This is a genomic window from Phyllobacterium sp. NPDC097923 (assembly GCF_044760925.1).
In the GTDB taxonomy this organism is placed as follows: Bacteria; Pseudomonadota; Alphaproteobacteria; order Rhizobiales; family Rhizobiaceae; genus Phyllobacterium; species Phyllobacterium calauticae.
On record NZ_JBIWBL010000001.1, the window covers coordinates 393,060 to 505,210 of the forward strand.

At 58.2% G+C, this 112,151-nt stretch carries 110 protein-coding genes, 2 tRNA genes and 1 riboswitch (2 of these 113 cut by a window edge); of the genes, 64 read left to right on the plus strand and 48 right to left on the minus strand.

Annotated features, from left to right (window positions below; all coding sequences use genetic code 11):
* The 3 genes in view from ACIQWS_RS01985 to ACIQWS_RS01995 are tightly spaced (each overlapping or abutting the next) and all read right to left on the minus strand, a layout consistent with a single transcriptional unit that may run on beyond the window.
* Positions 1-1,879 carry the 5' portion of an efflux RND transporter permease subunit gene (locus ACIQWS_RS01985; RefSeq protein ID WP_403169707.1) on the minus strand. It extends 1,247 nt beyond the left edge of the window, so the window shows 1,879 of its 3,126 coding nt (coding positions 1-1,879); its start codon is at positions 1,877-1,879; the stop codon falls past the left edge of the window.
* Positions 1,876-4,986 (minus strand): efflux RND transporter permease subunit, encoded by a 3,111-nt coding sequence (locus tag ACIQWS_RS01990; protein WP_403169709.1) that lies wholly within the window; start codon positions 4,984-4,986, stop codon positions 1,876-1,878. The genes ACIQWS_RS01985 and ACIQWS_RS01990 overlap by 4 nt, the downstream gene beginning before the upstream one ends.
* Entirely contained in the window at positions 4,983-6,338 is a 1,356-nt protein-coding gene (locus tag ACIQWS_RS01995; protein ID WP_346306115.1) for an efflux RND transporter periplasmic adaptor subunit, read from the minus strand. Before ACIQWS_RS01995 ends, ACIQWS_RS01990 begins: the two co-directional genes overlap by 4 nt.
* A gap of 187 nt (positions 6,339-6,525) precedes the next feature.
* Here ACIQWS_RS01995 and ACIQWS_RS02000 point away from each other — a divergent pair, with 187 nt between their 5' ends.
* Positions 6,526-7,533 (plus strand): AI-2E family transporter, encoded by a 1,008-nt coding sequence (locus ACIQWS_RS02000; RefSeq protein ID WP_346306116.1) that lies wholly within the window; start codon positions 6,526-6,528, stop codon positions 7,531-7,533.
* On the opposite strand, the gene ACIQWS_RS02005 is transcribed toward ACIQWS_RS02000, so the two are convergent.
* Entirely contained in the window at positions 7,530-8,057 is a 528-nt protein-coding gene (locus tag ACIQWS_RS02005; protein ID WP_346306117.1) for a MarR family winged helix-turn-helix transcriptional regulator, read from the minus strand. The two genes, ACIQWS_RS02000 and ACIQWS_RS02005, sit on opposite strands and share 4 nt — an antisense overlap.
* Before the next feature lie 119 nt (positions 8,058-8,176).
* Here ACIQWS_RS02005 and ACIQWS_RS02010 point away from each other — a divergent pair, with 119 nt between their 5' ends.
* Positions 8,177-9,715 (plus strand): MDR family MFS transporter, encoded by a 1,539-nt coding sequence (locus ACIQWS_RS02010; RefSeq protein ID WP_403169714.1) that lies wholly within the window; start codon positions 8,177-8,179, stop codon positions 9,713-9,715.
* Between the two features lie 108 nt (positions 9,716-9,823).
* Entirely contained in the window at positions 9,824-10,672 is an 849-nt protein-coding gene (locus tag ACIQWS_RS02015) for an alpha/beta fold hydrolase (protein WP_403169716.1), read from the plus strand.
* Between the two features lie 53 nt (positions 10,673-10,725).
* Here the strand turns inward: ACIQWS_RS02015 and ACIQWS_RS02020 are convergent, their stop codons facing one another.
* The gene (locus ACIQWS_RS02020) at positions 10,726-11,919 is read right to left on the minus strand and encodes a DUF3644 domain-containing protein (RefSeq protein ID WP_403169718.1); all 1,194 of its coding nucleotides are present in this window, start codon (positions 11,917-11,919) and stop codon (positions 10,726-10,728) included.
* Positions 11,920-12,398: 479 nt separating this feature from the next.
* On the opposite strand from ACIQWS_RS02020, the gene ACIQWS_RS02025 reads away from it, so the two are divergent.
* Positions 12,399-12,728 (plus strand): hypothetical protein, encoded by a 330-nt coding sequence (locus ACIQWS_RS02025; protein WP_403169721.1) that lies wholly within the window; start codon positions 12,399-12,401, stop codon positions 12,726-12,728.
* Here ACIQWS_RS02025 and gstA read toward each other — a convergent pair.
* On the minus strand, positions 12,725-13,357 hold the full coding sequence (gene gstA, locus ACIQWS_RS02030) for a glutathione transferase GstA (RefSeq protein WP_403169723.1): 633 nt from the start codon (positions 13,355-13,357) through the stop codon (positions 12,725-12,727). The two genes, ACIQWS_RS02025 and gstA, sit on opposite strands and share 4 nt — an antisense overlap.
* A 150-nt stretch (positions 13,358-13,507) precedes the next feature.
* Between gstA and ACIQWS_RS02035 the strand changes: the two genes are divergently transcribed.
* Both ACIQWS_RS02035 and ACIQWS_RS02040 read left to right on the plus strand, forming a co-directional pair.
* Positions 13,508-13,831: a winged helix-turn-helix transcriptional regulator gene (locus tag ACIQWS_RS02035; RefSeq protein ID WP_403169725.1), complete on the plus strand. Its 324-nt coding sequence runs from the start codon at positions 13,508-13,510 to the stop codon at positions 13,829-13,831.
* Positions 13,832-14,024: 193 nt separating this feature from the next.
* The gene (locus ACIQWS_RS02040; RefSeq protein ID WP_346306667.1) at positions 14,025-15,065 is read left to right on the plus strand and encodes an NAD(P)-dependent alcohol dehydrogenase; all 1,041 of its coding nucleotides are present in this window, start codon (positions 14,025-14,027) and stop codon (positions 15,063-15,065) included.
* A 62-nt stretch (positions 15,066-15,127) separates the two neighbouring features.
* Here ACIQWS_RS02040 and ACIQWS_RS02045 read toward each other — a convergent pair whose 3' ends face one another.
* The gene (locus tag ACIQWS_RS02045; protein ID WP_403177370.1) at positions 15,128-16,189 is read right to left on the minus strand and encodes an adenylate/guanylate cyclase domain-containing protein; all 1,062 of its coding nucleotides are present in this window, start codon (positions 16,187-16,189) and stop codon (positions 15,128-15,130) included.
* A 123-nt stretch (positions 16,190-16,312) separates the two neighbouring features.
* Here ACIQWS_RS02045 and ACIQWS_RS02050 point away from each other — a divergent pair, with 123 nt between their 5' ends.
* The 3 genes from ACIQWS_RS02050 to ACIQWS_RS02060 all read left to right on the plus strand — a co-directional run bounded on the left by ACIQWS_RS02050 (position 16,313) and on the right by ACIQWS_RS02060 (position 17,999).
* Positions 16,313-16,750, plus strand: a complete 438-nt coding sequence (locus ACIQWS_RS02050) for an SRPBCC domain-containing protein (RefSeq protein WP_403169728.1) — start codon at positions 16,313-16,315, stop codon at positions 16,748-16,750.
* Positions 16,751-16,937: 187 nt separating this feature from the next.
* A complete protein-coding gene (locus ACIQWS_RS02055; RefSeq protein ID WP_403169731.1) occupies positions 16,938-17,735 on the plus strand; it encodes a DUF899 domain-containing protein in 798 nt (265 codons plus the stop codon).
* A 6-nt stretch (positions 17,736-17,741) separates the two neighbouring features.
* Positions 17,742-17,999, plus strand: coding sequence for a hypothetical protein (locus tag ACIQWS_RS02060; protein WP_346306663.1), 258 nt, complete (start codon positions 17,742-17,744; stop codon positions 17,997-17,999).
* A 70-nt stretch (positions 18,000-18,069) separates the two neighbouring features.
* Here ACIQWS_RS02060 and ACIQWS_RS02065 read toward each other — a convergent pair whose 3' ends face one another.
* Positions 18,070-18,558, minus strand: a complete 489-nt coding sequence (locus tag ACIQWS_RS02065) for an Lrp/AsnC family transcriptional regulator (protein WP_403169734.1) — start codon at positions 18,556-18,558, stop codon at positions 18,070-18,072.
* Between the two features lie 106 nt (positions 18,559-18,664).
* Here ACIQWS_RS02065 and ACIQWS_RS02070 point away from each other — a divergent pair, with 106 nt between their 5' ends.
* Positions 18,665-19,861 (plus strand): diaminopropionate ammonia-lyase, encoded by a 1,197-nt coding sequence (locus tag ACIQWS_RS02070; RefSeq protein ID WP_403169736.1) that lies wholly within the window; start codon positions 18,665-18,667, stop codon positions 19,859-19,861.
* 170 nt (positions 19,862-20,031) lie between these two features.
* Here the strand turns inward: ACIQWS_RS02070 and ACIQWS_RS02075 are convergent, their stop codons facing one another.
* Positions 20,032-20,283 (minus strand): helix-turn-helix domain-containing protein, encoded by a 252-nt coding sequence (locus ACIQWS_RS02075; protein ID WP_403169739.1) that lies wholly within the window; start codon positions 20,281-20,283, stop codon positions 20,032-20,034.
* 102 nt (positions 20,284-20,385) lie between these two features.
* On the opposite strand from ACIQWS_RS02075, the gene ACIQWS_RS02080 reads away from it, so the two are divergent.
* A complete protein-coding gene (locus tag ACIQWS_RS02080; RefSeq protein ID WP_403169742.1) occupies positions 20,386-20,703 on the plus strand; it encodes a hypothetical protein in 318 nt (105 codons plus the stop codon).
* Between the two features lie 75 nt (positions 20,704-20,778).
* Positions 20,779-20,967 carry a hypothetical protein gene (locus ACIQWS_RS02085; RefSeq protein WP_403169745.1) on the plus strand — a complete coding sequence of 63 codons (189 nt, stop codon included), beginning with the start codon at positions 20,779-20,781 and terminating at the stop codon, positions 20,965-20,967.
* 11 nt (positions 20,968-20,978) lie between these two features.
* Here ACIQWS_RS02085 and ACIQWS_RS02090 read toward each other — a convergent pair whose 3' ends face one another.
* Positions 20,979-21,881 (minus strand): LysR family transcriptional regulator, encoded by a 903-nt coding sequence (locus ACIQWS_RS02090; RefSeq protein WP_403169748.1) that lies wholly within the window; start codon positions 21,879-21,881, stop codon positions 20,979-20,981.
* Positions 21,882-21,996: 115 nt separating this feature from the next.
* On the opposite strand from ACIQWS_RS02090, the gene ACIQWS_RS02095 reads away from it, so the two are divergent.
* A complete protein-coding gene (locus tag ACIQWS_RS02095; RefSeq protein ID WP_403169750.1) occupies positions 21,997-22,998 on the plus strand; it encodes an aldo/keto reductase in 1,002 nt (333 codons plus the stop codon).
* A 31-nt stretch (positions 22,999-23,029) separates the two neighbouring features.
* Here ACIQWS_RS02095 and ACIQWS_RS02100 read toward each other — a convergent pair whose 3' ends face one another.
* On the minus strand, positions 23,030-24,817 hold the full coding sequence (locus tag ACIQWS_RS02100; RefSeq protein ID WP_403169753.1) for a M23 family metallopeptidase: 1,788 nt from the start codon (positions 24,815-24,817) through the stop codon (positions 23,030-23,032).
* Positions 24,818-25,076: 259 nt separating this feature from the next.
* Here ACIQWS_RS02100 and ACIQWS_RS02105 point away from each other — a divergent pair, with 259 nt between their 5' ends.
* The 5 genes from ACIQWS_RS02105 to ACIQWS_RS02125 all read left to right on the plus strand — a co-directional run bounded on the left by ACIQWS_RS02105 (position 25,077) and on the right by ACIQWS_RS02125 (position 27,999).
* Positions 25,077-25,913, plus strand: a complete 837-nt coding sequence (locus ACIQWS_RS02105; protein WP_403169756.1) for a helix-turn-helix domain-containing protein — start codon at positions 25,077-25,079, stop codon at positions 25,911-25,913.
* A gap of 75 nt (positions 25,914-25,988) precedes the next feature.
* A complete protein-coding gene (locus ACIQWS_RS02110) occupies positions 25,989-26,132 on the plus strand; it encodes a hypothetical protein (protein ID WP_204351110.1) in 144 nt (47 codons plus the stop codon).
* A complete protein-coding gene (locus ACIQWS_RS02115; RefSeq protein WP_403169759.1) occupies positions 26,129-26,986 on the plus strand; it encodes an alpha/beta fold hydrolase in 858 nt (285 codons plus the stop codon). The genes ACIQWS_RS02110 and ACIQWS_RS02115 overlap by 4 nt, the downstream gene beginning before the upstream one ends.
* A gap of 95 nt (positions 26,987-27,081) precedes the next feature.
* Positions 27,082-27,306 (plus strand): DUF1127 domain-containing protein, encoded by a 225-nt coding sequence (locus ACIQWS_RS02120; protein ID WP_403169762.1) that lies wholly within the window; start codon positions 27,082-27,084, stop codon positions 27,304-27,306.
* A 39-nt stretch (positions 27,307-27,345) separates the two neighbouring features.
* Positions 27,346-27,999 (plus strand): glutathione S-transferase family protein, encoded by a 654-nt coding sequence (locus tag ACIQWS_RS02125; RefSeq protein WP_403169765.1) that lies wholly within the window; start codon positions 27,346-27,348, stop codon positions 27,997-27,999.
* Between the two features lie 13 nt (positions 28,000-28,012).
* Here ACIQWS_RS02125 and ACIQWS_RS02130 read toward each other — a convergent pair whose 3' ends face one another.
* Positions 28,013-28,570 (minus strand): DUF308 domain-containing protein, encoded by a 558-nt coding sequence (locus tag ACIQWS_RS02130; RefSeq protein WP_403169767.1) that lies wholly within the window; start codon positions 28,568-28,570, stop codon positions 28,013-28,015.
* A 139-nt stretch (positions 28,571-28,709) separates the two neighbouring features.
* Between ACIQWS_RS02130 and ACIQWS_RS02135 the strand changes: the two genes are divergently transcribed.
* Positions 28,710-29,288 carry a TetR/AcrR family transcriptional regulator gene (locus ACIQWS_RS02135; RefSeq protein ID WP_403169769.1) on the plus strand — a complete coding sequence of 193 codons (579 nt, stop codon included), beginning with the start codon at positions 28,710-28,712 and terminating at the stop codon, positions 29,286-29,288.
* Between the two features lie 110 nt (positions 29,289-29,398).
* Here ACIQWS_RS02135 and ACIQWS_RS02140 read toward each other — a convergent pair whose 3' ends face one another.
* A complete protein-coding gene (locus ACIQWS_RS02140; RefSeq protein WP_403169772.1) occupies positions 29,399-29,629 on the minus strand; it encodes a helix-turn-helix domain-containing protein in 231 nt (76 codons plus the stop codon).
* A 116-nt stretch (positions 29,630-29,745) separates the two neighbouring features.
* Here ACIQWS_RS02140 and ACIQWS_RS02145 point away from each other — a divergent pair, with 116 nt between their 5' ends.
* Positions 29,746-30,042, plus strand: a complete 297-nt coding sequence (locus tag ACIQWS_RS02145) for a hypothetical protein (protein WP_403169775.1) — start codon at positions 29,746-29,748, stop codon at positions 30,040-30,042.
* Positions 30,043-30,097: 55 nt separating this feature from the next.
* Here ACIQWS_RS02145 and ACIQWS_RS02150 read toward each other — a convergent pair whose 3' ends face one another.
* From ACIQWS_RS02150 to ACIQWS_RS02170, 5 genes are all read right to left on the minus strand, one after another.
* The gene (locus ACIQWS_RS02150) at positions 30,098-31,267 is read right to left on the minus strand and encodes an epoxide hydrolase family protein (protein WP_403169778.1); all 1,170 of its coding nucleotides are present in this window, start codon (positions 31,265-31,267) and stop codon (positions 30,098-30,100) included.
* A 200-nt stretch (positions 31,268-31,467) separates the two neighbouring features.
* Positions 31,468-32,103 (minus strand): glutathione S-transferase family protein, encoded by a 636-nt coding sequence (locus tag ACIQWS_RS02155; protein WP_403169781.1) that lies wholly within the window; start codon positions 32,101-32,103, stop codon positions 31,468-31,470.
* A 48-nt stretch (positions 32,104-32,151) separates the two neighbouring features.
* Positions 32,152-32,895, minus strand: coding sequence for an alpha/beta fold hydrolase (locus ACIQWS_RS02160; protein WP_403177373.1), 744 nt, complete (start codon positions 32,893-32,895; stop codon positions 32,152-32,154).
* A 222-nt stretch (positions 32,896-33,117) separates the two neighbouring features.
* Positions 33,118-34,026 carry a LysR family transcriptional regulator gene (locus ACIQWS_RS02165; protein ID WP_403169783.1) on the minus strand — a complete coding sequence of 303 codons (909 nt, stop codon included), beginning with the start codon at positions 34,024-34,026 and terminating at the stop codon, positions 33,118-33,120.
* A 174-nt stretch (positions 34,027-34,200) separates the two neighbouring features.
* Positions 34,201-35,655, minus strand: coding sequence for a hypothetical protein (locus ACIQWS_RS02170; protein ID WP_403169786.1), 1,455 nt, complete (start codon positions 35,653-35,655; stop codon positions 34,201-34,203).
* 1,533 nt (positions 35,656-37,188) lie between these two features.
* On the opposite strand from ACIQWS_RS02170, the gene ACIQWS_RS02175 reads away from it, so the two are divergent.
* The gene (locus ACIQWS_RS02175; protein ID WP_346305605.1) at positions 37,189-37,854 is read left to right on the plus strand and encodes a response regulator transcription factor; all 666 of its coding nucleotides are present in this window, start codon (positions 37,189-37,191) and stop codon (positions 37,852-37,854) included.
* Positions 37,851-39,212: a sensor histidine kinase gene (locus tag ACIQWS_RS02180; RefSeq protein WP_403169789.1), complete on the plus strand. Its 1,362-nt coding sequence runs from the start codon at positions 37,851-37,853 to the stop codon at positions 39,210-39,212. Before ACIQWS_RS02175 ends, ACIQWS_RS02180 begins: the two co-directional genes overlap by 4 nt.
* A 469-nt stretch (positions 39,213-39,681) precedes the next feature.
* On the opposite strand, the gene ACIQWS_RS02185 is transcribed toward ACIQWS_RS02180, so the two are convergent.
* Positions 39,682-40,527 carry an endo alpha-1,4 polygalactosaminidase gene (locus ACIQWS_RS02185; protein ID WP_403177376.1) on the minus strand — a complete coding sequence of 282 codons (846 nt, stop codon included), beginning with the start codon at positions 40,525-40,527 and terminating at the stop codon, positions 39,682-39,684.
* Positions 40,528-40,901: 374 nt separating this feature from the next.
* On the opposite strand from ACIQWS_RS02185, the gene ACIQWS_RS02190 reads away from it, so the two are divergent.
* Positions 40,902-41,528: a class I SAM-dependent methyltransferase gene (locus ACIQWS_RS02190; RefSeq protein WP_403169792.1), complete on the plus strand. Its 627-nt coding sequence runs from the start codon at positions 40,902-40,904 to the stop codon at positions 41,526-41,528.
* Between the two features lie 199 nt (positions 41,529-41,727).
* Here the strand turns inward: ACIQWS_RS02190 and ACIQWS_RS02195 are convergent, their stop codons facing one another.
* From ACIQWS_RS02195 to ACIQWS_RS02205, 3 genes are all read right to left on the minus strand, one after another.
* The gene (locus tag ACIQWS_RS02195; RefSeq protein ID WP_403169795.1) at positions 41,728-42,612 is read right to left on the minus strand and encodes a GyrI-like domain-containing protein; all 885 of its coding nucleotides are present in this window, start codon (positions 42,610-42,612) and stop codon (positions 41,728-41,730) included.
* Between the two features lie 350 nt (positions 42,613-42,962).
* On the minus strand, positions 42,963-43,352 hold the full coding sequence (locus ACIQWS_RS02200) for a hypothetical protein (RefSeq protein WP_403177381.1): 390 nt from the start codon (positions 43,350-43,352) through the stop codon (positions 42,963-42,965).
* A 103-nt stretch (positions 43,353-43,455) separates the two neighbouring features.
* Positions 43,456-43,779 carry a hypothetical protein gene (locus ACIQWS_RS02205; protein ID WP_403169798.1) on the minus strand — a complete coding sequence of 108 codons (324 nt, stop codon included), beginning with the start codon at positions 43,777-43,779 and terminating at the stop codon, positions 43,456-43,458.
* A gap of 436 nt (positions 43,780-44,215) precedes the next feature.
* Here ACIQWS_RS02205 and ACIQWS_RS02210 point away from each other — a divergent pair, with 436 nt between their 5' ends.
* A complete protein-coding gene (locus ACIQWS_RS02210; protein ID WP_403169801.1) occupies positions 44,216-44,941 on the plus strand; it encodes a sce7726 family protein in 726 nt (241 codons plus the stop codon).
* Here the strand turns inward: ACIQWS_RS02210 and ACIQWS_RS02215 are convergent.
* The 4 genes from ACIQWS_RS02215 to ACIQWS_RS02230 form a co-directional block, all read right to left on the minus strand.
* Positions 44,938-45,987 (minus strand): hypothetical protein, encoded by a 1,050-nt coding sequence (locus tag ACIQWS_RS02215; RefSeq protein WP_403169803.1) that lies wholly within the window; start codon positions 45,985-45,987, stop codon positions 44,938-44,940. The genes ACIQWS_RS02210 and ACIQWS_RS02215 overlap by 4 nt on opposite strands.
* Positions 45,988-46,006: 19 nt before the next feature.
* Positions 46,007-46,507, minus strand: coding sequence for an ImmA/IrrE family metallo-endopeptidase (locus ACIQWS_RS02220; RefSeq protein ID WP_403169806.1), 501 nt, complete (start codon positions 46,505-46,507; stop codon positions 46,007-46,009).
* 11 nt (positions 46,508-46,518) lie between these two features.
* Positions 46,519-46,980 (minus strand): hypothetical protein, encoded by a 462-nt coding sequence (locus ACIQWS_RS02225; protein WP_403169809.1) that lies wholly within the window; start codon positions 46,978-46,980, stop codon positions 46,519-46,521.
* A 171-nt stretch (positions 46,981-47,151) separates the two neighbouring features.
* Positions 47,152-47,227 (minus strand) — tRNA-Thr (locus ACIQWS_RS02230).
* A 278-nt stretch (positions 47,228-47,505) separates the two neighbouring features.
* Here ACIQWS_RS02230 and ACIQWS_RS02235 point away from each other — a divergent pair.
* The 3 genes from ACIQWS_RS02235 to ACIQWS_RS02245 all read left to right on the plus strand — a co-directional run bounded on the left by ACIQWS_RS02235 (position 47,506) and on the right by ACIQWS_RS02245 (position 51,241).
* Complete coding sequence (locus ACIQWS_RS02235; protein ID WP_105736548.1) at positions 47,506-47,994, plus strand: (2Fe-2S)-binding protein; 489 nt, start codon at positions 47,506-47,508, stop codon at positions 47,992-47,994.
* An 89-nt stretch (positions 47,995-48,083) separates the two neighbouring features.
* On the plus strand, positions 48,084-50,429 hold the full coding sequence (locus ACIQWS_RS02240; RefSeq protein ID WP_403169813.1) for a xanthine dehydrogenase family protein molybdopterin-binding subunit: 2,346 nt from the start codon (positions 48,084-48,086) through the stop codon (positions 50,427-50,429).
* Between the two features lie 11 nt (positions 50,430-50,440).
* Positions 50,441-51,241, plus strand: a complete 801-nt coding sequence (locus ACIQWS_RS02245) for an FAD binding domain-containing protein (RefSeq protein ID WP_403169814.1) — start codon at positions 50,441-50,443, stop codon at positions 51,239-51,241.
* On the opposite strand, the gene ACIQWS_RS02250 is transcribed toward ACIQWS_RS02245, so the two are convergent.
* Entirely contained in the window at positions 51,238-51,807 is a 570-nt protein-coding gene (locus tag ACIQWS_RS02250) for a helix-turn-helix domain-containing protein (protein ID WP_403169817.1), read from the minus strand. The two genes, ACIQWS_RS02245 and ACIQWS_RS02250, sit on opposite strands and share 4 nt — an antisense overlap.
* 38 nt (positions 51,808-51,845) lie before the next feature.
* On the opposite strand from ACIQWS_RS02250, the gene ACIQWS_RS02255 reads away from it, so the two are divergent.
* Positions 51,846-52,355, plus strand: coding sequence for a GNAT family N-acetyltransferase (locus ACIQWS_RS02255; RefSeq protein WP_403169820.1), 510 nt, complete (start codon positions 51,846-51,848; stop codon positions 52,353-52,355).
* On the opposite strand, the gene ACIQWS_RS02260 is transcribed toward ACIQWS_RS02255, so the two are convergent.
* On the minus strand, positions 52,352-53,314 hold the full coding sequence (locus tag ACIQWS_RS02260) for an NAD(P)H-dependent flavin oxidoreductase (protein ID WP_403169823.1): 963 nt from the start codon (positions 53,312-53,314) through the stop codon (positions 52,352-52,354). The genes ACIQWS_RS02255 and ACIQWS_RS02260 overlap by 4 nt on opposite strands.
* A 140-nt stretch (positions 53,315-53,454) precedes the next feature.
* Positions 53,455-54,795: a PLP-dependent aminotransferase family protein gene (locus ACIQWS_RS02265; protein WP_403169825.1), complete on the minus strand. Its 1,341-nt coding sequence runs from the start codon at positions 54,793-54,795 to the stop codon at positions 53,455-53,457.
* Positions 54,796-54,899: 104 nt separating this feature from the next.
* On the opposite strand from ACIQWS_RS02265, the gene ACIQWS_RS02270 reads away from it, so the two are divergent.
* From ACIQWS_RS02270 to ACIQWS_RS02300, 7 genes are all read left to right on the plus strand, one after another.
* Positions 54,900-55,895, plus strand: coding sequence for a nitrate ABC transporter substrate-binding protein (locus ACIQWS_RS02270; RefSeq protein ID WP_403169827.1), 996 nt, complete (start codon positions 54,900-54,902; stop codon positions 55,893-55,895).
* Complete coding sequence (locus tag ACIQWS_RS02275; RefSeq protein ID WP_403169830.1) at positions 55,892-56,692, plus strand: deaminated glutathione amidase; 801 nt, start codon at positions 55,892-55,894, stop codon at positions 56,690-56,692. Before ACIQWS_RS02270 ends, ACIQWS_RS02275 begins: the two co-directional genes overlap by 4 nt.
* A gap of 40 nt (positions 56,693-56,732) precedes the next feature.
* Positions 56,733-57,629, plus strand: coding sequence for an ABC transporter substrate-binding protein (locus tag ACIQWS_RS02280; protein WP_403169831.1), 897 nt, complete (start codon positions 56,733-56,735; stop codon positions 57,627-57,629).
* Positions 57,626-58,597 carry an amino acid ABC transporter permease gene (locus ACIQWS_RS02285; protein ID WP_288191684.1) on the plus strand — a complete coding sequence of 324 codons (972 nt, stop codon included), beginning with the start codon at positions 57,626-57,628 and terminating at the stop codon, positions 58,595-58,597. Before ACIQWS_RS02280 ends, ACIQWS_RS02285 begins: the two co-directional genes overlap by 4 nt.
* A gap of 14 nt (positions 58,598-58,611) precedes the next feature.
* On the plus strand, positions 58,612-59,391 hold the full coding sequence (locus tag ACIQWS_RS02290; RefSeq protein WP_346305632.1) for an amino acid ABC transporter ATP-binding protein: 780 nt from the start codon (positions 58,612-58,614) through the stop codon (positions 59,389-59,391).
* 173 nt (positions 59,392-59,564) lie between these two features.
* On the plus strand, positions 59,565-60,611 hold the full coding sequence (locus ACIQWS_RS02295; RefSeq protein ID WP_403169834.1) for a hypothetical protein: 1,047 nt from the start codon (positions 59,565-59,567) through the stop codon (positions 60,609-60,611).
* A gap of 6 nt (positions 60,612-60,617) precedes the next feature.
* Positions 60,618-61,529 (plus strand): methyltransferase domain-containing protein, encoded by a 912-nt coding sequence (locus ACIQWS_RS02300; protein WP_403169836.1) that lies wholly within the window; start codon positions 60,618-60,620, stop codon positions 61,527-61,529.
* Here ACIQWS_RS02300 and ACIQWS_RS02305 read toward each other — a convergent pair whose 3' ends face one another.
* The 3 genes from ACIQWS_RS02305 to ACIQWS_RS02315 form a co-directional block, all read right to left on the minus strand.
* Positions 61,530-62,318 (minus strand): TIGR02186 family protein, encoded by a 789-nt coding sequence (locus ACIQWS_RS02305; RefSeq protein WP_403169839.1) that lies wholly within the window; start codon positions 62,316-62,318, stop codon positions 61,530-61,532.
* On the minus strand, positions 62,315-63,268 hold the full coding sequence (locus ACIQWS_RS02310; protein ID WP_223611906.1) for a sulfite exporter TauE/SafE family protein: 954 nt from the start codon (positions 63,266-63,268) through the stop codon (positions 62,315-62,317). Before ACIQWS_RS02310 ends, ACIQWS_RS02305 begins: the two co-directional genes overlap by 4 nt.
* A 191-nt stretch (positions 63,269-63,459) precedes the next feature.
* A complete protein-coding gene (locus ACIQWS_RS02315; RefSeq protein ID WP_403169842.1) occupies positions 63,460-66,909 on the minus strand; it encodes a peptidoglycan-binding protein in 3,450 nt (1,149 codons plus the stop codon).
* 535 nt (positions 66,910-67,444) lie between these two features.
* Between ACIQWS_RS02315 and ACIQWS_RS02320 the strand changes: the two genes are divergently transcribed.
* The 6 genes from ACIQWS_RS02320 to ACIQWS_RS02345 all read left to right on the plus strand — a co-directional run bounded on the left by ACIQWS_RS02320 (position 67,445) and on the right by ACIQWS_RS02345 (position 75,771).
* Positions 67,445-69,238, plus strand: coding sequence for an acyl-CoA dehydrogenase C-terminal domain-containing protein (locus tag ACIQWS_RS02320; RefSeq protein WP_403169845.1), 1,794 nt, complete (start codon positions 67,445-67,447; stop codon positions 69,236-69,238).
* 63 nt (positions 69,239-69,301) lie between these two features.
* A complete protein-coding gene (locus ACIQWS_RS02325; protein ID WP_223611901.1) occupies positions 69,302-70,474 on the plus strand; it encodes an acyl-CoA dehydrogenase family protein in 1,173 nt (390 codons plus the stop codon).
* Between the two features lie 26 nt (positions 70,475-70,500).
* Complete coding sequence (locus ACIQWS_RS02330) at positions 70,501-71,709, plus strand: acetyl-CoA C-acetyltransferase (protein WP_223611899.1); 1,209 nt, start codon at positions 70,501-70,503, stop codon at positions 71,707-71,709.
* Between the two features lie 13 nt (positions 71,710-71,722).
* Positions 71,723-73,945 carry a 3-hydroxyacyl-CoA dehydrogenase NAD-binding domain-containing protein gene (locus ACIQWS_RS02335; protein WP_346305625.1) on the plus strand — a complete coding sequence of 741 codons (2,223 nt, stop codon included), beginning with the start codon at positions 71,723-71,725 and terminating at the stop codon, positions 73,943-73,945.
* A gap of 277 nt (positions 73,946-74,222) precedes the next feature.
* Complete coding sequence (locus tag ACIQWS_RS02340; RefSeq protein WP_346306006.1) at positions 74,223-74,867, plus strand: helix-turn-helix transcriptional regulator; 645 nt, start codon at positions 74,223-74,225, stop codon at positions 74,865-74,867.
* A 16-nt stretch (positions 74,868-74,883) separates the two neighbouring features.
* A complete protein-coding gene (locus ACIQWS_RS02345) occupies positions 74,884-75,771 on the plus strand; it encodes a thermonuclease family protein (RefSeq protein ID WP_403169851.1) in 888 nt (295 codons plus the stop codon).
* 14 nt (positions 75,772-75,785) lie between these two features.
* Here the strand turns inward: ACIQWS_RS02345 and ACIQWS_RS02350 are convergent, their stop codons facing one another.
* The 3 genes from ACIQWS_RS02350 to ACIQWS_RS02360 all read right to left on the minus strand — a co-directional run bounded on the left by ACIQWS_RS02350 (position 75,786) and on the right by ACIQWS_RS02360 (position 78,760).
* The gene (locus ACIQWS_RS02350) at positions 75,786-76,169 is read right to left on the minus strand and encodes a VOC family protein (protein ID WP_403169854.1); all 384 of its coding nucleotides are present in this window, start codon (positions 76,167-76,169) and stop codon (positions 75,786-75,788) included.
* A gap of 37 nt (positions 76,170-76,206) precedes the next feature.
* Complete coding sequence (locus ACIQWS_RS02355; RefSeq protein WP_403169857.1) at positions 76,207-77,865, minus strand: lysine--tRNA ligase; 1,659 nt, start codon at positions 77,863-77,865, stop codon at positions 76,207-76,209.
* Between the two features lie 106 nt (positions 77,866-77,971).
* Positions 77,972-78,760, minus strand: a complete 789-nt coding sequence (locus ACIQWS_RS02360) for a transporter substrate-binding domain-containing protein (RefSeq protein ID WP_403169861.1) — start codon at positions 78,758-78,760, stop codon at positions 77,972-77,974.
* Positions 78,761-79,127: 367 nt separating this feature from the next.
* Here ACIQWS_RS02360 and ACIQWS_RS02365 point away from each other — a divergent pair, with 367 nt between their 5' ends.
* Complete coding sequence (locus ACIQWS_RS02365) at positions 79,128-80,972, plus strand: glycosyltransferase (RefSeq protein WP_403169864.1); 1,845 nt, start codon at positions 79,128-79,130, stop codon at positions 80,970-80,972.
* On the opposite strand, the gene ppk2 is transcribed toward ACIQWS_RS02365, so the two are convergent.
* A complete protein-coding gene (gene ppk2 / locus ACIQWS_RS02370; protein ID WP_403177388.1) occupies positions 80,941-81,783 on the minus strand; it encodes a polyphosphate kinase 2 in 843 nt (280 codons plus the stop codon). The two genes, ACIQWS_RS02365 and ppk2, sit on opposite strands and share 32 nt — an antisense overlap.
* Before the next feature lie 162 nt (positions 81,784-81,945).
* On the opposite strand from ppk2, the gene phoR reads away from it, so the two are divergent.
* A complete protein-coding gene (gene phoR, locus ACIQWS_RS02375) occupies positions 81,946-83,223 on the plus strand; it encodes a phosphate regulon sensor histidine kinase PhoR (RefSeq protein WP_403169866.1) in 1,278 nt (425 codons plus the stop codon).
* Positions 83,224-83,277: 54 nt separating this feature from the next.
* Here the strand turns inward: phoR and ACIQWS_RS02380 are convergent, their stop codons facing one another.
* Entirely contained in the window at positions 83,278-83,805 is a 528-nt protein-coding gene (locus ACIQWS_RS02380) for a GcrA family cell cycle regulator (RefSeq protein WP_223611884.1), read from the minus strand.
* A 483-nt stretch (positions 83,806-84,288) separates the two neighbouring features.
* Here ACIQWS_RS02380 and ACIQWS_RS02385 point away from each other — a divergent pair, with 483 nt between their 5' ends.
* Genes ACIQWS_RS02385 through ACIQWS_RS02400 form a run of 4 tightly spaced genes read left to right on the plus strand, consistent with a single transcriptional unit; the run spans position 84,289 to position 87,701 of the window.
* Positions 84,289-85,494 carry an aspartate aminotransferase family protein gene (locus ACIQWS_RS02385; protein ID WP_223611883.1) on the plus strand — a complete coding sequence of 402 codons (1,206 nt, stop codon included), beginning with the start codon at positions 84,289-84,291 and terminating at the stop codon, positions 85,492-85,494.
* A 9-nt stretch (positions 85,495-85,503) separates the two neighbouring features.
* A complete protein-coding gene (gene argF, locus ACIQWS_RS02390; protein WP_346307647.1) occupies positions 85,504-86,442 on the plus strand; it encodes an ornithine carbamoyltransferase in 939 nt (312 codons plus the stop codon).
* 1 nt (position 86,443) lies between these two features.
* Positions 86,444-87,445: an Hsp33 family molecular chaperone gene (locus tag ACIQWS_RS02395; RefSeq protein ID WP_346307649.1), complete on the plus strand. Its 1,002-nt coding sequence runs from the start codon at positions 86,444-86,446 to the stop codon at positions 87,443-87,445.
* Between the two features lie 43 nt (positions 87,446-87,488).
* Positions 87,489-87,701, plus strand: a complete 213-nt coding sequence (locus ACIQWS_RS02400) for an alkylphosphonate utilization protein (protein ID WP_162800123.1) — start codon at positions 87,489-87,491, stop codon at positions 87,699-87,701.
* Between the two features lie 30 nt (positions 87,702-87,731).
* Here the strand turns inward: ACIQWS_RS02400 and ACIQWS_RS02405 are convergent, their stop codons facing one another.
* From ACIQWS_RS02405 to ACIQWS_RS02415, 3 genes are all read right to left on the minus strand, one after another.
* Complete coding sequence (locus ACIQWS_RS02405) at positions 87,732-88,040, minus strand: hypothetical protein (protein WP_403169871.1); 309 nt, start codon at positions 88,038-88,040, stop codon at positions 87,732-87,734.
* Between the two features lie 79 nt (positions 88,041-88,119).
* The gene (gene apaG / locus ACIQWS_RS02410) at positions 88,120-88,512 is read right to left on the minus strand and encodes a Co2+/Mg2+ efflux protein ApaG (RefSeq protein ID WP_105736766.1); all 393 of its coding nucleotides are present in this window, start codon (positions 88,510-88,512) and stop codon (positions 88,120-88,122) included.
* 168 nt (positions 88,513-88,680) lie between these two features.
* Complete coding sequence (locus ACIQWS_RS02415; protein WP_403169873.1) at positions 88,681-89,868, minus strand: O-succinylhomoserine sulfhydrylase; 1,188 nt, start codon at positions 89,866-89,868, stop codon at positions 88,681-88,683.
* 62 nt (positions 89,869-89,930) lie between these two features.
* A riboswitch (SAM riboswitch) is annotated at positions 89,931-90,010 on the minus strand.
* 83 nt (positions 90,011-90,093) lie between these two features.
* Between ACIQWS_RS02415 and ACIQWS_RS02420 the strand changes: the two genes are divergently transcribed.
* The 3 genes from ACIQWS_RS02420 to ACIQWS_RS02430 all read left to right on the plus strand — a co-directional run bounded on the left by ACIQWS_RS02420 (position 90,094) and on the right by ACIQWS_RS02430 (position 91,752).
* Positions 90,094-91,188 carry a 2'-deoxycytidine 5'-triphosphate deaminase gene (locus ACIQWS_RS02420; protein ID WP_223611877.1) on the plus strand — a complete coding sequence of 365 codons (1,095 nt, stop codon included), beginning with the start codon at positions 90,094-90,096 and terminating at the stop codon, positions 91,186-91,188.
* A gap of 80 nt (positions 91,189-91,268) precedes the next feature.
* Positions 91,269-91,577: a hypothetical protein gene (locus ACIQWS_RS02425; protein ID WP_403169876.1), complete on the plus strand. Its 309-nt coding sequence runs from the start codon at positions 91,269-91,271 to the stop codon at positions 91,575-91,577.
* A gap of 101 nt (positions 91,578-91,678) precedes the next feature.
* A tRNA-Gly gene (locus ACIQWS_RS02430) sits at positions 91,679-91,752 on the plus strand.
* Between the two features lie 62 nt (positions 91,753-91,814).
* On the opposite strand, the gene ACIQWS_RS02435 is transcribed toward ACIQWS_RS02430, so the two are convergent.
* Complete coding sequence (locus ACIQWS_RS02435) at positions 91,815-92,693, minus strand: haloalkane dehalogenase (RefSeq protein WP_403177395.1); 879 nt, start codon at positions 92,691-92,693, stop codon at positions 91,815-91,817.
* Between the two features lie 90 nt (positions 92,694-92,783).
* Between ACIQWS_RS02435 and ACIQWS_RS02440 the strand changes: the two genes are divergently transcribed.
* The 3 genes from ACIQWS_RS02440 (at position 92,784) to ACIQWS_RS02450 (ending at position 94,182) form a co-directional block, all read left to right on the plus strand.
* The gene (locus tag ACIQWS_RS02440; protein WP_403169878.1) at positions 92,784-93,221 is read left to right on the plus strand and encodes a MarR family winged helix-turn-helix transcriptional regulator; all 438 of its coding nucleotides are present in this window, start codon (positions 92,784-92,786) and stop codon (positions 93,219-93,221) included.
* 92 nt (positions 93,222-93,313) lie between these two features.
* Complete coding sequence (locus tag ACIQWS_RS02445) at positions 93,314-93,604, plus strand: hypothetical protein (protein ID WP_403169881.1); 291 nt, start codon at positions 93,314-93,316, stop codon at positions 93,602-93,604.
* Between the two features lie 77 nt (positions 93,605-93,681).
* Positions 93,682-94,182, plus strand: a complete 501-nt coding sequence (locus tag ACIQWS_RS02450) for a Holotricin-3 precursor (protein WP_403169884.1) — start codon at positions 93,682-93,684, stop codon at positions 94,180-94,182.
* A 100-nt stretch (positions 94,183-94,282) separates the two neighbouring features.
* On the opposite strand, the gene ACIQWS_RS02455 is transcribed toward ACIQWS_RS02450, so the two are convergent.
* On the minus strand, positions 94,283-95,590 hold the full coding sequence (locus ACIQWS_RS02455; protein ID WP_403169886.1) for a glycosyltransferase: 1,308 nt from the start codon (positions 95,588-95,590) through the stop codon (positions 94,283-94,285).
* A 49-nt stretch (positions 95,591-95,639) separates the two neighbouring features.
* Between ACIQWS_RS02455 and ACIQWS_RS02460 the strand changes: the two genes are divergently transcribed.
* The 5 genes from ACIQWS_RS02460 to ACIQWS_RS02480 all read left to right on the plus strand — a co-directional run bounded on the left by ACIQWS_RS02460 (position 95,640) and on the right by ACIQWS_RS02480 (position 99,262).
* The gene (locus ACIQWS_RS02460) at positions 95,640-96,383 is read left to right on the plus strand and encodes a hypothetical protein (protein ID WP_346307006.1); all 744 of its coding nucleotides are present in this window, start codon (positions 95,640-95,642) and stop codon (positions 96,381-96,383) included.
* Between the two features lie 172 nt (positions 96,384-96,555).
* Positions 96,556-96,807 (plus strand): DUF982 domain-containing protein, encoded by a 252-nt coding sequence (locus ACIQWS_RS02465; RefSeq protein ID WP_223611866.1) that lies wholly within the window; start codon positions 96,556-96,558, stop codon positions 96,805-96,807.
* 164 nt (positions 96,808-96,971) lie between these two features.
* Positions 96,972-97,238, plus strand: coding sequence for a DUF6460 domain-containing protein (locus ACIQWS_RS02470; RefSeq protein ID WP_346307005.1), 267 nt, complete (start codon positions 96,972-96,974; stop codon positions 97,236-97,238).
* A 76-nt stretch (positions 97,239-97,314) separates the two neighbouring features.
* Complete coding sequence (locus tag ACIQWS_RS02475; protein WP_223611862.1) at positions 97,315-97,812, plus strand: CAP domain-containing protein; 498 nt, start codon at positions 97,315-97,317, stop codon at positions 97,810-97,812.
* Positions 97,813-97,906: 94 nt separating this feature from the next.
* Complete coding sequence (locus ACIQWS_RS02480; protein WP_403169891.1) at positions 97,907-99,262, plus strand: MATE family efflux transporter; 1,356 nt, start codon at positions 97,907-97,909, stop codon at positions 99,260-99,262.
* A 4-nt stretch (positions 99,263-99,266) separates the two neighbouring features.
* On the opposite strand, the gene ACIQWS_RS02485 is transcribed toward ACIQWS_RS02480, so the two are convergent.
* The 3 genes from ACIQWS_RS02485 to ACIQWS_RS02495 all read right to left on the minus strand — a co-directional run bounded on the left by ACIQWS_RS02485 (position 99,267) and on the right by ACIQWS_RS02495 (position 101,863).
* Entirely contained in the window at positions 99,267-100,343 is a 1,077-nt protein-coding gene (locus ACIQWS_RS02485) for a D-alanine--D-alanine ligase family protein (RefSeq protein ID WP_403169894.1), read from the minus strand.
* A 78-nt stretch (positions 100,344-100,421) separates the two neighbouring features.
* Positions 100,422-101,519, minus strand: coding sequence for a quinone-dependent dihydroorotate dehydrogenase (locus tag ACIQWS_RS02490; RefSeq protein WP_403169898.1), 1,098 nt, complete (start codon positions 101,517-101,519; stop codon positions 100,422-100,424).
* Positions 101,516-101,863 (minus strand): DUF952 domain-containing protein, encoded by a 348-nt coding sequence (locus tag ACIQWS_RS02495; protein ID WP_403169900.1) that lies wholly within the window; start codon positions 101,861-101,863, stop codon positions 101,516-101,518. The genes ACIQWS_RS02490 and ACIQWS_RS02495 overlap by 4 nt, the downstream gene beginning before the upstream one ends.
* A 132-nt stretch (positions 101,864-101,995) precedes the next feature.
* On the opposite strand from ACIQWS_RS02495, the gene ACIQWS_RS02500 reads away from it, so the two are divergent.
* Positions 101,996-102,448 (plus strand): hypothetical protein, encoded by a 453-nt coding sequence (locus ACIQWS_RS02500; RefSeq protein WP_403169903.1) that lies wholly within the window; start codon positions 101,996-101,998, stop codon positions 102,446-102,448.
* Positions 102,449-102,592: 144 nt separating this feature from the next.
* Positions 102,593-103,036, plus strand: coding sequence for a VOC family protein (locus ACIQWS_RS02505; RefSeq protein WP_223611854.1), 444 nt, complete (start codon positions 102,593-102,595; stop codon positions 103,034-103,036).
* Between the two features lie 43 nt (positions 103,037-103,079).
* On the opposite strand, the gene pip is transcribed toward ACIQWS_RS02505, so the two are convergent.
* Entirely contained in the window at positions 103,080-104,030 is a 951-nt protein-coding gene (pip, locus tag ACIQWS_RS02510) for a prolyl aminopeptidase (protein ID WP_223611852.1), read from the minus strand.
* Between the two features lie 228 nt (positions 104,031-104,258).
* Here pip and ACIQWS_RS02515 point away from each other — a divergent pair, with 228 nt between their 5' ends.
* A complete protein-coding gene (locus ACIQWS_RS02515) occupies positions 104,259-104,930 on the plus strand; it encodes a response regulator transcription factor (RefSeq protein ID WP_346306999.1) in 672 nt (223 codons plus the stop codon).
* A gap of 13 nt (positions 104,931-104,943) precedes the next feature.
* Here the strand turns inward: ACIQWS_RS02515 and ACIQWS_RS02520 are convergent, their stop codons facing one another.
* The gene (locus ACIQWS_RS02520; protein WP_403169907.1) at positions 104,944-108,429 is read right to left on the minus strand and encodes a PAS-domain containing protein; all 3,486 of its coding nucleotides are present in this window, start codon (positions 108,427-108,429) and stop codon (positions 104,944-104,946) included.
* A 223-nt stretch (positions 108,430-108,652) separates the two neighbouring features.
* Here ACIQWS_RS02520 and mscL point away from each other — a divergent pair, with 223 nt between their 5' ends.
* The 3 genes from mscL to ACIQWS_RS02535 all read left to right on the plus strand — a co-directional run bounded on the left by mscL (position 108,653) and on the right by ACIQWS_RS02535 (position 111,468).
* The gene (gene mscL, locus ACIQWS_RS02525) at positions 108,653-109,066 is read left to right on the plus strand and encodes a large conductance mechanosensitive channel protein MscL (protein ID WP_223611847.1); all 414 of its coding nucleotides are present in this window, start codon (positions 108,653-108,655) and stop codon (positions 109,064-109,066) included.
* Between the two features lie 186 nt (positions 109,067-109,252).
* Positions 109,253-110,419: a pyridoxal phosphate-dependent aminotransferase gene (locus ACIQWS_RS02530; protein WP_403169910.1), complete on the plus strand. Its 1,167-nt coding sequence runs from the start codon at positions 109,253-109,255 to the stop codon at positions 110,417-110,419.
* Positions 110,416-111,468 carry an AbrB family transcriptional regulator gene (locus ACIQWS_RS02535; RefSeq protein WP_403169911.1) on the plus strand — a complete coding sequence of 351 codons (1,053 nt, stop codon included), beginning with the start codon at positions 110,416-110,418 and terminating at the stop codon, positions 111,466-111,468. Before ACIQWS_RS02530 ends, ACIQWS_RS02535 begins: the two co-directional genes overlap by 4 nt.
* A 53-nt stretch (positions 111,469-111,521) precedes the next feature.
* Here the strand turns inward: ACIQWS_RS02535 and hemA are convergent, their stop codons facing one another.
* Positions 111,522-112,151 carry the final stretch of a 5-aminolevulinate synthase gene (gene hemA, locus ACIQWS_RS02540; RefSeq protein WP_346306995.1) on the minus strand. 648 nt of this gene lie beyond the right edge of the window, so 630 of the gene's 1,278 nt are visible here — the last part of the coding sequence; its start codon lies beyond the right edge, outside the window; its stop codon occupies positions 111,522-111,524.

A 112,151-nucleotide genomic window follows, 5' to 3' on the forward strand; every position in this document is an offset into this window, starting at 1 on the left:
GGTCGCGTTCTTTCTCCGGTTTCAGCGAAATCAGCAGTTGTCCGCGATTGACGCCGGAGGAAAAACCGCCGCCACCCACCGAGGAGCCAACGCCCGCAACCGCCGGGTCCTGGCCCGCGATCTCTGCCGCCTGCCGTTGCAACAGCACCATGGCCGGATAGGAGATGTCGGTGGAGGCCTGCGTGCCACCCATGATGAAGCCCGTATCGTCCTGCGGGAAAAAGCCCTTGGGAACCTTGATGTAGAGAAAGATCGTGATGGCTACGCAGGCAAAAATCACGAGAACAGCCAGAACCCGGTGATAGAGAACGCTCTTCAGTGTGCGGCCATAGAAACCGATAACCGCATCCAGCGTGCCTTCGACGATACGGCCGAAAATACCCGGGCGTGCGTCGGTGTCATGGGCCTTCAGTCTATGTCCGCAGATCATGGGTGTGACGGTCAGCGATACCACGGTGGAAACCGCGATGGTGAATGCAAGCGTCAGCGAGAATGTCTGGAAGAAACGGCCGACAATGCCACCCATGAAGAAGAGGGGAATGAAGGCGGCGAGCAATGACAGGCTGATCGAGACAACGGTGAAACCGATCTGCCGCGCGCCTTCGAGTGCTGCGCGCATCGGCTTCATGCCCGCCTCCAGATTGGCATAGATGTTTTCGATCATCACAATGGCATCGTCGACAACGAACCCGACGGATACGGCCAGTGCCATCAGGGAAAGATTGTCGATGGACAGGCCCCAGGCCCACATGGCGGCAAAAGTGCCGGCCAGCGACAAGGGCACTGTGACCCCCGCCGCAATGGTCGGTGTCGCGCGCCGCAGGAAAACCATGACGACCGCCATCACCAGGCAAATGGTTGCCAGAAGGGTCCACTGCATATCGTTGACGCTGGCATGGATGGTCGTGGTTCGGTCCGAGAGGACGGCAATGTCGATGCCCGGAGGGATCAGCCGTTTCAGATCGGGCAGCAATGTCTTTACCGCATCGACGGTGGTGATGACATTGGCATTGGCCTGCTTCGTGATGTTGAGAAGCACGGAGGGCTTGCCGTTATACCAGGCATCCGAACGGCTGTTTCTCACACCCTGGTCGACAGTGGCGATATCGGAAAGGCGCACGGCAGTTCCGTCGCCGCTGCGGATAATGACGCGGCCGTAATCCTCCGGCGTTTTCAGCTGCGCATTGGTGCCGATCGAGAAGGCAAAATCAGCGCCGTCGATGGAGCCCACCGGCTCGGCAACATTGGCGTTGGTGATCGCCGTGCGCACATTGTCGAGTGACATGCCCATGGCGGCCAGCCGGTCGGGATCGAGGCGGATGCGCACGGCGGGCTGATCAGCGCCGCTGGCCGTCACCTCGCCGACGCCGTCGACTTGCGAAATGCGCTGGACGATAACCGTGTCTGCCGCATCATAGATGGCGCTGGCAGAGATCGTATCCGACGTCAGCGCCAGAATGAGGACCGGTGCGGCTGCCGGGTTGACCTTGCGGAAGCTGGGCAGCGTCGGCAGATCGGACGGCAAGTCGGTTGCCGCCGCATTGAGCGCGGCCTGCACATCCTGTGCCGCACCGTCGACATCGCGCGACAGATCGAACTGGACTGTGATGTTGGTCGATCCGAGCGAACTGACCGAGGTCAGTTCGGTAACGCCGGCGATGGAGCCCAGGCGGCGTTCCAGCGGAGCGGCGACGCTGGCGGCCATTGTCGCAGGATCGGCGCCGGGACGGCTGGCCGATACGCGGATCGTGGGCAGGTCGACCGATGGCAGGCTGGCAACCGGCAGAAAGCCATAGGCAACAATCCCGAGCATCAGCAGCCCCAGTGCCAGAAGCGTGGTTCCAACAGGTCTGCGGATGAACGGGTCCGAAATGTTCATAGGGCGCCGTCCGTTTCAGGGGCGGGCGTGCCGGTCGGCCGTCCGACGATACGGCTGCGCAGCCGTTCGAAACCGAGATAGATGACGGGCGTCGTGTACAAGGTCAGAAGCTGGCTGAGGACGAGGCCGCCAATGATGCTGATGCCGAGCGGGATACGCAGTTCCGATCCTGTCCCTTGGGCAAGCGCCAGCGGCAGGGCGCCGAAGAGCGCCGCGAGCGTGGTCATCATGATCGGGCGAAAGCGCAGGATCGACGCTTTGACAATCGCTGCGCGCGGATCCAGCCCTTCGGTTCGTTCCGCCTCGAGGGCAAAGTCGATCATCATGATCGCGTTCTTCTTGACGATACCCATCAGCAGCACAATGCCGATAAGCGCGATGATGGACAGGTCCTGGCCAAACAGCATCAGTGCAACCAATGCGCCGACACCCGCCGAGGGCAGTGTCGACAGGATGGTGATCGGATGGATCGCGCTTTCGTAAAGCACGCCAAGCACGATGTAGATCGTGACGATGGCCGCGAGGATCAGCCATGGCTCACCCGCGAGAGAGTTGGCAAACTCAGCGGCATCGCCGGAATATTGCCCGCGGATGGAGTCGGGCAGGGCGATTGCCTTTTGCGCCGCTTGGATTGCGGTCACTGCGTGGCTGAGCGATGCCCCCGGAGCAAGGTCGAAACTGACCGTAACGGCAGGAAACTGCTCGTCATGGCCGATGACGAGGGGAGCCGTCGTGAACGAGGCAGTGGCAAACGCGCTCAGTTGCACCTGCGTGCCGTTGGCGCCGCTGACGTAAAGCTTCCCCAGCGATTTCGGGTCTGCCTGATATTGCGGCGAGGCCTCGAGGATGATGCGGTATTGGTTCGCCTGTCCGTAAATGGTGCCGATCTGGCGCTGCCCGAAGGCATCATTGAGGGTGTCGCTGACCGCCTGCATCGACACACCGAGCCGGGATGCGGTTTCCCGGTCGACATTGACGAAGATGCGTCCGCCGCCCATTTCCACTTCCGAAGCGACATTGATAAGAGACGAATCGCGCTGCAGTTCCGTTGCAAGCCGCTGCGCCCAGTTGACGACGGTCGCCGTGTCCGTGCCGGTCAACGTATACTGATAGGGTGCACGGCTGGTCCGGGTGCTGATGCGGATATCCTGCACGCTTTGGAACGTGACCTGCACACCGGGAATACCGGTGGTTTCGCTGCGCAGGCGATCGATGATCTGTGAGGCGGAATCCGACCGCTGGTCTTGCGGTTTCAGCACAAGGCTGAGTGTGCCCGTGTTGGGCGTGAGATTGGTTGTGCTGGTTCCAACGACGGAAACAACACCGGCGACGTCGGGATCGTGCTGCAGCCTGTCGGTGACGATAGCCTGGGTCCGCTTGATCGCCTCGAACGAGGTTGTCGGCTCGGTTTCGATGATCGCGGTTATCAGCCCCGTATCCTGCGAGGGCAGGAAGCCTTTGGGAATAATGATATAAAGTGCAATGGTTGCCGCCAGTGTGATGGCTGTCAGCAGCAGCATGAGCTTGCTGCGGTCCAGCGCCCAGAGAAGGCTGCTGCGGTAACCCGCTATGATCCGGTCCATCCCGCGATCAATGCCATGCAGAATGCCGCGGCGCTCGCCTTCGCCCTTGCCGTGCAGGATGCGGGCGCACATCATCGGCGTCAGCGTCAATGAAACCACCGCCGACACGACAACTGCTATCGTCAGCGTCAAAGCAAATTCGCGGAACATGCGCCCGACAATGCCCGTCATGAAGAGCAGTGGAATGAATACGGCGATCAGCGAAACGGTCAGCGATATGATGGTGAAGCCGATCTCGCCCGCGCCCTTGAGCGCTGCATCCAGCGGGCCTTCACCATCTTCTATGTGACGCACGATATTCTCGATCATCACGATGGCATCGTCGACCACGAAGCCGGTGCCGATGGTGAGAGCCATCAAGGAGAGATTATCAAGACTGAACCCGGCAAACCACATCACGCCGAATGTCGCCACAAGCGACAGCGGCAGGGCAACGCCCGCAATGATGGTGGCCCGGACAGTTCGCAGGAAGATGAAGACGACGAGGATGACGAGCGCGACACTGATGGCGAGGGTCAGCTGCACGTCATGGATCGATGCGCGGATGGTGTTGGTCCGGTCGTTCACCACATCCAGCGTGACACCCGCCGGCAAGGCCTGTTTGAGCCGCGGAATCTGTTGCAGCACGCGCGAAACCGTATCGATGACATTGGCACCCGGCTGCCGCATGACGTCGATGACGACCGCGGGCTGCCCCTGGTACCAGGCGCCGACACGGGCATTTTCCAGCCCTTCAACTACCGTCGCCACGTCCTTGAGCAGGACGGGGGAACCATTCTTGTACGTCACGATGATCGCATTGTAATTCTGCGGATCGACGATCTGGTCATTGGCCGAAATGGTATAGGACTGATGGGTGCCATCAAGCGCGCCCTTGGCGCCGGCGACGCTGGCATTGGTGATTGCCGAGCGGATGTCTTCAAGCGATATGCCATAGGAGGCAAGCCGCGGCAGGTCCGCCTGTATCCGCACCGCCGGCCGCACGCCGCCCTGGATATTGACATTGCCGACGCCCGTGACTTCGCTCAGGCGCTGCGCCATCATCGTATCGGCAAAATCGCTAAGGTTGCGGATCGAATAACTCGTCGAGCGCAGGGCAAGGGTGATGATCGGTGTATCGGCGGGATTTACCTTCGCATAGGTCGGCGGGTAGGGCAGGGTTCGCGGCAGCATGGAACCGGCGGCGTTGATCGCGGCCTGTACATCTTGCGCTGCCCCGTCGATATCCCGGTCGAGATCGAACTGGAGGGTCACCTGGCTGATGCCGAAAGCGCTTGATGAAACCATCGACGAAAGGGAAGGAATTTGCCCCAGCTGCCTTTCGAGCGGCGCGGTAACGAGCGAAGCCATGGTGTCGGGATTGGCGCCCGGCAGCTGCGTCGTCACCTGGATCGTCGGAAAGTCCACCTGCGGCAAGGGGGCAACCGGCAGCGCGAGATAGCCGAGGATGCCGCCGAGCAGGACGGCAATCCCCAGCAGCGAGGTTGCGATCGGACGGTGGATGAAGGGGGTGGAAACACTCATTTCGCGGTTCCGTTGTCAGCCTCTTCGCCGTTTGCGCCAGCATTCTTCTGGTTGCGCCGTTTGTGCTGCCGTTCGCCGCTCTTGGGTGCGCCCGCCGGTTGTTTGTCATCGGCCGCCGGGGTGCTGTCCGGTGCAGGCGCAGCCCCCTGATCCCCGGCGCTGGTCACCTGCACCTTGGCGCCATCCTGCAGGCGGGCAAAGCCGGTGGTGACAACGCGGTCGCCGGCTGCGACGCCATCGGTAATGACTGCCTGCACATCGTCTTGCTGTCCCACGGTGACCGGGCGCATGGCAACCGTATCGCCCTGCTGGAGCAGATAGACAAAGGTTCCCGATGGCCCGCGCTGCACCGCTGCGGTGGGGACGACAATCGCACCGCTCAGCGTCTGGACAAGCAGGCGCGCATTGACGAATGCGCCGGGCCAGAGAACGAGTTTGTCATTGGGGAAATTGGCCTTCAGCTTCACCGTTCCCGTTGTCGGATCGACCTGATTGTCAATGACGGCAAGCGTGCCGTTGTCGATGACGGTTTTGCCGTCGCCGGAAATGGCTTGTACGGCCAATGTGCTGGCCGAACTTGCCCGGTTGATCTTGCTCAATTGCTGTTGGGGAATGGCGAATTGCACCGATATCGGCTTGATCTGCGAGAGTGTCACGATGCCCGTCGCATCGGAGGTGCTGACGATATTGCCGATATCGACATTGCGGATGCCGGTGCGCCCGTCAATGGGCGCGCGGATGACCGTGTAGTTGAGTGTTGCCTGCGCGCTTTCGATGGCGGCCTCGTCGGATTTGATCTGCGCTTCGTATTGCGCCACCAGCGCGCGCTGCGTGTCTGCCTGCTGCTGGGTGCCGGCATTGGTCTGGGCAAGCTTGGTATACCGTTCGAGGTCAAGCTTGGAATTGGCAAGCAGTGCCTGATCCTGTGCCTTCTTTGCCGTCGCCTGGTCGAGCTGTGCCTTGTAGATCGCATCATCGATGCGGGCGAGCACGTCGCCCGCCTTCACGTCCTGTCCTTCCTGGAATTCGATGGCCGCCAGTTTGCCGCTGACCTGCGAACGCACCACCACGGAATTGAGAGGCCGCACCGATCCGACGCCATCGATATAGACCGGGACATCGGCGGATTTGGCGTCAGTCACCAGGACAGGTGTGGGGCCGAGGCTCTGTCCGCCACCGCGCCGTGACCCGCCCCGGCGTCCGGTGTCACTCTGGCCGCCGGACGGGGCGGCAGCATTCTGCGCCGCAACGCCCAGACCATTTGTCCACCAGCGATCCCGCGTCACATAAGCGCCTGCACCCAGCGCCGCAATGACCAGGATCGATACCAGGACACGCGATTTCGATACCATTCATTCACCTGTTCTTGTCATCCCTCGAAAGGGCATAAGTTAAACAGGACATTAGCGGGTATTGGGGTTGCTTGGAAATTGCCGCAGCCATTAAATTTTGTCCATATTTGAGCCGCTTTTGCTTGCGTCCATACGCCGTTCAAGGCTAGGAACAATCCGAAACAGATCGCCCTTCTCAAGGTGCCACTTGCTGACTGCCACACGGCTCTATATTGCGTCTTTCGCCCTGACGCTTGTCGCCCTCTTTGCCGTCCTGCAGCTAGGACTGCTTTCGGCTCTGCTATCCGGACTTCTTGTCTACAATCTTGTTCATCTGGCCGCGCCACAGCTGGGTAAACTGGGTGTTTCCAACAGCTTGACGAAGACCCTGGCGCTGGCCCTGCTGGCGATCATTTTCATTCTTCTGATCGTTGCCGCCGTGGTCAGCGGACTCGGACAATTGACCAACGGTACCGAAGGGGTTGTCTCGCTGTTCAAGAAGATGGCTGAGATCATCGATACGGCGCAGGTTCACCTGCCGGACTGGGCGAAGGCGTATTTCCCGGCCAGCCTCGACGAGCTGGAATCCATGGCGGCCAAGTGGCTGCGCGAACATGCCGGCCAGCTGCAGCTTGTCGGGCGCGATTTCGGTGTCCTGATCGTTCGCGTCATCGTCGGCATGGTGATCGGCGGCATGATCGCGCTGAGCACGGTGAATATGTCGCGCGAGCCGGGCCCTCTGGCTGTCGCGCTGGTCGAGCGGGCCAGCCTGCTCAGCGGCGCGTTCCGCAACATCGTTTTCTCGCAGATCCGCATTTCGGCGCTGAACACGTTCCTGACGGCGATCTACCTCGTCGTCATCCTGCCGATCCTTGGCGTGCACCTGCCGCTGGTCAAGACCATGATCGTCGTGACCTTTGTCGCCGGTCTCCTGCCGGTCATCGGCAACCTGATTTCCAATACCATCATCGTCGTTGTGGGTTTGAGCGTGTCGTTCATCGCTGCCGTCGGTTCACTCGCCTTCCTCGTCGTCATTCACAAGCTCGAATATTTCCTGAATGCCCGGATCATCGGCGCCCGGATCAAGTCCCGCTCCTGGGAATTGCTGCTCGCAATGGTAGTGCTGGAAGCGTGGTTCGGCGTGGCCGGTCTCGTCGCCGCCCCTATCTACTACGCCTATCTGAAGGACGAGCTGACGCTGCGCAAGCTCATCTAATCCGCCGGGTCGGTTGGGCTGCGCGCAAACAGCTGTTCGAACCCATCGACATATTTCTCAAAAAGCTTGGAGAAGATTTCGATGTCTTCAGGCGACCAGTCGGCGACCACGCTTTCGACAATGGACTGCTTCAGCGCGTGAAGTTCGGCGACCAGCCGTTGTCCGAGCGCCGTCATGACCACGACGATCCGCCGTGCATCGTTCTGCGAGGCCTTGCGGCGCAACACGTTCTTGGCGACCATCTCGGCCACGATGCGGCTGGCGCGCGAGGGGTCGATCCGCAGGGTTTCGGCAATGACGCCGACCGTCACCTCGCCGGCGAGTTCCCCGCGGCGGACCGCATCGAGAACGTCGAGATGGGTCAGTTCGAGACCGGGTGCCAGCTTCTGGATGGCAAGTCGGCCAATCACCCGCCGGCCCGTCATCAGCCGCATGCGGGTCATCACCCGCCCGATGCGCAGGAGATCATCATTCGACCCGGTTTGCGGGGTTTCAATTTTTTGTGTCGTCGTGATTTCTGTCATGATTCCAGCATAACAGATGCCTGTCGGCATTAAAATATGCAAAAGGCATTAAAGTGCGATTGACATATGTATGCTAATAGCACATAAATTGCGCCAATCAAAACCGGATACCCCGCTCCATGAACACGCCCAATACGTTCGAGCCGCTCGTTGCGGACCCGCGCAAGCGTCTGATGCTTTTCTTCTTCCTGATGGCGGCCATGTTCATGGCCGTGCTCGACAATCAGATCGTGTCGACGGCGCTGCCGACCATTGTCGGCGAGTTCGGCGAGCTTGAGCGCTTCGCCTGGATCGGCTCGGCCTATCTGCTTGCCGTCAGTGCGGTGATGCCGGTCTATGGCAAGCTGGGCGACCTGTTCGGGCGCAAATATGTGATGATCGCCGCCATATCCATCTTCACGCTGGGTTCGGCGGTCTGCGGTCTTGCCATTTCCATGAACACGCTGATTGCAGCGCGCGTGCTGCAGGGCCTCGGTGGCGGCGGCGTCATGGTCTCGATTTTTTCTGTGACTGCCGATCTGTTCGAGCCGCGCGAGCGCGCCCGTTACCAGAGCTATATCAGTCTTGTGTTCATGGCGTCCGGTGCCATCGGGCCGGTGCTCGGCGGCACGATGAGCGACCTGTTCGGCTGGCGTTCGATCTTCCTGATCAACCTGCCGATCGGCATTGCCGTCATTGCCGGGTTGGCCTTCATGCTGCCCTACCGCAAACCGGCACGCCGGCCGAAGATCGACTATGCCGGTGCCATCCTGCTCGCCCTGACCACGACCAGCCTTGTTCTGGCCGCCGATGGCGCCCAGCTGTTCGGTTCGCTGCTGGCACCCCAGACTGTCTCGCTCGTGGCATTTGCCGTCCTTTGCGCCACGGCATGGATCCTGGTCGAGCGCAAAGCGCCCGAACCGATCATACCGTTGTCGCTGTTCCGCAATTCGACCTTCACCCTGTTCCTGATCATTTCGATCGCCAGCGGTTCGATCGCCATCGGCATGGTCAATTACTTCGCCTTCTTCCTGCAGACCACGACGGGCCTGTCCCCGTCGCTCGCAGGGCTGCTGTTCATCCTTCTGACGGGTGGCATTGTCGGCGGCTCGCTGCTGACCGGCCGGCTGATCTCGACCACCGGCCGCTATAAATACCTGTCGGTGGCCAGTCTCACGCTCAGTGCCATTGCCTTCGGCCTGCTTACTCAGGTGCATGCGGGAACGCCTGTGGTCATCATCGGCCTGTTGATGCTCATGCACGGTGCCGGCATTGGCATCGGACAGCAGCTTCCGATTATCGGTGTCCAGAATGCAGCGGGCAGCCGCGATGTCGGCGCGGCGACCGGTTCCGTGTCGCTGGCCCGCATGGCCGGTGCCTCGATCGCCATATCAGCCTATGGCGCGATCATCGCGGCCAACCTGCCGCACGGTGCCGGTGCCATTCCCGGCGTCAGCAACATCGGCGAGCTGACGCCCAAGATGATGGCGGCACTTCCCGAGGCAACGCGCCGGATGCTTGCCGACAGCTATGCCGCTGCCTTCACGCCGCTGTTCCTGACGGCAGCCTGCATCGCCCTGTTCGGATTGCTGATGGCATTGCTCCTGAAGCCGGTACAATTGCCCGTGGCCGCTGCGGCCAAGAAGCTGGACACGGCCGTGGCCGAGGCGGCGGAATAGGAGAGGTTCCGCCGTTCGTTCGTCTTCCCGGCAGCCCCATTGCAGCCCTGACGGAAAAATGCTGATCTTTCCCTGCGCAGGCATGCTGCCTTGTCATGGAGAGCAATCATGAACCTCAAGACGTTTCTTCTGTCGCTGGGACTCCTCTTTGCCGCTGGCGCGGCGGCGGCATCCGCCGCCGAGCGCTGGGAGCAGTTGCCGGATCCCGCGCCTATGCCGGTGGCCGCCAAGAGCGGCACCGCCCTGGTCAATGGCATCCAGATGTATTATGCGGTCTACGGTTCCGGATCGCCCGTACTGCTCATTCATGGCGGGCTCGGCTACAGCGATATCTGGGGCGGGCAGGTGACTGACCTTGCCAAGGACCACATGGTCATTGTCGCCGACAGCCGCGGCCACGGGCGCTCGACCCGCAACGCCGATCCTTTCAGCTATGACCTGATGGCGTCTGACTATCTGGCCCTGCTCGACTATCTCAAGATAGACAAGACGGCGCTGGTCGGCTGGAGCGATGGCGGTATCATCGGCATCGACATCGCCATGCATCACCCGGAACGTCTGACAAAGGTTTTCGCGCAGGCCGCCAACACCACGGTGGATGGCGTCAAGCCGGATGTGCTGCAGAACAAGACCTTTGCCGGTTACATCGACAAGGCCGGCGGCGTGTACAGGAAAATCTCACCGACACCGGCGGAGTACGATGCCTTTGTCGAGCAGATCAGCGGCATGTGGGCCAGCCAGCCGAACTGGACTGACGATGACCTGAAGACGATCAAGACACCCATTGCCGTCGTCCTCGGCGATCATGACGAGGCGGTCAGCCGCGAGCACACGGACTACATGGCCAAGACCATTCCCGGCGCCAGGCTGGTGATACTGGACAATGCCAGCCACTTCGCCATGCTGCAGGACCCGGCGGGCTACAACCAGGCCGTGCGCGATTTCATTGATAAGTAGGGGGCTAGTCTTTGGGCTATCGATTAACGCGCTAGACGAACGTTTCTTGCCAGTTACAACTTCATGGCTCTGATCGTCGCGAGCCGTTCAGCATCTTGCGCTTCTTCTACCAGCCGCTTGACCCATTCAAGGGAATATGTGTAGTCCTTGTGGGCTGAGTGGTAGATGCAATATCGCTTGTCCGTGTTATTTGGTGACTGCGCACCTTTTATCGGACGGGCTTTGAATAATCGCCATGCCTTCGTATGGTCGTTAGAAGTGAATAGAACGCCACTCTTTTCAACAACGAGTTTGACTACATTCTGGGGCTTTAAAGGGTACAGCTCATCGGCCGCTACCTTTTGCGCTAGAACGTTGTGAATCTTTTTTCCTTCTGACGAGTCGGGCTTCACGAACTGAAAATGTGAATGCGTTTTAGAAGCAGAGTCGAGCGTGTAGATAACTCGAAATTGGAACTCTATATTGTTCTTCTGCTCGTCGCTCATACCGTCGGTTAAACGAGCATCTATCGCATCAATATGCTGCGGCAGTTCGTATTTGTTGATAGTGGTTACCTGTTCGATGTTCATTCGGGCGAATTGCAATGCGAACGCTAAGTCGTTCGAGAGCGTCAAATCTTTGCCGAAAAGATCGCAGAGTGCTTTCTCGAAATTAAGGCAACATGCTTGAAATATCCCAAGCCATTTCAAATCCGCTTTGCCGAGGAGCTTGTGTTCCACATCATCTCGAAGGGTTTTCAGCGCCATAAGATTTTGTTTCATGCCTTCGTTTAAAGGGAAATCTTGACGTCCCCAAAGCTCAGAGAGAGCCATCGTCTTTCCATCATCCTTGACAATACTTATCTTTTTTCGAGTGTAGAACTCGTGCATGAGATAGGTCCAAGCTACATTTGCAAGCATCGTGAACACTTCGGTTTTAAAGCGCAGCCCAGCACTATTGAACACTTGAACTGCTAAGACCATTGCCTCACGTGCGCGAATTAGTCTCTCGTGGTCATATCTATTAAGACCAGTTTGAGGATCGGTCGCCTTTTTCCATATGAGCCAGAACTCGACCTCCTCAGTAGTCGCGGCCTCTTGGCTTGCATCTTTCTTGACTGCTGAAATGCGCGCGCCGTTGATCGTCCCATTCCGGCCGCCATTAACAAGCGCCTGAATATCTTGATTGCGCCAGTTCTGCGCTAACAACCCCTTGACGATACGCTTTTCGGCGGTGGTAAGCGCGCCTTCCTTCTTCTTCTGTACCAAGAGATCCCCCATTTCTCGCGAAATTCAAGCGCAATGCTCACTTGTACCACTTGCATATTTCAACTTCGGTGGGTAGTTACTCTTAAAGTTTCCATAGGAAGTATTTCTCTTTGAATACCTTAAGCGTTTGTGGCGGTACACTCGGAGTGTTGCTTTATCAATCGCAAGTATTTCCGTCTCAGCACCAAACCATTCCTATCATTTCCTCCCCACCCCTTTCACCTCCCCACATTTCCCACTATGGTCCGCGATGAGACTGGTCGAAACGGATCGGTCTTGGGGCTTAGAAACTCCTCACGAAGCGGTTGGCATCAACCGCAATGATGTCTCCTCAGCCCTATGGCCGGGGAGGTCTCGGCGTATGTCCAGAGCTTCGGCTTAAAGGCCGTGGCGGTCGTCTTCGTGCGGCTTTCTAACTCCCCGGTCACCAGAGGCTAAACCTCGGGTGACCACTTTCCTCGCGAGACAAGGGAGTGCACATGGACAATTACAATTTCTGGTCAGACCTGCTCGATACGTTTCAATCCTCGCCGGACTGGATCAAGGCCGTATGGCTGCTGATCCCGCCCGGTTTTCTGCTTGGTCTCGTGGCGCTGACGATGCGGTTCAGGATCGCCGCCAGACAGTTGAATCAAGGCCCGAAAGGTGAGCTGATCTATTCGATCCATCGGGATGCGGGCCAACTGCGTGTCGTCAGCCATATCCCGCTGGCCGAGGGCAATCCGGGCCTGCTCGTGCTTGACCCGTCTCCCAGCGGCACGCCGCTGCATGGCTTGATCGAGAGACAAAGCAGGTCTGAGACGGATTAGAACGCCAGCCCTTCCGCAAGGATGGATCTTCTGACTGCATCCCGTTCGCGCATCCGGCCATACCAGGCTTCAAGATGCTGCAACTGGTCGAAATGGATGCTGGTCTTGTAATAGGACTTGAGCCATGGCGCTTGTCCCCAGCTCGTCAGGACGAACAGATAGGCATCCGCGACGGTGAACGTGTTCCCCATCAGGAAATCCCTGCTGGCTAGGTGTTCGTTGAGCCATGCGAAGCGCTTTTCAAGTTTGGGTCGTGCGGTTTCAACATAGTTGCCCGCTAAGCGCGCATAGAGCAGCGGAATGAAACCCTTGTGTATTTCCGTCGAGAGGAAACCGAGCATCTCCTGAAGCTGGTAGCGCTCATATGTGCCGTTGGCCGGAACCAATCCGCGCTCCGGCTTCTGGTCGGCAAGATATTGCACGATAGCGGTTCCTTCGCGCAGCACCGTACCGTCGTCGAACTGAAGGGTCGGAACATGGCCGTGCGGATTGATGGCAAAATAGTCTTCGCCGGCTTCTGTCCTGTGCGTGTTGTGGTCGACCTTCACCAGTTCGACATCGAGGCCGAGTTCATTGATGATGATGTGCGGGGACAGCGAGCAGCTTGCGGGCATGTAGTAGAGTTTCAATTTTGGTCTCCATGATGGCTTAAATGCCTCCTTAGCTTTGAAAGGAGGCGTCCGATCCATGTAGGCGAGGCAGTATAAAAACGTAAGAACGCAAAAGTTTGACATCTAGGTACATAAAATATACCAAGGGTATCATTGAGGTGCGACACAATGAAAGACACTGTAACCGGCTGTTCTGTCGAAGAAGCGATGCATCTTCTAGGTGGTCGCTGGCGTCTGCTGATTGTCTCCTTTCTGGTTGACGGGCCTAAACGCTTCAACGCGCTTCGGCGTTTCGTGCCGGGCATATCTCAGAGGATGCTCACACTCGACCTTCGTGCGCTTGAGGAGGCGGGCCTCGTGACGCGTACGGTTTATCCAACAATGCCTGTCAAGGTTGAATATGCGCTGACGGATGACGGCCGGCGGCTGGAAAAGGTCGTGGCTGTTGTTCAGGAGTTCGGCCTTTGGCTCAAAGAGCGCGACGCCGCCTGAGGGTATCAATTTCTGCTTGGCGCAATGAGCCGATACAACATGCGCAGACGGTCCTTCGGATGCCCAAAGGGAGCAGTTGCCTCCAATTCGGAGGATTGTGCAACAAGCCTGCAGGATTGCGCTACTGCTCCGGGCCGATCCTGCGGCATAGCTGGTTGCCCGACACATCTCGTCATCTCAAAAGGAATCATTCATGGCTCTTGCTAAAGGCTATGCGGCAACCGACGCCTCCAAACCGCTCACCCCGTTTGTCTTCGAACGGCGGGAACCCAATGACGATGACGTCGTCATCTCGGTCAAATATTGCGGGGTCTGCCACTCCGATATCCATCAGGCACGCGACGAATGGGGTGGCTCCAAATTCCCCATGGTGCCGGGTCATGAGGTCGCCGGGATCGTGACGGCCGTTGGCGCAAAGGTCACGAAGTTCAAGAAGGGCGACCGCGTTGGTGTTGGCTGTTTCGTCAATTCGTGCACGAAATGCGCAGCACGCGATGCCGATCTCGAGCAGTACATGCCGGGCATCGTCCTGACCTACAATGACGTTGAAGCCGATGGCGTCACGCCCACGCAGGGCGGCTACTCGGATTCCATCGTGGTTAGGGAAGGTTACGTCCTTTCCATTCCGGACAACCTGCCGCTTGACGCTGCCGCTCCGCTGCTGTGCGCCGGCATCACGCTCTATTCGCCGCTGCGGCACTGGAAGGCGGGGCCGGGCAAGAAAATCGCCATTGTCGGCATGGGCGGACTTGGCCATATGGGCGTCAAGCTGGGTCACGCGATGGGGGCGGAGATCACGGTGCTCAGCCAGACCCTGTCGAAACAGGATGACGGGTTGAAGCTCGGTGCAAGCCACTATTATGCAACCAGCAATCCCGAAACGTTCAAGACTCTTGCGGGAACCTTTGACGTCATCATCTGCACCGCCGGTGTGGCGATTGACTGGAATGCCTATCTCGGCCTGCTCAAGATCGACGGCACCATGGTTCTCGTCGGGGCACCGGAGCACCCGGTTCCCGTCAATGCCTTCTCGGTGATCGCCGGACGCAAGAGCCTCGCCGGGTCAGGTATCGGTTCGATCAAGGAAACCCAGGAAATGCTGGATTTCTGCGGCGAGCACAACATCGTTGCCGAAATCGAGACCATCGATATCAAGGATATCAACGAAGCCTATGAGCGCGTGCTCAAGAGCGACGTGCGCTACCGCTTCGTCATCGATATGGCCACCCTGTAACCATCGGGTGGCTTGCCGGAGGGCGGTTGAAGCCAGCCGCCCTCCGGGAAAAATGCGGTGCATCACTGTGCCGGTGTAAACACAGCGCAGGGCACGGCAATGCCGCGCAGCCGGTGCTCGCCGAGCGGGATCAGCGGCTGCGCCGTTTCCGCCGCGAAGGCGCCCGAAAGCAAGACGGTGTGGCCAAGCGGGCGGCACAGGCCCTCCAACCGGCTGACCAGATTGACGGCAGGGCCGATGGCGGTGAAATCCAGCCGGTCGGCCGTGCCGATATTGCCCCACAGCATGTCGCCGAGATGCAGTGCCGTGCCGAACGACAGCGGCGGCACACCCCGCACGGCGCGGTCGCGGTTGAGGTGGTCCATCCCGGCACGGGCAGCGGCGACCGCACGCAGCGCCGCGCCGCAGGCGCCGGCAGCATCACGCTCGCCAATCGGAAAAATCGCCAGAACGCCATCGCCGATGAATTTCAGCACCTCGCCGCCAAAGGCATGGACGGCACCGGCGATCCGGTCGAACCAGGCGTCGAGTGCGGCGATCACGTCATTCGCTCCTGTTGTCTCCGACAATTCGGTGAAGCCGCGAAGATCGGCGAACAGCAGGGCGGCCCGGATGGTCTCGCCCGGCTCGCGCCGCAAACGCCCGGCCAGGACCTGCGTCGCGCTGCGCCGGCCGAGATAGGTGGTCAGGAGTGCGGTCAGCGTCGAACGCGCGGCCAGCAATGCCAGCGGCGCAGCGGCAAAGCGGGCGGTCTGCCGCAGCAGGTCCGACTCCTCCCCGCTGAGCGGGCGGTGCGCGGCCCAGCCAAGCACGGCACCATTGGCGAAATCCTCCTGCACGGTATTCGTCCCGAGGCTGGCCAGCCAGTTGCCGGCAAGGTTGGCGTCCTGGGACTCGGCTGGACCAGCCAGGCCCAGCGCCTCGATGACCTGTCCCGTGTCGGCGCGCCACAGCCAGGTGCGCCGTCCAATGACCGGATGGGGCGCTGCCTGGGTGAGTGTGCCGCCGGCCAGCGGCAGGCCGTCGGCGATGAGCCGGGCCGCGAGCGCCGTCAGAAAGGCATCGCCATCCGGCATACCGGTCGCTTCGTCGACGAGAAAGGAAAGAGCGGACGGCAACTGCATGCCCACCATCATGCAGCGATGCCGGGTCCCTGTCATCCGCTTTTGTTTCTTGCGCGAAATCCCGATTGGCTTACATTGCGCGATGCCGAAGTGAGTGTGCGTCCTGTTGGGAGGAGATCGCCGATGACCGAGACGCTTCGCAATGAAATCGAGATTGCCGCCCCGCAGGCGACGGTCTTCGCCTTCCTCACCGATCCGGACAAGATCCTGCGCTGGATGGGGACGAAAGCGACAATCGAGCCGCATCCCGGCGGGATTTATCTCCTGAGCATCAACGACGCGCACACGGTTCGCGGTCAGTTCACCGAGGTGATTCCTGTCCACCGCCTCGCCTACAGTTTCGGCTGGGAAGGGCATGAAAACGTGCCGCCGGGTTCGAGCCTGGTCGAGATCGACCTCATCGAGAAGGAGGGAGGCACGCTGGTGCGCTTCACCCATAGCGGGCTGCCGGACGAGACGGAACGCGTCAACCACGAAAAGGGCTGGAACCACTACCTGCGCAGGCTGGTGGTGGCGGCAGCCGGCGGCGACCCGGGACCGGACAAACCGCTCAGTTCCTGAGGTTCGCGGACAATTGCGATGGCACACCATGCGGTGCGTGACCATGCAAGGGACATGCGCAAGGAAATCCCGTCACAATTGTAACTCCCATGCTTTCGGTATCCGGCCCTAAACTCAGGGCCGGTAAGCAACATGTCGCACCGGCAATGACGGACGACAGGCAACCGACAATCGAAGGAGAAGAATGATGACATCTCATATAACTGGAACGCGCGAAGAATGGCTGGCTGCGCGGATCGATCTGCTCAAGGACGAGAAGGATCTGACGCGGCGCAGCGACGCGCTGACACAGCGGCGCCAGGAACTGCCCTGGGTTCGCATCGACAAGGAATACCGGTTCGATACGGATGCGGGAAGCGCCTCGCTGGCGGATCTGTTCAAGGGCCGCTCGCAGCTTCTCGTCTACCACTTCATGTTCGGACCCGACTATACAGCCGGCTGCCCGTCCTGCTCGGCGATTGCTGATGGATTCAACGGCATCACCGTCCATCTGGAAAATCACGACGTCGCCTTCTCGGCGATATCGCGTGCGCCGCTGGCAAAACTGCAGGGTTTCAAGCAGCGCATGGGCTGGAGTTTCCCATGGGCTTCGTCGTTCAACAGTGACTTCAATCAGGATTTCAGCGTCTGGTTCACCGAGGAGCAGCAGCGCAACGGCGGTATAGAATACAATTTCCGCCGGGAGACACGGATGCCCCTGCCGCCGACGGGCAAAGCGGCTCCGGAATTGCAGCCGCGCGGTGAGGAAGCGCCAATTGATAAAATTGCGGCCATGACCGGTACCGATGCGGCCACCTTCACCCGTGACCGGCCGGGGCTGAGCGCTTTCGTGCTCGATAAGGGCGTCGTCTACCACACTTATTCCAGCTATGCGCGCGGCCTCGACGGCATCTGGGGTATGTATCAATGGCTGGACCGTGCACCGCTTGGCCGCAATGAGAACGGTGTCTGGTGGCGCCATCACGATAAATACGGTCAGGGTTGAACGTCGATGTTCCGCCCGGATTCCGGCAGCGCTTCCGATCCCGGCCTTGCCGGCTGGCTGCGTCTCGCCGCGGCACCGACATTCGCTGTCATGGCGCTCGTCACAGCCCTCTCCGGCGACGCTGACATGATCTGCTCGGCGATGCAGAATGCATCGCCCTTCAGCGGCATGACCCTCATGTATGTGCTGATGAGCATTTTCCATGGGATGCCTTGGCTCAACCTGTTGGCACGGCTGAGACATGGCGCTGCCCGTCAAGTTTGATCCAGAACGGGCAAACAGCATTAATCCGGCGCGCGGTCGCGCGCGCCGGCCTCGAAAACCGGGATGAAGATCAGGTCAGCGGGATGGCGAGACTCGCCTTGACGCGGTCCATCACCACAACCGTACGGAAGCGTTTGACATTGTGGTTGGCAAAGAACAGCCGCCGTGTCAGGCCTTCATAGGCGGCCATGCTGGCAACGACGATCACAAGCATGAAATCGGCCTCACCGGTGACATAGTAGCATTGCTGCACCTCCGGTGCCGCGGCAAAGCTCTTTTTCGCCGCATCGATCAGATCGATGCGCTCGCTTTCCACCTCCACTTCAACAAGGATCGTGATCGGCTGCCCGAGCCTGGCGGGGTCGAGGACGGCAACATTGGCCTGAATGACGCCGCTTTCCTCCATGCGCTTCATCCGGCGCTGCACCGCTGGAGCGGAAAGGTTGACCGCTTCGCCGATGACCCGTTGCGGCGTTGTATTGTCCTTCTGCAGGATGTCGAGGATCGCAAGATCGAAATGGTCGAGCTCGGCTGGCGCGGTCAGCAGTGGTTTGGCCATGGAACACCTCCTTCATGCAACAAACTTGCGCAAGCCAAGCCAAATAAGAGCGCTTTTCTCGCTTCAAGCGCACTATAAATGCGCAAACGGCAGGAGTGAAAGAGCAATGTTGATCCTTAACCGGCATCCCACCCACAATGAGCCGCTCGACCCGCGGGACGCGGAGACCCTTGGTGTCGACGCGGCGGCGGAAGTGGAGCGGTATCTGTCCCATCGGGACAATCACGCGCCGACGCCGCTGCATGCACTGCCCGCGCTGGCCGCCGGTCTCGGCATTGCCGCGCTCCACGTCAAGGATGAGGGCGCGCGCCTCGGTCTCGGCAGCTTCAAGGCGCTGGGCGGCTCCTATGCCGTGATCCGGCTCGTGCTCGAGGAAGCGGAACGGCAATTGCAACGCGCCGTGGATATTGCGGAACTCCACACGCCGCCCGTTCGCGCCATCGCCCGCGGCATGACCTTCGGCTGCGCGACCGATGGCAATCACGGCAAGTCCGTCGCGGCGGGGGCCCGGCTTGTGGGTGCGCAGTCGGCAATCTTCGTGCATGCGGGGGTGAGCGATGAACGGGTGGCGGCCATTGCCCGCTACGGCGCCGAGATGATCCGTGTCGACGGCACCTATGACGATTCCATCCGGGAGTCGGCGCGGGTATGCGCAGCCAATGGCTGGACCGTCGTGTCCGATACTTCCTGGCCGGATTATGAACGCATTCCCGGGCTGGTGATGCAGGGCTACACGGCCATCATCCGCGAAGCCTTGCGTGTACTGCCGCAAACGCCAACCCATGTCTTCGTGCAGGCCGGTGTGGGCGGCGTTGCCGCGGCACTCGCAGCATATCTGTCGCTTGTTCTTGGAAAAGAACGTCCGGCCTTCATCGTGGTCGAACCGGCCCGCGCCGCCTGCATTTTTGCCAGCGCGCAGGCGGGCGAGGTCGTCAAGATCGCCCACGGTGAAGCCACTGTCATGGCAATGCTCGAATGCTACGAACCGTCACCCGTGGCCTGGCGTATCCTCTCCCGCGCTGCCGATGCATTCATAACGGTTGAAGAGGACGGGGCCGTCGCGGCGATGAACCGCCTGGCCCGGCCGCTGGGAAAGGACATGGCCGTCGTTGCGGGGGAAAGCGGCGGCGCCGGTTTGGCTGGCCTGCTCGCTGTTGCTGAAGATCATGAGTTGCGCAAAGCTATCCATCTTGATGCCGGTTCGCGCGTGTTCATTGTCAACACCGAGGGAGCGACGGATCCGGCGCGTTACACGCAGCTGGTGGGCTTGGCGCCGGAGATGGTTTTGCACGCTGCAAGCTGAGCCTGCGTGGTTCGACAAGCTCACCATGAGGGAGGGTGAGGATTGCAGGGAGCCATCTTCTACAACGGTTCCGATTGGCCTTGTCACCAACTCACCTCCCTCATGGTGAGCTTGTCGAACCACGCAGAGCCGGGATGCCAAGCATCGCCCAACTTCGATTTAAACTCGTATTAAATGGTGTTATCGATTGCACGCAGCGTGTCGGCGAACATTGCCGATGGGTCGATTTCCAACGCGCGCGCAAGTGCGATAAATTCAATGATGTCGAGACGGCGCTCGCCGCCTTCAATCTTCGCTACATAGGATTGCGGCTTTTGCAACCGGTCTGCAACGGCCTGTTGGGTAAATCCCTTCGCCCGTCGAGCGGCGACAAGAACGGCCAAGAAATCGGCATAAGGCTCTGAATGAAGGGACTTTGTCATGTGCTCCAACCAAAAACTGGAGCATCGTCATTAATCCCACTTTCGGATTATCCCATTATAGGATATTATTGCCTTTTCAGTACCAATGATTTCGAGCGCTCCGTGGATACCTACAATTTCTGGCAGGATTTTTTTGACACGTACCAATCGCTCTCCGATTGGCTGAAGGTGCTGTGGCTGATCGTTCCGCCCGCCTTCGTGCTGGGGCTGGTGGCGCTGACGCTGCGGTTCCGGCTTGCAGGCAGGCGGATGAACAGCGGGCTTGATGGGGAACTGGTCTATTCCATCCGTCGCGATGCGCAAAACCGGATCCATATCCTCAGCCACATGCCGCTTGGTGACGGCAATCCACCGCTGCTCTTGGCTGACCCGGCGGGCGGTGACAAGGCAGAGCACGGCCGCGAGCAGCATATTGCCTGAACTTCTTAAGGGTGGACTGGCTCCGGGCGTGATATGATCCTTCCATTGTCGCGCCCGAAAAGGTATGAGCCGCGTATGTCCAGTTCCATGTCATCACTCGAAAACGCTGCAAAATACCTCTCGCCCGAAGACAAGGCGCAGTTCGTCAAGATCAAGCGCGAGATGGAAAAAGCCGGTGCTTCCAGAAAAAGCATCGAAGAGCGTTTGAACGCCTTCATCTGGGATGTGATCGAGTCCGATGATGACGACGAAGAGGACGAATAGGCATCCCCCGTTCAAGGCTTCGCGGCGCCGGATTTGATGAAATCCACGAATGCGCGCAGCGGAGCCGGCATGAGCCTGCGGCTCGGATAGTAGAGGAAGGGGCCTGAAAAACTCTGCCACCATTCGGCGAGGACGGGCCGGAAGGCGCCGCTTTCGAGGCCCTCCGTCAAAAATTCCTCGAATGTACTGATGATGCCGAGACCTGCCAGCGCCGCGCCGAGTTCCAGATCCATGGTGGAGGCGATCAACGGTCCCGTCGGGTTGACCTTCACCAGTTCGCCATTCCGCTCGAACTCCCACGGCGCAATGGTGCCGCTGGCAAAGCGGTGGCGTATGCAGGCATGCTGCAGCAGGTCCTTCGGGTGATGCGGTTCGCCGTACTTTTCAAGATAGGCCGGTGTTGCAACGCAGATGAAACGCTGGGTGCGCGGGCCGATGGGCACGGCGATCATGTCCTGCTCGATGCTTTCATCATAGCGGATACCCGCGTCGAAACCAGCTGCCAGCACGTCGATGAAGGTGTCGTTGGTGGTCACTTCCAGCCTGATCCCCGGATGTGCCGCGAGGAACCGGTTGACAATCGGCGGCAGGATGCTGTGGGCGACGATGGTGGGAACGTTCAGCTTCAGCGTTCCCGTCGGGCTATCGCGAAAACTGTTGAGCGCGTCGAGCGCGCCGGTGATCTCGCCCAGTGCCGGCGTCAGCCGTTCGAGCAGGCGTGTGCCTGCCTCCGTGGGCGTAACGCTGCGGGTGGTACGATTGAGCAGGCGCACGCCGACACGCTCTTCCAGCCGGCGGATGGCATCGCTGAGCGACGAGGCCGAGACACCGCGCAGCTTGGCGGCGCCGCGGAAGCTGCGGGCTCGCGCCACGGACACAAGCGCATCGAGATCGCTGAGATTGGGATCGTTCATTGTTCGGTTTTCCGTACAGCCCGTACATAGTATGGCGGATTATCGCACAAATGCCACTGGTTTATAAAGAGCCAACCTGCCGCAGGAAGTGCGGCGGCAAAAGGAGTTCGACAAGATGCAAATTCGTCCATTGGGTGCAACCGGTCCGCAGGTCTCGGCATTGGGTCTGGGCTGCATGGGCATGTCCGGCATATACGGTCCCGCTGACCGTGCCGAGAGTATCGCGACCATTCACGCGGCGCTGGAAGCAGGCATCAACCTGCTCGATACCGGCGATTTCTACGGCATGGGCCACAATGAGCTGCTGATCAGCGAAGCGCTCAAGGGCGCAAAGCGCGATCAGGCGATCCTCAGCGTCAAGTTCGGGGCGCAGCGCGACCCTGCTGGCGGCTGGATCGGCTTTGACGGACGGCCCGCGGCGGTGAAGACCTCGCTCGCCTATTCCTTGCAAAGGCTGGGTGTCGACTACATCGATATCTATCGCCCGGCGCGTCTTGATCCAAATGTGCCGATCGAGGAGACGGTCGGTGCCATCGCGGACATGGTGAAGGCCGGGTTTGTCAGGCATATCGGCCTGTCGGAGGTTGGTCCCGAAACCATCCGCCGCGCTGCCGCCGTCCATCCGATTGCCGATCTGCAGATCGAATATTCGCTGATTTCGCGCGGTATCGAGGACCGTATTCTCGCCACCTGCCGGGAACTGGGCATCGGCATCACCGCCTATGGCGTGCTGTCACGTGGTCTGATCAGTGGCCATTGGCGCAAGGATGCGGCTGGTCCTGCCGATTTCCGCGCCCACAGCCCACGCTTTCAAGGTGAGAATGTCGACAAGAACCTGCGTCTGGTCGATGCCCTGCAGGGAATTGCCGAAGCCAGGGGTGTCACCGTTGCGCAGATTGCCATTGCCTGGGTCGCTGCACAGGGCGATGACATCATTCCCGTTGTTGGTGCCCGCCGCCGGGATCGCCTGAGCGAAGCACTGGGCGCGCTGGATCTGACCTTGTCCGGGGATGATCTGGAGCGCATCGAGCAGGCTGTGCCGAAAGGCGCTGCGGCAGGAGAACGCTATGCCGCCGCGCAGATGGCGCATCTTGACAGCGAAGCGGGCAGTCACTGATCGGCCTTCGCCGATTGGTCCTGCGAAAAATCTAATGGATGGCCGTGTGCACCCGGCCATCGTCCGGCGGGGCAAATGCGGTGGCGATACGGGCGCCGATATAGTTCTCGATGTTTTCCACGTGGCTGATCTGCTTGCGGAAATCCGTCAATCGCGCGCCTTCAAGATCGGTTCCGGCAGGTAACGGTGTTGCGGTCGGGTCGTAATATTTATCGCCGATGCGCAGTTCGTAGTAGAGATGCGGGCCCGTGGAGAGGCCGGTCGAGCCGATATAGGCAATCACCTGCCCCTGGCTGACACGCTGGCCGACTTTCAGCGATGGCGGGGTTCGCGAAATATGCGAATAGGTGGTGAAGAACCCGCCATCATGCTTGATGCGGACATATTTGCCATAGCCGGATTCCGATGAGATCAGCACCACCTCGCCATCGCCCGCCGCGAGAATGGGCGAGCCGAAGGGCGCAGCGTAGTCGACGCCGTTGTGGTGCTTGCGCACTTTCAGGATCGGGTGCGTGCGCCAGGCAAAGCCATCGCCGAGCCGCCCGTTCGGAACCGGGTTTTTCATCAGGGTCTTGGAGGCCGACTGGCCGTCCTCGTCGAAGAATTCCGCCTTGTTGCCGGGCGCTGCGCGGTAATGGTAAAACCGCTTGGTCTTGTCCTTCGTGTTGAAGGTCACGGCAACAGGTTCGGATTCGCCCTGTTCATTGGTGCGGAACACCAGTTCGACGGATTGGTCGAGCAGAGCCGCATCAGTCAGCTTGATGCCGTTTTCCTTGGCAAGCTGCAGAATTTGTCCCGCCATGTGGGCCGGAACATTCAGCTTTTCCAGCTGCTGCATGGCAGCGGGAAATTCCTTTTCGGCCGCCTGCGCCCGGTCGTCCCTGCGCGTATCGGGGCTGGTCACATCGGCGCTTGCCATGTGGGCATCATGGGCGAGGCGTTCGAACTGCCGCGGGTTGCTGACACGCCGCAGGATGCCGCCATCGTCGCGCGCCAGATCGGATGGCGGGCTGTCATGCCGAAAAAGCCGCGCCATCAGCAGTCGCTCCGGCGCATCCTTGCGCGGCGCCTTTTCCAGGAGAAGCTCGATCCGCTCGGGCGACGCGCTGCTGCTTGCCGTCAGTGCCGTTTGCAGCGCCGCCCGGTCCTCGCTGGTCATGTTGGCTGCGGCCAGGAGACCGCCGATGTCTCCGCCCTGCGTGGGCAGGGCAACCACCTGCTCGACAGCGGGGGCTGGCTGCACCTTGGCCGTGCTGACATTGATCGGCGTTCCGCGCACGAGAATGCGTTCTTCGCCCAAACTCGCCAATGCCACGGGCATGGCCGTGGTTTTGGTTTTCGTGGATTTCTCCGTCAAAATGGACTGGAACGGATCGGTGCTGGCGGGCGGAAACCGCTGGGCGAGTGCGGCGGCGTGGCCCGGGCCGGTCCGCGTCTGCGCCTGCTTGTTCGCGCCGATCTTGACCTGATGATAGGCGAATTTTTCCGTCGAACCGTCCGCCTGGCTTTCCAGCACCTTGGCCACCGGTATCGCCTGCACGATGGCGGGCGGGGGGAGGCGGTCGCCCTTCGGCGCGGCTTCGGGCCGCGTGCGCAGCGGTGCGGCAATGGCGGCGATGGCCACGGGCGGGCGCCGGTTCATGACGGTGAGGACGCCCGCAAACATGGCGGCAGAGGCAATCCCGGCGACCAGAATGGCCGAAAGGAAGCGCGCATGGGTGAAAAGCGAAAAGCGGACAATGCGCGATATCTGGCGGATGGCGCCAAAATTATCGTCGATTGCCTGTTCGATTCTGCTTTTTGCGTTTGATCGCGTCATCAGGTCCCGTACGTCACGCTTCCATTGCGCGCGAGGCTATTGTCTAACATGGCAATATCGAGGCACGCGGAACTTTATCCCCAACAAACCGCACTGCGCCCCCTTATAAGGGCTTGTTTGGCGATTGGCGAGCAATCATTTGCCGATGAATTGTCTGTTCAAAGCTCCTGACATCAGGATGTCAGGAGCCCTGTTGTAGGCTGAAACAGCAGCGCGGGAAATTGGACTTTCGATGAACGAGCCTTGCAATACGGCCGGAATGCCTGAATTTGAAGTCAGCGATCTTCTCGATACGGATGTCGTATCGCTGAAGAATGTCCGCTGCCACGGCCATTGCCGGCATCGCAGCGCTGAGGAATGCACATCCGCCACCCACCTCGTTTTCCCCTATCGCGGTGTCTATGTCAGGCATGTCGGCAGCGGGCAGGCGGTGGCCGATGCCAACCACGTGCTGTTCTTCAATGCGGGCGAGGGCTATCAGGTCAGCCACCCCGTTGACGGCGGTGACTTGAGCCTGTCCATGGCGCTGCCCGAAACGGTTTTGCAGGAGCTGGCGCCGCCGTCCCTGCTGAAAAAGGGCGGTGTGTCCGGGTTTCGCGGCCAGCATCAGCGCATCGACCCCCGCGCGCAGGCGCTGGTGGCACTCCTCCGGCACCATCTGGAAAACGCCAGCATCGAACCGCTGGAAGCCGAAAGCCTGTTGCTGACGCTGGTGTGCCGCAGCCTTGGTCCGCGCACCTCACACGTGCCGCGCGCCAGCTTTGCCCGCAGCCGTCTGGCCGACAGGGTCAAACTGCTGCTGGCGGGCGATCTCTCCCGCCGCTGGACCCTGGCGGACATTGCCCGGGAGATCGGCGGCTCACCCGTCTATCTCACCCAGGTGTTCCAGCAGGTCGAAGGCATGCCGCTTTACCGCTATCACCTGCGCCTGCGCCTTGCCCGCGCGCTCGATCTGCTGCCGCGCTGCGATGATCTGACGGCACTGGCACTTGATCTCGGCTTTTCCAGCCACAGCCATTTCACCGCGGCGTTCAAACAGGCCTATGGCCGTTCGCCAAGCGCCTTTCTCCGGTCGGCGCACCCCGGAAACAGCTAAAGATCTCGATAGCAGCGAAAAGCCCGCAATGGTCTCCTGCACCTGCCCGATAGGCGGGTAAAAGGAGTTGAGATCATGAGCCAGAAAACCTGTGCCGTCTGCGATGACGCGCTGGATGCGACCGTCATCGAAGTCAAGATCGGCGACCAGACCGTGGAAGTCTGCTGTGAGGAATGCGCCGGCAAGCTGCGGGAAGCCGCCCCGAGGAAGCCGTCATGACCGTGCAGCAGTTTCAGGCTGCCCGCAAGCACGTGGATACGCCCTCCGGGCGTATCCATTATGCCGAGGCTGGCACGGGCCCCGTTGCGCTTTTCGTCCATGGCATTCTCGTCAACAACCATCTCTGGCGGCATCAGCTGGCGGGCCTGTCGGATATCCGCCGCTGCATTGCCATCGACACGCTCGCCCACGGTGCGACGGAGGCGTCCGCGACGCAGGACCTGTCCACCGCCGCGCAGGCGGCAATGCTGGCGGAGTTTCTCGATGCGCTTGGCATCGATGCGGTCGATCTCGTCGGCAATGACGGCGGCGGCGCGGTGTGCCAGATCTTTGCCGTCAACCATCCAGGCCGTGTCCGCAGCCTTACCCTGACGGACTGCGACACCCATGACAACTGGCCGCCGCAGGCGTTCCAGGGCTTTGTCGACCTGTGCGCGTCAGGCGGCCTGCGCGATACGCTGGCGGCGATGCTGGACAACAAAGACATCTTCCGTTCGCCTGGCGCGCTCGGCCCCTGCTACGAGGACACGACAAGCGTCAGCGACACGACGATCGACATCTATCTCAAGCCCTATTTCTCCGCGCCTGATCGCATCCGCGGGCTTGAGCGTTTCGTTGCCGCCTTTGACAACAGCCAGACCGTCGCCATCGAGCCGAAACTGCGCATGCTGGATGTGCCGACCCTGATCGTCTGGGCGACCGATGACGTCTATTTCGACCGGAAATGGGCCCATTGGCTGGCCGGGCGCATTCCCGGTACGCGCCGCGTCGTCGAGTTCGAGGGTGCCCGGCTGTTCTTCCCAGAGGAGCGGCCGGAAGCATTCAACCGTGAATTGCGCGCGCATTGGTCCTGACCGGCGCCCGCGATTTCCGTGGCAACGGGATCTCCCCCTTTCCGGGGGGAGACAACGGCCGCACCAACCGGGAAACCAGAAGGATGGAGGCTGAAATGGCCGATTTGATTTCACATGTCATCACCGGGATGAAGCGCCTGTCCGGCCCTCTTGCGCGGCGCTGGCGCAAGGCCCGCACGCACCGGCATATCAACGAGCTTCCCGACCATATTCTTGACGATATCGGCTGGCCGGAGGCTTATATGGACCTGCGGGTCAAGGATGACGCTTCCCCAAGGGCGAAGATTATCGCAAGCAAGCAGTGTCGGAATCCCGCATAGCCAATCGTCTTCAGGACGGAGAAGCGATGGAGAACCGCCATGACGATCACCATTACCGCCTTTGAACGCTCCCCCGACAAGGGACAGGGCCTGGCGCGCGACATGCGCGTGCGCTGGGCGCTGGAAGAAGTCGGCCAGCCCTATACCACCAGACTTGTTTCATTCAGGGCGATGAAGGAGCCCGCGCATCTGGCGCTGCAGCCGTTCGGGCAGATTCCGACCTATGAGGAAGACGGGCTCGCTTTGTTCGAATCCGGAGCCATCGTCTTGCATATCGCCGAGCGCCACCCCGGCCTCCTGCCGGATGATGCCAATGCGCGGGCGCGCGCCATCGCCTGGATGTTTGCTGCTGTCGCCACGGTGGAACCGCCCATCCTCGAGCGTCAGGTCGCCCTGTTTGCGGAGGGGGACAGGAACTGGCGCGCGGAGCGCATGCCTCTCGTCGACAACCGCATCCGGGATCGGCTCGGCGAACTTTCCACCCGGCTGGGTGATGCCGAGTGGCTCGACGGCGCGTTCAGCGCCGGGGACCTGATGATGGTGCACGTGCTCATCCGGCTGCGGGCGTCGGGGATACTGGCGGAATATCCGAGCCTTGCCGCCTATGTCGCGCGCGGCGAAGCGCGCCCCGCCTACCAGCGCGCCTTCTCAGCCCAACGGGCAGTATTCACCACCGCGCCGGACCGCGATTAGGGAGCGATAACGCCTAGGCAACTGCCTTGCGATTGGCCGTGACGGCAAGCCAGATTGCGGAAAGCAGGAAGTAGAATGCGCCGAACGCCGCATAGGGAGCAATGTCGAGTATGGTCGGCGCAACAGTGCCGATGGATCGGCTGATCATGAAGCCACCGGCGAGGGCCGATTGCCCGCCACTCAGGATCATCGGCCATTGCGCGCCGTAGTGACGCCAGCGTTTTATCCCTGTGTTCAGCTGCAGCAGACCTGAAAAGATCGCCCAGACGCCAAACACCGCAAGAACGGTATACATGCTGCTGCTCAACGCTGCGATGACGGCAATCGTCGTTATCGTGCTGACCGCGACATTCAATGCTTGGGACGGGTTGGCTTTGAGCCCGCCATTGACCCTTGCATCAACCAGATTGGCGAGGGCGTCCCATGCCGGGTAGATGACCAGCAGAACCACGGCGAGAGCGGGTTGCGCACTGAAGAGAATGGCGGCGGCAACCCATGCGACGGAGAAAATGGCGCGTGCGAAATAATAGGTTCGCAACCAGCTGGACGGGGTTGAAGATTGGCTTTGCATCGGTAGATTCCTTGTTGCTATCTACCTACCAGTAGGAAGGTAAAGCTTGTGAGTCAATCCGGTGCTCGAACACCTCATTGTGAAAAGCGGGAGCGATGCACAATCTTGACATTCAGCCTACCAGAAGGTAGGCAGCGCTATGAAATCAATGACTTCGACTTCAGAAAAAATTCTTGATATCGCGCAGTCTCTCATCGTCGCGGGAGGCTATAACGGGTTCAGCTATGCCGATATCGCGGCTGCGATCGGCATCCGAAAGGCGAGCATCCACCATCACTTTCCGACGAAGGCGGAACTGGTCGCGGCGCTGGTGGACCGTTACAGGCAGCAGGCCGAGACCGGTTTGCAAGCGCTCCGCGCGCAAGTCGCGAGCCCTGCCGAACAGTTGCAGTTCTACCTGAAGTACTGGGACACATGCATTCGCGATGCCTCGCAGCCCTTCTGCGTCTGCGCGATGCTGGCTGGCGAGATACCGATGCTGCCCGATGAGGTCGCATCCCGTGTCCGTGCGCATTTCCAAAGCCTCGCGGCATGGCTTGCGTCGGTGCTGAGCGCCGGAGCGCAGCAGGACCTGTTCCGGTTGAACGGGCGGCCCGAGGAGGAGGCCCAGATGCTGATGGCCTCGGTTCATGGGGCCATGCTCTCCGCGCGGGCTTTTGGCGATCCCGAATTGTTCATTGCCATCATCAGCACGCAGGTCGAGAAGCTGACGAAGTAGCCAGCGCGGACGGCCTCCGAGGCGGCTTGCTTGGCCGCCGATGCCAGCATTGGCGCTGCCTTATGTGCTGGCAGGTGGCTGTGCGGGGGCGAGAATTATGTCCTGCAAGGTTATCGTTCTGTTGTTTTTGATTGATTGGTAAGCAGCGCTGCCGCCGTGGTTCCAAGAACTTCCGCGATCTTGGCGACGATCGTAATGGTTGGATTTCGCGTTTCCCGCTCGATGCCTGAGATATAGGTGCGGTCAATATTTGCTTGGGCTGCGAGCTCTTCCTGAGAAAGATGCAGCTGCTGTCTGCCAAGCCTGACATTGCGCGCCAGAATTCCGCGAACGTTTTCCATTCTGCGGATTGATCATGCTGTAGACAATAGTCCAACGGATTATAGTCCACAAAAATGCTTCCGCTTTCAGTCTGTTGACTATATTCTACATACTGTCATGTATCGGAGGACGGCAAATGTTGGATATGATTTTCCAAGGTATAGCTTTGTTTCTGCTGATCTTCTGCGGCGGTCAGGTTGTGACTTTCATTGGCCTCATCCTATGGGTCGTTTGGATAGACGCTATTAAGCCGAGAATGATACCAGAAGCTGAGATCGACAGCATGGCAGGTGATATTATTGCCAGCTCCGCCGACCCGGAACGTGAAGCGTTCGCCCGTCATGAGCGCGCGTGGTATCGCAGCGACGTTGCGGAGCAGACTTATTGGTGGCGTGTGCGGAAGGTAATTAGGAAGCGTCTGGCGCAGTCTTGAAGCCGCTTCCCTGAACCGAACCGAGGATCCCATCATAACCAGTTATATTCTGCAATCATCTCAGACGGTTGGATATTGGCGTGTCAGACACGCGGAATGAATCCTGAATATCACGGACTAAGAGCTCGGGTTGTTCAAGCGCGGCGAAATGGCCGCCCTTCGCCATATTTGTCCATCGCCGCACATCGAATACGCGCTCGACCCATGAACGCGGTGGAGTTGGCAGTTCCTTCGGGAAATGTGCGAACGACATCGGCACGCTTACTTTTGAAACATCCGGAAACGAAAAAGGCTGCAGCCGATTTTCCTTGTACATTCGAAGGGACGAGTCGATGGTGTTTCCAAACCAGTAGATTGATACATTCGTCAGCAATGCATCTGCAGATATCACCGTCTCCAGGTCGCCGTCACAGTCAGACCAGCTTGCGAACTTTTCGGCTATCCAGCCCAGTAAACCGACCGGGCTATCCGACAAGGAGAACGAGAGCGTTTGCGGTTTGGTCGCCTGCAGCAGGGAATAAGCCCCCTCCAGACTCGCGAACTTTGTTGCCCGGTCCAAGAACTGCTGTTCCTCGCTTGTAATGGCCGGATAATCCGCCCCCAATGGCGGTCGAAAACTTCCGGGAATGTAATTTAAGTGAATCCCTTCGACGGAGCCCGGATAGAGAGCACCAAGCCAGGCCGATACTCCCGCTCCTATGTCGCCACCCTGTGCAAAATATTGTTCATAGCCAAGTTGAAGCATCAGCTTCTGCCAAAGTCCGGCAACCCGTCGAGCATTAAATCCAGGTTGCTTTGGCGCTGCTGAGAAGCCGAAGCCAGGGAGCGAGGGCACCACAACGTCAAATGCATCGCACGGGTCACCTCCGTGTGAGCCCGGGTCCGTCAACAGTGGAATTACTCTTTCGAACTCTACGAACGACCCCGGCCAACCGTGTGTCAATATAAGGGGCCGCGCATTCGGTCCCACGCCCTTTTTATAAATGAAATGAATGTTTTGCCCATCGATATCAACGGTGAATTGGGGCAACTCGTTCAATTGCGCTTCCCTCGCACGCCAATCAAACGTGTCCGACCAATGTGTTGCAAGTTTTTGAACGAGTGCGAGGCTCACCCCATCCTCGTCCCCGCCCTGAAATATCGAGCCGGGCCAGCGCGTTTGGCGCAGCCGTGTTTTTAGATCCTGGATCTGTTCGTCGGCAATACTGATCTGGAAGGGCTGCATGTAGCGATTCCTCAATAATGTGCTCGGTACTTTCGCATTCCGCTAGGTTTCATGTGTACTCGGAGCTAGCCTGTCAATGATCCAGCCGGAGGGCTATCACCAGCTTTTTTCGATTTGCAATAGGTGCCATATTTTTTTGGTAATCACCTAAGAGATCTACGTAGTTGGTCGTGGTGATCAACTTGGCATCAGCCAACCGCTCACAAGGACAGTAGGACGCTCTTCTCCTTCTCAAGCACCCGACGAGCTGCCGGCCGCTCAATCAGACGGTCTTTCAGGGCCATGAGATTGGTTAGGTCGCTGATCGGCAGCCCAAGATCGCGTCCCCATGAGAAGAACACCAGGGCGTATGGATCAGCGACAGTGAAATGACTACCCATCATCCATGTACGACCTTCCATGATGCGATCCATTTCCTGGAGGTGGTCCCAATAGTTCTCCTTGCTTTTCGCCTTTACGGCTGCAAACAGGCTCGGGTCCGAAACCACCTGTTCGGGATGGTAAAACTTCGTGAACGTGGGATGGACGGTGCCGGAGAGCCAGGCACAGGTCGCAATTGTCTGCGCCCGTTCAAACGGATCTCTGCCGAGGAGCGCTTGATCGGGAAATGCACTCCCGATCCAGCCGAGAATGGCAGTGGATTCCAACAGAACCTGACCATCGTCGAAGCGAAGTGCCGGCACCTTTGCCCGCGGGTTGATCTCCTGGTACTCAGGTTTGAACTGTTCGCCCGTCAGGATGTTTACCTTCTTTAACTCAAAGGCGGCACCCGCCTCCTCCAGTGCGACGTGGGAAGCCATCGAGCAGGCATGGGGAAAGTAATAAAGCGTCAACATGTGAAGTAGTCCTTATTTGTAACCGGATGCGGCAATCACTGCATCGCTCTATCTGTGCGGCGGGTAAGCCTCTAGGCTAGAACTCGCTGTGGCTTTTGCCGCCTGCACAATCGTCATGGCGATGGTTTCGGGTTGGGTCATGTAGATCGCATGGCTGCCGCCCACTTCAACGACGCGCGCGCCGGCCGACTCCGCCATCCTGCGTTGAAGACTGGGGTGGACAAGCCTGTCGTCTGTGGCGACCACATACCAGCTGGGTTTCACGCGCCACGCGGCGGCAGTAACCTTGCCCGCCATCGATGCGATGGCCCAAGGCTTAAGCGCCGCTGCCATAAAGCTGCTCGTTTCGGGAGGAATATCCTGGCCGAAGACTTGAGAGAATTTGGAGGCATCAAACAGGAGATAGCCATCCCCGGTCGGCAGGAAGGGTGGTTTCGATCCGCCCGGCGCATGATTGGCCGTCAACGTCTGGACCGACTCTCCCGCATCGGCGATGAAGGCAGCGACATACACCAGGGCAACGACCTTCGGGTCATTGCCCGCTTCTGAGATGATGACGCCACCGTAGGAATGGCCAACGAGGATCACGTTGCCAGGTGCTGCCGCGATCGCACGCCGCGTATTGGCAACATCATCCTCAAGTGATCGGATGGCGTTCTGCACAACCGCGACGCGATAACCGTCGCGGGTCAGTCTATCGTGCACCGCTCGCCAACCCGAACCATCCACAAACGCCCCGTGCACCAGCACAATAGTTGTGCCGGGCGCGGCTTCTTTGGTATCTCCTTGCATGGAAGTCGTGTGGTCTTGTGAAAACTCTGCTGTAGCCACTATTCTGCCTCCTTCGTAATACGGGCGGGGGTCTGCGAGGTTACAAAGAACTCACAGCACCATTGCCTGTCGACAGCACGTCTAACTGCTGCGTCAGGCGTGCGGAACTACGCAAATCGACAAGATATTATTTCATTAAATGGAAGTATCGCGACCACTCGACGGTTCACGATGAGCTTGGAGCTATGACAGAGCCGCGAGGTCGCTGCGAAGCCGCGGCGCGGCAAAGTCCAGGAAACGGCGAAGTTTGAGCGGCAGCGGGGCCCTTGATGTATGGAGCAGATGGATCGGTGACGGGGCCGGTTCCATCTCCTCAAGAACGATCCGCAGCGTTCCGGCTCTTACAGCATCGGCCACTTGATAATGCAGGAGTTGTGTAAGCCCGGCTCCCTGGATCGCTGCCGCCGCTGCCGCCTCCGGCGTTGTTACCGTCAGGCGAGACGACAATGGTGGAATGCGTGCGTCCAGCGAGCCGGGAACACCAAAGCGCCACTGCGCAACTGGAATGGGCATGTTTACCGTAATTGAGGGAAAGTGGGCGATATCATCCAGTGTGCGCGGTTCACCCTTGTCTACAAACAAACGGGGACTGCCGCACAGAACGGTCCGGACCGATCCCACACGGCTACTGGTCATGGCGCTGTCTGGAAGCTGGCCGATCCGGATCGCCACATCTACATTCTCCTCGACGAGCGCCAGATTGGTGTCGATCAGCACCAACCGCACATGAATTCCGGAGTAACGTTCCAGAAACTGAGTAATGATCGGTAAGACATGAAGGCGCCCGAACATCGTGGGAGCTGTTACGACCAATTCGCCGATCGGCTCGACGAACTCGCCAGCGACTTCGCGCTCCGCCTGTTTCACCTTATTGAGAATCTCTCGTGTGGCAGCGACGTAAACAGCGCCGGCATCCGTGAGTGTGATTTTGCGGGTCGTGCGCGTGAGCAGGCGCGCACCAAGCAGGGCCTCCAGTTCGGAAATCCGGCGGCTCAGCGTTGGCAGCGATACCCGCATCGCCCGCCCGGCAGCGGAGAAGCTACCATGATCGACAACTTCCAGCAGCATCGACATGGCCTCAAGGCGATCCATCCGATCCTCTCAATAAATGAAATAGTCACTTCTAGCCGGAACTCATAGTTCATACGTGGTTGGAATGCTAGTTACACTTCGTGACCTTTTATTTGATTACAACTTAATCTCAATCAAATCCGGTCAACCACTGGAAAACGGCTCATCAGGCGGCAAAACTTACATATTCCTGCCTCATTGAGCAGGCTGCTCATCTTCACTTTCATGCGATGCTTCTGCGGTTGTCGCCGGCTCGCGATCAGGCGGTTGCACGTTCGCGTCATCATTGTCGGAAGGCTCGATGACCTGCTCTCTTTTCGTGGATGGGGATTGTTCATCCTGATCAACGATTATAGCTTCTTCTGAGGTGCGGACGGATGGTTCAGGCCGCACGCTGCTATTTTGTTCTCCCGGTTCGCTAGCCGGGACGATAGGCTCAGCTACTGGTTCTTCTGCGACCGATGGCACTCGTGCATTTGAATCACCCGTTGAAGTTTCATCGGCAGTATTGTCGTTGGGCTTGACCTGGCTGCCTGTCTCAATCGGAGCCGGTATCGTTTTTGGAGAGTCCAATGAGGATCTGGTGATCTCTTTCTCCAATTCATAAGCCGGTGTGGAAGGCGTGTAGTCCACCTGCTTCATGTCAACATCAGTTTCGGCAATTGGCAGGTTCTCGAAATAATTTTCAGTTTGATGACTCTCGTCAATCATGACGCTGATGTTCTGTTCAGCGTAGTTGTTGACCACCACTTGTGTCGATGCGTCGATATTGATGTTAATGTTGACGGTAGGCGTAAACGGATCATCGTAGTAGCTCCAGTCTGTATAGGTGTAATAGGGCTCGTAATAGTCGGTCCAGCAGGTCTCCCAATATTCATAGGTAACCCGTTCCACTACGAAGTAGTGGGTATAAGCCGGGTAGTAAGTCGTCGTGACGACCCGATAGCCGTCCATCCAGCCCATAAACGAACCGAGGAGAAAGACGGTTCGCTGATAGTTTGCCTCATCAATACGGTCCTGTTCGATCCGGTCCAATTGGGTCGACAGTCTTCTGATATTGGCTGCGAGCTGAGTATTTGACCTTGTTTCGGTTTGCAGCCTGTTCACCTGTGAGCGAAGCTTAGCTACCTGCGCCTTGAGTTCTTTTACCTGCTCGAAACTTGCCTTCACGGGTTTTGATTTGACTGGTTCGATAAGCGCATAGCGCGTCCCATAGGCGGCCCAGTTCGTGGAAAGAGCCCTGACGCCTTCGCGCACCGTCGGATTGGCAATCCTGGCAGAATCCGAAATTGCTTCAACGCGGCCAACTGCAACAGAGAGACTGCTTGTAGCAGTCGTCATTTTCTTGGGGTCGCGGGCATCAATACCTTTTTCAAGGCTCCCAAGTGCCTGCAGTGCTTGGTTTGTCGCTTTCACAAGCATGGCATCCGCCCGCGAGCCTTTTTTGGGTTCGTTTTTGTAAGCAACAAGAATAGTTGAAAGAGAGCGGCGCATATTGAGTTGCAGTTGGGCTGCGTCAATCTTTGCAGATGACGCAGCCATAGCCTGGCTGCTCTCAAACAAAGGAACGGTGATTGATCCGGTCATGGCCAAAAGAAGGGCGCTGCTCAACATCATTGCTATGCGGCGCGTTTTTCTGATCGAGTTCATTCTTGTCCTCTTGCGTATTGGGCAGGCGTGGGCAAGTTGCACGCGCAGCGTTGTCAGGTTCGGATGCGGCTTTGGAGCTGCTTCGGTTTGTCCAGATCACTGTTGGGCTTGGTCTGCGCGTTTGCTTTTGTGCTGAAAAGTTCATCCGAACAGACCCCTGTATGCTTCTCCTGTGGAGCGGCAAAGCGTCTGGTCATGTCGGGTGTTAAGCATCGTTCAAACAATGATTCGAACAAACCTGTGGAGGTGACAGCCCGGTTACCCAGTAGGGGTGGATGCACCATGAAGAAGGGGCCTTCTACGCCGCGCATTCAATCTCAACGCACCATTTTGCAATCGGCGTATTTTTCATACTGGCAATGTAAGTTGAACGGTCTGCTGACATGCGATGGCCGAACGATCAATATCGACGCAATGATTGCAAATAGAGCGACCATATAGATGACAGCTGGCATAAAGCGAAATAGCGTCTGCATTTTGTATTCCTTTTGGTGCTATCAAACGTCGAAGATATGTGACCTTGGAGGCTTTAATCGGTGCGGTTCTGAGGGTTGGGACGTTGCGATTTAGGGTATTGGGATTTCGTGTCGGTCGGGCATATCGAAGACTGGTGAAGACCCGTCACCAGTTTATTGTTTTGACATGAGGGCCGCCGGTTTGCCCGATACTGTATGAAAATCTGAAACGTCCTGCAGGCATGTCGGGCCAGGCAACTAATATCGTAAAAAACATTCCGGATAGCGCAGTCACATAAATGACGACTGGTACAAAACGAAACAGCACTCTCATGTTGCAGCTCCAGGTTTTTGCTCGAATCTCGAAGAGACATACCATCGTGTGCGATCGTCTAATGTCTGCTCGGTTGCATGGATTTTGACCTCGTTGCCAATTCACTTGTTTTGCTTCGACGGTGGTGGGTATACTTTATGATGCCTGAAAAACGCGTGAGTGCGTTGTCAGCGAATTGTCAGCTTCGTTGATCTAAGCTATCCCCTTGAAGGGCTTAGATGGTTTTAGGAGGATCCGAGTGCGTTTTCGGCCCTTGAGAGCCTTGCTGCGGTTTGCGGTCGTTGTCCTAGCACTACACCTTCCCAAGGCGGTGCAGGCACACGAATGGACAAGTGACGTAGAGGGTGTTCATTTTATCCAAATCTCCGACGACGGCGGTTCGGATGGATCTTCGAGCGACGGTGGCTCTACGGGTGGATCGGACTCGAGCGATGGCGTCTCCGATTCGGACGATTCCGAAAGCGATCAGCAATCTTACACCGACGGTCCTGGAGGCAACCGACCCGACGAGAAATTTGAAGGACCAAATGGCGCTTTAAGAGCCGTCCAAGCCAACAGAGCCCTCCCACTAGACGACATTGTAACCATTGCCCGCCACCTTACCAACGGCCAGATCATTGACGCGCGGTTGCGCCCCGTGAGGGGTATTCTCCAATATGAGTTGAAGGTGCTCGAGACCAACAGTGAAGTCAGCCGTTATTCTTTCAATGCCCGCACAGGCAAACTCATAAGAGTGAGATAAACATGCGGATACTTGTTGCCGAAGATGACCGCCGCATAGCCGAAACGCTTGGCACAGCGCTATCGGCCGCCGGTTTCCTTGCGGAATATGCCAGAGATGGAGAAGACGCTTGGTTCCGTGGTGACACCGAGACATTCGATGCCGTGATCCTTGACCTGGGCCTTCCAACACTGGATGGCTTGACGATCCTGAAGCGCTGGCGCCGCGCAGGACGTAACGTTCCCGTATTGATTCTTACTGCGCGCGGACAATGGGACGAAAGAGTGGAAGGAATCGAGTCCGGCGCTGACGATTACGTTGTAAAGCCTTTCCGGATGGAGGAGGTCGTGGCACGCATACGTGCGATCGTGCGCCGGGCAGGTGGCTTTGCATCATCTCAGATTGAAATTGGCGAACTGGTTCTCGACACACGGATGAGACAGGTCTCGCGCGCGGGCGTTCCAATCGTATTGACACCACAAGAGTACCGGCTGCTCGCTTTCATGGCGCATCAGGGCGGACGTGTCGTTTCACAGGTCGAGATTACCGAACATCTCTATACGCAGGACTTCGAGGGCGGTTCGAACGCTGTTGAAGTCTTGGTCGGTCGCCTGCGCAAGAGATTAGGTGCCGATATCATCGCAACACGTCGAGGTTTTGGGTATATCCTCGGTGGGGATGCCCCTTGAGAATCCAGTCTTTACGGGTTCGTCTTATACTGGGAGCTGGTATTTGGATTGCCATTGCCCTCGTCTTGGCGGGTGTAACCATCGGATATCTATTCACCAACAACGTGGAACGAGGCGCGTCCGCAGATTTATCGGCGACAATGTGGCGCCTTGTCGCCTTGATCAATCCGGACGCCCTCAGTGCCGCACCTTTGCTTACTGGCGCTTTGCCTGATCCACGCTATCAGACACCGGTCAGCGGCCTCTATTGGCAGATCACAGATCTTGGTACCCAGCAAAACATCCGCTCGCGATCGCTCTGGGATTACGTTCTCAAGGTTAGCCCCTCAAATGAAGGCGGACAGCTGTCGACCGTTCAAGGGCCGGTGGGCCAATCATTGCTTGCATTGTCCCTGACGGCACGCTTTGCAGAAACCAAAGGTGAACGGCGTTTTCAGATCATCGTCGCTCAAGACAGGTCTATCCTCGATGAGGCGATCACACGCTTTGGGAGGGAACTGGCCTTAGCACTCCTGGTCCTCGGCTTTGTCCTTGTCGTTGCCGTCATCCTGCAGGTGCAGTTCGGTCTTTCTCCGTTTAAGAAATTGCGTAAGGATATTGAAAGTATCCGCAACGGCGTTGCGTCTTCAATCGATGCCATCTACCCGCTGGAAGTTGTTGCTGTGGTCGGCGAAGTAAATGCCCTCCTTGCCATGCAACAGAAATCGATGGATTTTGCGCGATCCCGTGCATCCGATCTTGCTCACGGGCTTAAAACCCCGCTGACAGTGTTGGGCACGATCGCCTATGAGCTGGAAAAAGGCGGCAACACTCGCAGCGCAGCATCAATCGTCGATCTGACGAACGAGATGCGTGACCGGATAGATTATCAGTTGAGGCTGGTCCGACTGCGTCAACGCGTTCGGATGCACGCCCTCAGCGCGTCATTAAGCAGCGTTGTTCCCCGCACGATTGCGGTGTTGAAAAGAACACCCAAAGGCGAACAACTGGTCTGGGTCGTTAATGTCAAGGATGGTCTGAACGTCGACATCGACGTAAACGACCTTGTCGAGCTTGTCGGTGTGATATTGGAGAACGCAGCGCAATGGGCGAACACGCAAATCCATATCAAGGCTAAGCAGGATGGCGCGTTCGTCGAATGGCAAATATCCGACGATGGTCCGGGCATTCAGTTCTCAGATCACAGTACGATTGGTCTACGTGACAGGCGGTTGGACGAGACAGTCACAGGCACTGGCCTTGGCCTGGCGATTGCTTCCGAGATTGTCTCCCTCAACAACGGAACGATTGCGTTTGAACGTTCCAGTCATGGTGGACTTGAAGTCATCATCCGCTTGCCAAGTGTGGCGGCCCATTAGAAATGTCGCTTGTTGTGCAAAGTTAAAATGTCATCCTGACAGATGACGAGGCTCGTCGACGGGCAGGGCGGAGACCTCAATATCGCAGCTCTGCCCGGCGACAGTGAATAGATCTGTGGCAGCCTGCTCCCGTAGTATGCGCTCCCTTCGTTCCTCGACCCAGCTGTTGCGCCGCGACGGTTTGCGTGCGCGTTGTTGATAGGCGATGACCTCGCTGTTGGTCTTTCCAACCGGCTCAGTTCCGAGTGGAAATCAACACCACAATTCCTTATGGTCCCGACGATGATCCGCTGCAAATCGCGCCAATCAACTGACGTCCAGGTGCTGGCGTAATCGATGCGTATGGGAGAACATCGTATCGAAAGAATTACGGAAATTGGCGCGTCCATCATCCAGTCGATTGCAGCGATGCAGCCTCTACTTCTAGAAATTTTGTTGGCAAAATAAGCCAGACCGTATGTCAATCTGATTAGTCGCACACTTCGTATTCGTAACCGGGCGAGGTGTCCCGAACGACTTTGCGGTCACGGTAGATGATAGAGATCTTGTCACCGCGTGCGTCGCACGCGGCATTGAAAAAACTTACGGGATCAACGGGATTGCCATTGGTATCCTTGTTGTTGTCATTGTATTCGATCTCGTAAACCTGATTGCCATACACTTTGGTGTACTCGCTGCATTCCTTCTCGTATTCGCATTCTTCGACAATCGCAAAATCAAAGCCGATTATCTTTGGGCCCTTGGGCGCAAGTTCCGAGGCGTTTTTCTGCGCGACAGCGAGATTGGCATCATGAGCCCGTTTGACCAGCAGCTTGGCAAACTCGATATTGGTTTCTGGTGACAAAACGCCTTTGGATCTGTCCCATGAATCGAGATTGTCAGGTTCGAGGGCCTTAAAGCCGTCAGCCGCACATTTGTCGATCCAGGGACCGATTATTTTCATCAGATCCTTGCGTTTTGCGTCTGAGGATGTGTCTAATATATACTCTTCTGGCCATTTTGGATCGGTAACATACTCACCATCTTTCTTGATCAGCAGATTCGGATGGGTTTTTGTCCACCACTCCTTCTGCTTCGGTTGCGTCTGGAAGGCATTCACGTAACAGATATTGTATTTACCTTTTGCAGGGGCAATCTTTCTGTCCCGGACAACAATCTTAACACTGCGTTGCGGGTTGTAATCGCCTCCAATCTGGTAGTCGAATTTACCGTGGACGGGAGGCAACGTTAGAGTTTGAGCATTTGCAGACAAAACAACGCAGCCTGTAGCGACGACGGCGGCGATCATCGCCGTTCGGAACCATTGAATACGCATTTCGATCAAGACCTTGTCTAGCTGAGTTCCCCGCCTCGAGCACGGCGCTCTGGCGTGACTGATATGACGGACTGGCTACCGCTTGGGTCAGCTAAATCTGGATATTTGCTTCTTGGCGAACCGAGGTCAAGGGTAATGAAACAGCTTCTGATAAGGAGATGTTACGTTGTTAGGCTCAGTTACAAAAACTCCATTGGTGCCGGCGCCAATAGCACTCCGCTTGGCAATCGGTCGGTGGTGTCTCTGACCGCATTTCGGCGTAAGCTGGGAAGCAAATCGCCCGCGAAGTCACCAACTGCCGAAGTGTGAAAGGCGCAATGGGCTGATGGGCCTGTCGCTCATCGAGCCTTTTGTCATGAAGGAGGAGCACTAAGATGAGCACCGATCTGGATACCGTGCGGTCCTATGATACGGTCGCGGCGCAGTACGCTGCTGAAGCCGCGGCGATGCCCGAATGGGTGGCGACAGAGATCGATGTGTTCGTGACCGCGCTGGGTGGCTCGGGCAGGGTGCTGGAGATTGGAAGCGGTGGCGGGCGCGATGCATTTGAGCTTGAGAAGCGGGGAATTAGCGTCCGGCGCACCGACATTTCAAAGGGTTTCGTCGAACTGCTTCGTGAAAGTGGCTTTGAGGCCGACACGTTGGATCCGCTGACAGAAGACTTGGCCGACCCGCAGCATCCCGGTATGCCTTACGACGGGATTTGGGCCTGTGCCTGCCTGATTCATGTTGCGCGCGAGGATCTTGGCACGGTGCTTGGGCGTCTTGCCGAGGCGACCCGGACCGGTGGCCGATTGCACGCCTCCGTTAGAGAGGGCGACGGCGAGGATGTGTCCATACACGGCAGTGCTGCAGCGCCCCGGCGCTACGTCGAGACGTACTGGCGCGAGTCTGCCCTGCGGTCCGCACTCACAGACGCCGGCTGGATCGTCAGTGAGGTACGTCGGTGCGTTGGAAAGCCCCATGATCGGTGGCTGAGCGTTCGGGCGAGTCGGGCGTGACCCACACAGAACTTGCGGGAATGGCCGGTTCTGGTGCGACTATGAACTTTAGGCGGTCACCGCAATGTGGGCTTCCGGGCGAAGCCACAATTACCTATCGACAGGTATGTGGGCGCGCGAAGCAGCCGATGATTGTTTGCTCTCCCTTATTCCCACTATTGCGAAAGATAGCGGCCAAATTGGAATAGGTATGCAAAAACTATTTCAGCGGCAGAAACAGTTCTGTGACCACCTCATATGCTGGTACTTCTGGAATGAACGACAGCCGGCGTTGGCAATAGATCGGGAAATCGCGTGCTTCTTCGCCACTGGTTGGAAGCCAATCCCGGTAAAGGTAGTGGGCAGCGGGCTCCAGATTGTTGGTATTGCCTGGATAACGCAATACCGCGCAACGCCCGCCAGGAATAACGCCGGCCTTCATTTGCTCATGGTTCGCCTCAATCGGCTGATCAGTACTGATACATAGATCCATGCTATAGTCGGCGGCGATCGCTGGTTCCCTTTCGGAACGGAAAACCATGAAAGTAGGGCTTGTCTCCGGCGATAAGCCGTTTGCCTTGTTCCAGGCCCTGAATCGCTTGAATGTGTCTGCGAGTCTCGTCCGGTCACCCCGATGTTGCATGACCGCCACCGGCGTGGTGGGGACATCTCGTATCGTTACGTCGTCATGGTCAAAGGTTATGTGCATGAACTTGTTCCTTGCGTTGTCAAGCGGCCCCAAAGCCATAAGCCACGTCCCCCAATCGGGAGATTTGCGGAACGACGACGGCGATTGTCCTAACCGTTGCCGAAATGCGCGGGCGAAGGCATCCGGTGCTTCGTAACCGGCATCCATCGCTATATCAGTGATGCTTTGAGCGTCTTTGCAGGCAAGCCCGTACGAAGCACGTTTCATACGGGTGAGCTGGACATAGCGATGCACGGACAAGCCAAAGGTTGCCCTGAATTGCCGCTGGAAATGGAACTTCGAGAATGCCGCGATGCGGCTCACGGTGTCCAGATCCAGATCGTCATCAAGGTGCTGATCTATATGGGTCAGCACCCGCTGCATTCGGGCACGGTAATTTTCAAGTGTTATCTTCATCGTCTCTTTCTTCGTGACGACATCAGTTACACCTTTCCGTGCATTTCGCGCTCGACCGATCTTGCGATTTTAGGTCTGTGAACATTGAAGGGGCACGGATAACGCGCTTCGCTGAGCACTTTGTTCGAGACGCCTGCGCGGCACTTTTTCATTCGAGCATTCCATTCGGCAGGGATTGTTGAGTTTATCGCCCACCTGACGGTCATTGGGGCTGCAGTCCGAGTACAGGGGTAAACCCCAAAACCGATCCCCGCAAAGATATCCCGGCAATCCGGAGCAGGGTTGAAAATTGACTTAGGCATCCGAATTCTTGGAGGCGAACAAGACGCGCTGTTCGATCTAAGAATTGCTCATTTTGCTGATGCTGCTCTGACGATCAAATCAGTCTCATGGTCAGCAGGATAGAGCATTTCAAGCGCGATTTCCGAGATCGTCACATCCACCGGCGTGCCGAAGACGGTGATCGTGCTGAAGAATGACAGAGGACCAAGTCTTGTCTGGATACGCAATGGGATCGCAAGTGCGGAAGGGTGAGGTGAATGAGCCGGTTTCCCTGATGGTCTATGCAATGTCTCGGCTTCCTTCAGCAAGTTACACAGTCGTGGGTCGGCCGTCAGTTCGACTTCGCGTCGCAATCTTGTCAGAAGATGATCGGCCCAGTCGTCGAGATTGAGGATTCGCGGTGCAAGACCGTCGGGATGGAGCGATAGACGCATAACATTGACCGGCGGCTCCAGCAGCTCCGCACTGACAGCCGATCCGAATTATCAACCTCACAGCGAGGATAAGGCTGTCTGTGCGCCGATAACCGGCCTCTAGGCCGCTTGTGCGCTCTGACGCCTCCTATGCGGGCGGGGCGAGACGGTTCGTCTCCGGCGATCCGGCTTCGCCGCTGTTGGGTGGATCAAGCAGGAGCAGTGCCGGATTGCCGTCGACAACGGGGATATGGCTGACGACACGCAGCTGGCCCGCATCGCGGTGGATCGAATAAATCAGCTCGCCCTTTGGGCTTTGGTCCATCTGTTTGGCGGCGATCCGGAAGCGCAGCATCAGCGCCACCAGGCCAAGCAGAAAGCCGGGCGGGATCAGCAGCCACAGCGCCTTGATCCAGTCCGGCGAGGATTGGAACGTATCGAGCAGGTCTGACCAGAAATTGTAATCGTTCATGTGCACTCCCTTTCTCGCGTGAGGAAAGCGGCCACCCGAGGTTTATCCTCTGGTGACCGGGGAGTTCATAAGCCGCCAACAGACGACCGCCACGGCCTTTAAGCCGAAGCTCTGGACATACGCCGAGGCCTCCCCGGCCATAGGGCTGAGGAGGTGCCTTTGCGGTCGACACCGACCGCTACTGGAGGGGATACGAAGCCCCAAGACCGATCCGTTTCGACCGGTCTCACCGGGAATCATAGTGGGAAACGGGAGGAGGTGAAAGGGGTGGGGGGAATGAGATTATTGGTTGGGGCAGTTTGCGTTGCACTATTGCGCTTTATGAGAGATTGCGATGGGTTCAATTAATAGAAATTGCTTAACCAACGGCACGTTGTTAAGAATTGGTTGAAGGCTCTGGCAATAATCTATCGGGAGCTATTGTTAGGTGCCGCGCATGAACGACAAAATTGATGAAACTCGCATAAAATGTGAGCTACTTCTGATGTTGCGTAGAAGCAAGTTGTTGAATGCGCGCTCGATCCTGTCGTCCGAGTACGTGATAGGATCAACTGGGCGCAGAGCTGATCTTGCTATTTTAAACGGCACCTCGTTTATAGGAATTGAGATTAAAAGCAGATATGACTCGTTGGCCCGTTTATCCGACCAGCTTGAGGTTTACAGATCATGCTTCACCCGTGTGATGTTAGTTGTTGACGAAAGGCATGTCGAATCTGCAACTTTGCGCGCTGGCCCAAGTATCGAAATATGGAAAGTTGATAGCCAGTGCGGGATACAATTGCACCGTGCTCAAGAAATTTCGCCAATAAAGATCAAATCGCAGCTCCTAAAAATGCTCACTACTGGAGATTTGAAGAGAGCGCTTAAGCTACCATCCAATTCGATTATCAAAAAGAAAGAACTAATCCAGGTTATGAACGGTCAGCCCGAAGAAGATATATTTCGGGAAGTAATTTACTCATTTAAACAGGTATACTCGGAAACTTCTAGTAAATTTTGGGCAGAAACCTATCGCAAAAAAATATCACCACAATCGTTGCAAGCCTTGAGTAGATTTGCGTCCGTGCGCATTGAAAATAATCGCAAACAAGAACAACAGCACGCCTTCTGGGATAGCTGGCGCGAAGCTGCTAAAGTAAGCCTACAAGACAATTGGGCCTAAAGGTCCGTCCATTCAACTTCGCCATCTTGATCATCAGACCCAGATTGTGTGTGAAGATGAATGTTGATTCTTGCTGAAGTGGACAATTTCGGTGAATAAATCGCGTTATCCTGTCCCGCTGCTGTGCGTTTTATCATCTCTGTACCCCATATGCCTTGGTCCTTCCATTCAGGGCATTCGATCGCCCTTGCAGCAGCCATTTGATAAGCTTCTTCCCGATCTTCCTCTTCTGCCTCTCTGAAGAATTTCCACTTAGCAGCGAATGCGTTATCGATTCTTGGAGCAGGACTGCCGCCACCACCATTTTGTTTTTCTGCTCGTACGCTAGCTCTGTCACAATAAATGTTTCGTTGTGTACCAAGTTCCGCAGCTACTAGATTATAGAATTGCCGTTCAAATATTTCTTGTTCCGCTATACCGGTGAAAGATGATGGAAACGTAGATGCCGAAACCGATATAAAACAATCGGGTATCTCATCTCTTATGGATTTGCAGGTGTTATAGGCGATTAATGCTTTTGTTAGAATGTTCTTGTCTTGCTTTTGAAAATCAATAATGAAATAAACGTCTTCATTCGAAGGGAATGACTTAAATAATTTTGCTATATCCTTTGCTGAACTGAAAATCTGCTCGTGTAATCTAATAACAACACCGCGACCTAAGGCCTTGAATGCAACGATCTGAGGCCAAATCTCATTGGGCACGCGCAGCTGTATAGCAGGAGTGAAGGTCGACTGTTCTTCGATAAATGACCGCCAATTGACATATCCGTCTTTAGAATCTCTCAACAAGTCCAATGCAGCATGAACCGGTCTGCGATTCCCATCAAAAATCTCATCCGTCAAATCAACGATTATAGGTTTTCCTGAGCTGCACGCAGTAATTTTTGCCAAAGTGCTAGGAAATTCTTTAGCCGTCGTCCACGGCTGGAGAATGATATATGGAAGTATTCCTATTTTTACCTGAGGAGATAATTCTTCTAGGGCCTGCATTTCAGAGGGGCGCACTCCAAGAATAGGTACATAACCGAATGCGCCAAAATCCATAAAAATCCCCCAATTTATTCTAGCTTAAGCCAAGCCGAATCTTCATAGCTGCTTCGGATACATTAAACTTATCAGCAAGAAATCCAACTATATTGTCAACCTTGAGAGATTTGGCTCTTTCAAGCCATTCATCGATCAGCGTCTGAGGCATCAGCAAGTCAGCGGCCATTCTATTAGCTTGTGCTTCACGACGATCAGACAAGGTTGATCGGTAAAGAACATCATCTGTAATTCCGTCTCCAATTTCGTCTTGATGAAGTAGGTAGTGTCCTATTTCGTGAGCAACTGTAAACCGCTGACGACGCGACGAATCGTTTTTGTTCACTCGGATAATGAACTTCCCTTGTTGATCAGGATCTGGTCTGATCTCGCCAGAAATTCCGTTCGGTAGAACTGTAGCTATAACTTTGAGCCCAAGTGCGTTGGCAATTGTCGACAGTCGTATAGGTGCTGCGTCTTGCAATCGTTCGATTTCGTCAGTGATCTCTTGTTCTAAAGAGTGCCATTCGCGACTCATCATGCGGCTCTCCCTTAGTCAGTGAACGGTTTGTCATTACTCGCCGCCGGATCTATTTCAGCCCGCCGCGAGGCATCGTTGAGAAGAATGCTGTCAACACGTTCGATCAATATCGAACGAAGCTTACCGCGCTCCAATTGTTCTGAGACATGCTGAACAATCACTCCCTCAATACCTTTGGCAAAAGGACCTTCTTTCAAAAGTCTTTCGAGGTGTTCTTTGGAGGCAGTCTCAGTCATCTTTTGAAACTGTGAATATCCCCAAAATGCAAGGATGGCGATAAAAATCGCCAAAATAGTTATAACTACGGTAACAGCAGTAAGCATTATGGTTATAAAGTCAGGATAAGACATATTTATATTCTGCATTTCGCCAGGGGTGATTTTAATTCCAATCAACACCGATACCGCAAAAATCACTCCTGAGAGGATGCCAGCCAAAAAGATTGGAAAATAGTCATTCTGCTGTTGCCTCATGGTGATTCTTCAATTGATAGCTATGTTCTCATTATGTTCACTTTTTTGAATGACGCAATCCGTTAAATGTCTTTGCGCTGAAGAAAGTTTGATGATGATTTGGTTGTGATTTAAGTAAGCGATGTTGCAGAATGATACAAAGAGAAGTAGGCAGTTTGTATGAGAAAGAAATGGTGCCGCTTCCCGGAATCGAACCGAGGACCCCATCATTACGAATGATGTGCTCTACCAACTGAGCTAAAGCGGCAGGGAAGGGACTTCCCGATCCCTGGACCGGCCATCGGAATGTGCCGGAGGGATGACGCGCCTGATAGCGTTATTGCATCAGGATTGCAAGCCTCGTCATGCCGGCTTTTGATTGAAACCGCGAAAATCCCATGCTCACCAACGCTTGTCCCGCACGGTAAAGCCAGATTGGAATATTTCCATTTTGCCGATAGACAAGCGTGCAGGACAGGTTAAACTTTCGGTTGTGGTCATGCGGCCCAGGGAGGGGCGGTGACCAAGGCGTTCTGGGAGGAACCGATGGCCAAAGTCGAACTGGTGGTCAATGGGCGCGCCGTCAAGGGCGAAGCCGAAGACCGCACGCTGCTTGTGCATTTCCTGCGTGAAAATCTGGGACTGACGGGAACCCATGTGGGGTGTGACACCTCGCAATGCGGCGCCTGCGTCGTGCATGTGGACGGGCGGGCCGTCAAGTCCTGCACCATGCTGGCGGTGCAGGCGTCCGGCGCCGAGGTGACAACCATCGAGGGCATCGCTCTCAATGGCGAGTTGCATCCGGTGCAGGCGGCCTTCCGCGAACATCACGGCCTGCAATGCGGTTTCTGCACGCCGGGGATGATCATGTCGTCGGTGGATATGATCCGCCGCCACCCGGAAGGGCTCGATGAGGCGACGGTGCGCGCGGAGCTGGAAGGCAATATCTGCCGCTGTACCGGCTACCACAACATTGTTCAGGCCGTGCTCGATGCATCGGAAAAAATGGGCAAGGGCGCCGTCAAGGCCGCCTGAGAAATCAAATTCACGTCGTGCAGTCCGCTTCCGGCCAAACAGACAATTGAGACATTTTGGCGAGGCGCCTGCGACAGGGAGGTAGTGTCATGGGTGTCGAAGGCATTGGATCACGCGTTCTGCGCAAGGAGGACAAGCGGTTTCTCACCGGCAAGGGCCGTTATACCGACGATATGGTCGTGCCGGGGATGAAGCACGCGGTCTTCGTGCGCAGCCCGCATGCCCACGCGAAAATCACCGGGATCAGCACGGGCGCGGCACTCAAGATGCCCGGCGTCATCGGGGTGCTCACCGGCAAGGAATTGAAGGCCGACGGCATCGGCAATCTCATCTGCGGCTGGATGATCCAGTCGAAGGATGGCACGCCGATGAAGATGGGCGCCTGGTCGCCGCTCGCCACCGATACGGTGCGCTATGTCGGTGATGCGGTGGCGATCGTCGTTGCCGATACCAAGGGCGAGGCGCGCGATGCCGCCGAGGCGGTGGAAATCGCCTATGAGGAGCTGCCCGTCGTCGTCAGTGCCGTCGAGGCGCTGAAGCCGGGCGCGCCGCAAGTGCACCCGGAAGCGCCGGGCAACCTGATTTTCGACTGGGATATCGGCGATGAAAAGGCGACGGCTGACGCCTTTGCCCGCGCGGCGCATGTAACGACGCTCGATATCGACAACAACCGCCTCGTGCCCAATGCCATGGAGCCGCGCGCGGCGCTCGGCCAGTACGATGCGGCGGAGGATCACTACACCTGCTGGACCACCTCGCAGAACCCGCATGTGGCGCGGCTGGTGATGAGCGCGTTCTACAATGTCGCGCCGGAGAACAAGCTGCGGGTGATCGCGCCGGATGTCGGCGGCGGTTTCGGCTCGAAGATTTTCATCTATCCGGAAGAGATCGTCTGCCTGTGGGCATCGAAGAAGACGGGTGTTCCGGTCAAGTGGGTGGCGGACCGCACGGAAAGCTTCCTGTGCGATGCGCATGGGCGCGACCACGCCACCCATGCGCAGATCGCCTTTGACAAGGACCACAAGATTCTCGGCCTGAAGGTGGAAACCATCGCCAATCTCGGCGCCTACATGTCGCTGTTTTCGAGTTCCGTGCCGACCTATCTCTACGCGACGCTTCTGTCCGGCCAGTACGACATTCCGGCGATCCACGCCAATGTGAAGACGGTCTACACCAACACGGCGCCGGTCGATGCCTATCGCGGCGCCGGGCGGCCGGAGGCTTCCTATGTGCTGGAACGCATCATGGAGACGGCGGCGCGCGAGCTGAAGATATCGCCGGCGGAATTGCGGCGGCGCAATTTCATCCGCGCCTTCCCCCACCAGACGCCTGTCATCATGGCCTATGATGCCGGGGATTTCGACGCGACGCTCGACGCCAGCATGAAGGCGGCGGACTATGCCGGTTTCGAAAAGCGCCGCACCGAGGCCGCCGGCCGCGGCAAGCTGCGCGGCATCGGCATGAGCTGCTACATCGAGGCCTGCGGCATCGCGCCGTCGGCGGCGGTCGGGGCGCTGGGCGCCGGTGTCGGCCTGTGGGAAAGCGCCGAGGTGCGGGTCAATGCCGTCGGCACCATCGAAATCCTCACCGGCTCGCATTCGCACGGGCAGGGGCACGAAACCACGTTCGCCCAGCTGGCGGCGGAGCGTTTCGGCGTGCCGCTCGACAGCATTTCCATCGTCCACGGCGACACGGACAAGGTGCAGATGGGCATGGGCACCTATGGCTCGCGCTCCGGTGCGGTCGGCATGTCCGCGGTCGTCAAGGCCATGGACAAGGTCGAGGCCAAGGCCAAGAAGATAGCCGCGCACCTGCTCGAAGCCGACGAGGCGGATATCGAGATCAAGGACGGCAATGTGCGGGTGGCGGGGACGGACAAGTCGCTGCCGTGGTTCCAGGTGGCGCTCGCCTCTTACACCGCGCACAACCTGCCATCCGGCATGGAGCCGGGGCTGAAGGAAACGGCGTTCTACGACCCGAGTAATTTTACCTTCCCGGCCGGCTGTTACATCTGCGAGGTTGAGATCGATCCGGAAACCGGGACGACCAGGATCGTGCAGTTCGTTGCCGCTGACGATTTCGGCAAGATCATCAATCCGATGATCGTCGAAGGGCAGGTGCATGGCGGCCTGGCGCAGGGCATCGGCCAGGCGCTGCTGGAAGGCACGCATTACGATGAAAGCGGCCAGCTTTTGACGGCGAGCTACATGGACTACACCATGCCGCGCGCACAGGACCTGCCGTCGTTCAACATCATGACGACGGAAACCCCGTGCCCGTCCAACCCGCTGGGGATCAAGGGCTGCGGCGAGGCTGGCGCCATCGGTTCGCCGCCTGCCGTGATGAATGCCATCACCGATGCCATCCGCAACAACAGCCTGAGCATGCCCGCGACCCCGCAAAAGGTCTGGGCTGCCATTCAGGCGGCGAAATAGGGAGATGTGCCATGTATGAAACCCAGTATCATCGGGCCACGTCGGTCGAGGACGCCGCAAGGCAGATGGGCGCGGCCGAGGACGGCAAATTCCTGTCCGGCGGCATGACCCTCATCCCGACCATGAAGCAGCGGCTGGCGTCACCGAGCCATCTGATCGACCTGCGCCATATTCCCGGCTTGAAAGGCATCACCATCACGGGCAAAACCGTGCGTATCGGCGCGGCGACCACGCATTATGACGTCGCTGTTCATGCGGAGCTGGCAAGGCTCTGCCCGGCGATCACGCATCTCGCGGCACATATCGGCGATCCGCAGGTGCGCAATATGGGCACCATCGGCGGCTCGGTCGCCAACAACGATCCGGCGGCCGACTATCCCGCGGCGCTGCTTGCCCTTAATGCAACCGTCATCACCAGTGCGCGCTCGCTTGCCGCCGCGGATTTCTTTGCCGGTCTGTTCGAAACAGCGCTGGAGCCGGACGAGATTGTCACGGCCGTCGAATTCACCGCGCCCGATAGGGCTGCCTACAAAAAGTTCCCCAATCCGGCGTCGCTCTATGCCATGGCCGGCGTGTTCGTTGCCAAGGCTGGCAATGAGGTGCGGGTCGCGGTGACCGGGGCTGGCGAGAATGGCGTGTTCCGGGCGCAGGCGCTGGAGGCAGCGCTGGCAAAGAGTTTCAGTGCTGCGGCGCTGGACGGCGTTGTGGTTTCCGCCGATGGCCTGATGTCCGACATGCATGCCTCGGCCGACTACCGTGCCAATCTGGTGAAGGTCATGGCCAAGCGTGCCGTTGCGGAGATCGCGGGCTAGGCCCGCCGCAGTACGATCACTGCATAACGGCAGGGTGCATCGCTCTCATTGGCGAAGGTGCAGTCATGGGGCGCGCCGAGTTCGAGGCAATCGCCCTCTTCGAGCCGGTGAAACGTTTCACCCTCGGTAAAGCTCAGCACGCCGCTTAAAATCCAGATCAATTGCCGCTGGAAGGTGTAGGCGGACGCGGGGAGTGCCACCCGCGCCTTTGCCGGCAGGTCGACATGCACCACATCCATGGGCAGGTCGGAGGCGGGCGAGACATGGCGGCGAATGTAACCGGTTTCGGGATCGGTCCACAGCGGCTGGTCCTTGTGGCGCAGCAGCCGTCCCTCCTGCATTTCCGCCCGTGCCATCAGCGTCGACATGCTGAGGCCGAAGGCGCCTGAGAATCGCGCCATCAGCATGGCCGTCGGGCTGCTCTGGCCGCGCTCCACCTTGTTGATCATCGCGCGTGATACGCTGGATTTTTCCGCGAGTTCCGTCAGCGACCAGCCGCGTGCCTCCCGCTCGATTCGGATACGGGCACCGATTTTTGCGTCGACATCGTCTATTTTATGAGACATAATGAAACTATAGTAGACGATTGAAAAGGATGCAAGTTGTGATCGTGCGTGCGGCCAGTGAGGCGGATCTTCCAGCCATTCTCGAGATTTACAACGACGCGGTGCTGAACACCACGGCGATCTGGAACGAAACGCAGGTCGATCTGGCCAACCGCAAGGCGTGGCTCAGCGAGCGGCAGTCAAAGGGATTTCCGGTGCTGGTCAGCATCGATGATGACGGCGGTGTCACCGGCTATGCCTCCTTCGGCGACTGGCGCGCTTTCGATGGCTATCGTCACACGGTCGAGCATTCCGTCTATGTGCACAAGGCGGCGCGCGGCGGCGGGATCGGCAAGGCCCTGATGCTGGCGCTGATCGACAGAGCGCGGGAGGCGGGCAAGCACGCCATGGTTGCCGGCATCGAGTCCGGCAATGCGGCGTCCATCCGCCTGCACGAAAAACTGGGCTTTCAGGTGGTGGGCCATCTGCCGGAAGTTGGAACCAAATTCGGCAAATGGCTTGACCTGACATTCATGCAGATCGTTCTGGATAATGCTCCGCCGCGTTAGGCGGCGCAGAGTTTTGCCTTCGCCTCGTGGTATTCGCGTTCCAGCCGCTCAACATATTCTGCGGCGCCGGTTACTTCCTTGATCGCGCCGATACCCTGGCCGCAACCCCAGATGTCTTTCCAGGCCTTGGCGCCGGTGGTTGCCGCTTCGAAATCCATCTTTGAGGGGTCGGCTTCCGGCAGGTGATCGGGATCCATGCCAGACTTGGCGATGGACGGCTTGAGATAGTTGCCGTGAATGCCGGTAAAGTAGTTGGAATAGACAATGTCGGACGAGACGGAATCAACGATCATCTGCTTGTAGGCGTCGACGGCCCGCGCTTCCCTGGTCGCAATGAAAGGCGAGCCGACATAGGCAAGGTCGGCACCCATGGCCTGTGCTGCCAGGACGGCCTTGCCCGTGGCGATGGCGCCGGACAGCAGCAATGGCCCGTCAAACCATTCGCGGATTTCCTGGATGAGCGCGAAGGGCGACAATGGCCCGGCGTGCCCGCCGGCACCGGCGGCAACCGCGATCAGCCCGTCCGCGCCCTTGCGGATGGCTGAGTTGGCGTGGCGGTTGTTGATGATGTCGTGCAGCACGATCCCGCCATAGGAGTGGATGGCAGCGTTGACTTCCGGTACGGCGCCGAGAGAGGAGATAACAATCGGAACCTTGTATTTCACGCACATGGAAAGATCATGTTCGAGCCGCTTGTTGGAGCGGTGCACGATCTGGTTGACCGCAAACGGTGCTGCCGGGCGGTCCGGGTTTTTAGCGTCGTGGTCGCGCAGGCCTTCGGTGATCTCGGCCAGCCATTCGTCGAGCTGGGCCTCGGGCCGTGCGTTCAGGGCGGGGAAGGAGCCGACAACGCCAGCCTTGCATTGCGCCAGCACGAGGGCCGGATGCGAAATGATGAACAGCGGCGCGCCGACAACGGGAATGCGCAGCTTTTTCGTCAGGATTTCGGGCAATGCCATGTGTTTCCTCCCATGGAATAAATTTTGACGTTTCCGTAAACGTAACTCTTTTTATCAGACCGCGTGCCGTGATCAAGCGAAAGGTTGGCGCGGTTGCCTGCGCCTGATCAAAGGCGTGTGAGCGTGGCGATGCATTGATCTCAGTAAAGATGATCCGGGTGTCTCACCGCAAGGGCTATCGCATCGGCGACGTCGTCCTGCCGTTCGCGCAATATGCTCGTGGCAACCCGAACATGCGGCGACGGGTTCACGACATATTTGCGGCCGACGCCCACCGCGATTCCGCGCGCGGCAAGGGTCACGAGAGCAAATTGTTCCGAAGCTACGGGAATCCAGAGGCTGAACCCTTCGCCGCCGGAAAGATGAACACCGCGCTCGCGCAGTGCCTGCATCAACCCCTCGCGCCTCTCCCGGTAGATACCTCTTGCCCTCTGTAAGCTCAGCTGTGTTGCCGCGTCCTTGATCAGGAAAGCCACGGCTGATTGCAGCACCCGACTGGTCCAGCCTGAGCTGAAGAGGCGGTAGGACTGGATCTGTTCGACGATGCGCGTCGAACTCGACAGGACTGCCAGCCGCAGATCGGGGCCGAGGGATTTCGAATAGGAAACGATGTGAATGACCCGGTCCGGAAACCGGTCCCCGAGGCTGATCGGTGGCAGGGACGAGATATCGCCGACACCGTCATCCTCGATGATGAGCGCGTCGCTGTCGGCGAGGGCATCGCCCAGCGCCGTAAGCCGTTCCCGGCTGACACCCCGTCCGGTCACAGCGTGGGTGCGTGGCTGAAAAAGGAATGCAGCCGGCTTGCGTTTGAGGGCCTCCATCAGAGCATCCGGCAGCGGGCCGTTCTCATCGCACGCCACCGGCAGGATGTGCGCTCCGAGATCCTCGAGGATGTCGAGAAGCCTGAGGGCTGTCGGCTCCTCGATCGCCACGAATGATCCCGGCATGACGAGCGCATGCAGAAGGGCGTAGACGGCGTTATAGCCGCCATTGGTCGCAAGAAACGCTTCCGGCCTGCAGGGCCAGTTCGGCCCCACCGCCGCCTGCAATTCAGGCAGTATCGGGACGCGCTGGTAACTGTTCAGCGCTTCTGCCGTAGCGCCATGTTTCAAGGCCTCTTCCAGAGGCGGAAGCACATCCACGTCTGGTGATGCGATGGCAAGGTTGAGCACACCATCGCCGTAATCGCCCGAACTCGCCAGCCGCAGGGGTTTCGGTGCAATGCGGTCGCCGCTGACCCATGTGCCGTTGCGCCCGCGCCCGGTGATGATCTTCTGCCGCCGCAGCTCGCTCCAGGCCTCGGAAACTGTCGCCGGACTGATGCCGAGGGTGTAGGCAAGATCGCGGATGGCGGGCAGTTTGGTGCCAACGGGAATGGCACCGGCGCGGATCAGTGCGCTGGTCTCGATGGCGATGCCGCGCATCGTCCGGTCACGCAACTTCTCTGCAAACCACTGAACTGAGGCCAATTCGCTCATATCTGTCCCTCTTTTAAATGTTCAGTAACGTAATAGTATTTGATCAGTCAATAATGAACATTTAGCTTCGCGCACGAAAACCGAAATTGCAACGAGGAAATGTCTTGCGTATCACTGTTCGATTGGCTGTTCGCGATTGGGATTATTATACGCCGCTGGCGTTGGGTGACGTCACCTCCGACAGGCTTGATGTCAAGGTTGATCGCGTCGGCACGTTGATCGGCAATGTCGCCGCCGATCCGCATCACGATGCGGCTGAAATGTCCTTCAGCCGTTATGCCTCGGCGCGCGCCAACGGCGAAACCGATGTCCTTGGCGTTCCCAACTTTGTCATGCGCGGCTTTCGCCATCGCTGCATCATCACGGCCAGGAACAGCCCGGTTACCCGGCTGGAACATCTGGCGGGCAAGAAGATCGGCGTGACCGGCTGGCGCGATTCCGGCAATACCTGGACCCGCGCGGCGCTTTCCCATGCCGGCGTCGGTATTGAGGACGCATTCTGGTATGCCGGCCGCCTGACCGAGGCCCATCCCATCACCGACAGGCTCGACGGTTTTGGCCGCCCCGGCCGCATCGAAGCGGTGCCGGGCGAGCGGCCGATGATGCAGCTGCTGGAAACCGGCGAACTTGATGCCGTGTTCACCCCATTCATGCCGGAGGGCTTTTTTGGCCCCGCTTCGAAGTTCCGCCATGTGCTGACGGATTTCCGGGCGGAGGAACTCGCCTATTTCCACGAGGTTGGCTACGTTCCCGGCATGCATCTTCTGGGCCTGAAAACATCCTTTGTCGCCGAGCATCCCTGGCTGCCGGAAGAGCTCAGCAACCTGCTGGATGAATCCCAGCGGGTCTGGCTGGAGAAGCGGCGCAAATATGCCGATACCACGCCATGGATCATTGATGAGCTTGGCCACGTCGCCCGGGATTTGCCGGCCCACTGGAACGACAGCGGGTTTGCCGTCAACGAACGGATGATCGCCGATTTTGCCGAACAACTGCACCTGCAAGGATTGACACCGATGCTGCTCTCGCCCGCCGACCTTTTCCCGCATCACAGCGGCCAGACTTCCGGCTCCACCAGCCGCACGGGAGTGCCGGCATGAGGGTCGCGCTGGGTCAATTTGCCGTCAGCAAGGTCTGGCAGGAAAATGCCGACATCTGCACAAAGCTGATGCGCGATGCGCATGCGGGCGGTGCCGATCTCCTGGTTCTGCCGGAAGGCATCCTTGCCCGTGACATCACCGATCCGGATATCGTGCTGAAGACGGCGCAGCCGCTGGATGGCCCGTTCATGACGCAATTGCTGGCCGAAAGCCGCAACAGCGACATGACCGTGATGATGTGCGTGCACGTTCCGACCGGCGGTCAGCGCGTCTTCAACAATCTGGTGACCATCCGCGGTGGCGCAATCGTCGCGCAATATCTGAAGCTTCATCTTTATGACGCTTTTGCCGCCAAGGAATCCACCAATGTGCAGCCGGGCGGCGAGATTCCCGGTCTTATCGACATTGCAGGGCTCAAGCTTGGCCTCATGACCTGTTACGACCTGCGCTTTCCAGAACTGGCGCGCCGCCATGCGGTGGATGGCGCGGATGTGCTCATCCTTCCCGCCGCATGGGTCAAGGGCCCCGGCAAGGAGGCGCATTGGGAGGTGCTGGTGACGGCGCGGGCGCTGGAAAATACCTGCTACATCGTTGCCGTGGGTGAGTGCGGCGAACGCAACATCGGTGCCAGCATGGTGGTGGACCCGCTCGGCGTGGCCGTCGTGCGGGCGGGGGAAGGCCCCGCACTGATCTTTGCCGACATTGACCCTAAGCGCATCAGTCATGCGCGTGCGGTCCTGCCGGTTCTCGCCAACCGCCGTTTTGCCCGGCCCGAACTGGCCGATACGACTGCCTGAACGCAATAGGTTTTCAAAAGATATAAAAAGGGGAATAATAATGAAACTCAAACACCTGACCTTTGCCGCGCTGTTTGCGGCAACGCTCGTCGCTGCACCCGCAATGGCTGCGGAGGTGGCCATCGCCAAGCAGACGGTCAACGAAGCATTGCGGGCCAAGCTGCCCGAGGAAATCCGCAAGGCGGGAAGCATCACCTCGGTCAACAACGGCTCCTTCCCGCCCTATGAAATCGTCACCGGCAACACTGAAATGCAGGGCGCCAGCGCCGATCTGACCAAGGCTGTCGGCGAGTTGTGGGGTGTCGAGATCAAGCACGCAACGGTCAGCGGCCTTCCGGCGCTCTTGAGCGGCATCAATTCCGGCCGCTACCAGTTCGCCATGGGCCCCGTGGGCGATTATCCCTCGCGCCAGGGCGCCAATGATTTTGTCGATTATGTGCAGGAGTTCGTGGTGTTTGCCGTGCAGAAGGGCAATCCCAAGGGCATTACCTCGCTCGACAACACCTGCGGCAGCCGCATTGCCGTTATGGCTGGCGGTTCGGCGGAAAAAGTCATCAAGGAGCAGGCGGAGAAATGCACCAAGGATGGCAAGGCAGCCATCGAGGTCCAGTCCTTCACCGACCAGCCCACTTCCATCCTGGCGGTTCGCTCAAAGCGGTCCGACGCTTTCTTCTCCTCGCAGGCGCCGCTGATCTATTTCGTCGAGCAGGCCAATGGCCAGCTTGAACTGACGGGCACCGGCCTGAAGAATGGTTTCGACGATATTTTCCAGGGCGCCGTGGTCGCCAAAGGTTCGCCGCTTGGCGGCGTCCTCCTGGAAAGCATCAAGACGCTCATGGACAATGGCGCCTACGCCGCCATTCTGAAGAAGTGGGGCCTTGAGAAGAACATGTTGAAGGAGCCCGGGATCAATCTCGCGGGCAAAGCCGCAAAATGACCGGAAACACGCAAACATTGGCATCGCCCGCAAAGGGCGATGCGGAGGCTGCGCTTCGCGATGTGGCGAATGCGCATAAGCCCTTTCGCACGGATCGCTGGCTCCTGTGGGGTATCACGCTTCTCATTGCCGCGAACTTCCTCTGGATCGTCGCCAACAACCAGAATTTCGGCTGGCCGATCGTGTTCCAATGGTTCACCGAAGCCACCGTCCTGCGCGGCCTCTATGTCACGCTTGGCCTGACCGTTGTTGCCATGGCCATCGGCGTGGTCATCGGGCTGGTTCTTGCCATAGCCCGCCTGTCGAACGACCGGCTGGCAAGTTCCCTGGCGGGTCTTTACATCTGGTTTTTCCGCGGGACACCGCTGCTGGTTCAGCTGATCTTCTGGTACAACCTCTCGACGCTTTTTCCGGAAATTTCCATTGCCATTCCCTTCGGCCCGACACTGGCCAGTTGGAACACCAATGATCTGATCACGCCGATGACGGCGGCCATTGCTGGCCTTGCGCTGAACGAGGCTGCCTATATGGCCGAAATCATTCGCGGCGGTCTTCTGTCGGTCGACAAGGGGCAGATCGAAACCACCGAAGCTTTCGGCATGACGCGCACCCGCGCCCTCAGGCGTATCATCATTCCCCAGGCCATGCGGTCCATCGTACCGCCGACCGGCAATCAGCTGATCAGCATGATCAAGGCGACGTCACTCGTCAGCGTCATCGCCATGGCCGATCTGCTCTATTCGGTGCAGGCGGTCTATAACCGGACCTTCGAGGTCATCCCGATGCTGATGGTCGCCGTCATCTGGTATCTGTTCATCACGTCGATCCTCAACGTCGGGCAGGGCTTCATCGAGCGCTACTACGGTCGCGGCGAGCGGGGTTCTTCAACAGCCAGGAAACAGGACAAGGTTGCCGCTGCCGCGTTGAGCGCCGCAGTGCCGGCCCTGGCGCAGGAGGCAAGCAAATGACCGCGCAGTTTTCCATGAATGGCACCGAACCGGGCGAAGCGCTGGTGCGGGCCCGCAATGTCCACAAGTCGTTTGGCGAAGTGGAAGTATTGAAGGGCATCGACCTCGATGTTGCCCCTGGTGAAGTCGTGGTTGTGCTTGGCCCTTCGGGCTCTGGCAAATCCACGTTCCTGCGCTGCATCAACCATCTGGAGGCGATCGACCGCGGTTCGATTGTCGTGGCCGGGGAACAGATCGGCTATTCCCTGCGCAATGGCCGGCTCAACAAGCTGCCGGCGCGGGCCATCGCCGTGCAGCGGCGCCAGATTGGCATGGTGTTCCAGCAGTTCAACCTTTACCCGCACATGACCGCCCTGCAGAACATCATTGAAGCGCCCATCGGCGTACACAAGCAAAGCCGCAGGGAAGCCACGGAACTTGCCATGGAACTGCTGGCCCGCGTCGGGCTGACCCACAAGGCCGATGCCTATCCCCGGCAATTGTCCGGCGGCCAGCAGCAGCGCATCGCCATCGCACGCGCCCTCGCAATCCGGCCCAAACTGATGCTTTTCGACGAACCGACCTCGGCGCTCGATCCGGAACTCGTCGGTGAAGTGCTGGCCACCATGCGCGATCTGGCTGACCAGGGGCTGACCATGATTGTGGTCACGCATGAAATCGGTTTTGCCCGGGAAGCCGCTGACCGGGTGGTCTTCATGGATGGCGGCTACATCGTCGAACAGGGCAAACCCGAAGACGTTCTCGGTAACCCGCAGCATCCCCGCACGCGGGCGTTTCTCAGCCGTTTCATCTGAATATCGATCCCCCGGCCGTCCGCTCGCGTTCGATGCCGGGGATATTCGCTTTGTATAGAGCGCCAATTCGGGCGAAAACCGCCATCATTGCGCCGCGGTAGTCTTGAATAAGCAGTCAAATCGTCTATGCCTACCCGGGTCATACGAGCTGCTTTGAAGGGGAAATCGTCGAGTTGGAAGCGATTGAACAAGCCATCCGAAATGCTTTCGCCAAAGCGGATGTGAGCAACCCTGCCGTTCGTCAGAAAATTTACGAATCAGCCTGGACCGCGCATGAGCGTTCGCTGATCGCCAACGGCGCGCTGGATGAGGCCGAGCGTGAAGAGCGCCGGGAGCATCTGAAGGCCACGATCACACGCATAGAGGGTGAATCGCGCGACTCTTCGCGTGTTGCGCCGGAACCCGTCGCGGAACGGCGCGAGCCTTCCATGTCGGCGGGCCCCGCGCAATCCAGGCAGACAACATCCGGCCGCGTCGAACCCTCCATGGGCGGATCGCTGGATTCCGACCTTGGCCCGACGGACAACAGCCGCGCCGACAATTACCGGCCCGCCTACAACCAGCCGCGTGTCAAGAAGACCCGCGAACGCCAGAAGGCGCGTGGCCTGAAGAAATTCGTCATCATGGTGGTGATCCTGCTGGTAGCCATCGGCCTTCTCTGGCTTGTTGCATCGGGTCTGATCAATTCGAAGCCATCGGGCAGTACACCGCCTTCGTCGAGTGCTGGTCCTGCCGTTGGCAGCCATGAGCCGATGAAGGGCGGACAGCTTGCCGCGGATGGCAACTGGATTTCGATTTTCGACCCGTCTGACATGACCCGCGTTTCGATGGCGGGGAGGGCGACCGCCAGCGTTGCCGGCGACAATCTGCAGAAATTCGTGCGCATCAAGTCGCCGGGCGAGAACGACGATATCAGCTTCCAGGTCGGGCAGGGCGTTCTGCAGCAACTGGCGGGCAAACATGCCATCTTCGATATCATCGCCAAGGCCGAGGACGGTTCCGCGACGCAAATGGCGGTCAGCTGTGATTTCGGTGCCCTCGGCGATTGCGGACGCAAGCGTTACGACGTGACCGATGCGAGCAACGAGTATCTGTTCGAACTGCAATTCCCGGAAGGCAAGAAGCCGGGTGCGGGCGGTATCATCAAGATCAACTCGGACATTGCGCGCACGGGGAAAGCGATCGATATCTTTTCCATCCGCGTGCTGGTTGCGAACTGAACCAGCATGGCACGGGCGTTCCTGTCCTCGGGTGATCTGATTGCGGACCGCCGCGCTTCCTATGCCGATATGTTGTTCGAGTCCGGTGATCACGTGGCCGCCGCCGATCTGATGCGGCAGGCGCTGGACATCACGCCGGAATGGACCGCCGGACTCTATCGCCTGGGCGAAATGGAGGAAGCCGCGGGTGACGAGGACGCCGCAGCCGAGACGTGGCGGCGCCTGCTGGAACTCGATCCCGACGACCGCTTCGGTGCGACGCTGAAACTGGCGGCCTCGGGCTATGCGGTGGTGCCGGACAATCCGCCGACGGCCTATGTCGAGACGCTGTTCGATGCCTATGCCCCGACCTTCGAGGCGGCGCTTCTGGACAAGCTGCACTATCGCGTGCCGGAACTGCTGGCCAAGGCCATCAAGGCGGCGGCGCCCGGAAGACACTATCTGTCCATGCTCGATGTCGGCTGCGGCACGGGCCTGATGGGCGACTATTTCCGGGCAGATGTAGACCATATGGCAGGCATGGACCTCTCCGAAGCCATGCTGCAGAAGGCCGAGGAAAAGCACGTCTATGACCGCCTCTTCAAAGGCGATGTCAACGAACTCGATTATCCCGCAGGCTCGGCTGATCTCATTATCGCGGCGGATGTGTTTGTCTATGTCGGCGATCTCGACAGAGCCTTCGCGCGTCTTGTCCACGCGCTCGGCCCCAACGGGCTGTTTGCCTTTTCGGTGGAAACCCATGCCGACGATGGCGAACTGATCCTGCAATCCTCGCTGCGCTATACCCATTCGGAAGACTATGTCCGCCGCCTTCTGGCCGAACATGGCCTTGCTCCGGCAACGATCGGGCGCGAGGCGATCCGCTTTGACCGCGGTGAGCCCCTGCAGGGGCTGATCGTCGTTGCCGGGCGCGCCTGATCAGTCTTTCCGGAACATCAAGCGGCCCATCCAGCCGGTAATCACAGCCAGGAACACGGCAAACAGACCGTAGAGCAGGCTGTTTTCGTGCGCTGCTTTGTAGATGCGGTATTCCAGCCCGGCTTTCACGATATTGAGACTGGTCGAGCTTTCGCGCAGGAATTCGCCATTGCGGAACAGAAAGGCCCGCGCCTGATGCTTGCCCACCGGCACATTGGCAGGCAGGGACAGTGTTGCGCGGAACAGGGTCGATGACAGGAACTGCACGTCACCCGGACGCTGGCTGTACAGGTTCTGCTTGAGCTTCAGCCGTGGCAACTCCTTGGTGAATTCCCGCAGCGATGCGCTGGAGCCGAAGCCGTCGGGCATGGGCTCGTAAAAGATATTGTTCACGCCGAGTGACAATTGGGCAAACGTCTTGGGAACGGCGATGTCCTGAAGGTTCCGCGTCGAGGCCAGGGAATAGGATGCCGGAATGTGCTGGAACGACACCGATTCCGCATTGATCCAGACGCCGAAAAACCGGTCCTTGCGGCGCACGACGAAATCGCGTTCGGGCCCCTGCAGGATCACGACGATATCATAACGGCCCTGCCGCTGGATCAGCGGGTCGGCATTGTCGAGCGCGCCGAAGACGGTCAGGTCCGTGCCGCGAAAGCCCGAAGTGATGGCGATGGTATCGGTCGACAGGCCAATCTCGATCGTTTCCTTGTTCCCCGGCAACTGCTGTGCCATGGCCGCGGACAGCGATGCCAGGATGAGAAGAAGGGCGGTTGCCAGCTTGCTCATGATGCCCCCGGCGCGGCAAGCGCGATGGCGATCGAATAGAGATCGTCGGGGGTGACAAAGAGTTCGATGGCAAGGCGCAGGCCCACGGCCAGAACCAGCGTGGCCAGCAGCGCACGCAATTGTTCGCCGCGCAGTTTTTGCCCGATGCGCGTGCCGTACTGCGCGCCGATGACGCCGCCGCTCATCAGCAGAAAGGCCAGCACGATATCGACCGACTGGTTGGTCGTTGCCTGCATGACGGTGGTGAAAGCCGTCACGAAAACGATCTGGTAGAGCGATGTGCCGATAACCACATTGGTCGGCACTTTGAGAAGGTAGATCATGGCGGGGACCATGATGAAGCCGCCGCCGACGCCCATGATCGACGATAGGAAGCCGATGGCCGCGCCCAGCGCCAGGATCGGGATGATGCTCACATAGATCTTCGAGGCGCGAAACCGCATCTTGAAGGGCAGCCGGTGCACCCAATTGTGCTGTCCCGGTTTCTTGAGACTGGCAAGCTGGCCGGCCCTTGTCCGGCGCATGGACCTGACGCTTTCCAGCAGCATCAGCCCGCCGATCGTGCTCAGGAAGATCACGTAGAGCAGCGACACGATCAGGTCGAGCTGACCGAGTTCGCGCAGCAGGACAAAGACGTAAATGCCGACGCCTGCCCCCACCACGCCGCCGATGACCAGCAGCGTTCCCAGCTTGACGTCGAGCGTGCCGCGCTTGAAATGCGACAGCGCACCGGTGAAGGATGAGGCAATAACCTGGTTTGCGCCGGTGGCAACGGCAACGGCGGGCGGGATGTTGTAGAAGATCAGCAGCGGCGTGATGAGAAATCCGCCGCCGACGCCGAACATGCCCGACAGGAATCCAACCGCTGCCCCCATGCCGAACAGCACGAAGATATTGACCGAAATCTCGGCTATTGGCAGGTAGATTCCCAATTCAGACCCCGAACCCATCACGGCGTTATGGCGATTGTTCGCACACCATGATGACAGAAATTCTTTAATGCATTCTGCGCACAGGCTGACACAGAATGCGTTAAAGTTTCTTGCCCTCAGCCGCGCGCCAAGTCAAACAATGACTGCTGGGGCGTCAACGTGTTGCCCCAAACACGAACCCATGTGTCGCAACAGTCGCCTTGGCCGGTTCAGGTGTTCTTTTCGAGCAGCCGCTTGACCAGATCCTTGTCGATATTGCCCGTCGGCTTCAAGCCGTTGCTCTTCTGGAACGCCATGATGGCATCGCGGGTTTTCGTGCCCATCTTGCCGTCCGAGCCGCCGGCGTCATAGCCATTCTTGTTGAGGATCAGCTGAATGTTGCGGACGGCTTTTTCCATGTTGATCGAACCGGTGGTGGTCGGGCTCTCGCGCCATTCCTCCGGCACACTCAAGGCATTGCTTTCCGGATTCATCTGCTTTGGCTTCCACAGCGCGGTGGCTTCGCGGGCCCGGGTCAGCTGATCGGTGGTCATGGCCTTTGCAACTTCGTCGCGCTTCTGGCCGGCGTCCTTGTCACCGGCATTGGCGGCCAGCGCAAACCATTTGTAGCTTTCTTCCAGATCCTGCCGCATCCCCATGCCCTTGGCAGACAGGATTGCGAGGTTGAACTGGCTGTCCTTCACGCCGAGTTCGGCCGCCTTGGTAAACCACATGACCGCGGATTCATTGTCCGGCGCGCCATTCGCTCCGGCTGCGAACAGCACGGCCAGATTGTGCATCGCGCTGGCATTGCCCTGTTCGGCGGCCAGTTGGTAATAGGTCTTTGCCTTGGCAAGGTCGCGCGGGACGCCGAGACCCTTTTCGGCAAAATTGCCCAGGCGGTATTGTGCAGGCGCAAAGCCCTTGTCGGCGGCAAGCGTGTACCATTCGGCGGCCTTCGCGTAGTCGCTCTGGACGCCCCGGCCTTCCATGTAGCGGTCGCCGATTTCAAACAGAGCCTTGGTATTGCCGCTGGCCGCCGCTTCGCGCAGCGGTTCCGGGCCTGCTTCGACCGGGATGGCAGGAATCTGGCTCACGCTCGTATCGACCTTCGCCGATGCCGGGACATCCGTCCCGGAAGACTGGGCGGCAATCAGGCTGCCCACGGTTTCCTGGGTTGGCGCAGGCGCAGCGGTTTGCTCCTCGTTCGGGGTGCTTGCGGCGGCAGTTTGCGGCGCGGGGGCAGGAGCGGACGGTGCCGGTGCTGCAGGAACTGCCGATGCGGCAACCTGCGCCTTGGGTTCGGCTGTCGGCACCATCGGCGCAGCGACCGAACCGGTATCGCCGTTCACTGCTGCGGGCCCGCTGAAGAAGGCGTTCTTGAGTTGCAGGCCGGCGATCGCAATCATGATGGCGCCGATGGCAAGGAGAATGGGCTTGCGTTGGCGGGCCAGCAGACTGCCCTTCTTGCCCTCCGCGCTATCCCTGCGGCTGGAACCGCGTGTCTGGCTTTCGACTTCCGCTGCCGCTGCCTGCGCAGCGCGGCGGGCTGCGGCAATGAAATCCGCCTTGCCAATGCCCGTATCGCTGCCAAGGTTCATCTCGCGGCGTTCGTCACGCACGCGCTTGAGGATGGAGTTGAGATCCGGCATGCCCGAGCCGGGTTCAAGCGGCCGGTTGAGAATTTCGGCGTCAAGATCGACCTTGTCGTCGATCTTTTCATCGCTGCCGATTGTCTCGATGGTTGGCTCCCGATGCGCCTGTTCCTGTTTGCTGCGGGATTTCATGCCACGGGTCAGGTTGCCCAGCAGGGATTTGCGCGCCCGAGCCGCCTGTTCCAGCTGGTCAGCGTCGTCTGCGGCCATTGTCATGTGCGCCGGAACATCATCCAGCTTGGAAAAAACCGGGGCTTCAAAAGCGGTCTCGGCGTCGCGGTATGGTGCCTCATAGGCATCGACCACGGTCTTGGTTTTGGCGGCCGCCGTGACATGCGATCCGGCGACAGCGCCATTCTCCAGGGAGCCAAGGCGGTCAACGATCTTCAAAAGCGTGTCATGAATGGCCTCGAAAGTCTTGGAATTGCGGTCTTCCGACTTGCGGGCAAGGCTTTCCAGCGTTTTCAGATCGTCGGCGAGCTCGCGGGCGATGACGCCGTCATGGGCGTTACTGAAATTGGCCGAATTGCGGATGGCTTCCGATGCCGCCTGGCGTGCAGCTTCCACGACGAAGTCGCGGTTCATGGCCATCGATTCCTCGATGGCGTCGAGACGCGGCGGGATGGCCGCAAATTCCGCATAACGATCGTTGGAATGCGAGAGATGCTCGGCAATACCGGCAATCTGCAACTCGAGATTGCGGATGGCATCGTTCGAACCATCGACCTGCGGCACGTTCTGGGCGATATAGCGCGCCATATCGTCAAAGCGGGCTTCGAGATTGTCGGTCAGCCGGATGTCGCTGTGCTCGGCCATCATGTGATGGTCATCGAGGCGGCGGGTCAGCTCTTCGAAGCGCTGGTCGATCTGGTGCATGAATGCCGGATCGGCGGCCGGTGCCTGCTGGGGCGCTGTTTCCAGACGATGGATGATGTGCAGGACCCGGTCTTCCAGATCGCGGAAATCGGTAATGCTGATGGAGGCCGGTGTATTCTCCAGATGACGGGTGACGGACGACAGCTGTTCGGACAGCGCGTCAAGATTGATGGTTGGTGTTGCGCGCATCGCTCCCAGATGATCAACGCGCTCGGCCAGTTCGCCCATGCGCTGCAGGATCGTGTCCGAGGTGCGGTCATAGGCAACCGCTTCGACCTTGCTGCTCAGGGTTGCGATGCGTGCTTCAAGGCGCTCGAAGGCATCGGTGTCGATGTGATTTGCCTGGGCAGGGCGGGCCGTTGCCACGATGGCGCGGCTGATTTCATCGAGCCGCTCGTCCATCTGGCGCATGAAGTCGCCATTCACGCCTGATGTTCCCGTGCGCGACATCTGCTCCACGGCGCTTGCCAGTGTCTTGAGCTTGTCTTCGACCTTCTTCAGCGGAATCGATTGCGGCAATACATCCACCGCCTGGCGGATCTGGTCGAGCCGCCCGCCCAGCGGATGATCCTGACGGAAGGCGTCGAAGCGTTCGTCCATCGCATCCCAGCGATTGTTCAGGCTTTTGACCGATTCTTCGCGGGCGAGTGTTGTAACGGTGCGCTTCAATTCATCAAGATCGCCGCGCAGCATCGACAGATGACCATTGTCCGCGCGACCGGACCTGTCGTCCAGATTGCGGCTTGCAGTTGACTGGTGCAGGCGCCGCAAGGTTTCCGTGTGCGGTTCAGCATGATGCCGGGCCGGTGCACGGGCATCGTCGCGCATTTCTTCGCGCAACTGCTTGATGCGGGCAGCAATGGCCGAAAGATCGTGCTTGCCATTGTGGGGCTTGCTGGCAAAGGACGGCAGGTCGTCGGATGGCTTGTGTCTCGGCGCCGATGCCGCGCCGGCGCGGGAAGCCAGTGCGGCGAAGCGGTCGGCAATATCCGTCTGGTCCTGGTCGAAATCCGAATAATCCGGCTCCATCGTCTCGCGCAGCTGGCTTTCCAGCGCTTCGAGCGTGCGGTTGATACTGTCGAGCGATGTGGTCTCGCGGCGTGACCGGTTCACATTGACCTGTTCCAGTAGTGACCTTTGGTTCGTCATGGACGCCTGCTTTGCCGTGTTTACGCCAGTGATCCGGCGGGTTAATTCTGTTCCACGGGGCACGGCCGGAAGCGCTGGCGATGGTCGCCTGCCATTCTGGCTTTGTCTGGTCTCGGTCTTCCGAAGCTCAAGAATGCGTTCTGCACATTGCCAATCCGGAAAGCCGGGACCGTTTGCCCCATGCGGTCCGACAAGCCGTGAAAAACAAATCACTCATAGACACGGTTTACCGACACCGTGACATTGGCGAAACGTGGTAAACAACTGGTTAAGAGATGGGCCGGAAGCGTTAAAAATGTGATACGCTGGCATTGTAATTCATAGACGCGGCACCAGCCGAAATCGCTGGAATCCATCTCTCATCGCTATCGTCTCGTTGAACAGGGCATCCCATTCAGAAAGATCGATCCACAGGAGCAAAACTTCACAAAATTTTGACGTTTACGGAAACGTCAAAATTTGTTAAAGAGATGGAAAATCCGACGGCACCGAAGTCTCCGGGCCGTTTTGCTCGTTTATGTTTTGGAGGAAACTGATGCCGAGTTATCGCGCGCCCGTTGAAGACACGCTTTTCATTCTCAATGATGTCCTGGGCTATGAACGCTACAACAACCTGCCAGGTTTCGCCGATGCATCGCCCGATATCGTTGCGGCAATCCTGAGCGAAGGCGCCAAGCTGGCCGAAAACACGCTGTTTCCGATCAACCAGTCGGGTGATCATGAAGGCTGCGTGCGTCATGCGGACGGCACGGTCACCACGCCCAAAGGCTTCAAGGCCGCTTTCGATCAGTACCGCGAAGGCGGCTGGATGAGCCTGGCCATACCGGCGGAATTCGGCGGTCAAGGTCTTCCCTATGCGCTGCATGTTGCCGTTGGCGAATACATGTCCTCGGCCAATATGGCACTGGTGATGTATCCCGGCCTGACGCAGGGCGCGATTGCCGCGATTCTGACGCATGGCACTGACGACCAGAAGCAGACCTATCTGCCGAAAATGGTCGATGGCACCTGGACCGGCACCATGAACCTCACCGAGCCGCACTGCGGCACCGATCTCGGCCTGCTGCGCACCAAGGCCGCGCCCAATGGCGATGGCTCCTACAAGATTTCCGGCCAGAAGATTTTCATCTCCGCCGGTGAGCATGACATGTCGGAAAACATCATCCATCTGGTGCTTGCCCGTATCGAGGGTGCGCCGGAAGGCGTGAAAGGTATTTCCCTGTTCATCGTGCCGAAGTTCAATCTCGACGACAGCGGCAATGCCGGTACCCGCAATGGCGTGTCCTGCGGCTCGATTGAAGAGAAGATGGGCATCCACGCCAATTCGACCTGCGTGATGAACTATGACGAAGCCACAGGCTACCTCATCAGCGGCGAGAACAAGGGTCTGCGCGCCATGTTCACGATGATGAACGAGGCGCGTCTCGGCGTTGCCCTGCAGGGCCTGTCCATCGGGGAAATCGCTTACCAGAACGCGGTGGAATATGCGCGCGAGCGTCTCCAGGGCCGTGCGTTGACCGGGCCGAAGGCGCCGGACAAGAAAGCCGATCCGCTGATCGTGCATCCGGATATCCGCCGCATTCTGATGACGATCAAGTCGTTCAATGAAGCCGGCCGCGCCTTCATCCTGTGGTCCGCGCTCAAGTCGGATGTCGCGCATCGTTCCGATGACGAGGGTGACAAGCAGATTGCCGACGACATTCTCGGCCTGATGACCCCGGTTCTCAAGGGTGTCCTCACGGACAAGGGCTTTGAGCACGCGGTCATGGCACAGCAGGTCTATGGCGGTCACGGCTACATCGAAGAACACGGTATGAGCCAGTATGTGCGCGATGCGCGCATTGCCATGATCTATGAAGGTGCCAATGGCGTTCAGGCGCTCGATCTCGTCGGCCGCAAGCTTGGCGCCAATGGCGGCCGCGCCGTCATGGCGTTTTTCAAGGAGGTCGGTGATTTCTGCGAGGAGAACCGCGGCGATGAAAACCTCGCCTTCTTCACCAAGCATCTGAAGAAAGGTCTCAATGACCTGCAGGCCGCTTCGATGTGGCTGATGCAGAATGGTATGGCGAACCCGGACAATGCCGGGGCAGCATCGACCGATTACATGCATCTCTTCGGTCTGGTGTCGCTTGGCTACATGTGGGCGCAGATTGCCAAGGCATCCCATGCAAAACTGGCGGAAGGTGCCGAGAAGAAGGATTTCTACGAGACCAAGCTCGTCACCGGGAAATTCTTCATGGAACGCGTCATGCCGGAAACATCGGCGCATCTCGCCCGCATCCAGACCGGTGCGGACACGATGATGACGCTGACGGCGGAGGCATTCTGATTGATGCAAAAGGGAGCGGAGGCTCCCATATGCAGCGAAAGGTGATTTCTAGGGAGGTTAGAGATGTCTATTCGGCCGGAAGACGTGTTGGGCGTACCAAAACCCGACTGGAAGACTGACGATGTGGTGATGCTGCAGGATATGGCTTCGAAGTTTCTCGAAGCGGAGGTTCTGCCGCACTACGACCGTTTTGAAAAGCAGGAAATCTTTGACCGTTCCATCTGGGAGCTTGCCGGCGAGAACGGGCTTCTGTGCGCCTCCATGCCGGAAGAATATGGCGGTGCCGGCGGTACCTATGCCCATGAAAGCGCCATCCTGGAAGCCATCAGCCATGTTGGTGTCGATGGCTTCGGCATAGCCCTGCACAATTCAATCGTTGCTCCCTATATTCTGCATTATGGTTCGGAAGAGCAGAAGAAGAAGTGGCTGCCGAAGATGGCGACCGGCGAACTGATCGGCGCCATCGCCATGACGGAGCCGGGTGCCGGTTCTGACCTTCAGGGCGTGAAGACAAGCGCCAAGAAGGACGGCAATCAATACGTCATCAACGGTTCGAAGACGTTCATCACCAATGGCCAGCTCGCCAATCTGGTTGTCGTCGTGACCAAGACGGACCCGTCGCAGGGCGCCAAGGGCACATCGCTCATTGTGGTCGAGACGGATGGGCAGGAAGGGTTCGAGCGCGGCCGCAACCTCGACAAGGTGGGACTGAAATCGAACGATACCTCGGAACTGTTCTTCAACAATGTCCGCGTGCCCACAGCGAACCTGCTCGGAACCGAAGAGGGTCAGGGCTTTGTGCAGTTGATGCAGCAATTGCCGCAGGAACGTCTGCAGATCGGCGGCACGGCGATTGCCATGGCCGAGCGCGCCATCGCGATTACCTCGGACTATGTCAAGGAACGCAAGGCCTTCGGCAAGGCGGTCATCGATTTCCAGAATACCCAGTTCAAACTGGCCGAAATGAAGACGGAAGCCACCATCGGACGCGTCTTCTACAATCACTGTGTGGAACGCCACGTCAATGGCGGGCTCGATCCGGTCACTGCCTCCATGGCGAAATACTGGTTGAGCGACCTGCAGAACAAGATCGTTGACGAGTGCCTGCAGCTGCATGGCGGCTACGGTTATATGAACGAATACCCGATCGCACGTATGTTCCGCGATGCCCGCGTCCAGCGGATCTATGGCGGAACCAATGAAATCATGAAGCTTTTGATCGCCCGCAGCCTCTGAGGTGCGGTTCGAAAAGGGAGAATGAAATGGCCGAAGCATATATTTATGACCACGTCCGCACGCCGCGCGGCAAGGGCAAGAAGGATGGCAGCCTGCATGAAGTGCCCGCCGTCCGTCTCGGCGCCAAGGTGCTGGAAGCGCTGCGTGACCGCAATGGTCTCGACACGGGGCTGGTCGACGACATCATCTATGGCTGCGTTGATCCCGTCGGTGAAGCCGGCGCTGTCATTCCGCGCTCATCGGCTTTCGAAGCCGGATATGATTTCAAGGCGCCCGGCATGCAGATTTCGCGCTTCTGTGCCTCAGGCCTCGACGCGGTGAATTTTGCCGCCGCCAAGATCGTGCAGGGTGCCGATGACATCGTCATCGCCGGCGGTGTGGAATCCATGTCGCGCGTTGGCATGGGCATGTCCGGCGGTGCCTGGTACATGGACCCGTCGGTGGGCCTTCCCGGTTATTTCATGCCGCAGGGTGTATCGGCCGATCTGATCGCCACCAAGTATGGCTTTACCCGCGATGACGTCGACGCCTATGCCGTTGAAAGCCAGAAGCGTGCCGGGGAAGCCTGGAAGAAGGGCTACTTCAAGAATTCCGTTCTCAGCATCAAGGACCAGAACGGCCTGACCATCCTTGATCACGACGAGCACATGCGTCCGGCAACGGACATGCAGGCGCTGGCGTCGCTCAATCCCTCCTTCGTGATGCCGGGCGAAATGGGCGGCTTCAACGCCGTTGGTATTCAGGCGCATCCGGAAGTTGAGACCATCAACCACGTACACCATGCTGGTAATTCATCCGGCATTGTTGACGGTGCCGCCGGTGTCCTGCTCGGCTCGAAAAGTGCCGGCAAGGCATTGAGCGCCAAGCCGCGCGCCCGCATCCGCGCCTTTGCCAATATCGGTTCCGATCCGGCCTTGATGCTGACCGGTCCGGTCGATGTGACGGAAAAGCTGCTGAAGCGCGCCAAGATGAAGATTTCGGATATCGACCTGTTCGAACTGAACGAGGCATTTGCGGCTGTTGTGCTGCGCTACATGCAGGCCTTCAACATTCCGCGCGACAAGATCAACGTGAATGGTGGCGCCATCGCCATGGGCCATCCACTCGGGGCAACTGGTGCGATGATCCTCGGCACGGTGCTTGACGAGCTGGAACGCCGTGACCTGAATGTGGCTTTGGTCACGCTGTGCATTGGTGCCGGCATGGGCACCGCAACGATTATCGAACGCGTCTGAGGGAGAGCAGAAGATGAGCTATACAAACTTCAAATTCGACGTCGACGCGGACGGCATTGCGCTGGTCACTTGGGATATGCCCGACAAGTCGATGAATGTCTTCACCGAAGAGGTGATGAAGGAACTCGACGCCATCGTCGACCGCGTTGCCAAGGACGAGGCGATCAAGGGTGCGGTCATCACATCCGGCAAGGATACCTTCTCCGGCGGCGCGGACCTGACCATGCTCAAGCGCATGTTCCAGCTGTTCCAGGAGGAAAAGGCCAAAGACCCCAAGAAAGCCGTCGAACTCCTGTTCGAAAACACCGGCAAGATGGGCGGCCTGTTCCGCAAGCTCGAAACATCGGGCAAGCCATGGGTTTCGGCCATCAACGGCACCTGCATGGGCGGCGCATTTGAAATGTCGCTGGCCTGCCATGGCCGCGTTGTCTCCGATGATCCATCGGTGAAGATGGCCCTGCCTGAGGTGAAGGTCGGTATTTTCCCGGGTGCCGGCGGCACACAGCGCGTTCCGCGCCTGACCAACCAGCAGGATGCCCTGCAGATGATGACGACGGGCTCCAGCCTGACTGCCGCGCGTGCCAAGGCCATGGGCCTCGTGCATGAAATCGCGCCGGCAAAGAAGCTCGTCGAAACCGCCAAGAAGATGATCAAGGCCGGTTTGAAGCCAGTCCAGCCATGGGATGAAAAGGGTTTCAAGCTCCCCGGTGGTGCGATCTATTCGGCAGCGGGTGCCAATCTCTGGCCGGCTGCGACAGCTATCCTGCGCCGCGAAACCTATGGCAATTATCCCGGTGCGGCCGCGATCCTGAAATCCGTCTATGAAGGCCTCCTCGTGCCCTTCGATACCGGTCTGAAGATTGAGCAGCGCTACTTCACCAACATCCTGCAGAGCACGGAAGCGGGTATGATGATCCGATCGCTGTTCGTTTCCCTGCAGGAACTGAACAAGGGTGCGCGCCGCCCGGCCGACGTCAAGCCGACCAAGTTCAAGAAGGTCGGTGTCATCGGTGCTGGTTTCATGGGAGCAGGTATTGCCTTTGTCACAGCCAAGGCAGGGATTCCCGTTGTGCTGATCGATCAGACGCAGGAAGCCGCCGACAAGGGCAAGGCGCATACGGCTGAGCTGATCACCAAGGATATCCAGCGTGGCAAGGCGACGGCAGAAGACAAGGAAAAGCTCCTTGGCCTGATCACCGCCACCACGCAATATGCCGAGCTTGACGGTGCCGACCTTGTGATCGAAGCCGTGTTCGAAGACCGCGATGTCAAGCGCAAGGCAACGGAGCAGGCGGAAGCCGTGCTGAAGCCTGCGGCCGTGTTTGCCTCCAATACCTCGACCCTGCCGATCACCGGCCTTGCCAAGGTATCAGTGCGTCCGAAGAACTTCATCGGCATCCACTTCTTCTCGCCCGTCGACAAGATGATGCTGGTCGAGGTTATCCTCGGCAAGAAGACCTCGGAAAAGGCATTGGCGGTCGCGCTGGATTATGTGCGTGCGATCAAGAAGACGCCAATCGTCGTCAACGATACACGCGGTTTCTATGTCAATCGCTGTGTTCTGCGCTACATGTCGGAAGCCTACAACATGCTCGTTGAAGGCGTTCCGCCTGCAATGATCGAGAATGTCGCCCGCATGGCAGGCATGCCGGTCGGTCCTCTCGCGCTCAATGACGAGACGGCCATCGATTTGTCGCAGAAAATCCTCAAGGCGACACTTGCCGATCTTGGACCGAAGGCCGTCGATCCGCGGCATGTGGAGCTGGTCAACACGCTTGTCGACAAGTACGACCGCCGTGGCCGCAAGAACGGCAAGGGCTTCTATGACTATCCGGCCAAGCCGGCCAAGAAGCATCTGTGGCCGGAATTGAAGACGCTCTATCCGCAGCAGGACGCCGACAAGATCGATGTGGACGTGCTCAAGCAGCGTTTCCTGTTCACCATCGCGCTGGAAGCGGCCCGGGTCATGGAAGAGGGGATTGTCACCGATCCGCGCGAAGCGGATGTCGGCTCGATCCTGGCGTTCGGCTTTGCACCTTATACGGGCGGAACGCTGTCCTATATCGACGGTATCGGCGCGGCGAAGTTCGTGGAAATCGCCAAGGGCCTGCAACGCAAATACGGTGCCCAATTCAAGGCGCCGAAGCTGTTGCTCGACATGGCCGAGAAGGGCGACACCTTCTATGAGCGCTTCAATCCCTATCCGGTTGAAGCCAAGAAGAAAAAGGCGGCCTGACTGGGATATGAGGGGATCACTTGCTGATCCCCTCATTGCAGTTGGTGCGTGGTTCGACAAGCTCACCATGAGGGGAGTGATTTGGCTGCAAGGCTAATCGCAAACGTTGCAGAATAGTGCTCCCTGCAATCCTCTCCCTCCCTCATGGTGAGCTTGTCGAACCACGCACAAGTCCTCTCGCAATATAAGAAAGTTTTCCGCGTTTTATCTCGACTTTTCCCCAATTCCCTCCTAAAACTTTAGTGAAGGTATTTTTTCCTTTATCTGGAAGAGTCCCATGTTCTCACATGACCGTATCTGGGCGGCCATCGATGCGCTGGCAGAACGTCATTCGCTGTCCGTTTCGGGTCTGGCGAAGCGCGCCGGGCTTGATCCGACCACGTTCAACAAATCCAAACGCTATGCGGTCGACGGCCGTGCCCGCTGGCCGTCGACGGAATCGCTGGCCAAGATCATGGAAGCGACGGGCGCTTCGCTCGATGAATTCATGACGCTGGTTGTCGGCGGCAAGGGTACAAGGGCCGGCATGGGTGCCATGCGGTCCGTGCCGCTTCTGGGGTTTGCGCAGGCGGGCGCCGGCGGCTTCTTCGACGATGGAGGATTCCCGGTCGGCCAGGGCTGGGATGTGGTTGAGTTTCCCGTTGGTTCCGGGGAAGCGGTCTATGCGCTGGAGGTTTCCGGGGATTCCATGCTGCCGCTTTATCGCGACGGCGATACGATCATTGTCGCTCCTGGCGCTCCGGTGCGCCGCGGCGACCGCGTCGTGGTCCGCACGAAGGAAGGTGAGGTCATGGCGAAGATTCTGACGCGCCAGACCCCACGCACCATTGAACTGCAATCGATGAATCCGGAGCATGCCAACCGGACGTTCGATGCGGTTCATATCGACTGGATTGCCCGAATCCTGTGGGCTAGCCAATAACAGGGAGCCATTTCCCATGCGCCGGATACCGCTTTACGTTCTGACCATTCTGGTCGGACTCTGTCTGGCCTATGTCTTTATCTCCCCGTTCTATATCGGGCTGCCAGCAGCAGGTGTAAGCGGGCAGGACGTGACGATTGCCCCCGAAAATTTTCAGGTACCGGCTGATACAGGTGAGGCCGCGCCGGACACACCGCCGCAACCGCCGGAATCTGCACCACCTCCGGCACAAACCGCCACTGCCGCACGGCAGGTCGATCCGGATGGATTTTCGATGACCGGCAAGGAATCCGGGCCGTTGCAGCGTATCGAACCACGCCAACCCTTGAGTGACATGGGCCACGCGACCCCGCCTGCACCCCCTCCGCCTCCTGTGCCTGTCGATACGACGGCACGGCCCAAACTGCTTTACCGCCCGGTAGCGACGGCCGCAGGAACCGTGGATGTCTCAGGCTACAGGATCGCCATCGAGGGGATCAATGTCGTGCCGCCGGAAGAAACATGCGCTGTCGATGGCGGGACGTCGTGGCCATGCGGCACGGCGGCCCGCACTGCCTTCCGCAACTGGCTGCGTTCGCGCGCCATAGAATGCAATGTTCCCGACCTTCCTCCGGAAGCGCTCGTTTCCACCCAGTGCAAGCTTGGCACGACCGATCTGGCCGCATGGCTTGTTGACAATGGCTGGGCGAGAGCCAGTGACGGCTCGCCCCTGGCCGATAATATGAAGAAGGCTGAGGAGGCAAAACGCGGTATTTTCGGCAGCCCGCCGCCATCGCTTCCCGCCACCAGCGACTTGCCATCTCCCGTTGCCGCTGGCGAGCTGCCGCTGCCATCGGCAGAACCACAGCCGGCACCGCTGGCTGTACCCGCTCCGGATGCGCCGTTCCCGCCAAAGCCGCAGTAGAAAGCCTCGAGGTGTCAGCCTTCGTGGCAGACGGCCTCGATATTGTGGTTGTCCGGATCACGCACGAAGGCGCCATAATAGTCCGGATGGTAATGGGGGCGCAGCCCTGGTTGGCCATTGTCGTTGCCGCCAGCTTCCAGAGCTGCCTTATGAAAGGCATCGACGAGTGCGCGCGTGTTGACGCGAAATGCAATGTGAGCCGGTGGATTGTTCGCGATGCCGCTGGCGATCCAGAAATCGGGCTTGCCGCCTTCGCCAAAGCCGGCAACGTCGGCACTCCCGGTCACGGATGCCGGGAACTCGAGGATCAATTCATAGCCAATGGCCGCGAGGGCTTTCTGGTAGAACTTTTTGCTCTCGTCGAAATTGCTGACATTCACTCCGATATGGTCAATCATTCCGTCCTCCCTCGATTTCGCTCCAGATATGGAGCAACTATGCCAGTTGGCCCATCAACGCCTTTTTAATGAGGGCCCGCGTTTCGGCGATGCCGTAAAGCGCGACGAAGGAACCGAACCGCGGCCCGCGTTCCTGTCCGATCAGCAGTTCATAGAGCATCTGGAAAAACGACACCGATACGCCGGGCCCGCCTTCCGGGCTCTTCTTGGTGTGATCCTGATAGCGTTCGATGCCACGGGCAACATCCAGCATGGCGTTCTGGATGGCATTGCCATCCGCATCCGCCGGCAAGGTGGCAAGCTGCGCATCAATACCCTTCAAGGCCGCAAGCTCAACGTCGTCCGCGGGGCGGAACTTCTTGGTCGGCTTGACGAAATCGTTGAAGTAACGGATCGCATAGGTGACGAGCTCGTTCAACTTCGGGTTGTTTTCCTGCGTCACGCCAGGCGCATAGCGGGAGATGAACCCCCAGAGAACGTCGGCATTTTCGGCATTCGACGCGCTGACGAGATTGAGCAGCATGGCAAAGGGCACCGGCATGTCGAGCACGGGCGGATTGCCGTAATGCTGATGCCAGACCGGATTGCCGAGGCGCTCCTTCCATTCCTGCCGCTGATAGGCGGACAGGAAGGTGAAATACTCGTCCACGGCCTTCGGGATCACGTCGAAATACAGCTTCTTCGCCGTCTTCGGCTTCTGGAACATATAAAGTGCCAGACTTTCGGTCGGCGCGTAGGTCAACCAGTCATCGATGGTCAGGCCATTGCCCTTCGACTTGGAAATCTTCTGCCCCTTGTCATCGAGGAAGAGCTCGTAATTGAAGCCTTCGGGCGCCCTGCCGCCAATGGCGCGGCAGATCTTGGACGACAGGGTCACGGAGTCGATGAGATCCTTGCCGGCCATCTCGTAGTCAACGCCAAGGGCGGTCCAGCGCATGGCCCAGTCAGCCTTCCACTGGCACTTGACCTTGCCGCCGGTCACTTCCGTTTCGACGTGTTCGCCGGTATCGGGGTCTTCATAGGTGATGGTGCCCTTCTGCACATTGCGGGCGATCATCGGGACCTGCAGGACAACGCCGGTGCGCGGGCTGATCGGCAAGAAAGGCGAATAGGTTGCCCGGCGTTCCTCACCCAGGGTGGGCAGGATGATGTTCATGACATCATCATAGGCCGCCAGCATCTTGAGCAATGTCTCGTCAAACCGGCCGGAAGCGTAATAGTCCGTTGCCGAGGCAAATTCGTAGTCGAAACCGAAACGGTCGAGAAACGCCCGCAGCCGCGCGTTGTTGGCCGCACCAAACGATGGATACTCGTTGGAGAACGGGTCGGGAATGCGGCTAAGCGGCTTGCCCAAATGCGAAGCCATCATCTCCCGGTTCGGCACATTGTCCGGAACCTTGCGCAATCCGTCCATGTCGTCCGAGAAGCAAAGGATCTTTGTCTTGACGCTGTCCTTCGTCAGGACACGAAAGGCATGACGGACCATCGACGTGCGCGCGACTTCGCCGAACGTGCCGATATGCGGCAGGCCGGACGGGCCGTATCCTGTCTCGAACAGGATCGAGTCGGGATAGCCGGACTTTTCATAGCGTTTGATGATCTTCTGCGCCTCTTCGAAGGGCCATGCTTTGGCCTCTGCTGCCGCCGCGATCAGCTCGGGGGTCAGTTCGATTTGGGTGTTTGGGCGCGAAGTCATTCTTGGTTTCCTGTTTTCCTGCCATGTGGTGAAGCGCGCGGACACTATGGCGGCAGCTTCGCCGCGTCAATTGCCACGGCGTCACACAAGGCTTTTGCATGCGGTTTCAATAAAAATCGACGGGGAAGTACCGTAGATAGAGTTCGGAGGTCGTGCCCTTTTCCTCCATGGATTTCAATGCAAAATTGAAGGCATCGACGAGATCGGTGTTCTTCGCGGTTGTGGCAATCATCATGCCGTCGCCCAGAAACTGTGGTGCGATATACGGGCCGCCGGAAAATGTGCAGCAATTCTGCGCTTCCGGGCTGCCGATCCAGAACGACAGGTCGGATCCGTCGCCAAAAACCGCATCGATTTTCTTGTCGCGCAAATCCTTCAGCATCAACGCGCGTGTGGGATAGCCGACCCATCTGTCCCTGGGGAAGTAATCGGTGAAAATCGCCTGATGCACCGACCCGTCCACGACGCCAACCACTTTCTTGTCGAGCTTGTCTGCTAGAGGTTCCTCCAGCGTCGTTTCCTTCAGGGTGACGAAACGGGCAGGCAGCCGCATGTAGGGGGCGGTGAATGCAAACTTTTCACGCAATTGCGTCGTGGGCTTCAATCCGGCGATAATGGCCTCGGCCTCGCCGTTTTCCACGGTCTGCTGAAGTTCATTCCATGGACGCGCTTCGATCTGGCAAATCGCGGTCACATTCAGTTCGCTGCAGATGGCCCGCACCAGGTCGATGTTGAAACCGGATATCCGTCCGCTGGCATCGATGAAATTGAACGGAGGGTAATCCACCGTGGTCACAAACCGGATGCGCTCGACCGTCGAAAGATTTGGCTTGGCAACATGTTCCCGGCCATCCCAATAGTGCGGGAAATCCGATGCTGCACTGATTTGAGACAATCCTGCCCCAAGGAAAACTGCCGTGCAAAAAGCGATTGTGCGGATATGCATTCGATTTGAGAAGCCCATGTGATTTGCCCGAAGAGTAGCATGGGTGATCCTGACATGACAGGTTTGATGGCCGTCCTGTGCCGCTGCACAGAGTGATGGACTGCAATAGGTGCCGTTCTTCGACTTATGAAGAATTGCCATTGGTATAAAGAGGCCTGACAATATTATTCTTCGCTTATAACGCTATAAATTGTTCCGAATTTTATTTTCAATTTTGAATTGTGAGTTGAGTTCATGCTGTTGGCGTTCACTCTACAAAAAACACGCGCCTTGACGGTCGATAATATTCAAAGATCAGGCTCTCGGTAGAGGGAAGATGCTGCATCGAGACATCGAAGTGGCTCTGGCCGCGCGTCTCTACCGCGCCGGATTGGCGAAAATCCTGATCGTACGGGCCTTCAGGGATTCCATTGCCGGCAACACGTCCTTTATTGACGAACTCTATGCCAGCGTTCGCGGCAAAGATGCGCTGATCGGCCAATGTATCGCCGACATAACAGGACTGGCTTTTGAAGCGGCACCGCAAACAACCGGTATTTTTCTGCGATCGAGCCCGGATATCACCATTCTGCCGCACGCACGCATTGCGACGACACTCAACCACGACAGCAATGCATTGACCTATATTGCGCCGACAATCGCCGACATTGCTGTTGTCAAAGGCTATCTGTCGAGCCGCAAAGAGCTGGCTGGCCGCTTGAGCGTGACCACGCCCTCAGGGGTGCGCGCGCTTCTCAGGGCCGGGCATCAGCATCTGCTAGCCGATAGAGCCGCAAGAATGATCGAAGACTCCCGCTGCGAATACTCGGCCAAAACTGTCCTGACTGCTCAGCAAGGCATCCTGATCGGTATATTGGCAAGCTGTCTGCTGCTGGACGCCTTTGAGAAGCAGCAGCTGAGCTGGAAGGGTGCGCATGTCATTCTCTCGCTGTTCTTTCTTGCCTGTGTCCTGCTGCGGTTGGTGGCATGCAAAAATGCGCGGGGCGACAATCCGTTACCCCTGCTGGCAATAAATCCTGCAGAGCTTCCGGTCTATACGGTTATGATCGCACTGTATCAGGAAGCAGACATTGTTCCACAGCTGGTCAGAGCCATGCTGGCGTTGAACTGGCCGCGATCAAAGCTTCAGGTTCTCTTCCTCTGCGAAGGGGATGACGCGGCGACACTCGCCGCATTGAGGCGCCAGGGGTTGCCTCAGTCCTTCGATATCATTTCCGTATCCGGATATGGCCCGCGGACGAAGCCAAAGGCGCTCAATTACGGGCTCTTGCTGTCGAGGGGAGCGTTTGTCGTGGTTTACGATGCCGAGGATCGCCCCCACCCAGACCAGTTGCTGGAAGCCTTTCAACGGTTCCAGCGCGCCGATGAAAAGCTCGGCTGCCTCCAGGCTCCGTTGAAGGTCGCCAATGCCCATGAAAGTCTTGTGGCGCGTCTGTTCGCCTTCGAATATGCGGCGCACTTCCAGAGCTTCCTGCCGTGGCTTGCGCATCGCGGGCTGGTCTTGCCCCTTGGCGGCAGCTCCAATCATTTTCGTTACGATTGCCTGACCGCCATCGGAGGCTGGGATCCGCATAACGTTACGGAGGACGCGGAGCTCGGAACCCGTTTGGCGCGTCTGGGGTATCGGACGGATATGATCGAACGCGCGACGATCGAGGATGCGCCGACTGAAATCGGCATCTGGTTTCGCCAGCGAACGCGCTGGTTCAAGGGCTGGATGCAGACGTGGCTTGTGCAGATGCGCCAGCCATTTACCCTTCTCGTCCAGTTGGGCATTCTGCGCTTCGTCGTCTATCACCTCCTGGCGGTGGGGATGATCGTTTCATCCCTGCTCTATCCCGTCACGCTGCTGTTTATGCTCTCGGTCACCTTGTGCTGGCTTTCCGGAAGCGATGTCTTTGCCCGGCATCGGGATATTCTCTGCATCGATCTCATCAATATCGTGATGGGGTATCTCTCGTTCCACCGGCTGGGGCAGCGCGCGCTGGCGGGCAAGGGGATGCCCGGCAGGATCCTGCCATGGATACCGCTCTACTGGTTGCTCATGTCCCTTGCGGCATGGCGCGCTTTGGGGCAGTTGAACACACGGCCTTTCCTATGGGAGAAAACGCCGCATCGGCCCGCACGATCTACTCAAGAAACCCCGGACCGGACCCAATGATCAGAGCGTCTTCATTGCCGATCACCCCGACATCCCGGCCCTTGTAGGGCAAGCTCAGCAAAACCCGGCGGATAACGGCGATGCGTGCACGGCGCTTATCATTGGAGCGCACCACGGTCCATGGCGCATGGGCCGTATGGGTCCGGGCCATCATTTCGTTCCGGGCGTTGGTGTAGTCATCCCATTTTTCGGCACCGGCGATATCCATCGGCGAGAACTTCCAGTTCTTCAACGGGCTGTGGCGTCGATCGTGAAAACGTTTCAACTGCATGATCTGGCCGATATTGAGCCAGAATTTGAAGAAGAAGATACCGTCGGCAACGATCATGCGTTCGAAGCCGGGTGTTTCCTCGAGGAACGATTCATGCTGTTCCGGCGTACAGAAACCCATGACGGGTTCAACACCAGCGCGATTGTACCAGGAGCGGTCAAATGTGACGAATTCGCCCTTTGTCGGAAAATGCGAGACGTAGCGCTGATAGTACCATTGTCCGCTTTCGGTTTCCGTGGGCTTGGGCAGGGCAACGTTGCGCGCATTGCGGGGGTTCATGTACTGGCGCAAGGTAAAGATCGTTCCGCCTTTGCCGGCGGCATCGCGCCCTTCGAAGACGGTCATCACGCGGCCGCCGGTTTCCTGCAGCCAGCTCTGCATTTTGACCAGTTCAATCTGCAGCTGCTCAAGTGTTTTTTCGTATTCGGCCCTGTTCATTTTATCCGTGTAGGGAAAGTCACCGGACGCAAGGGCGCCGTCGTCAATCCAGTCCGGCAGTTTGGCATCGTCGATATCGAAACTCCGCTTCTTCCCATCGATCCTGAGTTTAAGCGTTGTCTTACCGACATGTGGCTGGTCGGATTTCTCTTTCGAATTTTTGGCCAAGACAGTCTCCCTCAATTGACATGAAGCCATGTTATTGGGACAGCGTTGTGGCGTCCAGTGTCGATGACAAGCATGGCAGGGCAGGGAGTTGAACGCATGAGCATATTCGGTTCAGGGCAGGAAAGCCGCGGTTTGCGGCAAAGGGCGATGCAGCGGATCATTCGCGCGCGCTATATTCTTGGTGCCGCTGCCTTTCTCACCGCGCTCGTTCTGAATTCCGGCGTGTCCTTGTGGCTGAGCTTTGCCATTCTGATGCTCCTGCTTCTGGGCGTGGTCGCCTTGTCGGCAAGCATTCCGCGCAGCGACGACACCAACCGTGCGCAGCCGGACAGCGATCCGGCGGTCTTCCGCCTGTCCGGTCAGCAGCTTGCGGCGCAATTGCCCGATCCCCTGATCATCTTTGATCACGAAGGGACAATTCTTTACGTCAATCCGGCGGCCAACGGCGCTTTCGGGCCTCTGGCGCGCGGCGGTACGCTGCTCCTGCATTTCCGCGCACCGGAGATGCAGACGCTGGTCCAGTCGGTCATGTCGGATGCGCAGGCCGGATCGATCGACTACTCCGAGCGTGTCCCGGTTGAACGCTGGTATCGCGCCACAGTGCTGCGTCTGGATCAGGGCGGTTCCGACCGCCAGTATCTCCTGTCATTCCGCGATCTGACCGAGGCACATCGTTTGGAGCGCATGCGCTCGGACTTCATCGCCAATGCCAGCCATGAATTGCGCACGCCGCTGGCGTCACTCAGCGGTTTCATTGAAACGCTGCGCGGTCCGGCGCGCAACGACGCCGTTGCCCGCGATAATTTTCTGGAGATCATGCAGAAGCAGGCTGAGCGCATGGCACGGCTCATCGATGATCTTCTGTCCCTGTCGCGCATCGAAATGAAGGCCCATATCGCGGTGAAGGACCAGGTGGACCTGACCATCGTTCTCAATCATGTGGTGGACACTCTCCGCCCGCTCGCCACGAACCTCGACATTGAAATCGAGCGACACATCGATCCCGGGCCGGTCATGGTCCTCGGCGATCGGGATGAACTGACGCAGGTTTTCCAGAATCTTCTGGAGAACGCCTGCAAATACGGCCAGTCCGGCAAGAAGGTGGTTGTCGAGCTCAAAAACAATGGCGAGGGGATCAAAGCCACTATTCAGGATTTTGGCCCTGGCATACCGGAAGAACATATACCGCGGCTGACCGAACGCTTTTATCGCGTCAATATCGAGACGAGCCGGGCCCAGAAAGGCACTGGCCTCGGTCTGGCAATCGTCAAGCACATCCTGACGCGGCACCGGGCCCGGCTTGTCGTTCGCTCCCGCGTTGGCGAAGGCTCATCGTTCACGGTTGCCTTCGGCCCGCAGAAAGCCAAGGCTTGACGCCAACAAAAAAGGCGCCTGACGGCGCCTTTCCCTATCTATGTGCCTTGCCGATTACCGGGCGCGGCGGCGATCGGACGCCGGCTGATAGGCCAGGCGGGCATGATAGGTGCAGTACGGACCGCCTTCGCCGACATCATTTCCGCAGAAGTGAAAATCAGGCTGCAACGGATCGCCCATCGGCCACTTGCAGGTGCGCTCACTGAGCTGCACCAGCTCAAGGCGCCGCGAGATCGGCACCACCACATCCGTCGAGGGCTTCATCACGGTCTGCGTAACCGTGTCGACAAAATATTCCTGCTGTAGCGCTGTTGCGCCAACGCTCTTGGTCACAACGCGGCTCGTCATCTGCGCCGACGTGCTGACGCTGCTGCGGTGTCCGGCTGAAGCGGTCGTGTTGACTTTCTTGCTGCGTGTCTGGGTCGATGTGGTCTTGCCGCGGCCTGACAGTTTCAGGCGGTGCACCTTGCCGATGACCGCATTGCGGCTGACGCCACCCAGCTGTGCTGCGATCTGGCTTGCGCTCAGACCTTCGGCCCAAAGCTTCTTCAGCTGTTCTACGCGCTCATCTGTCCAGTTCATCTTCCTTGGCTCCGTATTGTGCGGACTCTAGGCTGAATCCTTCCCTCACATCTGGATTGCTCCAGATTGCAGATACTATATCTATCCAGGTGACGAGGTCCGCCGCACGAAATCTAGCTATTCCGTTTCTCAAGCTACAATATGCGATGACTCTGTGACAAGAGTCGGGCGTGGGAAGCGGCTTGCTTTTTTGGGTTTTCCCCAACTTGCACGTGAAAACGCGGCATAAATGACATTTCTCGCAAATCCCGTCGCTTTTCGTATGGCCGGTTGGCTACAGATTTGAAAACCTTATGGAAAGACCGCTTCGCGCGGACGCACTGTCGCGGCTATGTTTTTGAAGTGTTCATTTGACAATTGCGGATTGAATGATGATATTACCAGCGTCAGGCCGCCCTTGTGGGCGGCTTTTTGATTTCATCGCTGCCGGTTTCTTCTTAGCAAACAGCAGATCAAAACAGGGTATTGGAGGCCCGAAACGACATGACGGACGCAAACGCGCAACCGCTATACGACACTTTTGCTCGTGCGGATTTGCGCTTTGAGCGAGGAGACGGTGTTTGGCTGACGACCGAGAGCGGCGAACGCTATCTGGATTTCGCTGCCGGCATTGCCGTCAATTCGCTGGGTTACTCGCATCCGCATCTCGTCGAAACCCTGAAGACCCAGGCTGACAAGCTCTGGCATCTGTCCAATATTTATGAAATTCCGGGGCAAAGGCGTCTTGGTCAGCGTCTCGTGGACAACACGTTTGCCGACAAGGTGTTTTTCACCAATTCCGGGGCGGAAGCGCTGGAATGCGCGATCAAGACCGCCCGGCGCTATCACTATGTCAACGGTCACCCGGAACGGTTTCATATCATCACGTTCGAAGGCGCGTTCCATGGTCGGACGCTGGCAACGATCGCTGCCGGCGGCCAGGAAAAGTATCTCGAAGGCTTCGGCCCCAAAGTCTCCGGCTTTGACCAGGTGCCCTTTGGTGACGAGAAGGCATTGAAGGCGGCCATTGGTCCCCAGACCGCTGCCATCCTGATTGAACCGATCCAGGGCGAGGGCGGTGTGCGTCCCGTGCCGGATGAGGATTTGCGCCGTCTGCGCAAGATTTGCGACGAGAACGGCCTGCTGCTGATCCTTGATGAAGTGCAGTCCGGTGTCGGACGCACGGGCAAGTTCTTTGCATATGAGTGGTCGGGTATCACGCCCGATATCATGGCTGTCGCCAAGGGCATCGGCGGCGGTTTCCCGCTCGGCGCCTGTCTCGCAACGGCCGAGGCAGCCAAGGGCATGACAGCCGGCGTGCATGGCACGACCTATGGCGGCAATCCGCTCGCCATGGCCGTCGGCAATGCCGTGCTCGATGTCATTCTCGCTGACGGCTTTTTCGAGCATGTGCAGCAGGTCGCCCTCTTCATGAAGCAGGGCCTTGCCTCGATCTCCGATCGCTATCCCGAGGTTATTGCGGAAGTACGCGGCCGCGGCCTGTTGATGGGCATCAAGAGTGTTGTTCCCAATACAGCGCTCGTTCAGGCCCTGCGTGATGAACACCTGCTCACCGTTGGTGCCGGCGACAACGTCATTCGGTTGCTGCCGCCTTTGGTCGTGACCGAAGAAGAGGCCCGTGAGGCCCTTTCCCGGATTGAAGCCGCTGCCGAACGTCTGTCGGTCACGGCCCGGCAGAAGAGTGCGTAGGGAACTGTCATGACAATCAAGCAGGACCTCCGTCACTTCACGGATATCTCGGCGCTTTCTTCCGGTGTGTTGCGTTCCATTCTTGATGATGCGCGCGCGCGCAAGAACCGCCTCAAGGCAGGCAATATCGAAAAGCCCTTTGCAGGCAAGGTGCTTGCGATGATTTTCGACAAGCCTTCGACGCGGACCCGCGTGTCCTTCGATGTCGGCATGCGCCAGCTGGGCGGCGAAACCATCATGCTCACCGGTTCCGAAATGCAACTCGGCCGCAGCGAGACCATTGCGGATACGGCAAAGGTGCTTTCGCGCTACGTCGATATCATCATGATGCGCACGACGACCCATGACCGGCTGATCGAAATGGCTGAGAATGCCACGGTTCCCGTCATCAATGCCCTGACGGACGACACGCATCCTTGTCAGATCATGGCCGATATCATGACGTTCGAAGAACATCGCGGTCCGGTCAAGGGCAAGACGTTTGCCTGGACAGGCGATGGCAACAATGTGCTGCATTCGCTCGTCGAAGCGGCTGCGCGCTTTGATTTCAACCTGAACATTGCCACGCCCGAAGGCAGCGAGCCCGAGAGCAAATATCTCGCCTGGGCCAAGAGCGCCGGCGGCAATGTCAAGCTGACGTCCGATCCTATTGCGGCTGTCGAGGGCGTTGACTGCATCGTCACCGATACGTGGGTTTCGATGGGACAGGAAGGCCGTGCGCGCGGTCACAATGTGTTCATGCCCTATCAGGTCAATGATGCCCTGATAAAGCACGCGCATCCCGATGCCCTGTTCATGCACTGCCTGCCTGCCCATCGCGGTGAAGAAGTAACGGATTCCGTTATTGACGGGCCGCACTCGGTCGTTTTCGATGAAGCCGAAAACCGGTTGCATGCGCAAAAAGCCATTCTAGCCTGGTGTCTCGAAGGAGGTCGCCCGCGTGTCTGATATGCCTGACATCACCAAGCGCTCCGACGAATACGTCTTCGCCGGGGACGATGCGGTTGTGCCGTTCCAAGTCGAGACACTCGATGCACGCGGCCGTGCGGTGCAATTGGGTGCGACGCTGGACGATATTCTCAGCCGACACGACTACCCGGAGCCGGTTGCAAAGCTCTTGGCCGAAGCGATTGTCCTGACCGTGCTCTTGGGAACGTCACTGAAATTCGACGGCAAGTTCATTTTCCAGTCTCAGTCCGCCGGGCCTGTCGACATGCTGGTGGTTGATTTCCGCACGCCGAATTCGGTGCGCGCTTATGCCCGCTATGACGAAGACCGGCTGGCCGAGGCGATCGCCGCACACCGGCTTTCGCCGGAGCAGTTGATGGGGACGGGAACGCTGGCGCTGACGGTTGATCAGGGCGAGTACACCCAGCGGTACCAGGGTATCGTTGCACTCGACGGTTCCAACCTGGAGGAAATAGCCAAGACCTATTTCCGCCAGTCGGAGCAGATTCCGACCGATATCCGCCTGTCCGTCGCCAAGCTCATAGAGCGCGGCGAGGATGGCAAACCCGTCGAGCAATGGCGCGCCGGAGGGCTGATCGTGCAGTTCCTGCCGGAATCCGAGCTGCGTATCCGCCAGCGTGATCTGCCTGCGGGCGATGCGCCGGATACCGACGAGGATGAGGACGATATTGAAGAGGACGATGATTGGGCTGAAGTGAAGGCTCTGGTTGCGACCATCGAGAGTTCGGAACTGACCGATCCGCAGGTGGGTGCCGAACGGCTGTTGTACCGCCTGTTCCATGAACGCGGCGTCCGCGTATTCGACGCCGTGCCGGTGAACGACGATTGTTCCTGCTCGCGTGACAAAATTGCAGGCGTCCTCTCCGGATTTACCGCCGAAGAGATCACGGACAGCATCGAAGATGGCAAGATCAGCGTGACCTGCGAGTTCTGCTCGACCCATTACGAGTTTGACCCCGCGGAATTCCTGCCAAAGAACTGATCATCCGCCAAAGAACTGATCATTCGAACGAGGATTGCCCCCTGTGGACGTACGTGACAGCAACGGAAATGAGCTTCAGGACGGCGATTCCGTCACCTTGATCAAGGATTTGAAAGTCAAGGGAACGTCCGAGACGATCAAGCGGGGCACGCTCGTCAAGAATATCCGCCTGAACGGCCGCGAGGGTGAAGTCGAGTGCAACACCAAACAGGTCAAAGGCCTGGTTCTGAAAACGGAATTCGTCAAGAAGGCGTAGTGCGGCGTCACAACCGCCGCAGGTGAATTGCTATTTCAGCAGCCCGTTGGCGATCCGCCAGGATACCAGCGCCTCGTGGGCAGCGGTGACGGCAACCAGGACAATCAGGAACGCACCGATGATCAGCCATAACGGCCACGGCTTCGCTGAACGTTTGGCGAAGAGGCCGACGACAAGGCCCGGCACAAGCGCCAGCGCCAGAAGTTCGGGCATACCGGCCTTGCCGGCCTGAATGCTTGGCAGGGTATAGCCCATAAAAAGTGCGCCGACACCAATGGCAAAGGTGACAACGGAGCAGGCAAGCGCCTTCAGGTACGGCATTTCAGTTTGGCTGGTCATCAGGGCGTGTACTCATGCATGTGATCAAAATGGCGCTTGCAACGATTGCGCTCTGCAAAGGCAACAGTCCGGTCGAGAATTAATTCAATGTCCGCAATTGATCCGGCAAATCAAGCGAAAAAGCCGGTATCTCGATGTCGAACAAGTTTCCGGTTTCGCTTTCCATGGAATAACGGCCAACCATCACACCGGATGTCGTTGTCAGCGGGCAGCCCGAGGAATACTGGAACGAGTCTCCGGGATTGAGCACCGGCTGTTCACCGATGACACCAGGACCGCGAATCTCTTCGATCTGGCCGTTCCCATCGGTGATTTTCCAATAGCGCGCCCGAAGCCGGACGGTGCCGTCGGATTCATTGGCGATCGTAATCCGGTATCCCCAGACATATCTGTTTTCTTCCGGATTGGACTGCTCCTCCAGATAGAATGGTTCTACGATTACTTCAATATTCTGAGTGACTGCGCGATACATGATAAACCTTGTCTTATCAATGATATTGCGGGTCGTGGCCGTCTCGTCAACCATTACAATACATAAAGATGATTAAATTTAATGTGAATAGCCAACATTCTGCAACGTTTATACTTAAATATACCGCTCCCGCACTGAAATTGGTTTCAGTGCGGGATTGGTCCTGTCTTACTTGGCTGCCTTGAGGGCAGCATCGAAATCCTCGATCAGATCGTCGGCATCTTCCAGGCCAACCGACAGGCGCAGCAGCCCGTCCGAAATGCCAAGTTCTGCACGTGCTTCATCTGTAAGGTTTTTGTGTGTGGTTGTCGCGGGGTGTGTGATGAGACTCTTCGAATCTCCAAGATTGTTGGAAATCCGCACCACTTCCAGTCCGTTCTCGCAATCAAAGGCCGCCTTCTTGCCGTCCTTGAGTTCGAAGGCCACAAGCGTGGAACCACCGGTCATCTGTTTGGCGATGATATCCGCCTGCGGGTGATCCGCACGGCCGGGGTAAATAACCCTGGAAACTGCCGGATGGTCCGCGAGGAAGTCAGCAATTTTCGTCGCACTTTCAGTTTGCTGGCGGACGCGGACGGGCAGGGTTTCAAGGCCCTTCAGCATGATCCAGGAATTGAAGGGGCTGAGACCCGGGCCGGTGTGGCGGAAATATTCGTGGAGGTTTTCGTCGATCCATTTCTTGTCGGAAAGGATGACGCCGCCAAGACAGCGTCCCTGGCCTTCAATATGCTTGGTGGCCGAATAGACGACGATGTGGGCGCCAAGTTCCAGCGGTTTCTGGAACAGCGGGGTCGCAAACACATTGTCGACAATCAGCTTGGCGCCGACGGAATTGGCGACCTTGGCCACGGCGGCAATATCGACGATCTCGAGGGTCGGATTGGTCGGGCTTTCCAGGAACAGCGCCTTGGTGTTCGGGCGGATGGCCTTTTCCCAGTTCTCGGCCCTGGAGCCGTCGATCAAGGTGAAGTCCACGCCATATTTCGGCAGGAGCGTCTCGATGATGTAGCGGCACGAGCCGAACAGGGCGCGCGCTGCCAGAACGTGGTCTCCGGCCTTGACCTGACACAGGATTGCCGCCGCAACCGCAGCCATTCCCGAAGCCGTTGCGCGCGCATCTTCCGCGCCCTCGAGCGCGCACATGCGCTTTTCGAACATATCGGTTGTCGGATTGGCGTAGCGCGAATAGATGAAGCCGGGTTCTTCGCCCTTGAAGCGGGCTTCGGCAGCTTCCGCCGTGTCATAGACAAAGCCCTGGGTGAGGAAGAGGGCTTCCGATGTTTCACCGAAACCGGAGCGCAAGGTTCCGGCATGAACGAGTTGTGTCGCGGGGCGCAGCTTACGGGTTGTGGTCATCGTCTTCTCAATCTGCCAGAATCTGGCCAATAAAAAACCGGCCTTGCGGGAATCGCAAAAAGGCCGGACGAGACCGGGCCTCTTTTAGCAAATTGTTTAACGTGGCTGCAAGCCGGCCGGCCAAATCACCACGGGATAAAATTGCTTTAGTCCTCTTGGCGGCTTGCGTCAATCGGGTGAGACGCTAAAGCTTTTGGGAAATTATATGAGGTTTCGGCGGTCGATATGAGTATACGTGAAGCGGGCATTCTGGCGGATAGCGGCATCAGGGCATTGCATCAGGCCGGTGCACTGAAAACCGAGCGTGATTTCGACGCTGATCAGATCCAACCGGCCAGCCTGGACCTGCGCCTGGGCACGAAAGCCTATCGCGTGCGCGCCAGTTTCATGCCGGGCCCCGGAACCCCTGTCATCAACAAGCTGGAAAAACTCAAGCTGCACGAGATCGATCTCAGTCACGGTGCCGTGCTGGAAACCGGCTGTGTCTATATCGTCCCGCTGCTGGAAAGCCTGGCGCTGCCCGCCGGGGTTTCGGCATCGGCCAATCCCAAGAGTTCGACCGGCCGTCTTGATATTTTCACCCGCGTCATCGTTGACGGGGCACAGGAATTCGACAAGGTGCCGGCCGGATATAATGGCCCGATCTATCTCGAAGTCAGCCCGCGTACCTTCCCGATTGTCGCGCGGGCAGGATCGCGTCTCTCGCAGATACGCTTCCGCACCGGACGGGCGCAGCTCGACGAGACGGAACTGACTGCACTGCATGCAAGCGAGACGCTCGTGGCGTCGGACACGCCGAACATATCGGGCGGCGGCATTGCCCTGTCCATCGATCTGACCGGCGATGCGAACGGCCTCGTCGGTTATCGCGGCAAGCACCACACCGGGGTGGTGGATGTCGACAAGCGCGGGGCGCATGACCTCTTCGATTTCTGGGAGCCGATCCATGATCGCGGCGCGCGCGAACTGGTGCTCGATCCCGATGAATTCTACATTCTCGTGTCGCGTGAAGCCGTGCATGTTCCTCCGCTTTATGCGGCGGAGATGACGCCGTTCGATCCGCTGGTCGGCGAATTCCGCGTCCACTATGCCGGGTTCTTCGATCCGGGTTTCGGGCACACCGCCGCAGGCGGAACCGGCAGCCGCGCGGTGCTTGAAGTGCGCAGCCACGAGGTGCCATTCATTCTCGAGCATGGCCAGATCGTCGGCCGCCTGATCTATGAACATATGCTGGAGCGGCCCAAGGCCCTTTATGGCACCGACCTCGGCTCGAACTATCAGGCGCAGGGCCTGAAACTCTCCAAACATTTCCGGTCATGAACCGCGGTTGATTGACAAGACGCCGATTTGACGGCCTGGATGTATTCCTGGGATTTGTCATGCAGGATTGGAGGTTTGCGATGCCTCGGAAAACCGGCTCGAAACGGCGTGCGGCAGCTGTTGTGCTCGCCATTCTGACGTTCATTGCGCTATTGCCGCTGTTGTCAGTCCTGGTGACCTATGCGATCGCCAATACGCTTGGCTGCACGGTGGATGAGAACAGTGTTCACCCGTGTCTGCTGGGCGGCATCGACATTGGCGATACGCTTTACACCATGGGCGTGCTGGGCTGGCTGATGATCCCGGCCGCGCCGCTTCTGCTGATTGCGGTGCTTGGCTGGATCGGCCTTGGCATTGTCGCCATCGCCGGCCGCATGCGCCGCAGCTGATATACACGCTGTTTGCAGGATGATGTGCGAATCCGGTTGACTATCGATCCCGGCTGCTTTTCATTCCGGTTATCTGCCCCGAGGCAAGTTCGCGGGCATAGGCGGGTGTAGTTCAATGGTAGAACGGCAGCTTCCCAAGCTGCATACGAGGGTTCGATTCCCTTCACCCGCTCCATCCCTTGTTTGCATGGAACGCAAGACGGCAGCAAGGATGCCGCCTCGCGTTGAACCGGGTTGTCAAATATTGATCTGCTCCAGCCACTTGCCAAGTGATTGCGCGATTTCCTCGGGTTGATCTTCCGGTGCATTGTGTTTGGCGGCACCGCAATTGACAACGCTGAGGTTGGCATAGTTGGCCTTGCACCAGGCTACCACGTCCGCCCCGATCGCCAGGTTTTTTCCCGATCCTTCGAACGCAATCAACAGTTTCGGAACATCGACACTGTCGGCAAGCCAGGTGTTGAAATCCCGCATTCTTTCAATCAGCGCTGCCGGTTCCTCGTCTACAGGCATTGAGCGCGTCCATTCGAGAATGGCCCGGCGGCTTTCAGGGGTGGTGTACGACTGCGTATAGGCATGGATATCGTCGCCTGAAAGGCCGGAAAGCACCGTTGCCTGCAAGGTTTGTTCGATGAAAGTGTTGCTCTGGAGCACGATGGTCTCGCCAAGCCCCTCCGTCTTCAATGCGCGAAACCGTTCCGCAACCTCCGGCGGAAAATCGGCCCAGCGCATCGGCCGCAGAATTGTTTCCATGAAGGCGACGCCCCGCACCCGCTCCGGATGACGCGCCGCCCAATCCAGGGCAAGCGTGCCGCCCCAGTCATGACCAACCAGGATGACGTCCGTCAGTCCCAGCGCATCGAACCAGGCATCGAGATAGCGGGCTTGATCGGCAAAACTGTAGTCGAGGGAGGGGCGGCCCGAGCGCCCCATGCCGATCAGATCGGGAGCCAGACGGCGATAGCCAGGCAGGGCGGGGGTGATCTTTCTCCACAAATGGGATGTGGTGGGATTTCCATGGAGGAACACAATGGGTGTGCCCAGGCCCGCTTCTTCGTAGTATAGGGTTGAATCAAGGATGGAAATGGATGGCATGAGATTGTCCTCTTCAGATATGGTAAGGTGCCTGTCTAATACGATATAGACAGTTGCCTGTCAATATCTGAAGGAATCTGGCTCCGCACACCAACGGGAAACAGCACGCTGATGAGTTCACCAACGCCCAATCTCGGAATTCTTCTGCGGCTCCTGCATCAGCAATGGACGCAGGCCATCGACACCGCGCTCGACGAGGCGGGGTTCGTCGATATCCGTCCATCCCATTCGAATGTATTGGCCTTTACGCCTTCGTCCGGAATTCAGGTCAGCGAACTGTCGAAACTGTCAAAAACCCGCAAACAATCGATCACCCAGGCGGTGGAAGAGCTTGAAAAGCTTGGGTATGTGGAGCGTCGCCCCGATCCTCGGGACAAGCGGGGGCGATTGGTCTTTCTCACAGCCCGGGGGCAGGCGGTGCAGCCCACGGCGATGGCGGCGGGCAAACGCATTCAACAGAACTGGGAAAGCGTCGCTGGCAAAGAGAATATTGATGTTTTGACGTCCACTCTGCAGCTTGTGCTCGAAAAATTGCCGCGCGGTGAATAGACCCGCCTGCTTTTCGCTTGCTGCGGTGTCCTTGTTTGAATGTTCATCAACAACGGCGTAGTGTGGAGCGGGATAAACTGGAGGGAGCTGTCATGAAGAATATTCTTTCCCTAGTGGCTGCCGGCCTCATCGCGCTGGTGATGGGCCTGACATCAATCGTATCCGCGCAGGCCTCGCCGATCTCCGTCCAACGCGCGCCGATCGCTTCGAATGTGGAACTGGTCAAATACAAGCACAATCGCGGCAGGCATTGGGGCCACCGCCATCATTATCGGCACGGCTGGAGAGGTCACCACCATCGCCGCCACCACTGGAATAATCGGCACCATCGGCCCGGCTATTGGAAGCACCATCGTCATCACAGGCACTATTATCGCTATTAGCGCCTCATAATGGCCCTAAACGGATTATTAACGTTCCGGCAGGGGAACGATCACCGGGACATATTGAGGAGATGGGTATGACTCTTGTGAAGCGCGGTTTTGTTGCCGTTGCATGTTTTGGTTTGCTGGTTGCCGGCACTGCACTCTCGACGACGGGCAATTACAGCCTTATCGGTTCTGCACTGGCCAAAAATGGCAATGGCAACGGTGGCGGCGAGGGCGGCGGAAAAGGCAATGGCGGCGAAGGCCATGGCAATGCCAAGGGCGACCACGCAAATGACAAATCCAAGACCAAGGAAGCTGATCTGAGCGACAGGGATCTGGACAAGAATACCTTGGGTCCGCTCAACGCAGCACATGCATCGGCGCGGGCACGGGAGCGGGCAGCCCCCAATTCCTCCGTCGGCAAGATCGCCGCTTACGAACGCAGCCGCGAAGCAGCCCTTGCCATTACTGATCCCACATTGCGGGAGCAGGCCCTTGAAGCCGCTGAAGCCAAATTGAGCACGGATTTCCATCGGACACTCACGACGGCGCAAATTGACAAAGTGAACGACCTGTTGGACGCCCGTCGCTGAGACCGAAATGGCCAATCGACAGGATTGGTGCGATATTCCAAAGCCCCCGTATCTCCGGACGCGGGGGCTTTTGCAATTGAGGTGGTCGGGATATTTTCGGCTACGGCGATTTGTTGTGCCGCTTTGAGCGCGCCCGTAACACTGCGCCCACGCGCCTGAGTGGAGATGGTACAAGCGCTTGGTACATGGCCTTCAAGCTCACGAGGATATTCGTTGAGGTTGAAATTTCACGATCAAGTTTATCGATTTTCGTGGTCAATGTTTGAGCGAGCGTTTCCATGGAATGTGAATTGGGCAGATGACGCTCTGTCACCGAATGCAGTTCGGCAAGGATCTCTGATTTTGATTGATCCAGCATTTGCCTGAGAGTGTCTGTTTCCGGCATCCAATGCATTTCAGAGGCGATACGAAACCAGGTTCTTTTTTCCGCGGTTGCAACGAGTTCCTGCGCCCATTGGCCATTGGCAAGACCGAGTGCGGGCAGGCCGGGTGATCCTGCCTTGATGGCCGAACGGTAGAGCTTTTCGTATTGGGAGACATATTTGTCCGCCGGCGAATGCTCACGCAGGTATTCGGCTACATCTGCCGCATCCTTGGCGTCGTAATGCTGGATCGCTTCCTGCAACAGCCCGACAGTTGTCGGTCGGGCGAGCAACCGCACACCAAAATTATTCTTCCGCCAGGCCGCGACATTGCGGGTCGTGAGAAGTCCGGCAAAGCCGCGACCGTCACAGACAACAACCGCACATCCGACAAAGGCCGCTTCCAGCGCCATGCGCGCCGTTGCAAAGACCAAATCATATTTGAGCAATTCTTTCTCGAGGGCATCGGAAAACTTGCCTGTTCCAGGGCCCAGCTCGTCAAGGGTGATGGTCTTTGCGGCACACGCGCGCCGCACCAATTCAGTATGACCGCTGGCCTTGGTAAGCAGGAGCGCCTTCCGGGGGCGGTCCGGAAGAGGGGGCCTTGCGATAAAACGCGCTGAATCAACGGCGTTTTCTATCGTGGTCAAGCGATTGGCCGGGATGCCTCTGGACAAGCATTTGTCTCTGCACGCGGCGTCTACGGCGACATAGTGCTTGATCTGCGGATGCAGCAAAGGGGCTTCGATCTCGAACACGGAACTGTGGCAGGTGTAGACGACCGGCACGTCGGGAAACCGTGCCATGGCAATAAAGCACGGGGACACGTGGTGGGCATGAATGACATCAGGCCGATAGGGTATCTGATCTATCGCATGATAGATCAGATGTCCCTTCTGTATCATCCAGTTGGTGTCGCCGACCAATGTCGGGGCAAAAATCATAACGTGGTGACCTGCAACCCGAAGTGCGTCAGCCAGCAGTTCAACGACACTTTCGGATCCGGATCGCATTCCGAAAACAAAATTTGTAATAAGAACACGCACTTTATATTTCCCCGATGCTTTTGTTGTGCAGCTATGGTCTATTTCAACAATGCAAAATAAACAAACACTAAGTATTCTTCTTTTGGCGCATCCTGGGCATGAGCTGCGCATTCACCATTGGGTGGAATTGAACAAGCCACTTGTTTTCTTTCTGACAGACGGGTCTGGAAGCAAGGAACAGTCCCGAACGCATTATTCCCGGGAAATCATCGAAAAAACCGGATCCGCTGCAGGCGCGATATTTGGCGATATTTCGGACAGGCTTTGGTACGAAGCATTGGCACGTCATGATCACGGGTTTTTCGCGGCGGTGATCGCGTCAATTGAGGCTGATATTGGAGAGCATCATTCCTACAGAATAGTTGCGGATGCACGTGATGGATACAATCCAATCCACGACCTGGCATCGGCCATGGGCGCGATCCTGCAAAAGCGATTGTCCGCGGGCGGCAAACCGGCCGAACTCCTCTTTTCCGCCGCGACAGCTGGAGCAAAAGGCGATCGCGTCTGCGAGCTGGTTTTGGATGAGGAAGCCCGCGCGCGAAAACTGGCGGCGGTGGCGCGTTATCTTCCACTGGTTGATGAGGCGCGCTCCATTTTGAAACAGTATCCCGCCGCAATGGACAGGGAAGTGCTGATTTCTCAAGTCACGGATTGGCACACACCGAAAAATCCCGAGTGGGAGGAAATCGGACGTGAAAGGGTTGCGGCGGGTATTTATCAATCCTGCTTGACCTATGAAGATCACTTTTTACCAGTTGTTTCCAAGTTGTTCGAAGAATGCGGCAAGTAACGCGATCATCTTCAGACGCACTGTGATCGAGGGCACTCGTCGCACGGCAATGGCCTGACGGGAATATCCTGCTGGTGGTATGCCCGGCCCGGCCGGAATGGTTGTACTCACGATGGAATGCCCATATAATATGGGGCTGCGGGGGCTTGGCTGTTTTTGGGCGTCTCACATCATGCGTAAACTGACATTTGAATCTGTGACCGTAGAGACCAGGCAGATTGGCAAATACCGAAGTATAGCCTCGGTAAAAGAAGCCGCTGAATTTCTGTCGGAGGATTGGCCGGCCCGGCACGGACCGAGCTATCTCGCCGCACAACAAATATGCCACGATGCCCTGAATGGCGAAAGAACGGTCGGCGAAGCCCGAAAAGCCTTCATTGCGGCGGCAAAAACGGTCGATATTTTCGTGCAGGATCGGCATTGAAACCAATCTGACCGTCTTGCCGGCTACCGCCAGCCTTATCCGGGATATATTTGGACTGGAACGCTTGGCGAATCCGCTATCGCCGTGCAATTGCTTGAACCGGGCCGCATATGGCCATATGTGAACACCATCGCGCAATTGCCGCCGCCGCTATCGGAGTATCAATGTCGGACAAGATGAACCGTTTTCTGGGAGACACGCCGGGCCGTGTTCTGCTCAAGCTCATTCTCGTATCGCTTTTCGTCGGCGTGATCATGAACGCGTTCAACTGGTCACCGCTCGATATTCTGTACGGTTTCGAGAATTTTGCCCGCCGCATCTGGAACCTCGGTTTTGGCGCCATTGAGCGTTTCGCCGGTTACTTCCTCTTGGGCGCGGTCGTGGTTGTGCCGTGCTTCATCATTTTGCGGTTGCTCAGCTACCGGCGTTAAGCGCAAAAATATCGCCTTGGCCTGAATGAGCCACAATTGCTGGATATCGGCAGTGCATCTCATTCAGGAATTGCTTATGCCCGACCATAGATTTCATTTGTCACGCCGCAGCGTACTTGGGTTCGCCGCCGTCTCGGCGCTGTTGCCGCTGGCCGCCTGCCAGACAGTGACACGCACGCCGGGGAAAAGCGCCGGTGTATCGGCGTCAGCGACCTCGCTTGTGCAGAATATACGCTCTTCCAATGGATTGGCTGGCCTGACCGCCGATTCTTCGCTGGAAAGCGCCGCACTGCAGCAGGCGGGCTACATGGCCAGCGCCGGCCGGATGTCCCATACGACTGGCTGGGGGCGTGATTTTGCCACCCGTGTGCGGAACAACGAGATCCACGGCATTGCTGCGGAGAATATCGCCGTCGGCCGCATGGAACTCGACCGGCTCTTTGCCATGTGGATGGCCTCGCCGCCGCATCGCCGCAATATGCTGGATCAGAAGTTCACCCGGTTCGGTCTTGCCTATTCGGAAGCTGCCAGTGGCAGCAGCCAGCGGTATTGGGCGCTGGTCCTTGCCAGCTGAACGATCGGCCGGCATTGGCCGATAGTTCTGGAAAAGCGCCGCGCGCAGTGGCATAGGATATCGATAGCCCCTCTGGCGTCTTTCCCGGTGTCCCATGTCAACGCAAGTGTCCCATCCTGATGGATCAAAAATCGTTCGCCCGTTCGAGGTGACGAACCGCCTGATGCTGTCGATCACGATTCCCGTGATGCTGGCATCGTTGACGACACCCTTGCTCGGTCTCGTCGATACGGCCGTCATTGGCCAGCTCGGCGATCCGCATCTGCTCGGCGGGCTGGCGATCGGGGCTCTGGTTTTCGATTTTCTCTTCTCGACCATGAATTTCCTGCGCGCCGGTACAACCGGGCTGGTGGCGCAGGCGATGGGCCGCCATGACAATGTGGAACAGCAAGCGGTGTTCTGGAGGGCCATCGGCATAGCCGCGCTTGTCGGCCTTGTTTTCATTGCTGTAACGCCACTGGTGCTGACTGCAACGGTTCGCTTCATGAACCCGGATCAGGCGGTCGCCGACGCCATGTCCACCTACGTGTCGATCCGGCTCTTTTCCTCGCCGATGGCGCTTGGAAACTTTGTCGTTCTCGGTCTGCTGCTCGGGCAGGGCAAGGCGATGCAGGGCCTCTACCTGCAATTCCTGCTCAACGGCGTCAATGTGGTCATGACCTGCTGGCTCGGTCTGGTCATGGGCTGGGGCGTGGCCGGCATCGCCTGGGGAACCGTGCTCGGCGAAAGCGTCGCGCTGGTTGTCGGCTTGACCATGGTCTACTGGCAGTTTCGGGCCGTTCCCAATCCATCGCTCGCGCGCATCCTTGATATGCCGGCCATCCGGCGGATGTTTGCGGTCAACCGCGATATCATGCTGCGCTCGTTCTTCCTGCTGATCGCCTATGCCTATTTCACCCGCGCTGGTACCGAGGCCGGTGCCGTGACCTTGGCAACCAACGCCGTGCTGATGAATTTTCTGCTGATCTCGGGCTATCTCATTGATGGCGTGACGACGGCAGCCGAGCAGATTTCCGGCCGTGCCGTCGGCGCCCATTATCGCCCGGCCTTTGATCGCGGCATCAAGCTTTCATTCCTGTGGGGGCTGGTCCTCGCATCGCTGATGGCGCTGTTCTTCCTCATCTACGGCAATGCCATCGTGGCGGTTCTGATCAAATCTGCGGATGTGCAGGCCATGGCCGCACTCTACATGCCGTGGGCGGCCCTGGCGCCCGTTACCGGGCTGCTGGCCTTCCATATGGACGGTGTATTCATCGGCGCCACCTGGTCGCGCGACATGCGCAACATGATGATGCTGTCACTTGCCGGGTACTTTGCCGCCTATTTCATTCTGCCGCAGTTCATGGGCAATCACGGGCTCTGGCTGGCGCTTCACCTGTTCCTCGGGCTGCGCGGTCTGTCGCTGCTGGCGATCCTGCCGCGGCGGGCGCGGCTGCAGTTCGCCAGCTAGATCGTTAGGAGCGCTGACGGTCGGCGCGATCCAGCGCGTGCTGGATCAGCCGGTCCACTAGTTCGGGATAGGGAATGCCGCTCGCGCCCAGTGTCTTCGGATACATGCTGATATTGGTGAAACCTGGTATCGTGTTGACCTCGTTCACGACGGCACTCATGTCCGGCCGCAGGAAGAAATCGACCCGTGCCATGCCTTCACAGCCGAGGGCCCGAAAGGCCCGGCCTGCCATGTCCCGCAGCTGTTCCCCGACAGGTGCCGGAAGGTTGGCTGGAATGGACAAGGCCGCGCCATCGGCATCGATATATTTGGCTTCATAGGTGTAAAAGCCGTGGCTGGCGGCTGGAGCGATCTCGCCGGGAACCGAAACGGTCAATGAACCGTCGCTCCCTTCGAGAACGCCAAATTCGATCTCGCGGGCCTGGACAAACTCCTCGACAATGACCTTGCGGTCGTGCCGGAATGCCTCCTTGACGGCCGCCTCGAAAGCCTCGGCTGTGGCAGCCTTGCCAACGCCGACGGACGAGCCCTGCCGGGCGGGTTTGACGAAGACCGGTGTGCCAAGGGCGCGCGTGATGTCATCATAGCTGGCGGTTTCGCCAAACTGGAGTGTCACGCCCTTGGCGACGGGCAGGCCGGCCTGCTCGAGCAGGCGCTTGGCAATGTCCTTGTCCATCGCCGTTGCGGAACCGAGAATGCCGCAGCCGACATAGGCAACGTCGGCAACTTCCGCCAAGCCTTGCACCGAACCGTCTTCGCCGAAGAGGCCGTGCAGCACGGGGAAGACCACATCGACCGGTGGTATTTCATGTGGTGCACCGCTTGCCGGAATAACGAGAAGCCGGCCTTTCCCGCCGGGCAGCAGGCTGATTTCAGGTCCGGTTGCCGGAACAGTCTTTGGCAGGCCGCCATCTTCAAGCGCGGCAAGCAGCCATTGTCCGGTGCGGGTGATGGCGATAGGCACCACCTCATATCTTGAGGTATCGATTGCCTTGACGACATTGCCTGCGGAAAGCAGGGAAACCTCATGTTCGGCCGAACGGCCGCCGAATAGAACTGCCACCCGTCTCTTGCGCGTCATCACTGTGTTCCCATTTCGCTGGAGTTTATCGCCGTCATCCGTTGGATTGTGGAACAGTGGCAAAATTACGCTCTGTCGTCAGGCGGGAATGTCTTTCGCCGCCCAATCCGCAAGGTCACGATCCCGCAACGCGCTGATATTGGCCACGCCATCGCGCTTGAGCGTGGCGGCCATCTCCTTGAGGATTTCAGCAGCGAGCCCGGGGCCACGGTAGATCATGCTGGTATAGAGCTGGATGAGATCGGCACCCGCGCGAATCTTGGCGATTGCGGTCCTGGCGCTGTCGATGCCGCCGACACCGATGATCGGCAGCGCGGGGCCTACGCGCTGGCGCATCTTTGCCAGCACAATCGTGGAGCGATTGAAGATCGGCGCACCTGACAGACCGCCGGTCTCGGCCGTGTGCTGCCGGCTGCGCAAACCCGTGCGGGACAGGGTGGTGTTGGAGATGATCAGGCCGTCCAGCGGATGCAGCGCGATTTCGGCAGCAATATCGTCGAGGCTGGCTTCAGGCAGATCCGGCGCGATCTTGAGAAAGACCGGGCGCCGGACACCGGATTGTGCTGCAACCGCATCGCGGGCTTCCAGCACCTTGCCGAGCAATTCCTTGAGGCTGTCACGAGCCTGCAAATCCCGCAGGCCAGGTGTGTTGGGCGACGAGATGTTGGCGGTGAAGTAGGCTGCAAGCGAATGGAACTTCCGGATGCCGGCGACGTAGTCAGCCACGCGATCAGTTGAATCCTTGTTGGCTCCGATGTTGACCCCGACAATTCCCGGACGATTCCTGCGCAATGACAGCCGCTGGAACGCGGCTTCGTGGCCTTCATTGTTGAAGCCCAGGCGATTGATCACGGCATTGTCGTCGACAAGGCGGAAAATGCGCGGCTTTGGATTGCCGGATTGCGCCAGCGGCGTGAGGGTCCCGATCTCGGCAAAGCCGAAACCGAGCTTCAACAGGGCATCCGGCACTTCCGCGTTCTTGTCGTAGCCGGCGGCCATGCCAAGAGGATTGGGAAATTTCAGCCCGGCAACGGTAACCTGCAGGGCAGGGCTGTCCGGCAATGTGCATCCCGGCACCAGCCCGGTCTTCAATGCCTTGATCGACATGCCATGGGCGTCTTCCGGGTCGAAGGAAAACAGCACCTTGCGGCCCAGCGACTGAAACAGTCCGCTCATGCATTCATCTCCGGAAACTGGTGCTTGCCATCGGTGTCAAGCGGCAGCGGTTTGACCCACAGGACGGCCGCCATCGGCAAAGACGCGTAGAGGTGCGGGAAGAGGTCGCCGCCGCGGGAAATCTCGTATTTCAGGGCATCGCCCAACCGGTCGGCCTCGACGGCGACGAGCAGCAGGTCATCCTGTCCGGCAAAGTGTTTGCTCGCCGTTTCCACCGCCTGTGCAGCGGTGGAGAAGTGGATATAGCCGTCGGCATGGTCGATCGGTGCGCCATCAAACACGCCTGCGGCTTCCGCCGCCTGCCACAGTGCCCGTGGGGCAATCTTGTAAATCAGTTTGCTCATGCGGATTTACTAGACGCAAAACCGCAATACGCAAAGAGTAGACTGCTGCCGGTAACAGAAATCTCGGCGCTCATTCCTATTTTCGGCGTATTATCCTCTCAAGCTTGAGGTTCAGCATTTCGGAGGTCTGTCATGTCACGCACACGAACACTGCTGGTCGCTGTTGCGGCTGTTCCGTTCCTCGCAATCGCAGCCTCGAGCGGCGCGATGGCCGAGGAAACCACGAATTATTCACTGGAAAAAACCGATACCGGTTACATCAGGATGAACAACAGGACCGGAGAGATGTCCATCTGCCAGGAAAAGTCCGGGCAGCTGATCTGCAAACTCGCTGCGGATGAACGCAGGGCCTACGAGGAGGATGTGGCGGATCTGAAGACCCGTGTTGCCAAGCTGGAAGACACGGTCGCCAGCATGGGCAAGATTCCGCCGGTTGTCCGCGATGCGCTTCCTTCCGATGAAGAGTTCGAGAAGGGCATGAACTACATGGAGAAATTCATGCGCCGTTTCATGGGGATAGCCAAGGAATTCCAGAACGATAACAGCGGCGCCAAGCCGCAGCAGGCCCAGCCGCAGAAAACCTGAAACGGGTAAAATCTGGGTCGGTCTGTCAAGGCATGTTTTCCACGGAAAACGCCAAAACCTTTGCTCCAAAGATCATTTTGTTCTTGATTTGTTCGCGGTTTTATACGACTTTAGTCCCTCGCTAATGGACGCTGGAGGGACAGGATGAACGAGGGGCCAAGACTGATCGGTGAAATTTCCATCCGGCTTTTTGTGCGCCACGGCGACCAGCAAATGGCCATGGATTTTTATGAGAATGTATTCGGCGCGCGGGTGGTCGGGCGCCCGTATCTGCATAATGGCGCGTTGATCGCCGCGGAAATGCGGATGGGCGCATCGGTGATCATGATTGTCGGCGCCAACCCCAAACGCGATGCGGATGCATCGCTGGGCGGGCCGCGTTCTGTCCACGCGATTGGCGCGACGCCTGTCATGCTCGATATCCATGTTGACGACGTTGACCGCGTCATGCACCACGCCACGGCGGAAGGCGGCCATGTGCGCAATGCCGTCGAGGAACTGGACAATGGTGACCGCGTCGGTGTGCTGACGGATCCCTTTGGTCATTTGTGGGTGGTCAAGTCACGCCGCAAGCATCTGGCGGCATAATCAGGCAACCGGCTGCCGAAACAACCGGTTGCCCGCAGTGCTATCAGGCTGCAAACCTTTTGGTTGCAGCAATCAGTTCATGCACAATGCCCGGTTCCGTGACGGAATGCCCGGCATCTTCGACAATGCGAAGGTCCGCTTCCGGCCAGACCTTTTTCAGATGCCAGGCGTTCAGGAGCGGCGTGCACATGTCATAGCGGCCGTGCACGAGAACGCCGGGAATTTCGCGGATCAGATGGGCATTGCGCAGGAGGTGATCATCTGTTTCGAAGAAGCCCCTGTTCTGGAAATAGTGGCATTCGATGCGTGCAAACGCGATGGCGAAATGATCGCCGGCAAAAGCCTCTTCCCGCGCCGGATCCGGCAGGAGGGAAAGCGCGGAACCTTCCCAGCGCGCCCACAATTTGGCGGCGGCCAGGCGCACGGCCGGGTCCTCGTCGGTAAGGCGCTTGTAATAGGCCGCGATCATGTCGCCGCGTTCTGCCTCAGGAATGTGCTCCTGATAGGCTTCGAAGCGGTCGGGATAGATGATGCTCGCACCGTTGGAATAGAACCATTCGATTTCGAAACGGCGGATCATGAAGATGCCGCGCAGGATCAGCTCGCTGACATGGGCGGGGTGGGTCTGCGCATAGGCAAGAGCCAGTGTCGACCCCCACGAGCCGCCGAAAACCTGCCATTTATCGATACCGAAATGGTTGCGGATACGCTCCATGTCTGCCACGAGATCCCAGGTGGTATTCTCGCGCAGTTCAGCATAAGGCGTTGATTTTCCACAGCCGCGCTGGTCGAAAAGAATGATGCGGTAGAGTTCCGGATCGTGCAGCCGGCGCATGGCGGGATTGATCCCGCCGCCAGGGCCGCCATGGATCATGATGACCGGTTTGCCCTGGGGATTGCCGCATTCCTCCACGTGAATGCTGTGCAGATCAGACACGGCGAGCATTTGCTCGGCATAGGGCTGGGTCTCGGGGTAAAGTGTATTCGTTATCATACATCTTTCTTTCGAAAAGTGGCGAAATAGGTCTATGATTACGCGGGATTAAGGTTTTGCCAAGTCAATTCATGTGTTTAGCAGACATCTACGAACAGTCCGCATTGGTTTTGAACTTTCCTGCGCAATAGATTTGTCTTGATATATCAGGAAAATGCGCTTTAGTCGCTAATATTAAAACGATTAGATTTTCAGATGTTGCAATTTCAAAACGGAGACTTTTCAGGCATGAGATTTAAGTTTGTCATTGTGGACGATCATCCGCTTTTCCGGGGGGCGTTGAAAGCTGCACTTATGTTGCAGACAGGAGACGCTGATATTATCGAGGTCAGCGATCTGGAGAGTGCCAAAAGGCACATCCTCGATGCAGCCGATGTTGATCTTCTGCTGCTCGATCTTGCCTTGGGCGGCGTCGGCGGTCTTACTGGCTTGATTGCTTTGCGTTCGCTGCACCCGAGCGTGCCGATAGCGATTGTTTCGGCAACCGATGATGCCGTTACAATCCGGACGGCGCTTGCACTCGGCGCCTCGGGCTTTATTTCCAAGTCCTCAACCCTTGATGAGATTGCCGATGCCATCGGCAGGATACTCGATGGCGAGATATGGTCGCCGCTGACCGGTCAGGGCGGGGGACAACTGGATCAGGAACTGTTCGAACTGGTCGGCCGCTTGCGCCGTCTTACCCCGCAGCAAGGACGGGTTCTCGGCATGATGGCCGACGGAATGCTCAACAAGCAGATTGCGCATGAACTCAATGTGTCGGAGGCCACGATCAAGGCGCACGTCTCTGCGGTTCTCTACAAGCTTGGTGTTGAAAGCCGGACACAAGCGGTCATTTGCTTGTCCCGTTTCAACAGCACCCCCGCGCCCCTGAACTCCAGAACAGTGGAGTTTCATTAGCGCGGGCGATCATTCAGGCGTCCGCAGGGGTGTTTTGAAGATGGGATAGCAGCGATCGCAGGACAGCGGGCCGCACGGGCTTGTTGATCAGCGGGATCGCTGCGGCCGCAGCACGGTCGCGCAATTGGCTCGACCGGTCAGCGGTGACGAGGGCGGCTTGTATGGGACACCCGTACTGGCCGCGCAAATACCCGATGAGGTCAATTCCGTTCTCATCTTCGAGATTGTAATCGGCAAGGATCATATCCGGTGGTTCACTAAGGTTTTGGCATAGCGCCTCCAAGCCCTTGCCATCGGTCAGGACCTCCACCGCACAGCCCCACGTCTGCAACAGCTCCTTCATTCCGGCAAGAGAACGTTCGTCGTCATCAATGCAAAGAACCCTGAGGCCATCCAACGCGCGATTGGGTTCCGAAGCCGCCGGATTCTTGATGACCGGCAGCACGGCATCGGAGCATACCGGCATTCTGACGGAGAACACTGAGCCTTTGCCAACGCGGGAAGATACGCCGATGGACATCCCCAGCAATGCGGCGATGCGCTCGACAATCGATAGGCCAAGCCCTAGTCCGTCGGATTCGCGCATGCCGCGGGAAAGCCGGGAGAATTCGCGGAAAATGATGTTCAGTTCGGTTTTGGCCATGCCTATACCCGTATCGAAGACTTGAACCTCGATGATATCGCCGCGACGGCGAACGCCCATGAGTATCTTGCCCGATTTGCAATATTTGATGGCATTCGAAACAAGGTTCTGGAGCAGCCGCCGCAGAAGATGAGGGTCGGTTGCAACGACAACCGAGCTTTCAACCAGTTTGAACTCCAGCGCCCTTTCCTGCGCCACCGGCAGAAAATCGCGAAAGACCTGCAAGAGGATGGTGTTCAACGGGATGGTCGATATCTCAGGCCTGAGGGCACCGGCATCAAGCCGTGAAATATCCAGCAACGCGTTGAAGATCGACTCGACCGCCTCAAGGGATGAATTGAGGTTGGTCGCAAGATCCTTCAGCTGCGGCTTGGCAAGCTGTTCCGTCAGTGCCGAGGCATAGAGACGGGCTGCGTTGAGGGGCTGCAGAATATCATGCCCCGCATCGGCCAGAAAACGTGTCTTGCTGATATTGGCGTCCTCGGCGCGACGCCGCGCCTTGGCCAGTTCCTGATTGGCAAGCGTGAGCGCTTTCGTGCGTTCGCGCACCCGCGCATCAAGGCGCTCGTTGCTTTGCCGCAATATTCTGTCTGTTTCGACAGTCTGGGTGACGTCGGTAAAGGTTGCCACCATGCCACCGTCCGGTATGGCATTGACCAGAATGTCGATGATCCGGCCCGAATTATTGCCAAGGGCGATACGCCAGCGCGCGGGCAGCGCTTCCAGCTCCTGCAACGCGCCGTCGCCGCCGCTTGCAGCAGCGTTTCTCTGCACAAGGAGAAAGGAAACAATTGCATGGAACGGTGTGCCCATGCGCTGCAGGCGATCGGGAAGATCGAGCATGAGCGGAAACGGCCGGTTCCAGCACATGAGCCGGAACTGCCGGTCGAAAACGCCGATCCCCTGATCCACCCGGTCTAGCGCCGTTTGCAGCAGGTCGCGGTTTTGCACCAGGGCTTCCGTCGCATGATCAAGCAGTATCTGCGTCTGCTTCTGCGCCGCACCGGAGGGCCCCATCGCAAGGGACAGGATCAGCCTGGCGGACGGCGAGCCGACAATGCTGGAAAGCAGCTGTTCGGAGAAATGCACCGTTTTGAAGTCGGCCGCGCCTTCCAGGGCAATTCCCTCCTGGTCGTGAAAGGCATTGAACGCGAGGCGGGTTTGTTCAGCGCCGATGTATCGGGATATGGTGTCCTTCAACTGATCGACAGTCACGTTGGCATGATGATTCCTGCTGGAAAGAGCGGCTTCTCCCGTTTCGGGGATGAAAATATTGGCTTGGATGCGCTCCAGCGGCGACGCGCTTTTTGACAGCGAGCCAAGGATGAACAAAGCCAGGTTGGCAGTCAGGCTCCACAGCAGCCCGTTCACCACGGGACTTGCGTCCAACCCCCAGAGATGATGCGGGCGCAAGAGACCGATGCCATAGGGTCCGCTGGTAACAAGCGAGCAGGATTCATCAAGCCAGGTGGGGAGAAGCATGGTGTAAAACCACACGGCAGTGCCTGCAGCCATACCCCACCATGCGCCGCGCGCTGTTGCCCTGCGCCAGCCAAAACCGCCGAGAAAGGGTGGCAGCATCTGCATCAGGCTCACCGCGGAAATGAGCGAGAGCTCCGCAAAGTCAACGTAGTCCATTATTGTGAACTGGTAGGCATAGGCGGCAAGCAGAATGGCAATGATGGAGCAGCGCCGGATTTTTGGAATGATTGCCGTGTAATCGTCCTTGCCAGCTGATGTCGCCCGCCTTGGCCAGTTCAACAGGGTCGGCAAAATGAGGTCGTTGGAAATCATGATGGACAGCACAATGGTAGGCAGTACCAGCATGGTGGCCGCAGCCGAGAGACCGCCAGCGAAAGCCAGAATGCCCAGCCAGCTTTGATGCGCCCGCAGAGGGAGTGAAAGAAAGTAAAAATCGGGAGAGACATCGGACGGCAGGATCCAGTTGCCAATTGCCGCAAGGGGCAAAACAAGAAGACCGGCAATCAACAGGCATGCCGGAACCAGCCATCGCGCGGCCGACAATTCCCGTCTGCTCCTGTTTTCCACGACCGTGAGATAGAATTGACTGGGTAGAAGCAGCGTTGTTGATGCGCCGATCAGCGCGAGCGCGACAACATTCGCCAACGAGACGTGTGCCTGCAGTGCGGGGATGGCAGTATTGCTGCCAGCAAGGTGGCTGAGCAATTCGCCCGGTGTGCCGAAAAGAAACGTCGTCGCGGCTATGCCCACCGCTATGAAGGCAATCATCTTCAAAGCGGAATCGCTCGCCAGCGTGCGAACAATGCTTTCATCGCGATCCATGGTTTGAGGCGATTTTTCGCTGTTGTGGATGACGAACAGGGCGATGACGCACAAAAGGCCCCAGAGCAGCCAATGGGGTTCGTGGGCCCTGTCCGCACTATGCGGGGTAAACGTGCCGGCAAATACCTCGAAGAGATAATGCACTGCGGTGAGCTGCAGGGCGAGGTAAGGAACACCGCCAACCGTAACGATGATCGTGACAAACGCCGTCACCGAGAAACTCTTGCCATAGCGGGCGCCAATCAGGTCGGCGATGGAGGCAATGCCCTGCGATTGTGCAAGTTTGATCACACGATGGAAGAACGGAAAGCCCAGGGTAAAAGCCAGAGCTATCCCGATGAACAGCCCGGCAAATTCAATGCCGTTTTCGGCGGCATATCCAAGGCCGCCATAAAACAGCCAGCTGCTGCCGCCCGACGCCAGACTGAGCGCGTAGATGAACGGCCGGTCGACCTTCTGATCAAGGCGATTGCGCCGGCCGATGGTTTTGACCCGCACATACTGTGCAATAAGATATAAAATCGCGACAAGCGCTACAGTCCAGCCCGTCATGGGCTTCAACCTTCCATAAATTGCGATGAACGTGTTCATCAAAATGAATTAATTTAAAAACCTGCCCGTCGAAAACACTTGAATAACCAGGGTTGCTCGTTCGGAAAATAAAACTTTATATTAATAAATTAGGAACATCTGTTACTGTCAATCTGTGGTGCAACTTGCATCACTGGGGACTGACAGCTTCCAATTAACACGGAATACTGGAGAGTGGTATATCATGCTAAAGGAATTCAAAGAATTTGCCTTGAAGGGAAACATGGTCGATCTCGCCATTGGTGTGATCATCGGCGGTGCTTTCGGCAAACTTGTTGATTCGATCGTGAACGACATCTTGATGCCAATCATCGGGCTTCTCACCGGTGGTGTCGACTTCTCCAATATGTTTATCCAATTGGCAGGTGCGCCCGCTGCCACGTTGGCCGCCGCACGCACAGCCGGTGCAACACTTGCTTACGGCAACTTCGTCACACTGCTGATCAACTTCCTGATCATTGCCTGGGTTCTCTTCATGGTGGTGAAAGCCATGAACCGGCTCAAGAAGAAGGAAGCTGCGGCCCCTGAAGCCCCGGCTGCACCGACCAAGGAAGAAGCCCTGCTGACCGATATTCGCGATCTCCTGGCCAAGCGCTAGGACTTTCCGCATTGGTTCAGACACCCCGGCCTGGTGCCGGGGTTTTTGTTTGCCTGATTGTCAGGATGACGTCAGCAGATCATCAGCATCGGTGATGGGAACATCACAAATATCCGCGTGATTGTTGCGCTTCGTTGCGTTAGGTCTGCCTTTGAACGGGATGTGCGTTTGGCACTGGAGATATGTATGGGTCTGATTGAACATTTGCGCCATGAGGCTGCGGTCGCGCCGGAGAGCGGCATTGTTGCGGTGATGAACCATGGCAGGCGCCAGGACGGCGTCATTCCGCTCTGGGCGGGTGAGGGCGATCTGCCGACGCCGGATTTCATCAGGGATGCGGCAAATGCGGGTCTGGCCAATGGCGAGACCTTCTACACCTGGCAGGCTGGCATTCCGGAATTACGGCAAGCACTGACCGATTATCACAAGCGCCATTTCAATGTGGATCTGCCCGTTGATCATTTTTATGTCACGGGTTCCGGGATGCATTCGATACAATTGGCCATCCAGGCCACGGCCGGGGCGGGAGACGAGGTCGTCTATGTGTCGCCGGCATGGCCGAATTTTGCCGCTGCGGCCGGCATAGCGGGTGCAACGCCGGTTCCGGTAACGCAGGATTTCACCGGCAATGGCTGGACGCTTGATCCCCAAAAAATCCGCGACGCGATCACGCCCAGGACGAAGGCACTGTTCATCAATTCTCCATCCAACCCATCCGGGTGGACCGCTGATATCGAGACGTTGCGCGAAATATTGCAGATCGCCCGCCAGCACGGCCTGTGGATCGTCGCCGACGAGATCTACACGCATTTCTATTACGGTGCGCGCCGGTCCCCCTCGTTTTTCGATGTCATGGATCCCGATGACCGGATTATCTTCGTCAACAGTTTTTCCAAGAACTGGGCAATGACCGGCTGGCGTGTCGGCTGGATGACCGTGCATCCCGCCCTTGGCAAAACCGTGGAGAACCTGATCCAGTATTCCAATTCGGGTGTTGCGCAGTTCATGCAGCGGGGTGCTGTCGCCGCCCTTGATCATGGGGACGAATTCATCCGGATGCAGGTGGAGCGTGCGCGCAAGGCGCGCGATATTCTTTGCGCCAAACTCGCAGCCACGGGCAGGGTGCGCATGTCGCCGCCGGCCGGCGCCTTCTACCTGCTGTTTGGCATCGAGGGCGTTTCCGACTCCTATCGCGCAGCCTTTGATATCGTCGATGAGGCAAAGGTTGGCCTTGCGCCCGGAACGGCTTTTGGCGATGGTGGCGGAGCCTTCCTGCGACTGTGTTTTGCCCGGCGTATAGATCAGGTCGAGGAGGCTGCCGATCGCCTCGCAGACTGGATCAGGAAACGTTGAATCGCTTACATCTGAATAACACCCAGGCCACCATTCTTTCGCTCCTCATCGCTTCAGCCGGCGCCTTCAGCGCCGGTTTTGCAGGTTTGCCTATCCCGTTCCTGCTCGGGTCGACACTTGCGGTCACGGCTGCATCCCTTTCCGGTGTCCGTATCCATCTGCCCGACTGGCTGCGTGCCTTTGTCTTCTTCATGCTGGGTATCCAGGCCGGGTCCGGCGTTTCCGCCGATACCGTCAATCAGATGGTGCTGTGGCCCGTCAGCTTTTTCATGCTCTTCGTGGCGCTCATCGCGGTGACCGGACTGACCTATGTCATGCTGCGCAAGGGCTTCGGCTGGGATGGGCCCACCGCGCTGTTTTCATCGTTGCCGGGAGCGCTTTCCTTCGTGCTGGTGGCCGCTATGGGAACGCAGGCCAATATGGTCAAGATCACCGTCGTTCAGTGTATCCGCCTGTTGCTTCTCATCGGCTTTCTTGCCCCGCTGCTTGCCGTCATCGCCAGGAATGCGCCGCATGTCGTGGTGGAGATGAACGATCACTGGACATTCCAGGAAGCGCTCATTCTGTTTGTCTGCGGCCTTGCCGGTGCGCTTCTCGGCCAGTACACGCGCGTCCCCGGCGGCATGATGCTCGGTGCCTTGCTGGCGAGCGCGGCATTGCACGCGGCATCGGTCGTGACAGCGGTGGTCCCGCGCTCGATCGCGGATATCGGGTTGATCATTCTGGGCGTGCTGATCGGGTCGAGAGTAGGTGCGGAGCATCGTACCCAGCTCGTGCGCTATCTGCCGGCTGCCCTTTGCGCCTTTGTTCTGGGAACGGCCGCCTCTTTTCTGGCGGCCCTGGCGGTTTGGTATATCCTGGATATCCATCCCGCACAGATCGCCCTGGCCTTTGCGCCGGGGGCGCTGGAAGCGCTGACGGTGATTGCCTTTTCTCTGGGCGTCGATCCGTCCTATGTGGCATCCCACCACGTGGCGCGATTTCTGATGATCGCCTTTGCCGTGCCGTTTCTGGCGCGCTGGCTGAACGATACCGATGCCAATAAATAAGCCCGCGATTTCACTGAAACAGCAGGCTTACGCGATTTCAGGAAAGCGTGGCTTCAGCCGCCGGCCTTGGAAACAGCAAGCGTCACGACGCGTTCACCCGTCTTGACCGACGGGGCGCTGTCCTTGGCGAAGGGAATGCCAAGCGCCGTCCAGACCTCAACCAGCGCGTCCTTCAGTTCGAGCACCAGTTCATCGGAGTGGAAGGGCGTCGGCGTGACGCGCAGCCGCTCGGTGCCGCGCGGGACAGTGGGGTAATTGATCGGCTGGATATAGATGCCGTGCACCTGAAGCAGCCGGTCGCTCGCCATCTTGCACAGTTCCGGGTCGCCGACATGGATCGGGACAATATGGGTCTGCGACTGCATGACCGGCAGGTTGGCGGCGGCCAGGACATCCTTGGTCAGCTGCGATTGCTGCTGATGCAATCTGCGTTCTTCCTGCGAAACTTTCAGGTGGCGGATCGATTGGGTAGCCGCTGCCGCGATCACGGGGGGCAGGGCAGTGGTGAAGATGAAGCCGGGCGCGTAGGAGCGAACGGCATCGATCACGGTCTTGGGGCCGGTTATATAGCCGCCCAATGTGCCGAAAGCCTTGGCCAGGGTTCCTTCGATGATATCGATGCGGTCCGAGAGGCCTTCCTGATCGGTGATGCCGCCACCGCGATTGCCGTACATGCCAACCGC

Bases quoted from the DNA above. Each gene is read 5' to 3' on its own strand.
- ACIQWS_RS02175 (WP_346305605.1), top strand. From the start codon at position 37,189: ATGCGGATACTTGTTGCCGAAGATGACCGCCGCATAGCCGAAACGCTT.
- ACIQWS_RS02490 (WP_403169898.1), bottom strand. From the start codon at position 101,519: ATGAGCGGACTGTTTCAGTCGCTGGGCCGCAAGGTGCTGTTTTCCTTC.
- ACIQWS_RS02280 (WP_403169831.1), top strand. From the start codon at position 56,733: ATGAAACTCAAACACCTGACCTTTGCCGCGCTGTTTGCGGCAACGCTC.
- ACIQWS_RS02035 (WP_403169725.1), top strand. From the start codon at position 13,508: ATGAAAGACACTGTAACCGGCTGTTCTGTCGAAGAAGCGATGCATCTT.
- ACIQWS_RS02115 (WP_403169759.1), top strand. From the start codon at position 26,129: ATGACCGTGCAGCAGTTTCAGGCTGCCCGCAAGCACGTGGATACGCCC.
- ACIQWS_RS02210 (WP_403169801.1), top strand. From the start codon at position 44,216: ATGAACGACAAAATTGATGAAACTCGCATAAAATGTGAGCTACTTCTG.
- ACIQWS_RS02265 (WP_403169825.1), bottom strand. From the start codon at position 54,795: ATGAGCGAATTGGCCTCAGTTCAGTGGTTTGCAGAGAAGTTGCGTGAC.
- ACIQWS_RS02110 (WP_204351110.1), top strand. From the start codon at position 25,989: ATGAGCCAGAAAACCTGTGCCGTCTGCGATGACGCGCTGGATGCGACC.
- ACIQWS_RS02010 (WP_403169714.1), top strand. From the start codon at position 8,177: ATGAACACGCCCAATACGTTCGAGCCGCTCGTTGCGGACCCGCGCAAG.
- ACIQWS_RS02325 (WP_223611901.1), top strand. From the start codon at position 69,302: ATGTCTATTCGGCCGGAAGACGTGTTGGGCGTACCAAAACCCGACTGG.
- ACIQWS_RS02450 (WP_403169884.1), top strand. From the start codon at position 93,682: ATGACTCTTGTGAAGCGCGGTTTTGTTGCCGTTGCATGTTTTGGTTTG.
- ACIQWS_RS02140 (WP_403169772.1), bottom strand. From the start codon at position 29,629: ATGGAAAACGTTCGCGGAATTCTGGCGCGCAATGTCAGGCTTGGCAGA.
- ACIQWS_RS02005 (WP_346306117.1), bottom strand. From the start codon at position 8,057: ATGACAGAAATCACGACGACACAAAAAATTGAAACCCCGCAAACCGGG.
- ACIQWS_RS02125 (WP_403169765.1), top strand. From the start codon at position 27,346: ATGACGATCACCATTACCGCCTTTGAACGCTCCCCCGACAAGGGACAG.
- apaG (WP_105736766.1), bottom strand. From the start codon at position 88,512: ATGTATCGCGCAGTCACTCAGAATATTGAAGTAATCGTAGAACCATTC.
- ACIQWS_RS02170 (WP_403169786.1), bottom strand. From the start codon at position 35,655: ATGAACTCGATCAGAAAAACGCGCCGCATAGCAATGATGTTGAGCAGC.
- ACIQWS_RS01990 (WP_403169709.1), bottom strand. From the start codon at position 4,986: ATGAGTGTTTCCACCCCCTTCATCCACCGTCCGATCGCAACCTCGCTG.
- ACIQWS_RS02060 (WP_346306663.1), top strand. From the start codon at position 17,742: ATGTTCCGCCCGGATTCCGGCAGCGCTTCCGATCCCGGCCTTGCCGGC.
- ACIQWS_RS02290 (WP_346305632.1), top strand. From the start codon at position 58,612: ATGAATGGCACCGAACCGGGCGAAGCGCTGGTGCGGGCCCGCAATGTC.
- ACIQWS_RS02395 (WP_346307649.1), top strand. From the start codon at position 86,444: ATGCCTGACATCACCAAGCGCTCCGACGAATACGTCTTCGCCGGGGAC.
- ACIQWS_RS02185 (WP_403177376.1), bottom strand. From the start codon at position 40,527: ATGCGTATTCAATGGTTCCGAACGGCGATGATCGCCGCCGTCGTCGCT.
- ACIQWS_RS02220 (WP_403169806.1), bottom strand. From the start codon at position 46,507: ATGATGAGTCGCGAATGGCACTCTTTAGAACAAGAGATCACTGACGAA.
- ACIQWS_RS02300 (WP_403169836.1), top strand. From the start codon at position 60,618: ATGGCACGGGCGTTCCTGTCCTCGGGTGATCTGATTGCGGACCGCCGC.
- ACIQWS_RS02365 (WP_403169864.1), top strand. From the start codon at position 79,128: ATGCTGCATCGAGACATCGAAGTGGCTCTGGCCGCGCGTCTCTACCGC.
- ACIQWS_RS02505 (WP_223611854.1), top strand. From the start codon at position 102,593: ATGAACGAGGGGCCAAGACTGATCGGTGAAATTTCCATCCGGCTTTTT.
- ACIQWS_RS02495 (WP_403169900.1), bottom strand. From the start codon at position 101,863: ATGAGCAAACTGATTTACAAGATTGCCCCACGGGCACTGTGGCAGGCG.
- ACIQWS_RS02065 (WP_403169734.1), bottom strand. From the start codon at position 18,558: ATGGCCAAACCACTGCTGACCGCGCCAGCCGAGCTCGACCATTTCGAT.
- ACIQWS_RS02520 (WP_403169907.1), bottom strand. From the start codon at position 108,429: ATGACGGGCTGGACTGTAGCGCTTGTCGCGATTTTATATCTTATTGCA.
- ACIQWS_RS02445 (WP_403169881.1), top strand. From the start codon at position 93,314: ATGAAGAATATTCTTTCCCTAGTGGCTGCCGGCCTCATCGCGCTGGTG.
- ACIQWS_RS02235 (WP_105736548.1), top strand. From the start codon at position 47,506: ATGGCCAAAGTCGAACTGGTGGTCAATGGGCGCGCCGTCAAGGGCGAA.
- ACIQWS_RS02440 (WP_403169878.1), top strand. From the start codon at position 92,784: ATGAGTTCACCAACGCCCAATCTCGGAATTCTTCTGCGGCTCCTGCAT.
- ACIQWS_RS02120 (WP_403169762.1), top strand. From the start codon at position 27,082: ATGGCCGATTTGATTTCACATGTCATCACCGGGATGAAGCGCCTGTCC.
- ACIQWS_RS02225 (WP_403169809.1), bottom strand. From the start codon at position 46,980: ATGAGGCAACAGCAGAATGACTATTTTCCAATCTTTTTGGCTGGCATC.
- ACIQWS_RS02070 (WP_403169736.1), top strand. From the start codon at position 18,665: ATGTTGATCCTTAACCGGCATCCCACCCACAATGAGCCGCTCGACCCG.
- ACIQWS_RS02135 (WP_403169769.1), top strand. From the start codon at position 28,710: ATGAAATCAATGACTTCGACTTCAGAAAAAATTCTTGATATCGCGCAG.
- ACIQWS_RS02415 (WP_403169873.1), bottom strand. From the start codon at position 89,868: ATGACCACAACCCGTAAGCTGCGCCCCGCGACACAACTCGTTCATGCC.
- ACIQWS_RS02055 (WP_403169731.1), top strand. From the start codon at position 16,938: ATGACATCTCATATAACTGGAACGCGCGAAGAATGGCTGGCTGCGCGG.
- ACIQWS_RS02275 (WP_403169830.1), top strand. From the start codon at position 55,892: ATGAGGGTCGCGCTGGGTCAATTTGCCGTCAGCAAGGTCTGGCAGGAA.
- ACIQWS_RS02340 (WP_346306006.1), top strand. From the start codon at position 74,223: ATGTTCTCACATGACCGTATCTGGGCGGCCATCGATGCGCTGGCAGAA.
- ACIQWS_RS02105 (WP_403169756.1), top strand. From the start codon at position 25,077: ATGCCTGAATTTGAAGTCAGCGATCTTCTCGATACGGATGTCGTATCG.
- ACIQWS_RS02150 (WP_403169778.1), bottom strand. From the start codon at position 31,267: ATGCAGCCCTTCCAGATCAGTATTGCCGACGAACAGATCCAGGATCTA.
- ACIQWS_RS02085 (WP_403169745.1), top strand. From the start codon at position 20,779: ATGTCCAGTTCCATGTCATCACTCGAAAACGCTGCAAAATACCTCTCG.
- ACIQWS_RS02250 (WP_403169817.1), bottom strand. From the start codon at position 51,807: ATGTCTCATAAAATAGACGATGTCGACGCAAAAATCGGTGCCCGTATC.
- ACIQWS_RS02485 (WP_403169894.1), bottom strand. From the start codon at position 100,343: ATGACGCGCAAGAGACGGGTGGCAGTTCTATTCGGCGGCCGTTCGGCC.
- ACIQWS_RS02405 (WP_403169871.1), bottom strand. From the start codon at position 88,040: ATGACCAGCCAAACTGAAATGCCGTACCTGAAGGCGCTTGCCTGCTCC.
- pip (WP_223611852.1), bottom strand. From the start codon at position 104,030: ATGATAACGAATACACTTTACCCCGAGACCCAGCCCTATGCCGAGCAA.
- ACIQWS_RS02130 (WP_403169767.1), bottom strand. From the start codon at position 28,570: ATGCAAAGCCAATCTTCAACCCCGTCCAGCTGGTTGCGAACCTATTAT.
- ACIQWS_RS02355 (WP_403169857.1), bottom strand. From the start codon at position 77,865: ATGACTTCGCGCCCAAACACCCAAATCGAACTGACCCCCGAGCTGATC.
- ACIQWS_RS02460 (WP_346307006.1), top strand. From the start codon at position 95,640: ATGCAAAATAAACAAACACTAAGTATTCTTCTTTTGGCGCATCCTGGG.
- ACIQWS_RS02470 (WP_346307005.1), top strand. From the start codon at position 96,972: ATGTCGGACAAGATGAACCGTTTTCTGGGAGACACGCCGGGCCGTGTT.
- ACIQWS_RS02045 (WP_403177370.1), bottom strand. From the start codon at position 16,189: ATGCAGTTGCCGTCCGCTCTTTCCTTTCTCGTCGACGAAGCGACCGGT.
- ACIQWS_RS02090 (WP_403169748.1), bottom strand. From the start codon at position 21,881: ATGAACGATCCCAATCTCAGCGATCTCGATGCGCTTGTGTCCGTGGCG.
- ACIQWS_RS02195 (WP_403169795.1), bottom strand. From the start codon at position 42,612: ATGAAGATAACACTTGAAAATTACCGTGCCCGAATGCAGCGGGTGCTG.
- ACIQWS_RS02515 (WP_346306999.1), top strand. From the start codon at position 104,259: ATGAGATTTAAGTTTGTCATTGTGGACGATCATCCGCTTTTCCGGGGG.
- mscL (WP_223611847.1), top strand. From the start codon at position 108,653: ATGCTAAAGGAATTCAAAGAATTTGCCTTGAAGGGAAACATGGTCGAT.
- ACIQWS_RS02530 (WP_403169910.1), top strand. From the start codon at position 109,253: ATGGGTCTGATTGAACATTTGCGCCATGAGGCTGCGGTCGCGCCGGAG.
- ACIQWS_RS02380 (WP_223611884.1), bottom strand. From the start codon at position 83,805: ATGAACTGGACAGATGAGCGCGTAGAACAGCTGAAGAAGCTTTGGGCC.
- ACIQWS_RS02260 (WP_403169823.1), bottom strand. From the start codon at position 53,314: ATGGCATTGCCCGAAATCCTGACGAAAAAGCTGCGCATTCCCGTTGTC.
- ACIQWS_RS02100 (WP_403169753.1), bottom strand. From the start codon at position 24,817: ATGACGCGATCAAACGCAAAAAGCAGAATCGAACAGGCAATCGACGAT.
- ACIQWS_RS02245 (WP_403169814.1), top strand. From the start codon at position 50,441: ATGTATGAAACCCAGTATCATCGGGCCACGTCGGTCGAGGACGCCGCA.
- ACIQWS_RS02480 (WP_403169891.1), top strand. From the start codon at position 97,907: ATGTCAACGCAAGTGTCCCATCCTGATGGATCAAAAATCGTTCGCCCG.
- ACIQWS_RS02305 (WP_403169839.1), bottom strand. From the start codon at position 62,318: ATGAGCAAGCTGGCAACCGCCCTTCTTCTCATCCTGGCATCGCTGTCC.
- ACIQWS_RS02215 (WP_403169803.1), bottom strand. From the start codon at position 45,987: ATGGATTTTGGCGCATTCGGTTATGTACCTATTCTTGGAGTGCGCCCC.
- ACIQWS_RS02320 (WP_403169845.1), top strand. From the start codon at position 67,445: ATGCCGAGTTATCGCGCGCCCGTTGAAGACACGCTTTTCATTCTCAAT.
- ACIQWS_RS02205 (WP_403169798.1), bottom strand. From the start codon at position 43,779: ATGAACGATTACAATTTCTGGTCAGACCTGCTCGATACGTTCCAATCC.
- ACIQWS_RS02315 (WP_403169842.1), bottom strand. From the start codon at position 66,909: ATGACGAACCAAAGGTCACTACTGGAACAGGTCAATGTGAACCGGTCA.
- ACIQWS_RS02075 (WP_403169739.1), bottom strand. From the start codon at position 20,283: ATGACAAAGTCCCTTCATTCAGAGCCTTATGCCGATTTCTTGGCCGTT.
- ACIQWS_RS02095 (WP_403169750.1), top strand. From the start codon at position 21,997: ATGCAAATTCGTCCATTGGGTGCAACCGGTCCGCAGGTCTCGGCATTG.
- ACIQWS_RS02350 (WP_403169854.1), bottom strand. From the start codon at position 76,169: ATGATTGACCATATCGGAGTGAATGTCAGCAATTTCGACGAGAGCAAA.
- ACIQWS_RS02335 (WP_346305625.1), top strand. From the start codon at position 71,723: ATGAGCTATACAAACTTCAAATTCGACGTCGACGCGGACGGCATTGCG.
- ACIQWS_RS02500 (WP_403169903.1), top strand. From the start codon at position 101,996: ATGTCACGCACACGAACACTGCTGGTCGCTGTTGCGGCTGTTCCGTTC.
- ACIQWS_RS02015 (WP_403169716.1), top strand. From the start codon at position 9,824: ATGAACCTCAAGACGTTTCTTCTGTCGCTGGGACTCCTCTTTGCCGCT.
- ACIQWS_RS02285 (WP_288191684.1), top strand. From the start codon at position 57,626: ATGACCGGAAACACGCAAACATTGGCATCGCCCGCAAAGGGCGATGCG.
- ACIQWS_RS02465 (WP_223611866.1), top strand. From the start codon at position 96,556: ATGCGTAAACTGACATTTGAATCTGTGACCGTAGAGACCAGGCAGATT.
- ACIQWS_RS02160 (WP_403177373.1), bottom strand. From the start codon at position 32,895: ATGCAAGGAGATACCAAAGAAGCCGCGCCCGGCACAACTATTGTGCTG.
- ACIQWS_RS02040 (WP_346306667.1), top strand. From the start codon at position 14,025: ATGGCTCTTGCTAAAGGCTATGCGGCAACCGACGCCTCCAAACCGCTC.
- ACIQWS_RS02345 (WP_403169851.1), top strand. From the start codon at position 74,884: ATGCGCCGGATACCGCTTTACGTTCTGACCATTCTGGTCGGACTCTGT.
- ACIQWS_RS02165 (WP_403169783.1), bottom strand. From the start codon at position 34,026: ATGGATCGCCTTGAGGCCATGTCGATGCTGCTGGAAGTTGTCGATCAT.
- ACIQWS_RS01995 (WP_346306115.1), bottom strand. From the start codon at position 6,338: ATGGTATCGAAATCGCGTGTCCTGGTATCGATCCTGGTCATTGCGGCG.
- ACIQWS_RS02050 (WP_403169728.1), top strand. From the start codon at position 16,313: ATGACCGAGACGCTTCGCAATGAAATCGAGATTGCCGCCCCGCAGGCG.
- ACIQWS_RS02310 (WP_223611906.1), bottom strand. From the start codon at position 63,268: ATGGGTTCGGGGTCTGAATTGGGAATCTACCTGCCAATAGCCGAGATT.
- ACIQWS_RS02420 (WP_223611877.1), top strand. From the start codon at position 90,094: ATGAGTATACGTGAAGCGGGCATTCTGGCGGATAGCGGCATCAGGGCA.
- ACIQWS_RS02025 (WP_403169721.1), top strand. From the start codon at position 12,399: ATGGACAATTACAATTTCTGGTCAGACCTGCTCGATACGTTTCAATCC.
- ACIQWS_RS02145 (WP_403169775.1), top strand. From the start codon at position 29,746: ATGTTGGATATGATTTTCCAAGGTATAGCTTTGTTTCTGCTGATCTTC.
- ACIQWS_RS02425 (WP_403169876.1), top strand. From the start codon at position 91,269: ATGCCTCGGAAAACCGGCTCGAAACGGCGTGCGGCAGCTGTTGTGCTC.
- ACIQWS_RS02385 (WP_223611883.1), top strand. From the start codon at position 84,289: ATGACGGACGCAAACGCGCAACCGCTATACGACACTTTTGCTCGTGCG.
- ACIQWS_RS02330 (WP_223611899.1), top strand. From the start codon at position 70,501: ATGGCCGAAGCATATATTTATGACCACGTCCGCACGCCGCGCGGCAAG.
- phoR (WP_403169866.1), top strand. From the start codon at position 81,946: ATGAGCATATTCGGTTCAGGGCAGGAAAGCCGCGGTTTGCGGCAAAGG.
- ACIQWS_RS02190 (WP_403169792.1), top strand. From the start codon at position 40,902: ATGAGCACCGATCTGGATACCGTGCGGTCCTATGATACGGTCGCGGCG.
- argF (WP_346307647.1), top strand. From the start codon at position 85,504: ATGACAATCAAGCAGGACCTCCGTCACTTCACGGATATCTCGGCGCTT.
- ACIQWS_RS02240 (WP_403169813.1), top strand. From the start codon at position 48,084: ATGGGTGTCGAAGGCATTGGATCACGCGTTCTGCGCAAGGAGGACAAG.
- ACIQWS_RS02155 (WP_403169781.1), bottom strand. From the start codon at position 32,103: ATGTTGACGCTTTATTACTTTCCCCATGCCTGCTCGATGGCTTCCCAC.
- ACIQWS_RS02475 (WP_223611862.1), top strand. From the start codon at position 97,315: ATGCCCGACCATAGATTTCATTTGTCACGCCGCAGCGTACTTGGGTTC.